Below are 115,343 nucleotides of genomic sequence, written 5' to 3' on the forward strand. Positions count from 1 at the left end.
CTTGGTCAATCGATAAACCGGTTTCCGTCAGTTGGTCATACAGATCAACAACCGAGTTAAGCGTAAAAGCAAGTTCCTGCGTGGCCGTGGCTCCGGCGTTGTGAAAAACCGTACTGTCGACGGTGAGTGTGCGAAACTGGGGTGAATCCAGGGTCAGGCGCGTTGCTTCCGCGAGTTGCGTTAAGGCGCTGTCTGGGTTGGTACCCGAGCGCAGAAAACCGCTTATCGGATCATCGAAAAAACCGCCCTTCAATTGATACGGCAAAGCCATTTTTAACGCATTCGCCAGCGTAGCCGATTCCCCGTCAGTCCGGAACCAAACCGGTGTATCGCTCAGTTTCAGGCCATTTAATAACCGGGGCCAATCTATTTTTTCAACCTCAAAACCGCTCAGATCAACCACCAGGCTCTCAATTCCTTTCGTGAGCAGATCGCGCAGGACGTTGTTGGTTTCGATTTCGGCCGTGAAGCTGACCACCGGCACATTGAGCCAGGCCAGCGTCCGACCCGCCGTTTGTGCCAGGCGGTTTTCGGCAAGTGGCAACTTGTCCACATCTTCGGCGGTATAAAACGGCGCTGTTTCGAGCCCTTCCGGTGTTGTTCGATTCAGTGATTCAATGGATTTTCCCTTCAAATCGGTTGTAACCTGCTGAATCCATTCGGCCTTGGTGACCGGCGGAAATCCTGTGCGTATGTCGAGTTCGGCCATTTTTAATGATGGTTTGGATGGCTGAAAATGGTTGGATGATTAAAAATGGTTTGAATGGTTAAGAATGGCTGAATGGTTGAAAATGGTTAGATGGTTTGTCCAATCATCCAAACCATTTTAATCATTCAAACCATTTTCAGCCATTCTTAGCCATTCAAACCATCCAGCCATCTAAACCATTTTTTCAAAGTTAGGTCTTTTCGGAGTAAAGCTATAGTAGAATACACGGCAGTCCACCGTTGGGTTGTATTATTTTTATAAACTGTTTTATTGTATTGATAGATAAAAAATAGGGCTGTATTTTTATCCTTTCGGAGTTTGGCAAACCACCTTGTCTGCTCTGATTTTTTTCCTACTTTTGTCTCCCTTTTTTCACCCACCGGGCTAATTGTCGTAGGGCAATTTAGCTTTATGTTGGCAAAATGTAACTGTGAACCTATCCGTACCCGGCATACAGCGTGAGGCAGTGACGGTCTGGAACCGCTGCTTGCAGGTGATTCAGGAGAACATTCCCGACCAGAGTTTTCGGACCTGGTTCGAGCCGATTGTTCCCCTGCGCCTGAATGGCAGCGAACTGACTATCCAGGTACCCAGCCAGTTCTTTTATGAATGGCTGGAGGAAAACTACGTGCATTTGCTGCGGAAAGCGCTCGATTTTGCCATCGGTCATCACGGTCAATTACAATATTCCATCATTGTCGATAAAGGCGACGAAGGCAGCAAACCGCTGACGGTCAACGTGCCGACCACCAAATCGCCCCAAATGGCTAAACCTGACAATGTTGACGCGGATATTCTGAAGAGTCCCTTTGAAATGAAGGACCTCGATTCGCTCCAACTTGATTCGTACCTGAATCCAACCTATACATTTGATAATTTCATCGAAGGCGATTGCAACCGGCTGGGCCGCTCGGCGGGTTTTGCCATTGCCCAGAATCCCGGAACAACCGCTTTTAATCCCCTGATGATTTACGGCGGAGTCGGTTTGGGCAAAACGCACCTCGTGCAGGCTGTCGGCAATTACATCAAGAATAACAATCAGGACAAATTTGTCCTCTACGTCTCGTCCGAAAAGTTTACGACCCAGTTTATCAACGCCATCCGGACGGATTCACTGCGGGATTTTATGGGTTTTTACATGCAGGTCGATGTGTTGATCATCGACGACGTGCAGTTCTGGGCGGGAAAAGAAAAAACGCAGGAGACGTTTTTCCATATTTTCAATCATCTGCACGGCGCGAAGAAACAGATTATCATGACCTCCGACCGCGCCCCCCGCGATTTGCAGGGCATGCAGGATCGGCTTCAGTCGCGCTTCAAACAGGGATTAACCGCCGATCTGACCCAGCCGGATCTGGAAACGCGGACGGCAATCATCCAGAAAAAACTGCTGGCCGAAGGCATTTATATCGAAAATAACGTCATTGAATACCTGGCGCACAGCATCAATACAAACGTGCGGGAACTGGAGGGCGTCATTGTGTCGCTGATGGCACAGGCATCGCTCAACCGCCGGGAAATTGACCTGGATCTGGCTCGCAACACCCTGCGGAATATCATCATCGACTCGGAAAAAGAAGTAACCATCGATACCGTACAGGACGTCGTGGCGGCTCATTTTAGCGTCACGGTGGCCGATCTAAAGAGCAAAAGCCGGAAGAAGGAAGCGGTTTTTCCGCGCCAGATTGCTATGTTCCTGGCTAAAGACCAGACTGAACTGTCGTTGAAATCGATCGGTTACCACTTCGGTGGTCGCGACCACAGTACGGTGATCCACGCTATTCAGACAATCAGCGACCTGACCAACACCAATCCGCAAATCCGCGAAATCATCGAAAAGCTGAAAAGCTCGTTGAAATAGAGGTTGACGGTTTATAGTTTACGGTTGGCTGACGCATTCGGTGTTCGCTATTCAAAATTCGTTCGGGGTCGCTCGTGTGATTCGCTATTTGGAGATGCACCAGCCAACCGTAAACCCAAAACCGTAAACTATAAACCTCCCCTTGGTTCGCCATCTCTCCCGAAATCAAATCGATGATCAGGCTTACGATTGCTGCGTGGCGCTTGCTCCGCAAAGGCTGATTTACGCGTTTTCGTGGTACCTGGATGTCGTATCGCCGGGCTGGGAAGTGCTGGTCGAAGGTGATTACGAACGGGTTATGCCACTGCCGGTTCGAAGGCGATACGGTGTTAAATCGGTCATACAGCCCCTTTTTTGCCATCAGTTAGGTTTGTTTGGTAAAGCATCTGAAGACGATTCAACCCGGTTTTTTCAGGCCCTTCGTCAGCATTTCCGCTACATCCCCTCGTACCAGATTCGTCCGGCCAACACGCCTGTACTGAACGCCGGTTTGGTGCAATTGGTGCCGCTAACCAATCACGTCCTGAATTTGCAGCGGCCGTATGATGCGTTGCTGGCCGGTTATTCGAAGGATCGGAAAATCAATCTGAAACGGGGTTTGCGGCAAGCCTGGGCTATTGAGGAAACTGAGGAGGTCGAACCGCTCATCGATTTGTTTCGGAAACACAACACCGCAGGTATTGGCCGGGTCGCGCCCGCTGCTTACAATCAGCTCCGGCGGCTGGTGGCGGTTTTACAGCCCCGGCAACAGGTTCGGATCCGGGTGGCAAAACGGAATGGCCGGGTCGAAGCCGGATGTGTGCTGCTGACGGACGTGAACCGGGTCATTCATCTGTTTTGTTCGGCCAGTCCGGAAGGCCGAAAAGGCAACGCGCGAACCGTTATTCTCGATCAATTTATTCGGGAATACGCCGAAAAACCGCTCTGGTTCGATTTTGAAAGCCCTGAAGTGGAAAGCCTGGCCGCTTTTAACCGCAGTTTTGGAGCCGAATCCGAACACTACTTCCGGCTGGCGAGCAATCAGTTGCCGGAACCGGTACGGTTGCTGCACGGGATGAAGAAATGGCTCCACCAAACTCTTCTTCATCGATGACCATTCGGTATTTTGACCGCGCGAAAATCGACCCGGTTCGGTGGGACGACTGCGTATGCGCATCGGCGCAACGATTGATCTACGCTTTTTCGTGGTATCTCGACGCTTTGACCACGGGTACTGGCGCGCCGAACTGGGGCGGAATTGTGGCCGAAGATCATGGGAAATACCAGGCGGTCATGCCGGTTGTTTACAAGAAAAAATTCGGTATTTGCTACGTTATCCAGCCGGATTACTGCCAGCAACTGGGCATTTTCAGTCGGGTCGATGTTGAGCTACCGAGCTTGTCGGCAGCGTTTTTTCATCAGTTAGCCCGGCGGTTCAAGTGGGTGGTTTCCTACCGGTTTAACGAGAAAAACGAAACGGAGCTGGAGTTTCCGACCGGTTTTTCCGTGACTAAACGATTAAATCACGTACTGGAATTGAATAAACCGTACGAAGAACTCTTCCGAAACTTTGCCACGGACCGGAAAATAAACCTCAACCGGGCGCGCCATGCCGACTGGCTGGTGGAAGAAAAACCGGATATTCGGCCCCTGATTCAATTGCACCGGCAACACAACGAAGCAAAAGTCGTGGGCGGCATGAAGTTGGATTTAACGATTTATGAGCGGTTTGCCAGGGCCGTCGATGCGTTGCAAAACCGGGGACTGGCGCGCATCTGGCTGGCTCGAAAACTCGATGGCGAAACTGCGGAAGCGGGCGGCCTGTTCGTGCTGGATCGCGATCGAATCATTTACCTGTTCAATGGCGCGTCTGTATCCGGGCGGAAGCAACAGGCCCGGCTTTGGATGATCAACCGGCTGATTGAAGAATTTGCCGGACAGCCAATGGTGTTCGATTTTGAAAGTCCGGCGGTGGGAGCGGAGTCGGTAAAGGCGTATTACCGGAGTTTCGGGGCAGAAAACCGCCCCTATACCGAGATTTCCTACAATAATCTGCCGTGGCTGATAACCTCCGTCCGGCGGTTCGGGCGTATAGTTACCTTACTGCTTAAAAAAACGCAGGTCGTTTCGCAGGCCGGAGTGGTTTTTTAGGTCCATTTCCATGGAGCCAACCCATAATTCCACTTCAATCTTCACCGGAATTTTATTGGCATCGTCCGACACCCAGATCCGGATGGCGTCCTCCCCTTTGAAGAGTTTGTTGTCCGGCAAAACCGGGTTGAGCTTGATGGCGTTGATGTGACCGAATTTGGTTTTTACAACTTCCCGGCCCCGATACCGCACTTTCATGTTGTAAACCTGATCATCAAAAAAAGCCGGGACTTCGATGGTCTGGTTCGTATTGACCCGGTTAAAATCGATGGTTCGCAGGTAGTAATAGCCGCTGATCACGTCGTGAACGTTGTCGGGAACCTTAAAAATGTCCTTTTCGGTTTTTTCCTCCGCCTGAACGGTATTATTAAAATGGTTGAACGTAACGTTTTCCTCCTTGCGGTGGTTGCCTTCTTCAATGTGCGCAAAGAATTTCTGGGGCAAAATAGCCGTCGTGTCGATATACGACCGCCAGGTGTTGCGAATGCGGGTAACGAGGTCGAAAGCACCAACCGTCCGACCGTAAATATTCACCCGGTAACAAGGCCGTTCGTTGACCTTATACAGCGTTGGCGCCACGTCGACGGTGGCTTCCGCTGCGTTAAAAATACCGTAGTGGACTTTATATTCCAGGTGTTCACCGGCCCCAAAACTGGTATTGGGCACCCGGCGATACGCATTGTCCGGTTTTAACGCCACTTGCGACAATGCCGCCGTGGTTATGATGGATAGGATAAGGATTACTTTTTTCATGATCGCTTGACCCATGGCCCCGCAAATTTCAGGATTAGAGATAGTTATTTACAAATAGAAACGCATGAACTGCCATAAAAGCTTATTCAAACGTCACAGAAAATAAAATTACAAGGATGGATAGGTTTTTTTCAGATACGTCAGATACTGGTTAAAATTACTGTTAAACTTTTCCTCAAACTCGCGCCGAAAACTGTTTTGCTGTTGGCGGTAGGTTTTATAGGCTACGAAATACGCATTATTAGGTAAATTCTGCTGGTTAAACCGGCGCTTTTTAGCAACCGGCGGGTCCGTTACCGCTCTGGTTTCCAGCGTATCAACGGTTTCAACAATTCGGTCGATCAATTGCCACTTGCTTTGCTCTTTGACCCGTTGGGGCGTTTGAGGGTTGTAAGTTGCGTATAAACTATCCAATTTCTGCGTCCCGCGCAAAATGTGTTCATCGTATTTTTCACCGTACTGCTTCGAATCCAGATACTCAACGGCAGCCGGTGATTTAGCACCGTATTTCTGGGTCAAAAATTTCAACGCCCCATATTCCCCGACAAAGTCGGCAAGGTTCTCGTTGTATTCCAGGTTATCTTTTACAAACAGCGTGCCGTGGGTCAGTTCGTGAATGATCAGTTCGGCCAACTGGCCTTCCGACCGCTTCAACATCGACGACAGGATCGGATCGCGGAAAAATCCTAACGTTGACCAGGCTGACACTTCATTTAAACGCGTATCGTACCCCAGTTGTTTCAGCGCATCGAGTTCCTGACTGGCGCGGTCGCGTTCAAAAAAGCCTTTGTAAGCAAACGTTCCAATAACCGGAAATTCCCATTCTTTGGCATTAAGCCGGTATTTTTCCGACGCAACGACCACCCACAGAATCGGCTGGCCATGTTGGTCGTAAAAGGTAGTGTAATTTTTCGACGGATTAATTCCCAGAGAATCAACGGCATAACGTTTGATTTCCTGAATAAGTTCAATTTTTCGCTTCAACGAATCCGGGAAGGACGCATCGGCCAGCACTTCCTCGACCGGGCGGGTGTTCCACAAAATCCGGAATTGTCCACGAGCCTGCATCCAGCCATACCCGATCAGCTCGTGATACCAGATTCCCAGCACGATACATACGCCTAAAAGCGCCAGCAGGATTTTTCGAACCATAGACAAAAGTAGCGACTCTACCGGTTTTTATCGCCGGAAATTGATATAAACGCCCTCCGAATGCTCAAATTTTCCATTATTCATATCGTAATGCGGCTCAAACCGGGCTGTCACCGAAAAACCGTCGGTTATCGGAATATTTTTCAGGAATCGCAGGATCAGGAGTTGACGGTTGGCTTCCTGATAAACGCTGTTAAACCGGCGGGTATAGCTCTGGTACAAATCCCCGCCGTATTCCGCCCGGTAATTGTTGCCGTTCCAATAACTAACTAATACCGTTACCGGCCTGAGATTGAGGGTCAGGTTGGGATAAAAACCGCCCCCCGTATATTTCTTCTGCGCATTTTCGGAATAGCCGACCACGTAGGTATCCAGCCGGGCCGATCGGAAAAAAGAGTTTGCCGGGTTTTGCCAAGTCAGACTCAGGCTACCGGCCGCATTCAGCGCCGTTCGGACAGGGAGCGGGCTGACGATATTCTGCCCTCCGGCGTGAAAAACCGTCAGTTGCAGCGGAATCGACAAGTGCCAGCCCGTCTCAGTCTTCCGGTTCCCGATTCGTTGTTCAAATGAAACGCCACCCCAGAACTGCTCCTGGCGGGTGTAACCGGGCAGCGTATTTTTCGGATAGCTAACCCAGAAGTCGAAGAAGGTTTGATCGGTTTGATGGTTGATTTGCAAGCCGTTCTCAATGCGTTGCTGCAGCAGCCGTTCGAAGTTATAGAGCGGCTCGACCAGCCGGTGGTGGATGGAGCCTTCCAGCGTCCCGAAAAGGTAATTCCAGTTTTTATGCCGAATTTTTACGGTGAACGTCGGCGCAATTTGTGTTATGCGTTCCTGTCCAAAATCGCTCTTGAAATAGACGCCCGCTTCCAGCACCACGTGGGGAGCTGGCTGGTAAGCCAGCCGGGGATTGAGCTGGTAACCGAAAAGCGTATACCCGTCGGCAATCGGTCCGAAGAACTCGTTATTTTTAGCAAATCCCAGACAGGCAAAGCGAAAACTTAGTTTCTGGTTACTGTCCAGCCGGAAGCGCTGCTCGAAGTTGCGATTATCAATTTGTGCGCACGATATATGCGTTATAAAATATAGATATAATATAAATAATATAGTTAAATTCCTGTAAAAGCCGTATTTTTCTGGATTCTGTTTTATATATGTCATTAAAGAAGCGTAGAGTCAGCGGAAACTACGTTTTATGTATTATTAATTATTTTACATACCTTCTTGCAAATCTGCCCGCAAAATGCTAATTTTATAAGGTTAAACATACTAAAAATCATTTATTGCGTAAACACATCATATGGCACAAGCAACCGCTAGTACGGCTACTGACAACAAACTGAAAGCCTTACAAACCACCATCGAAAAGTTGGATAAAGCCTATGGTAAAGGCACTGTCATGCGGCTGAGCGAGAGTAAAGTCGTTGATATTCCGGTTATTTCGACGGGTTCGCTGGGGTTGGACCTGGCGTTGGGTATCGGTGGTGTACCGCGTGGCCGGATCGTTGAAATCTACGGGCCGGAGTCGTCGGGGAAAACCACGCTGACGATGCACTGCATCGCTGAAGCGCAGAAATCCGGTGGTTTGGCCGCGTTTATCGACGCCGAACATGCGTTCGACCGTTCGTATGCTGAAAAATTAGGAATCGACACCAAAAACTTATTAATATCTCAACCCGACAACGGAGAGCAGGCACTCGAAATTGCGGAACACCTGATCAGCTCCGGCGCCATCGACATCATCGTGATTGACTCCGTAGCGGCTCTGGTTCCGAAAGCCGAACTGGAAGGCGACATGGGAGAAAGCAAAATGGGTTTGCAGGCTCGTTTGATGTCGCAGGCCCTGCGGAAACTGACGGGGGTGATCAACAAAACCGGTTGCTGCTGTATCTTTATCAATCAGTTGCGCGAAAAAATCGGTGTCATGTTCGGGAATCCCGAAACGACAACGGGTGGTAATGCCTTGAAGTTCTATTCGTCCGTTCGTCTGGACATTCGCCGGATTGGCCAGATTAAAGATGGCGACGATATTATCGGAAACCGCACAAAAGTGAAAGTGGTGAAGAACAAACTGGCCGCTCCGTTCAAGGTCATCGAGTTCGATATCATGTACGGTCAGGGTATCTCCAAAGTGGGTGAAGTGCTTGATCTGGCGGTCGAACTGGAAATCGTGAAGAAATCCGGTTCCTGGTTCTCCTACGAAGGAAACCGGCTCTCGCAGGGTCGTGATGCCGTTAAAACTCTCCTGGCTGACAATCCGGAACTGATGGCCGAACTGGAAGCCAAAATCCGGGCGATGGTCAATGCCAACGAGGATGCGCTGGTCGATCCGGTCGGGGCTGCTGATTTGGAAGATTCACTTGATTAAATTCGATCAAGAGGACAGGCTTCCGGAGCATTGAATTAACAACATTTTTTAAATTGTTTGACAGATGAAGAGGTGGTTGGCGTTTGCTGACCACCTCTTTTTTGTATCTGGTGTTTACTGTCGGGCAAGATGCGTAACAACTAGTTAAGCGGTATTCGGAACGTGCCTTCAATCAGCGTGACAGTTTGCCCCGTCAGGCGAACCCGATTGCCCTCCAGCCGGACTTTCAGCACACCACCCCGTTCCGAAGCCTGATAAGCGAGAAACTCGGTTTTCCCCAACTTTTCGGCCCAGTACGTTGCCAGGCAGCAGTGCGCGGACCCCGTTACCGGATCTTCGTCGATACCCGCCCGCGTCGTAAAAAACCGGGAGACGAAATCGTAGGGTGAATCGGCCGTCGCCCGGCTGGTTACAATGACGTGATCATAAGGCGATAAGGCCTTGAAATCGGGTTTGAGATTACGAACCTGCTCTTCCGTAGCCAGTTCGATCAGGTAGCGGTCTTCCATAAAAAGCGCCGGAACTGGTTCGATGCCCAGGGCCTGGCAAAGCCCATCGGGTAATGTGACCGATTTGCCAAAGCGGGCTGGAAAGTCCAGTTCAATCCAGTTTTCAGATCCCGGATGCGCGACTAATTCCCCACTTAGCGTTTGAAATCGAATCGGGGATTTCCGCGATGCGCGACCGGTTTCCCACAAGACACTCGCACTGGCCAGCGTAGCATGACCGCAAAGCGCGACTTCGACGGTGGGCGTAAACCAGCGTAGTCGATAGCCGTTATCGGCAGGCCAGAGAAAAGCGGTTTCGGATAGATTTACTTCAGCGGCTATGGCTTGTAACTGGTCATCGGTCAACTGCTGGTCTTCAAAAAGGCAGATGCCAGCCGGATTTCCGGCGAAAGCGCGGTCGGTAAAAGCGTCGACCTGAAAAAATGGAATCTTTGTCATGATTTCGGATGGTGGCTTGCTCGATTAGTAAAAAGGTTGTTATTGTTCTGCAAAAATCGGGGACAAAATCTTGAGAAAACAGATTCAGTTTTCTATATTTCGAGCATAACAGATTGGGAAATGACAAAAAAAACAACGCCGGTTTCGCCCGATTTTTTATACCAGCAGATTGCGGATCGGTTTGAGCACCTGATCACGAGTGGTGTGTTGAAAACCGGTGATAAACTGCCATCCGTGCGGGCCCTGAGCGACGAACAGGGAATTAGCCTGAGCACGGCCTTCCGAACGTACTGCGAACTGGAAGCTAAAGGAATGATTGAAGCCCGGACCAAGTCGGGCTATTACGTCAGTTACCGAAAACGCCATCTGGCACCTGCGCCCGTTGAGTCAAAACCGGATGCCGATCCGGCCCGAATCAGTGTTGACGACATGATCGCGCAGGTTTACCAGCATCGCAGCGACGAAGGAATCACTCAACTGGCCCTTGCCACGCCCGCCCTCGAATTATTGCCGCAGAGTAAACTGAACAAAGCACTGGTTGAAGCACTGCGAACGCATCCGGCCAGTTGCCTGAATTACGAAGAGGTGCAGGGCAACCGCCTGTTGCGCAAACAGATTGCCCGGTACGCGGTTTCCGGCGGCATTACTGTAACGGAAAATGAAGTGGTAACCACCCACGGCTGTGTCGATGCCCTGACGATTTGCCTGCGGGCCGTAACGGTGCCGGGCGATACGGTGGCTATCGACAGTCCGACGTACTTCGGGATTTTCTCGGTGTTGCAGGGGCTGGGCTTGAAGGCATTGCAAATTCCGACGCATCCGGTTTCCGGCCTGGATCTGGATTATCTGGAAAATTCGCTGAATAACGTCCGAATTGCCGCCTGCCTCTTTGTGCCGACCTTCAACAACCCAACCGGCAGTTGTATGTCCGACGATCGTAAACAACAGTTGGTCAATCTGCTGGCCAATCACGAGGTTCCGTTAATTGAAGACGATATTTACGGCGAACTTTATTTTGGCAAACAACGTCCCCGAACCTGCAAGAGTTATGACCAGAGCGGGCTGGTAATGCTTTGTACGTCAGTGTCGAAGACGCTGGCGCCCGGCTACCGGGTGGGCTGGTGTTTGCCGGGGCGGTTTTTACCCAACGTCCTCAATCAGAAACGGATGACGGCGGTTTCGTCTACCACCGTGACGCAACTGGCGGTCGGCCTGTTTTTTGAAAACGGCCGGTTTGACCTGCACATGCGGAATCTGCGGAAGGCGCTGCATACGCAATGTCTCCAGTATAGTCAGGCAATTTCGGCGTATTTTCCGGCGGATAGCAAGATGACCAATCCGCAGGGCGGGTATGTGTTGTGGCTGGAAATGAACCAGTCGGTCAATGCCTACGACTTGTTCCAAACCGCTTTGCGACACAAAATCAGCATCGCTCCCGGCCCGATTTTCAGCACGGACGGGCGGTTTTCCAACTACTTCCGAATGAGTTTCGGCCGACCGTTCGATGGACAAATTGAGGAAGGTTTGAAGAAATTGGGAAGTTTGATCCAATAAAAACGCCCCAATCCGAGCGGATTGGGGCGTTTAACTAAAGTCCGTGGATACGATTAACGATCGCCGATGGCTTTGAACTCGCGGAGCGTGGCACCGGTGTAAATCTGACGCGGACGACCAATTGGTTCTTTCTGCTCGCGCATTTCTTTCCACTGGGCAATCCAGCCCGGCAGACGGCCAATGGCGAACATTACCGTGAACATGTTGGTCGGGATGCCGAGGGCGCGGTAAATAATTCCGGAATAGAAATCGACGTTCGGGTATAGTTTGCGCGAGACGAAATATTCGTCGTGCAGCGCGGCTTCTTCCAGTCCTTTGGCAATTTCCAGAACCGGGTCGTTGACGCCAAGTTTGCTCAGCACATCGTCGGCAGCTTTTTTGATGATTCGCGCGCGCGGATCGAAGTTTTTGTAAACCCGGTGGCCGAAACCAAACAGGCGAAAACCGGTCGTTTTGGCATTTTTTGCCATGTCGACGTACTTGGCAACATCGCCCCCGTTGGCCTTAATTTCTTCCAGCATCTCGATCACCTCCTGGTTGGCACCACCGTGCAGCGGTCCCCAGAGCGCGTTGATACCGGCCGAAATCGACGAATAAATATTGGCCCGCGACGAACCCACCAGCCGCACCGTCGAGGTCGAGCAGTTTTGTTCGTGGTCGGCGTGCAGGATCAGCAGTTTGTTCAGGGCGCTCGAAACCACCGGATCGACCTGATAGTCTTCCACCGGCAGCGCAAACATCATTTGCAGGAAGTTGGAACAGTAATCGAGCTGGTTTTTCGGGTAATTGACCGGATGCCCCTGCGATTTTTTGTACGACCAGGTAGCAATCGTCGGCAGTTTGGCCAGCAACCGGATGATGTGCATCTGGGTCTGATCCGGGGCTTTTTCGTCGTACGAATCCGGGTAGAAGGCACTCAGGGCACTCACCAGCGACGACAGCACGCCCATCGGGTGCGCGTTGTTGGGAAAGCCCTCAAAAATCTTCCGCATGTCTTCATTCACCATCGTATGCCGCCGGATGCTGTCCTCAAACTCGGCGTATTGCTGCTGGGTTGGCAATTCACCATAAATCAGCAGGTAAGCCACTTCCAGAAAACTGGCTTTGTCGGCTAGATCTTCAATGGAATAACCCCGATACCGCAGAATGCCTTCTTCACCATCTAAAAAAGTAATCGCGCTCTGGGTTGCCCCGGTATTTTTGTATCCTTTATCTAACGTAACATAACCCGTCTGGTCGCGGAGATTGGAAATGTCAATGGCTTTTTCTTGTTCGCTACCAACAACGGTTGGAAACTGGTAGGTTTTACCATCGACAGATAGTTCGGCAGTGTTTGACATACGTATTTGGGGTAGAGTAAATCGGTTATGGTAACAGAATCATTCAGGTTGGCGTATCCTCATAAAGATGCCCCGCCCAACGCCTGGACAACGCTGGACGAATAACTCACCGGGCGAAATTAGCCAAAAAGCGGTAACGACAAGTGATTACTTTGGTAAAAACGCAAGGATTATCCAAAATCTACTTATTTAACCCAAATTGAAGCGCATTAGTTGCGGCTACATTTTCATTCCGTACTCCACCTTCATTTCCAGTTCGCGGGCATTATCGCCCTGGGGAAATACGCCCACAACGCTACCAAAGCAAATTCTGACGCCCGCATCCAGCGCCTGTGTGAATGTTATTTTTTTGTTACGAATGCGATCCGGTTCGGGTCCGGCACCTTTTTCCAGCTCCGGTATTGACGGATGGCATCGCCCGCAGTTGGCGTGGACACAGCCTGGGACGCTGAAGCTCTGCGAATCAGGATAAAAAGTAAGAACCAGAGGCAGCGGTTTGGAGCTGAAAATTGGATTAGTATGTCACTGGAAGATAAGCTAAATTTAAGTCCAAACCCATCTCTATTGCCCGCTATGAAAAAAAAGTTTATTCTTCTGTTGCTCTGCGGTTTTCTGGCGCAGGGCGGATTCGCGCAGTCAACCCGGACGCTGGTGGATGCCGTTACCAACTTTCTTAACACGCTCAGCGCCGGGGAGTTACAGAAGACGCAATACGCGTTTACGGACAGCCTGCGGCATAAATGGACCAACCTGCCGGTCGGGATGGTGCCCCGGCCCGGTATTCAGTACGGAAGTTTGTCGGACAAAAGCCGTCTGGCGTTTCACCGGGTGTTGTCGGCCATGCTGAGTTCGCAGGGCTACCTGAAAACGACCAGCATCATGCAACTGGACGATATTCTGAATACACTCTATCAGCAAGCGTTCGACAAGGGCGAGATCGACCAGAAAACGCTGACGATGACGCAGAACCTGAAGTGGGCGCACGGTAATTATTACATTTCGGTTTGGGGAAAACCGCAGGCCAGCGACCCCTGGGGCCTGAATTTCGGCGGTCACCACATGGCGCTGAGTCTGACGGCCGACGGCCAGCACGTTTCGATGTCGCCTTATTTTGTCGGTACCGATCCGTCGGAAGTGAAATCAGGCAAATACGCCGGTTTTCGGGTATTGAGCAAAGAAGAAGATTTCGGTTTTATGCTCATTAATGCCCTGACCGACAAGCAGAAAGCGGTTGCGGTATTAAAGCAGGCAGTGCCGAAAGACATCATCACCAGCCCACAGGCCAATCAGCGGATTACGAGTTATTACGGAATTGCGGCCAAACAGTTCGACGAAAGTCAGAAAGCCCTGCTGACGTTGCTGATTCAGGAATATACCCACAATTTTGAGCATCAGAAAGCGCATCAGCTTTTCGACAAGATTATGAAATCGGGCATCGACAAGATTTATTTCGCCTGGGTGGGAAGTCTCGAAAACAACAAACCGCATTATTACATCGTCAACGGCCCCGATTTCCTGATCGAATACGACAATGTCGGTTTTCAAAACGACGGCAACCACATCCACGCGATTCTGCGGGAAAAGGGTAGTGATTTTGGGGAAGATATTTTGAAGCTACACTACGCCCAAAGCCACAAATAGTTGAATAGGAAACCTGTAAGGTTTTAAAAACCTTACAGGTTTAGATTATGACAACGCACGAACTACCGGCGTTTTTTTGGCTTTTTCGTCATCAGCACATCGAGGACGGTTTTTCCGAAAATGAGGGCCAGAATGACCGGCAGCAAAACCGCCCCGGTTTTAAAACCCGAACCCATGAACTGGTTTGCCCCGGTGGAGAACCGGACGTAGGTTTGAAAAACCGCATATAAACAGAGCACAAAGAGAACAACCGCCAGTAAAACCGCCAGCGAACCACTTAACGCCCGGCGAATGATCAGACTGATTCCCACTGCTACCAAAACCGTCACCGCAACGGTCGCCATCGCTTTGGGCAGGGTTTCGAGGTAATCGTGGTCGTACCAGAAAATGCTGATTTGTCCAATCAGATTCGGGTGGGCGAGCAGCCAGGCATCGACAACGGTCAGAACGAGCAGGAGGAGGTAATAAAACAGGTTGTTACGCATTTGAAATCAAGGAAAATTGAAAAGCAATCTTGGGGAATTTTTCAGGATAACGGTCGTAGACCATCATTTTGTGTGCGCCGGTGGCTCAGGGATGGTAATATCGCCGGGCAAAAGTCATAAAACCGGCGGCCAAACCCTCCGGTAATCCCTGCAAATGGACAAAACTAAACGTGCGGGGAAGGCGGAAATCCCGGATGGAAACGACCTTGAGCTGGCCGCTTCGAACCTCTTTTTCGATGGCCCGTGACGACAGAATAGAAATGCAATTGGCGTGTTCCAGAAATGATTTGATGCTTTCGGAGCTGCCCAAGTGCATGATAACCATTAAATTAGACGGTTTGATGCCCCGCGCCTGAAGGGCGGTTTCCAGCACTTCGAGCGTTCCCGAGCCGCGTTCGCGCAGCACCATCGGAATGGCACTCAGCTCTTCCAGCGTAATTTCTTTCAGGCGACTGTAGCGACTGTTGGAATGAACCACAGCCACCAGTTCGTCTTCCAGAAAATCATGGTATTTCAAACCGGCGTGGTGTTTTTTGCCTTCCACAATGCCGAGGTCAATTTCTTTGGCCGAAACCGCATTTTCGATCATTTCCGTGTTGCCGGTCAGCAAACTGAGCTGGATGGTCGAATACCGTTCGTAATACGACGCCAGAAGTGGAGAAATCAGGTATTGAGCGATCGTCGTACTGGCTCCCAGCCGCAAACTGCCTTTTTGATCATTTTTGAAGGAATTTAATTCAAACTGTGCTTCCTGATACAGATCAAAAATCTGGCCTGCGTAGCGAAACAACACCTCGCCGGGGGGCGTTAAAACGATGGTATTTCCCTTCCGGTCGAAGAGCCGCAAACCGAGCATATCTTCCAGAGCCTTAATGTGTTTGGTCACGGCGGGCTGCGTAATAAACAACTCCGCCGATGCCTTCGTAAAGCTGTGATGACGGGCAACGCTGTAGAATACTCTCAACCGAAAATCCTCCATTTGAACAAGAAATGAGCTATAGTTATAACCAAAGGTAATGGTAACTTGAGATTAAAAATAAGTTATTTCGCAGAGTTTCGCCGAGAATGCGAAGTGTAGCGGAGACTCTGCTTAACTTTGCTTTTCTTCGCGTACCTCCGCGAAATAACCTGGCCAACTATGCAGCGTACCGACCATCTCGAACAAGCCGAAAATCAGGAATTTGACATTTGCATCATCGGAGGAGGAGCCACCGGCGCGGGTTGCCTGCTCGACGCCCAAAGCCGCGGCCTGAAAGCCATTCTGGTTGAAAAACACGATTTTGCGTCCGAAACCTCCAGCAAATCCACGAAACTGATTCACGGCGGGGTGCGGTATCTGGAACAGGCCGTCAAACAGGCCGACCTGAACCAGTATCACATGGTGAAAAAAGCCCTGCGCGAACGGCTGACGCTCATCCATAACGCCCCGCATCTGGCCCACCCGCTGGCCCTGCTGACGCCTTGCATGAGCTGGATGGAAGGAATATACTATACCGCCGGGCTGAAAATGTACGACACACTATCCGGCGACCTGAGTATCGGAAAAAGTGAGTGGCTCAACAAAGAGGAAGCACTGAAGCGGAATCCGTCGCTTACTCATAAAATTCACAGCGCGGTTTTGTATTACGATGGGCAGTTGAACGATGCGCGTTACAACATGTCGCTGGTCAAAACCGCCATGCAGTACGGGGCGGTAGCCCTCAACCACGCCGAAGCCCGCGCGTTTGAGAAAGATGCCAGCGGCCGACTGGCGGTTTTGCACATCCGCGACTCGCTGACGGGTCGGTTGCTACGGATTCGGGCCCGACGGTTTATCAACGCCACGGGGCCCTTTTCGGACCGCATTCGCCTGCTGGCGAACCCGACGATGGGTCGTCGGATGCGGGTAAGCAAGGGCGTTCACATCATTGTTCCGGGCGAATTGATGCCCTCGGATACGGCCATCCTGGTGCCCAAAACCGACGACGGTCGCGTGGTTTTTATTATTCCGTACAACGGCAAACTGATGATCGGCACGACCGAAACGGAATCCGAACTGGGTGAAACCGAGCCGGTGGTGGAGCGGGCGGAGGTCGATTACCTGATCAGTTACGTCAACCGGTATTTCGAAAAACCGATCACCGCCGATCAGGTCATTGCCGGTTTTGCCGGTTTGCGCCCGTTGTTGCAGGCTGATCCCAACGCCGATACGAAACAACTGGTGCGCGACCACGAAGTCGAAGTTGACCCGACTTCCGGTTTGGTCAGCATTCTGGGCGGCAAATGGACGACATACCGACTGATGTCGAAAGACACGATCGACAAATTTTATGAATTGGAAGGATTGCCCGAAAAACCGTGCATCACCGATCACATCAAACTCGTCGGCGCCGAAGGGTACGCGGATGATTTCTGGAAAGTGCTGGTCAGTAAATTTGGCATCCCGGAAGACATTGCCCGGCACCTGAACCGGCAGTATGGTACCGAAAGCCTGGAAATTGCGCAGCTCATGCACGACCACCCTGACTGGAAAGAGCGGCTTTCGGAGCAGTTGCCCAACACCAAAGCCGAGGTGGTTTTTGTCGTGCGGGCCGAAATGGCGCAGACGCTCAAGGACGTGCTGGCCCGGCGGTTTGGTCTGGAATTGACCGACTGGCAATCCTCCGACCAGATTTCTGAAACCGTCGCCGATCTGATGGCCGCCGAACTCAACTGGACCGACGACGAACGCCGAAAAGCCGTCTACGACTACCACGCCGAAATCGACTGGTTCCGGAAATCGGCGGGCTTGATAGTTTGACAGTAGATTTGCCCCCGGTCCCTGAAGGGAGAAGACCTGGCTTAATTCCATTATTTCTGCGTTCTCTCGCCTTCAGAGGCCGGGGGCTTTTACCTCCCCAATCGCATAATCCCTTTCACGATCTGCACCAGCAAAACTGGCGCAAAACCGGCGGCCAGAATGAGTTCGATTTCGGTGGTGGTCATGGGTTGAATGCTCAGCACCTGCACCAGAAACGGCACGTAGTACGTCAGGGCCATGATGAACAGGCAGAGCAGCAACGCGTACCAGATGTACCGGTTGCGCGTGATTTCGTTCACGAAAAACGAACGGCCCGACCGCAGGTTGAAAACGTGCATCAACTGCGCAAACGACAACGCGTAGAAAACCAGATTATTCCCTTCTTTCTCCGTCAGGCCGAGTTCGGTGGTGCCGAGCCAGTAGGCACCGAGTACCGACGCCGTCATTACCAGGGCGTAAAAAACCACCAGTCGCCAGTCGCGACCGTCCATGATGGGCGTTTTCGGATCGCGGGGTGGCTGGTGCATCAGGCTCGAATTCTCGCGACCCACCCCCAGCGCCAGCGCCGGAAACACGTCCGTAACAATGTTAATGAACAGAATCTGCAAGGGCAGCAGCGGATTGCCGACGTTCAGAAAACCGGCAAACGTAACGACAAAAATCTCGCTCAGGTTACACGACAGCAGGAACAGCACGAACTTGCGGATATTCTCGAAAATCACCCGCCCCTGCGCAATGGCCGACACGATCGAGGTAAATGAATCGTCTTTCAGAACCATGTCGGCGGTTTCGGCGGCCACCTGCGTTCCCCGCAGGCCCATCGCAATCCCGATATCCGACTTCTTCAGCGCAGGCGCGTCGTTGACACCGTCGCCGGTCATGCCCACAATGTCGCCTTTTTGCTGGTACAGCTCGATCATATCCAGCTTTTGCGCCGGACTCACCCGCGCAAACACCCGGCATTTCAGCAAGGCTTCTTTATCGGCGGCTTTGAGTTCGTCGAGTGGTTTCAGGTCTTTGCCGGTCAGCACCATTTCTTCGCCGGGTTCGATCAGCTTCACTTTGGACGCGATCGTCAGCGCTGTCGCCGGGTGGTCGCCCGTGACCATGATCACCTTGATCCCGGCTTCGCGGCAGGCCGTCAGCGCGGGCGTCACTTCGGTGCGGGGCGGGTCGAGAAAACCGATCAGACCCACGTACGTTAAATCCTGGTCCGCAAAATCATCGCCGGGTTGGGTATCGGTTTCGTGGTAAGCAAACGCCAGCGTTCGCAACCCCTCGACGGCCATTTTTTCGGAAATATCGTAATGCGCTTTCCGGTCTTTCTCACTGAGCGACTGGCAACGGTCCAGCACTTCCTCGGCGGCCCCTTTGACGGCAACCAGAAAACCGGTTTGGTGTTGGTGAAGCGTGCCCATAATCCGGGTGTCGGAACTGAACGCTCTTTCGGCTTTTCGCGGAAAATCCTGGTGAATCTGATCGGGATCGTGCCCGGCAGCAATCGCAAATTTCAGCAACGAAACCTCCACCGGATCGCCCACTTCCTTCGCTTTTCCGTTGACGATGTCGTAATCCGCGTTGTTGCAAAGTACGCCAACCTGAATCAGTTTCTGGTAGATTTCGGATTCGGTAATCGCCTGATCGCCGTCCACGATTTCCAGTTTCTTCGCCTGCGCATCGGACTGAATTTCAGCGCGTTGGTTGGGCAACTGGATCGTGTTGACTTCGATGCGGTTTTGGGTCAGCGTACCGGTTTTATCCGTAAAAATCACGTTTGTACCGCCCAGCGTTTCCACCGCCGACAACCGCTTGACAATCACCTTCTTTTCGGCCAGTCGCAGCATCCCGTACGCCAGCGCAATGGTAGCCACCACCGACATACCTTCCGGAATGGCCGCAATCGCCAGCGCCAGGGCGGTTTCGATCAGCCGCAGCGGTTCCTCCTTCCGAACCAACCCAACGATCAGAAATAAGGCCGCCAAGCCGACCGTTACCCAGATCAGGACCTTCGCCAGCCCATCAAGCTTCGCTTCCAGTGGCGTGGCCGACCGCTTGGCTTCCTCGACCATCGTGGCAATTTTGCCCAGCTCGGTTTGCTGCCCAATGCCCGTCACGATGGCGCGACCGGTTCCGGCGGTTACGGGCGTTCCTTTGAACAGCCGGTTGTGCTGATCACCCAGTGGCGATTCGTCGGGCGGCAATTCCGTGTTTTTGTCAACGGGTAGTGATTCGCCGGTCAGGGCGGATTCGTCGGCCTGCAACTGGCTGACTTCGAATAAATTACCATCGGCGGCCACCAGATCCCCGGCTTCGACGACCAAGATATCACCCAGCGTCACTTCCTCGGACGAAATCTCGCGAACGCGGCCGTCGCGCAGGACCCGGGCGGGCGTTGTGTCCATTTTTCGCAGGGCATCCATCGATTGCCGGGCGTTCCATTCGAGAATAAAACCGGTCAGGGCGTTGATGAGCAACACGGCGATGATGGCAAACCCTTCGACGGTTTCGCCCAGAAAAAACGAAATCCCGGCGGCTGCTGCCAGAATGTAGACAATGACGCCCACAAACTGCCGCAGCAGAATGGTCAGGGCACTTTCCCGTTTGACTTCCTGGAGGGCGTTAGGACCCCATTCGTCGTAGCGGTTTTGGGCTTCGTCGGCACTCAAACCGGTTTTCGGATCGACCTTCAGCTCCTGGAACAACTGGTCGATTGGGATTCGATGCGGTTTTTCGGGGGATGAAATCGTTGGCATAAAGCGGATAGGAAAGGAGGCTTAAGTAAGTACTCACTTTCTGGTGACATGGACAAGCCCAATTCCCGGAAAGAAGTAGAATTTTTCGCAATCGCCTTATTTAAGGTGTTTCGCAGAGTTTAGCGGAGGAAAGTAGAGTTAAGCAGAGTTTTTTAGTTTTCTCCGCTGAACTCTGCGTAATCTCCGCTTAACTCCGCGAAATAACTTTCTTTCTAATAAAGCCCATGAAATCTCTATTGCTATTCCTCTTAACAACCTGCGCGTTTGCCCAGCAAAAACCGTATTCGCAGCGCATGGCCGATTCGTTCATGACCTGGCACAAAGACTCGATCCTGATCGGTGATCGCAAAACCGCCCGCTGGGATTATGAACAGGGCCTGGTGCTGAAAGCCTTCGAAGGCGTTTGGTACCGAACCGGCGACCCCAAATACTTTACCTACACCCTGAACGATATCAACCAGTTTGTGCGCGACGATGGCAGCATCCGGACGTATGCGATGGACGAGTTCAATATCGACAACGTCACGACCGGGCGCGTGCTGCTGATGCTGGCGCAACAGTCGCTGCCGGGCAAAGAGAAGTTTCAGAAAGCGGCTTTTCTGCTGCGCGATCAGCTGGCGAAACAACCCCGCACAAAGGAAGGCGGTTTCTGGCACAAAAAACGGTATCCAAACCAGATGTGGCTCGACGGTTTGTTCATGGCCGAACCGTTTTACGCCGAATTCAGCCGGGTTTTCAACCAGCCCGAAAATTTCGATGATATTGCCAAACAGTTTGCGCTGATCGAAAAACACTTAGTCGATCCCAAAACCGGTTTGCTCTATCACGGTTACGACGAGAGTCGCGAGCAGAAATGGGCCGATCCGAAAACCGGGCAGTCGCCGAATTTCTGGGGTCGCTCGATTGGGTGGTACGCAATGGCGCTGGTCGATGTGCTCGATTATTTTCCGAACGATCACCCGCAGCGCGCTAACCTGGTGAAATACCTGCAACGGCTGGCCCCGCCGATCGTGAAATACCAGGACCCGAAATCCGGCTGCTGGTACCAGATGACGACCCAGGGCGCGCGCAAAGGCAATTACCTCGAAGCTTCGGCCTCCTGTATGTTCGTGTACGCGCTGGCGAAGAGCGTCCGGATGGGGTATCTGGACAAGGCGTTTCTGGCGTCGGCGCAGAAAGGCTACCAGGGCATTCTGAAAAACTTCATCGAAACCGACGCCAATGGGTTGATCAACCTCAACGGCACGGTGAGCGTGGGCGGTTTGGGCGGCACGCCCTACCGGGATGGCAGTTATGACTATTACCTCAGCGAACCGATCCGCAAAAACGATTTGAAAGGCGTTGGACCGTTCATCATGGCGAGTCTGGAAATGGAAATAGCGCCCGAACTGGCGGTGGGTGCCGGGAAAACCGTCGCCGTGGACAATTATTTCAACCACGAATTTCGGAAGGATCTGCTCGGCCAAACTGAACCGTTTCATTACACCTGGGAAGATCGGATGCATTCGGGCTTCTGGCACTGGGGCAACACCTTCCGCGAACTGGGCGCCAAAACCGTCACGGTTCGGAACGCGCCAACCGCCGAATCCCTGAAAGGCGTCGATGTGTACATCATTGTTGATCCCGATTCGCCGAAAGAAACCGCCAAGCCGAATTACATCCAACCGGCTGATATCAAGGCGATTGAGGGATGGGTGAAAGCGGGTGGCGTGTTGGTCATGATGGCGAACGACACCGCCAACTGCGAGACGAAGCACTTTAACGAACTGGCGCAGGTCTTTGGAATCCGGTTTACCGACAAAAACCGGAACATGGTGAAGGGCAAGCAGTATGAACAGGGCAAGGTAACGATTCCGGCCGGTAACCCGGTTTTCAAGCAAACCCAGGCCGTTTACATCAAGGAACTGGCGACGCTGGCGGTGAAGGCCCCGGCCAAGGCATTGATTTCGGAGGAGGGAGACGTTATTATGGCCACCGCTCAGATCGGGAAAGGGGCGGTTTTTGCCGTCGGCGACCCCTGGCTGTACAATGAATACACCGATGGCCGGATTATTCCAACGGTTTTCGAGAATTACAAAGCGAGCAAGGAATTGGGGGCGTGGTTGCTGCGACAAACTCGTGCTAAGTAAAAGTTATTTCGCAGAGTTGAGCGGAGTAAATCAGAGTTAATCAGAGAAATCCCCTGATGAACCCTGATTCCCTCTGATCCACCCTGTATAATAACCAAAGCTCCGCTTCACTCCCTTTTTTCTCCGCTTGGCTTCGCGAAATAGTAGCTTTAAAAACTTTTATTAAAAATATTTTTAATAACTTATCTCTCGACCTTACCTTTGTCATCATGAAACCGAAAGACACCGAGCAAAATACCGAACAGAAAATCAAGGAAGCGGCCAAGAAAGTTTTTCTGGAACGCGGTTTCGACGGTGCCAAGCTTCGGCACATCGCCGAAGAGGCCGGAACGACAATGGCGATGGTCAATTACTATTTCCGGAGCAAAGAACAGCTCTTTCAAAGCATTTTTCTGGAAACGATGGGCTCATTTTTGGGCCGGGTTATTTTGATCCTTAACGAAGAAGTACCGCTGGAAATTAAAGTGTGGAAGGTGGTCGATAACTATACTGATTTTCTGGTTGCTAACCCGCATGTGCCGGTTTTTGTGTTGTCGGAATTGCAGAAAGACAGCAGCAAACTGTTTCAGCAATTGAACATTAAACAGGCGGTCGAGTCGGCCTATTTCATCAAACAACTGGAAATTGAAGCGGAAAAAGGCACGATCCGTAAAGTGAAGCCACTCCAGATAATCGTGACGATGTTGGGCAGTTTGATCTTCCCGTTCATGGCAAAACCGATCGTCAGCTACATCGGCGACATGGACGAAGCGGCTTACCGCGCCTTTCTGGAAGAACGAAAAGTGATCGTGTTTGAAACCGTTATGGCCTACCTGAAACCCGTTTAATTTTTTTTGGATTACTATTAAAAAGATTTTTAAAAAGAAAATTTAGAATAAAGTTTTAAAAGCAAATTTGTATGAAATCATTATCCACATTTTTGCTCGGATTGCTCCTGACGACCACGTCACAGGCGCAATCCGTGATGACGCTGGAACAAGGCTATGCCGCCGTCATCGCCAACGATCCGCTGACCCGCCAACGGGAAATTGTGCAGCAAACCGGCGACCTGACCATTGCCAGTCTGGATAAAAACCGCCGACTGCCGCAGGTGGGCGTTAATGGGCAGGCAACCTGGCAATCGGAAGTGACGAAGCTGCCCATTGAACTGCCGAACGTGCCGATTCCGCAACTGAGCAAAGACCAGTACAAACTGACGGCGGATGTGAGCTACACGCTGTTTGACGGCAACCAAACCGCCTTGCAAAAGCAGGTGCAGCGGGCCAGCACGACGGTGGGTTTGCAACAAGTCGCCGTGGAGCAAAACCGCCTGAAAGACCAGGTGAATGCTTATTTCCTGAACATCCTCCTAACCGATGAAAACACCCGCCTGACCCGCATCCGTCTGGAAGAACTGCAAAACCGCATTCTGAAAGCCGAAGCCGGGGTGCGTTTCGGAACCGTGGCCACCGTGGGCGTGGATGTGTTGCGCGCCGAAGTCCTGAACGCCGAACAGCAACTGGGGCAACTGGCGGCTACGCGCCGGGGGCTGCGCGACCAGCTTGGTATTCTGACCGGATTGACGATTACCGACAGCACGAAACTGGTCATCGAGGAAGCAAGAACCGGCATTGTAAACCTGTCACTAAACCGCCCCGAACAAAAACTTTTTGAGTCGCAACGGGCACTGCTGGATGAGCAATTGCGGCTGACCAACAACCGGCTGCAGCCCCGACTGAGCGCATTCGCCCAGGGCGGAGCGGGCCGACCGGCGTTGAATTTTCTGAACAACGATTTTCGGGGCTTTTTTATCGGCGGGATTCGCCTGAGCTGGAACCTGTCGGCGGCCTACACGCTCAAAAACGATCGGGCGGTTTTGGCCCTGAACCGCGAACAGATTGGCGTTCAGCAGAAAGTATTCGACCGAAATTTGTCGCTACAACTTCGCCAGCAGCAAACCGAGATCGACCGCGTCACGGCCTTGCTCGAAAAAGACCGGGAAATCAGTGCGTTGCGTTCCAAAATCCGGCAAACTGCTAGCGTTCAGCTCGATAACGGCACCCTGGCCGCCCGGGATTATACCTCAGAACTCAACGCCGAAAGTCAGGCGCTTTTGAATCAGAAAACCCACGAATTACAACTGCTGCTGGCGAACGTGCAGTACCGCACGCTGACCGGCAATTAACCACTCTTTGACGTCCATTACCATGAAATCTACGTTGATTACGATCGCATTACTGATCGGCATGATGGCTTGTAAAACCGAGCCCCAGTCGGACGCTTACGGCAATTTTGAAGCTGTCGAAACCATCGTGTCTGCGGAAGCGACCGGTGCGCTGCAAAAACTAACCGTCGAAGAAGGCCAGACGTTGAAAGCCGGGCAAACCGTCGGGCAGATTGATCCGCTTCAACTCCAGCTTCGGAAGTCGCAACTGCTGGCAAGTCGGCGGGCGGTTTCCAGCCGTTCTCCGAATATTTCGGCGCAATTATCGCCTTATGAACAGCAAATTGCGGTGCAGGAGCAAAACCTCAAGACGCTGCAACGCGAGAAAACCCGCACGCAAAATCTGATTGCCGCCGGGGCCGCTCCGACCAAGCAACTCGACGATATTGTGGCACAGATCGACGTCGTCGAACGCCAGATTGCCCTGATTCGGCAGCAACGGGCGGCCCAGCAATCGGCCCTGACGACCCAGCGCACCGGCACACTTTCGGAAGAAGCGCCTTTGGAAGAACAAATCCGGCAGCTTGACGACCAGATCAAAAAGGCGACGATTGTCAACCCGGCGGCCGGTACCGTCACTGTCAAGTTTGCGGAGTCCGGCGAGGTGGCCAGTTACGGAAAACCACTCTACAAAATTGCGGATCTGGACAAAATCACGCTTCGGGCCTACATCAGTGGCGATCAACTGGTGCGGGTCAAAACCGGTCAGTCGGTGAAAGTTTTGGTCGATGCGCCGAACGATCAGTTCAAGGAATACGCCGGAACGATTACCTGGGTGTCGAGCAAGGCGGAATTTACGCCCAAGGTCATCCAGACCAAAGACGAACGCGTCAATCTGGTTTACGCCCTGAAAATCCAGGTCAAAAACGACGGCGGTTTGAAGATCGGGATGCCGGGGGAGGTGAGGTTGTAAAAGGTATACCGTAAACCATAAAAAATATGGATGCGATCATTATTGAAAACGTTTCAAAAGCGTACGGCGAAATCCCGGCGGTTTCGGATGTCAGCCTTTCGGTCCGGCCGGGCGAGTTGTTCGGACTGATCGGGCCCGATGGGGCCGGGAAGACCACGCTCTTTAAAATACTGGTGACACTGCTGCTGCCCGACAAGGGCCGGGCGACGGTGGCGGGTCACGATGTGGTGAAGGACTACAAAGCCCTGCGGCAGTTGGTCGGCTACATGCCGGGGCGGTTTTCGCTGTATCCGGACCTAAGCGTGGAGGAAAATCTGGCTTTTTTTGCCACTGTTTTTGGGACGACGATCAAAGAAAACTACCACCTGATTCAGGAGATTTATTCGCAGCTCGAACCGTTCAAAGACCGCCGGGCGGGGCAACTTTCGGGGGGCATGAAACAGAAGCTGGCCTTGTGTTGTGCGTTGATTCACAAGCCCGAAGTGCTGTTTCTGGACGAACCAACCACCGGCGTCGATGCGGTTTCGCGGAAGGAATTCTGGGATATGTTGCGCAAACTGAACGAACGCGGACTGACGACGCTGGTTTCCACGCCGTACATGGACGAAGCCAGCCGGTGCGACCGGATTGCGTTTATGCAAACTGGCAAAATCCTGGCGGTGGATCAGCCGGTGGCCATTACGAGACGCTTTAAAAAGCGTCTCTACGGAGTTCGGGCTGCTGATACGTATCAGTTGATTCATGATCTGCGGCTGGCGTCGTTTACGGAATCCTGCTACGCGTTTGGGGAGTTTCTGCACCTAACCGTGAAATCGAACGAAGTGACGGAACAGCAGATCGGGCGGTTTTTGCGGGAAAAGAATCACCGGAATATTGAAATCCACGCCATTCAGCCCGGCATCGAAGACACCTTTATGGCGTTGATGACCCAACCCGAGCCAGCGGCTTGACGATCATGGAAAAAGCAGTCAGTACCAACGCGTTAACCAAAAAATTTGGCAGCTTCATTGCCACCAATGCCATTACGTTCGACGTGGCCCAGGGCGAAATCTTCGGATTTCTGGGCGCGAACGGGGCCGGGAAAACCACGGCGATGCGGATGCTGTGCGGGTTATTGAAACCGACTTCCGGCGAAGCCAGCGTGGCCGGGTTTGATGTTTACCGGCAATCTGAGAAAATCAAGCAGAACATTGGCTACATGAGCCAGCGGTTTTCGCTGTACGAAGATTTGACGGTGCGCGAAAATATCCGGTTTTACGGCGGCATCTACGGCTTGCGCCGGGCGGACATTCCGGCCAAAACCGATCAGATTTTGCAAAAACTCGGCATCGAATCCGTGGCTGATTCGCTCGTGGCCTCATTGCCACTCGGCTGGAAACAGAAACTCTCGTTTTCGGTGGCCCTGATCCACGAGCCCCGAATCGTGTTTCTGGACGAACCGACCGGCGGGGTCGACCCAATCACGCGCCGACAGTTCTGGGATTTGATCTACGAAGCCGCCCACGGCGGAACCACGGTTTTTGTGACTACGCACTACATGGACGAAGCCGAATACTGCCACCGCGTCTCGATCATGGTCGATGGCGTCATGAAAGCACTCGACACCCCGGCAGGTCTGAAAACCGCCTACAACGTGGACTCAATGGACGCGGTCTTCCAGATCCTGGCCCGGGGGACATCGACGAAATAAACGCCCTGACAGCGGTCGAAGACCCTGTCAGCGGCTGTAAGCATATTCAACTCGGTTTAATTCTGCCGCTGACAGGGTCTTCGACCGCTGTCAGGGCGTTGTCGAAAAAAATATGAACCGCTTCATTGCTTTTGTAAAAAAGGAATTTTTCCACATTCTGCGTGACCGACGGACGCTACTAATCCTGTTCGGCTTACCGCTGGCGCAGGTGCTGCTGTTTGGGTTTGCATTGACGAACGAGATCAAAAACGCGAAAATCGCCATTCTCGACAACGACAAAAGCCAGCATTCGCAGCAGATTACCAACAAGTTGCTGGCGTCGGGGTATTTTCAGTTGCAGGAAAACCTGCGTTCCAACCACGACATCGAACGGGCGTTTCGGAAAGGAAATATCAAACTGGCGGTGGTGTTTCCGACCGGTTTTACGGCCAATTACGAGCACGGCCGAAGCACCCAAATTCAATTGCTGGCCGATGCCTCCGAGCAAAATACCGCCATCAGCCTGACCAATTATGCAACCGCGATCATCCGCGATTACACCGCCGAACGCAACCCGAATGCCCAGCCGCCCTTGACGATCGACGTACGCAGCCGCATGGTTTTTAATCCCGAACTGAAGGGCGCATTTGTGTTTGTGCCGGGCGTGATGGCGATGGTGCTGCTGCTGGTGTCGGCGCTGATGACCTCCGTGACGATTGCCCGCGAACGCGAAACCGGTACGCTGGAAGTGCTGATGGTGTCGCCGTTGACGCAGGGCCAGATTCTGCTGGGGAAAGTCGTGCCGTACCTGCTGCTGTCGTTCGTGAACGGCTGCATCATCATTGCGCTTGGGGTTTTCGTGCTACACGTTCCGCTCAACGGAAGCCTGCTGCTGTTGTTATCCGAAACGTTGTTGTTCATTTTTCTGGCGTTGTCCATCGGAATTTTCATTTCGTCGCTCGTTGATACCCAACTGGTGGCCATGTTTGCGTCGCTGATGGCCATGCTGTTGCCGACGATTTTCCTGTCCGGTTTCATCTTTCCGATCGAGAGCATGCCCAAACCGCTTCAGATCATTTCCAACATCATTCCGGCGAAATATTTCATCAGCATCGTGAAGGGAATCATGATCAAGGGCGCCGGTTTGCAGTACCTCTGGCAGCCGACTGCGGTCCTGATCGGCATGTCACTATTTTTCATGGGATTAAGTCTTCGTAATTTAAAAACCCGCCTGTCATGAACCGGATTCGATACATGGTTGAAAAAGAAATCCGGCAACTCCGCCGGAACCCGGTTTTGCTCCGGATCATGCTGGCGGCCCCGATCATGCAGTTGATTCTGCTGTCGTACGCGGCTAATTACGAAGTGAAAAACCTGAACATCGCCGTTGTCGATGGCGACCACACGACGTATTCGCAGCGGCTGGTTAGCAAGTTCCGGCACCTGACCAATTTCAACCTGAGCGGGTATCTGCCCAACGAGAAACAGGCCCGGCAAACGCTGCTGGCGGGCGATGCCGACCTGGTGCTGGTAATTCCACCCCATTTTGAGCGGGACCTGGAGAAGGAGGGAAGCGCGGCCGTGCAGTTGCTGCTCAACGCCATCGATGGTTCCAAAGCCGGAATTGCCAACGGCTACGCCACGGCCATCATCCGGGATTTCAACGCCGATGTGGTGGCCGAAACGAAGGTCGTAGCGCCGGGCACGGTTCCGCAACTGGACATTGAGAATCAGTACTGGTACAACCCGAAACTGGAATACAAAACCTTTATGGTGCCGGGCGTTTTGTTCGAACTGTTGCTGTTGGTAGGTGGTCTGGTGTCAGCGCTGAATATTGTGCGGGAAAAAGAAATCGGAACGATGGAACAGTTGAACGTGACGCCGATCCGCAAGCACGAATTTATTCTGGGCAAATCGATTCCGTTTGTGGTTATCGGGCTGGTGCTGTTCACGATCGGGCTGCTGCTGGGGCGGTTTTTATTTCAGGTGCCGCTGGTGGGCAGCCTGGCGCTGATGTACGTGTTTGCGGTTTTATTCCTGATATTGTGCGTTGGTCTGGGCCTGCTCATTTCGACACTGGCCGAAAACCAGCAGCAGGCGTTGTTTGTCTCGTTTTTCCTGCTCGTCTTATTCATTCTCCTGAGCGGTTTGTTTGCTTCCACCGAAAACATGCCGGTCTGGGCGCAGTGGCTCAATCTCATTAACCCGCTGAAATACATCATCGAAGTGGGCCGGAACGTGATGCTGAAAGGCAGCACCTTTGCGGATGTGAATCGGCAGTTTGCCGCGCTGGCGGGCATGGCCATCGGGTTGCTGCTGCTGGCGTCGTGGCGGTATCGGAAGACGGTTTAAGAGTTTGGTGAGTTGTTTCGCGGAGTTAAGCGGAGGAAATGGAGTTAAGCAGAGATTATACATAACTCCGCTTAACTCTTCTTTTCTCTGCTTAACTCCGCGAAACAACTCACCAAACAAAGGTAGATAACCATAACCACCTGCTTTCTATAGCTGGATTCTACTCTTTTTGAATTATGAATAAAGCTATTGGAAGGTATCGCTGGACGATTTGTGGTCTGGTGTTTTTTGCAACCACGATTAATTACCTCGACCGGGTTGTCATCAGTCTGTTGAAGGGCGACCTGGAGAGAGATTTTAACTGGACGGAAACCGACTATGCCAACCTGGTTTCGGTTTTCCAACTGGCCTACGCGCTGGGGATGCTGGGCGTGGGGCGGCTGGTCGATAAGTTCGGTACCAAAATCGGCTATACTATTTCGCTGACGGCCTGGAGTATCGTCGGCATTCTGACGGCTTTTGCCAAAACAACGCTCGGATTCGGATTTGCCCGGGCGGGTCTGGGATTGAGCGAAGCCGGCAACTTTCCGGCGGCTATCAAAACCATTGCGGAGTGGTTTCCGAAAAAAGAACGCGCACTGGCAACCGGTATTTTCAATTCGGGTACCAACGTCGGCGCGATTCTGGCTCCGCTTAGCGTGCCTTACATAGCCGAATTCTGGGGCTGGCAGTGGGCGTTTATTCTCACCGGCGCCACCGGTTTTATCTGGCTGGTGTTGTGGCTCACGATTTACGATACGCCCGCAAACCATAAAAAAGTAACCAAAGAAGAACTTGAGTACATCAACAGCGACAAAGACGAGCAAACCGAAGACCATACTTCTACCGAAAAAGTTTCCTGGTTCAAACTGCTGACGTTCCGGCAAACCTGGGCGTTCGTCCTCGGAAAAATGCTCACCGACCCGATCTGGTGGTTTTACCTGTTCTGGTTACCGGCGTTCCTGAAGGCCGAATACGGTCTGGCCGGGAAAGCCGCATCGTTGCCGGTGGCCGTTGTTTACACACTGGCCAGTTTCGGGAGTGTTTTTGGCGGCTGGCTACCACTTTACCTGATTAAAAGAGGCCTCCCGGTTTTCCGGGCCCGGAAAACGTCCATGCTGATCTACGCCATTTGTGCCGTTCCGGCGATTTTTATCCAGTATCTGGGTAGCATGGGACTATGGCTGGCGGTTTTGGGAATTGGCTTTGCCACCTCCGCCCACCAGGCCTGGAGCGCCAACATTTTCACGACGGTTTCGGATATGTTCCCCAAAAAGGCAGTGGCATCCGTCATTGGAATTGGCGGTATGGCGGGCGGTCTGGGCGGTATGCTCATTTCGACGCTGGCGGGAAAACTGTTTGATCATTACAAGGCACTCGGGCATCTGGAAACCGGCTATTACATCATGTTCCTGATCTGCGGTTTCGGGTACCTGTTGGCCTGGGGCATCATGCACCTGCTGGTGCCGAGGTACAAGCTGATTGAACTTTCCAGCAAAAATACCCCCAAAAGTACGCCGGTAGCCTAAACGGTTTTTGGTTTACGGTTTTCAGTTTACGCCGGGCCGACGTTTCGGTGCGGTTCCCCGCCGGAACTGGTGCACTCATAAATGCCGAATAGTCAATATATTAACCCCGTAAACTGAAAACCGTAAAACTTTCCTCCCATCTCTCAACTTTTTCGGATGAAACGACGCATCGTCCTTGGTTTTCTGTTGATAACCAGTGTCTTGTCGGGCGCAGTCGCCCAGATTGTGCGAAAACCGATTCCCGATAAGCTGGTCGTGCTGACGTTTGATGATGCGCCCGTTACCCACGCGACGGTAGTTGCTCCGTTGCTAAAGAAATACGGTTTTGGGGCGACGTTCTACGTCTGCGAATTCCCGCCCGATTTTGCCGATAAAAAGAAGTACATGAGCTGGGAGCAAATCCGGGAACTGGATCGGATGGGTTTCGAAGTTGCCAACCATACGCTGACGCACAGCAACGTGGCAAAACTCTCGAAGGCGCAGTTCCGGGCGCAACTCGATTCCCTCGAAGCCCGCTGCAAAACCTACGGGATCCAAACACCACTGACCACCTTTGCGTACCCCGGCTACGGCATCAGCCCCATTGCGTACGACGTTTTGAAGGAAAAAAACTACCAGTTTGCGCGGGTGGGCGGGGCGCGGGCCTACGATCCGAAAACCGATTATCCGTACCTGATTCCGAGTTACAGCACGACCGAGCCCAATAACTACGACAAAGAGCGGATTTTCAGCGCGTTTCAGCAGGCCAAAGACGGCAAGGTGGTCGTCATTACGATGCACGGCGTTCCCGACTACGCGCACGACTGGGTAACCACGCCCCCGGCCATTTTTGAAGCGTATCTGAAATACCTGCACGACAACAAGTATAAGGTGATTGCCCTGCGCGATCTGGAACAATACGTCGACTACAAGGAGGCCCTGCGCACGATTCCGCCCCCACCGCCCCCGGTTTCGATTCGGGTCGATCTAGACAAACCAAAAGGGCGAATGGAGCCGATTTGGGCCTGGTTTGGCTACGATGAACCGAATTATACGTACATGAAAGACGGCAAAAAACTGCTGTCTGAACTGGCTGCGCTTAGCCCGGTGCCGGTCTATGTCCGGGCGCACAGTTTGCTGGTGACCGGCGACGGCAAACCGGCCCTGAAATGGGGGTCGACCAACGCTTACACGGAGGATGCCAAAGGAAAACCGGTTTACAACTGGACAATCATCGACAAGATTTTCGATACCTACATCGAGCGGAAAATGAAACCGCTGGCGCAGATCGGGTTCATGCCGGAAGCCCTTTCGTCCAAACCGCAGCCGTACACCCACGACTGGCAGCCCGGACAATCCTATGAAAAGATTTTCACCGGCTGGCGTTATCCTCCGAAAGACTATGGGAAATGGGCTGAACTGGTCTATCAATGGGTCAGGCATTCGGTGAAGCGCTACGGAAAAAAAGAAGTCGAAAGTTGGTACTGGGAACTCTGGAATGAACCGAACGGTGGTTACTGGGGTGGCACCGTGGACGAATACAACAAGCTGTACGATTACTCGGTGGACGCCGTCCGCCGGGCCTTGCCAACCGCCCGTGTGGGTGGTCCGCACGTAACGGGACCCGCCGGAAAAAGCTCCGTGGCTTTCCTGAAGGCGTTTCTGGAGCATTGTCGAAATGGTAAAAACTACGTCACTGGCAAAACCGGTTCTCCCCTCGATTTCGTGGCTTTCCACGCCAAAGGAGCGCCCCGGCTGGTCGACGGGCACGTTCGGATGAACCTGGGAACGCAGCTCCGCGACATTTCAAGCGGTTTTCAGATCGTGTCTTCCTATCCTGAATTCAGCAAACTGCCGATCATCATTGGTGAATCCGATCCCGAAGGGTGTGCGGCCTGTGGCATGAAAACCAATCCCGAAAATGCCTATCGCAACGGAACCTTATATTCGAGCTACACGGCAGCTGCGTTTGCCCGGAAATATGAACTGGCTGATATTCATCACGTTCATTTGAAAGGGGCGGTTTCGTGGTCATTCGAGTTTGAAGACCAGCCCTGGTTTTACGGGTTTCGCGATCTGGCGACCAACGGCGTCGATAAACCGGTTCTGAACGTGTTCCGGATGTATGGCATGATGCGCGGAAACCGGGTGGAAGTATCGGGAAACATGGCGTACCAAACGCTGGCGGTTCGCGATTCGAGCGTTCGCCGGGCCGAGCCGGATGTCAACGCGCTGGCCACCCGCGACACCGCTTCGAATTCGGCGGCCGTCATGGTCTGGAATTACCACGACGACAACCTGCCCGCTCCGGCTTCGACGGTTGATCTGGCCATCAAAGGTTTACCAGCTAAACAAGTGACGGTTACGCAGTATCGAATCGATGGTGAACACAGCAATTCCTACGCCGTCTGGCTCAAAATGGGTTCGCCCCAGCAACCAACTGCCGAACAGGTCAAAGAACTGGAAAAAGCCGGACAACTGGCTCAGTTTGAGTCTCCTGCTTCCGTAAAAGTCGTAAATGGCGGGATTCAGCTAAAAACCGACCTGCCGAGACAGGGTGTTTCGTTGTATAAACTGACGTGGTAAAACTGAGTTATTTCGCGGAGTTAAAAAGAGTTTAGCGGAGTTTTTTATTACGCCCTCTGCTTACCTCCTTTTTACTCCGCTCAACTTCGCGAAATAATCTCTTCTTTTGAAAATCATGAAGAAATTAATCCTTTTCATCCTGTTCGTAAGCAATCAGCTGATTGCCCAGCCCCGCTGGCCGACGATTACGCAGCAGGCCAAACCCTGGACGCGCTGGTGGTGGATGGGCAGCGCCGTCAATCCGAAAGACCTCACCAACCTGATGACGCAGTACCAGAAAGCCGGTCTGGGCGGGGTCGAAATTACACCCATTTACGGCGTCAAGGGTGAGGAAAAAAACTTCATCAACTTCCTGTCACCCAAGTGGATGACGATGTTGGATTATACGCTGAAAGAAGCCAACCGGCTCGGCATGGGCGTCGATCTGGCGCAGGCGTCAGGCTGGCCGTTCGGTGGGCCGTGGGTGACTCAGGCGGATGCGTGCAAATATGTGGCTTATAAAACCTACAGCCTGAAATCCGGCGAAAAACTGAACGAAGCGGTTTCGTACATCCAGCAGCCGATTGTCCGGACGGTGGGCGAGAAGATCGACATCAGGCAACTCGTTGAACCCATTACGAAAAACCCGAACCTGCAATTGCATGCCTTCGATCAGGTGCGGTTCGAAAAACCGCTGCCGCTGCAAACCCTGATGGCCTATTCCGACAAGGGCCAAACCGTTGATTTAACGGCCAAAGTGGATGGCAAAGGCAACCTGAACTGGACAGCGCCGGACGGCAAATGGACGCTGTACGCGGTTTTTCAGGGCTGGCACGGCAAGATGGTCGAGCGGGCAGGCCCCGGAGGTGAAGGCGACGTGATCGACCATTTTTCCAAAACCGCCACGCAGCATTACCTCCAGAAATTCGATCAGGCGTTTAAAGGCCACGATTTGAAAGCACTGCGGGCGTTTTTCAACGATTCGTACGAAGTGGATGATGCGCAGGGCGAAAGCAACTGGACTCCGGCGCTGTTTGAGGAGTTTAAAAAACGACACGGGTACGACCTGCGCAACCACCTGGCCGCGCTGTTTGGGAAGGATTCGGACGAAAAAAATAAGCGGGTGCTGAGCGATTACCGGCAGACGATTTCGGAATTGCTGCTCGAAAACTACACCAAAACCTGGAGCGAGTGGGCGAAAGGCAAAGGCAAAATCATTCGCAACCAGGCCCATGGTTCGCCCGCCAACATCCTGGATTTGTACGCCATCACCGACATTCCCGAAATCGAAGGGACCGAGATTCTGCGGATCAAGTTTGCGTCGTCGGCAGCTCATGTAACCGGCAAAAAGCTGGCTTCGTCGGAGTCGGCGACCTGGGATAACGAACATTTTCTGTCGAAGCTGAGCGACATCAAAAAGGACATGGACCGGTTTCTGCTCGGCGGTGTCAATCATACGTTTTACCACGGCACCAATTATTCCCCGCAGGATGCCGCCTGGCCCGGCTGGCTGTTTTATGCCGCCGTTCACTTCAATCCGAACAACACGTTCTGGACGGATTTCGGCAAATTGAATCAGTATGTAGCTCGTTGTCAGTCGTTTCTGCAAGCCGGAAAACCGGATAACGAAGTGCTCTTATACCTTCCGATTTACGATGCCTACGTGCGGCCCGGCAAGGTGTTGCTGCAGCATTTCGACGGCATCGAGCACGGTTTCAAAGGCTTGCCGGTAGAAAAACACGCCGAAACGCTCTGGGAAAAAGGCTACGGTTTTGACTTTATATCGGACAAACAACTGTTGAATGTGACCTCGGCAACCGGGAAACTGCAAACCGGCGGGGTGGCCTACCAGACGGTGCTGGTGCCGGATGCGGAATACATGCCCGCCGGAACGCTGAACCAGTTGATGCGGCTGGCGCAGACTGGTGCGACGGTGGCCTTCGTCGACAGGTTACCCGAAGGCGTTCCCGGTTTGGGCAATCTGGAAAACCGCCAGGCAGCTTTCAAAAACCTGATCGAGCAACTCAAATTTGCGAATGTCGGGCAGGGCGTAAAGAAAGCGGTAGTCGGAAAAGGCGCTTTTCTGGTTGCCAAAGATGTGGAAGATTTGTTGGCGGCTGCGGGTGTCAAACGCGAAAAACTGGTCGATTCTAACCTGCAGTTCGTACGTCGGCGCCACGCGAAGGGCCAGTATTATTTCATTGCGAACTGGGGCGAAAAAACCGTCGACGGCTGGGTTCCCTTGCAGACGACCGCCAAATCCGTGGCCCTGTACAATCCGATGACGGAGAAGCTGGGCATGGCGAATTTCCGGACCACCGCCGGGGGCAGTGAAGTCTACCTGCAACTGGCGCCGGGCGAGTCCTGTATTCTCGAAACGTCGGAAAGTCCCGTCAGTGGTCCGGCTTACACGTACTGGAAACCGGTGGCGAAACCGCAGGAAATCAAGGGAACCTGGGTTGTTAATTTTGTCGATGGCGGCCCGCAGTTACCGACCAAAAAGGAAATCAGCAAACTGGGTTCGTGGACGGACCTGGAGGGCGAGGAAGTAAAGAATTTTTCGGGAACGGCGACCTACACCATTTCATTTCCAAAACCGGAAGGCACCGGCGACGGCTGGCTGCTTAATCTGGGGAAAGTTGCAGAAAGTGCTCGTATTCAGTTAAATGGTAAATTGTTAGGGACGCTGATTGGCCCGACGTACCAGCTTTTTATTCCCAAAGATCAACTGAATGCAACCAATACGCTGACGGTTTTTGTGTCGAACAGCATGGCCAACCGCATCGCGGAAATGGACCGCGAACACATCAACTGGAAGAAGTTTTACAACATCAATATGTCGGCGCGGCTGCGCGAAAACCGGGGCGCTGACGGGAATTTTACGGCTGAAAAATGGAAGCCCAAAGACTCCGGTTTGCTTGGCCCGGTGACGCTGATAACAGTTACGGCCGGAAAATAAAACGGTTTTAAACCCCAGAACCACGATGCAGGAAATTGCTTTTACGATGAAACTCAAACCCGGCGTGGAGGCTGAGTACCGACGCCGTCACGACGAAATCTGGCCGGAACTGTCGCAGGCCCTGACAGACGCCGGGATTCGGGATTACTCCATTTTCCTTGACCGCTCGACCGGTATCCTTTTCGGCGTCCAGAAACGCGAAGAAAACCACACCGCCGACCAGTTGCCGACGTTGCCCGTGATGAAACGCTGGTGGGCCTACATGGCCGATTTAATGGACACCAACCCCGATCAGTCGCCCGTGGCTGTTGCGTTGGAACGGGTTTTTCACCTGGATTAAAATAGTGTCGGTTTTATTTGCAGAAAAAGGGTGAAGACTGGTCGACTGGCTGGTCTTTATTTGTATATTACCGTACTGTATTGGCATTTCTTACCTTGTTTTTGTGAAAAATGAAAATAATGTGTTTTGTTTTTTAGTATATTGGAAATATCCTATTTTGATTGCCGCGAGAAAGTACCGTTACTTAATTCTATCCAGAGAACTACTTAATTAAAAACCGTATGCAAACACCTCTCCGATTTCACTACAAACTAGTGAGCATGACTTTTCTGTGCGCCATTTTCGGCGCGCTTTCGCCGGGGCTCGCCCAAACCATCAAAGTCAGCGGTAAAGTTCTGGCGGCTGCTGATAATTCGGCCCTGGTCGGAATATCCATCCTGGTCAAGGGCACCAACAACGGAACCACTTCAAACGCCACCGGCGAGTACACGATCAATGCGCCCGCAAACGGTACATTGGTGTTTTCGTTCATTGGTTTTGCCAAACAAGAAATTCCGGTCAATAACCGCAGCCTCATCGATGTGACCCTGCAGGAAGACAACCAGCAACTGAACGAAGTCGTCGTGACGGCGCTGGGCGTGAAGCGGGAGAAGAAACAGTTGGGGTACACGGTGTCGGAAATTTCCGGGACCAAAATGGCGGCCACCAACGAACTCAGCCCCATCAGTGCGCTGCAGGGCCGGATTCCGGGGGTGCAGATCGACCAGGGCGCGGGCGGTTTGACGGGAAACACCAAAATCCTGATTCGGGGGAATTCAACGCTGTCGACCAATAACCAGCCCATTTTCGTGGTCGATGGCGTGATTCTGGACAACGACATTTACGACGAAAGTGGCCGCGACTTCGGGAATGCGCTCAAAAACCTGAATATGGAGGATTTTGAAAGCGTTTCCGTGTTGAAAGGCTCGGCGGCAGCCGCGCTCTACGGCACCCGGGCCATCAACGGCGTTATTCTGGTGACCACCAAAAAAGGGGTTCAGCGCAAGGGCATCGGCGTCAGTGTTTCGCAGACGTTCAACATGCAGAAAGCCTACCGGGGGCCGGATTTCCAGAACGAGTATGGGGGCGGAACCGTCGGAGCGTTTTTTACGGATACGCGCGAACCGAATTACAAACCGGACGAAAGCTGGACCACCAAGGTGTTTCCGACCAACAGCGACGGAAAACCGTACATCGACCGGCAGATTGGCCGGGAACTGGAAAACTGGGGGCCTCGTTTTGCGGGTCAGCAAGTGGTTGATTATGACGGCAAAATGACGACCTATCAGGCGTATCCCAACAATTACCTCGACGCTTTTCAAACCGGTTTGGGCAATCTGACGAACGTGGCCGTCGATGGCGGAGGAGAGCGCTCGACTTTCCGGTTTTCGTATAACCGGGCCAAAAACCGGGGGATTAACTTCAAAAACGAGCTGGAAAAAAATGCGTTCAACCTGCGCGTGACCCAGAATCTGAACAAGTTTCTGGTGGCCGATGTAACCGCCGATTACACCGCGACGGAAGGCAGCAATCCGCCCAGCCTGACGCTGAACAATTACATCTGGACTTTCCCCCGGAGTTATAACACCAAATACTGGATGCAGCGGGAAAACTACCTTGCCTACAACGGCGGTTTGCGCAATCCCAACGACCCGAATGAACCCAACAAAGTGCCCGGGGCGGATTACTGGTTCAATATTTTTGAAAACGATTACCTGCAAACCGAGCAAATGGTGCGCGGTCGGCTGGTGCTGACCGGAACCGTAACCGACTGGCTGAAACTCCAGATCGAGGGCAACTTCAACAACCTGTACACGAAAAACGAAACCAAGGAACTCGGGCAGGGAATCAATTTTACCGGCGGAAAATACGGCTTGGGCCACTCGGTCAAACAGGCGACCTTCATGAAATGGATGGCCATTTTTAACCGATCGATCACGAAAGATCTGGATTTCAACGGCTATGTCGGCGGGGAAGCACAGAACTACAACCTGTCGTATAACTACTCGGAAACGAACGGTGGGCTGACCTATCCCGGTAACTTCTTTCTGGCCAACTCCGTGCTGCCGCAGATTTCGCGGGGCGGCATCAAAACCCGCCGGGCGTACCGATCGCTGTATGCCAGCGCTGATTTGGGGTACAAAGACCAGCTGTTTTTGCAGGCCACTTTCCGCAATGACTGGTCGTCGGCGCTGACGTATAAGGATGGAACCGGTAACAACTCCTACAGTTATCCGTCGGCCAGCCTTTCGTGGGTGTTCTCCCAAACCTTTCATTCAACACTCCCGTCGTGGATCAGCTACGGAAAATTACGGGGTAACCTGGCGGTTTTAGGGGGCGACATCGACCCGTTCGTGCTCAATCCCGGTTTTGCGTTCAAGAATTATTCCAACGCAGGCGGTTTTGGTGACCAGCCCATGTCGACCTACAGTTCGAACTCAACCTTACAGCAGAATATCAAACCATTGCGCAAGATTGCGAAGGAAATCGGTTTGGAGCTGAAAGTGTTGAACAACCGGCTCGGCATCGATGTGTCGGTGTACCGTGATAATTCCCGGAACCAGCCCATCCCGATTTCGTCGGCCATCGAAAGCGGGGTGAGCAGCATCCTGATCAACGCCGGGAACATTCAAAACACCGGGATCGAAATTGCCCTCGACGCCACTCCGCTTAAAATCGGAGCTTTCACCTGGAACACATTGGTGTCGTTTTCCCGCAACCGGAATAAGATTGTGGAATTGTATGGCGACCGTGAATACTACGCCCTGGCGGACGAGTCGGGCGGGAGTAATGACCTGATTCCTTACGCGAAAGTGGGCGGAACTTACGGGGTAGTTCGGACGAAGATTGCCGCCAGCCGGTTTCAGGGTGCCGATGCCAACGACCCGCGCAACGGAAAACCGATCCTGTCCTGGCGGGGCGATGCCCGGGCGGCTTTTCCCGCGCGCAGCAACGAGTGGAAAGATGTGGGCGACATCAACGCCAAATTCCGGGGGGGCTGGGATAATACCTTTACCTACAAACGCTTTTCGCTCAATGTGTTACTGGATGCCAAAATTGGTGGCGACATGATCATTACCTCGCTCCGCTACGGAACGCACACGGGTATTTTTACGAATTCGCTCCAGGGCCGCGATGCCGAACACGGCGGTATTACGTGGACCAGCAAGTACGACAACAAAACCTACGACGATGGCATCATTCCTGATGGCGTTTTTGCCGCCGGACAAACCATCACGCAGGCCGACGGAACCGTAGCCAACGTCGGGGGCATGACCTTCAAGGAAGCCTACGACAAGGGCCTGGTGGAACCGACTCACCTGCCACAGTTCAACTACCGCTACGGTTCGTTTTCGACCGCCGTGGGCGATTACTGGATTGCGGAAAACTCCTGGGTTTCGCTCCGGCAGGTTTCCCTGAGTGTTCAGGTGCCCCCGGGCTGGGTGCAGAAAGTGAAGCTGAACAACCTGTCAGTCAACCTGGTCGGTCGTGACTTGCTGTATCTGTACAATACACTTCCGCTCCACTTCAACCCGGCCTCCAACTATTCCAACAGCACTGCCGTGCAGAAAGAAGTCGGTTTCATTCCACCCATGACGCGGACGCTGGGCGTCACGCTGCGGGGCACTTTTTAACAAAAACCGGTTTTGAACGACTTTAAAGCTATTCATCATGAAAAATAGATTCACATGGAGTTTCGCGCTCATGCTGGCTTCCGGGCTTTTCGTGACCACCTCCTGCAAGGAAGATTTCGGCAACATCAACACGGATCCGAGTATTGTTACCGTTCCTGATCCCAAGTACCTGTTCACGTATTCGCTGGACAACCTGGAGTCCTACAAAGGGAACGAATGGGTGTGGGAAAGTCTGGAACAAACGCTGCGGTTTTCGCAGCACCTGACCACCGATCCCTACGAGCTTTCGACCAACATCAATTCCCGGTATTCGGCGTATTTCTCGAATGTACTCCCCAATCTGGTCGAAATCCGGAAGCAGATCGATGCCAAACCGGACAAGGATCGCTACCAGAAAATGCGGGCGGCTACCTACGTGGTGGCGGCTTACCAGGGCTTGCACGTAACCGACATGAACGGTTCGATGCCGTATACGAAAGCCATTCAGGGGAGGGTCGAAGAGAATTTTCGCCCGGAATACGATAGCCAGAAAACGCTGTACGATACCTGGTTAACGGAGTTGAGCGCGTCGATCACGACCCTGACCGGCAATCTGGCGGAGCAGGAAAGCTACGGCAACGCGGATATTTTTTACCACGGCGACTGGACGAAGTGGGCCAAACTGGCCAATACCCTGAAACTCCGGATCGCGCTGCGGTATGAAGGACAGGATAAGACCAAAACGCAGCAGATTTTCAAGGAGGTAATGGAGAATTCGGTGGGGCCGATCGTGGAAGATGCCGATCAGTTTGCGTACCTTGACCCGGATTACGATCCCATCGGCGGAAGTATTGACTACCGCAGCACCCGGTTTGCCACCAACTCCATCATCACCTTTCTGAAAGGAACCAACGATCCGCGGCTGAAGATTTATTTTACGCCGAACGATCTGACCGCCAGCGCACTGGATACCGTCAAAAAGTATAATTTGACCTTGCCGTCGTTCATTAAAACCGGCGATCCACTGATTCGGTATCAGGGAGGCCCGGCCGACTGGACTACGAATCAGGCGGTGGCACAGTACTACAAAAACCCGTTCAATGCCGGAACCAACAAATACATTCTGATGTCGGCGATTAACCGGGTGTTTTTTGCGCCCCGGCGAAATGGTGGTACGGGAACCTTCCACGATTACCTGGTGACGAGTGCGGAAACCTGTTTTTACATCGCCGAGATGATCACGAAAGGCTACGGAACCGGGGTCAACACGAAGGGAACGGCGGAGTTCTGGTACAACAAGGGCATTACCTCTTCGCTGAAAACGATGAACGCCATTGCCGTGGCGGCTCTGTCGACGCAGGGATTGACCAGCGCGGCCGATCAGGAAATTGCCGCCTACATCGCCCAGCCAAAAGTGAAACTGGACGGCACGAATAACCTGGAACGGATTTATATTCAGCAGTATCTGAATTTCATGCGACTTCCGACGGAGGCTTTCACGTTTGTTCGGCGGACCGGTTATCCGAAGAACAATTCGACCTATTACCCCCGCGATCCGTTCAACGAACTGATTCCACGCCGGTTCTGGCTGGACGAGCCGCCCCTGGGGACCAATAACGACAACTGGAAGAAAGCGCAATCGGAGCAGGGTTTCACGCCCAACGACCACACGCCCCAGGCCCTGAGTACGCAGCGGCTCTGGTTTGATAAGAATAGCCCGGCGTTTGGCCAGGGGAATTAAGAAAAGCAAACTTTTTTGCCAATCGCAGGTCAACCTCTATCCGGGGTTGACCTCTTTTTTTGATCTACTGGTTGATAATGAATTGGGTACCTGTGATAAATGGGGAATGGTGGGCATCGCCAGAATGAAGATCCGGTCGGGAATAGAGCGCGGTTAGTTTGATTTTTGGCTACGTGATACAAAACCACTCATTATTGGTACAAAAACGACAGTCTTTTTAGGACGTACATCCTACGTTTGCGCGTTCGCTACTATTTCTATTCATCTGTATCCATTTCATCTATGAAAAACTTACTACGGTTTTGGCAGAAGCCTTTGTGGCTACTGGCATTTTTGTTACTGGTAAATGCCAGTCTGTACGCCCAGGTTACCAAAATATCCGACAAAGTCATTGGCGGAAATTTGTCTGAGGATGGTAAGCTCATCCTGGCGACGAGCGACGGCGGATATATCCTCGGCGGCAATTCGGAATCCAACACCAGCGGAGACAAATCCGAGGACAGTCGGGGATCAAATGACTATTGGGTTGTGAAATACAACGCCAGTGGCGTTAAGCAATGGGATAAACGATTTGGTGGCCCGGACTATGACAACCTAACCGCCCTCATTGCCACCCCCGATGGGGGCTATCTGCTGGGGGGCGCTTCGAGTTCGACCAAAGGGGGGGATAAAAGTGAGAATAATCATACGACCGGTGAGACGCCCGATCAGGATTACTGGGTGGTTAAAATAAGCTCGGATGGGACTAAACAATGGGATAAAACCCTCGGCAGTACGCAAGAAGACTACCTGACCAGCCTGATTGCGTTGCCTGAAAATCAGGGGTATTTACTCGTGGGAAATTCCTACTCCAACGCCGGTGGCGATAAATCCGATAACTCGAAAGGGGATTCGGATTACTGGGTGGTCAAGATCGGGCCGGACGGCCGGAAAAGCTGGGATAAAACCATCGGCGGAGGCAGTAGCGATTATCCGGCCGCCATTCTACCCACTACGGATGGGAATTACCTGTTGGCCGGGTATTCCGCTTCCAATGCCGGAGGGGATAAATCCGACAACTCGAAAGGTCAATACGATTTCTGGATCGTGAAAATCAAACCGGATGGTACGAAACTCTGGGATAGAACCATCGGGAGTCCGGATTCGGATTATTTAAGTTCGGCTGCGGTGACTGCCGATTGCTTTCTGCTCAGCGGTAGTTCGTATGGCGGCAGCGGCCACGACAAATCGGAAGCGGGCCTGGGGCGTTCGGACTTCTGGGTTGTCAAAATCAACTCGGACGGCCAGAAAATCTGGGATAGAACGCTGGGAGCGAACAAGGACGAAGTTGGTACTGATGCGGTTGCATTGGCCGACGGCGGTTATCTGATCGGCGGGTTCACCGATTCCAATACCAGCGCCTTCAAGTCCGAAAACAACCGGGGTGACATTGATTACTGGGTCATTAAACTCGCTGCAGACGGCAATTACGTCTGGGATAAAAACATAGGAAGTAGTCGGAATGATATCCTGAATGGATTAGCGCAAACCGCTTCGGGCGATTTACTCCTGCTGGGCGATTCGTATGCGGAAGCCAGTGGTGACAAAACGCAGAATCCGATAGGCCCGGACGGGGATTCGGATTTCTGGCTCGTCGTTCTGAAAGAAACCGAATGCATCACGCCGACTCTTTCCTCAAAGGCAAATCCGGCCCAATCCGTGCTGCAAAACACGCCGGGTGTTACCCTGATCATCGAGGGCTGTGTGTCCGGGCAAATCAAATGGACCGGACCCGCTGGCACCAGCGGAACCGGCCCGACGATTCCGGTCAATACTGCCGCGATCGGTTCCATGAATTATTCGGCCACTTGCACCCGGGGCAGTTGCTCCGCTACCCTATCGTCCACGGTGGAGGTGGCGGCTCCATCGGCTAAAGGTGCATTTGACGGGTATGTTTACGGGGCTGACTGTGGCACGTTCCGGGGCTGGGCCTGGGATGGCACCAAACCCAATACCCCGGTGACCGTTGAAATTCTGGATGGTCCTCACGTGTTGGCGACCCTATCGGCCAATGCGTTCCGGCCTGATCTGCAAACCGCAGGGAAGGGAAATGGCCAGCACGCCTTTAGTTTCGCTATTCCCGATGAGATACGCGATTCTGAGCCCCACATTCTATCGGCCCGGATTCGGAACAGCAGCTTCATTCTGAAAGGATCTCCAAAAGCCCTGGTCTGTTCGTTTGAGCAGGATCCGGAAAACAAACCGCCGGTTGCGCCCACGCCCACGGTTTTAATCGCCCCTGTTGCCGCCCAGGTCGGTGTACCCTTCTCGGGCACTTTGGTTGCTTTTACCGATCCGGAGGGTGGCGAACTCGCGCATTGGATCGATCCACTGCCCGACGGCCTGCAATTTTACCCGGATACCCGGGTCCTCAGCGGCACACCCGTCGCGGCAGGAACCTTCCTGGTGACGTATTCAGCATACGATAACATTGGGAATAGCAACAGCGTCAGTTTCCAGATAACGGTCAGTCCGGCTTCGACCACCAACGTCACCGGTAGCTTCGAAGGGTACCTGGATAAGCTGGATTGCGGGGGCATCCGCGGCTGGGTCTGGGATCGCAACAAACCCAACACCCCGCTGACGGTGGAGTTTTACCTGGATGGATCGGGTACGGTTTTGGGCAGCGCCATCGCGAATATCTACCGCCCCGATCTGAAAGATGCCAACAAGGGCAACGGCGCGCATGCCTACAATTTTACTCCGCCGGGCAGTGTCACCAATGGAACCCTGATCAAAGCGAGAGTTTTGGGAAGTACGTTCGAACTGAAAGGGGGAGCCAAAGCCTACCAGTGTGCTCCCGCCCGCTTGTCGGCCGAAACCGGTTCGGGGCTTCAGGCGACGGTTTTGGGCAACCCGGTTTCGGATCGGATCGAAGTCGAAATCCGGGGGGCGGAAGGGTTGCCGTTGCGGCTGCAACTGACCGATGTGAATGGCCGATTGATCAATCAACGTCAGATCGAAATGGCAAAACCGCTGGAGCAGGCAACGTTCTCAATCAGTCAGCAAGCGGCAGGATTGCTGTTGCTCCGGGTGATGAGCAATCAACAGTCTGTGCTTTTGAAAATCGTGAAGCAGTAAAAAATCAGTAGCAATCTTTTGTCCGGAACGACACAGGTACGGAGCAATCGGCGCCTTTGCCGTTCCGGACGGAAGTTGAGTCACGCAGGCTATTCCACCCGGCTTTTAATCCAGCGGAATATGCCCGGCGTTTTGCGTCAGCCAGGTATCAAACGACTGTAATTCGGGGTTCAGCTCCCGGCAGTATGTTACGTCCCGGACGCTGTTACACAAATCGTCGAAATCCCGGTAGAACTGGAACATGTTGCCCATGTCATCGGCCCCCGGAAAGCCAAAGCCCCGGTAAACTTCCGGTGTAACGTAGTTATAGATTACCTCCTGCCCAATCGCTTCGGAGAGTTTTGACGCCATTTCCTGACCCGTCAACTGATCACCGGCCACGCCGATCGTCTTTCCAACGAATTCCGTTCCACCCCGGAAGATGGCGTAAGCGGTTTTTCCGATATCTTCCGAACCCACACCCGCCATCTTCTTGTCTGCCATTGGCAAGGTCAGGTAGAGCCTGCCATCGGGCCCTTTTTTAGGGCCGGCCCCGAAATAAATAAAGTTTTCCCAATAAAAAGAAGCTCTCAGGAAGGTGGTGGGCACGCCCAAATCGGTAAAGAATTGGTCGGCTTCGCCTTTGGCATCAAAATGCGGCACTTTGTATTTGCCCTGCAGAGTTGGCATCCGATCATCGTCTAGCGGAATCCATTGGCGCGTATCTTCCAGTGTCGACCAGATCACGTGCTTCAGCCCGGCTTGCTTAGCCGCCTGGGCCATACTGCGGGCTTCGTTGTACTCCCGCTCGGGCGAAAAATGCGCCCAGAAAAATGTCACAAAGAAAGCCCCATAAGCGCCCTCCAAAGCCTGCCCCAGGCTTTGCGCATCATCAATATCAGCCGCTACCACTTCCGCTCCCAGTTCGGCCAACTCTCTAGCCTTGTCTGAGCTGACGTCCCGCGTAACGGCCCGAACGGCAAATTCACTGTTTTTATCCTTGAGAATGGCTCTGGCAAGTCCGCCCCCCTGGGCACCGGTAGCGCCGAAAACGGCAATAATTTTTTTCTCTGACATGGGCATGTAGTTTTTGTTGGTTTAGAAACAGCGCGCCCCGCTCAGGACGGGACAAAGCCCTCAAGTTATGACAATAGTAGATACATTGTCAACTCTCTAGCCGGTTTTGCCCCACTCGTCGTCGATTTTGGCTACAGTTGCAACAACTGTCACCAATGCCGTGCGAATAGCGGATTGGGTAACCGCCGAAAACCAGTTGAGATCTATTCAAGAACTAACTCTTTTTTCAGCAACGAGTTTGGATAATTCGTAAGCCAGAGGGCCGGTTGAAGCTCGGTTAACGTGTCATCAGTTGAATACAAGGTTACCGTTAACGGCTTGGTTAACAGGCGGTTTTTAACAGGGAAATAAAAAGTTACGTTGCCATCGATCGTATCGACATGTTCCCAGTTATTGTACGGAAACGACGGACTCCGATCGGTAGGAGCGAGCCATTCATTCCCAGCACGAACGGCGGCAAATAAGCTTTCAGTTTTGTAGTTTCCCGGAACAGCCAGGGCCAGATAACTGCCCGAATCGGCCTCGGCGATTGAAAACGAATGCGCCCAGGCCAGCTTTGCTTCTTTCTCCTTTTCGAACAGATTACTGGCTTTCCACGAGCTTGCGGGCAGTTTCCGGTTTTGGTAAAACCCTTCCATTTCCCGAACCGACAACGGGGCATTGGCCATTTTTATATACCGAAACGGGCCACCCTTCGGAACCGCTACGTGCAAATCAGTTCTGGTTCGCTTCGTCGTTGCCGACTGCCACCGAACCAGATCATTGGAAAAAGCCACGGAACCGGGCTGGTAATCAGCGGGAACCTGACGGAGAACGAGCTGGTCGATGCGCGTCGGCAGTTGCAAATCGATTCGCAGAGCGCCGGGCGGAATGACGCCTTTCGTATAGGTACTGGCGTAGGCGTTAAAGGCCGTACCGGTATCACCATCAAAGGCGTACCGATCCCATGAGCCGGTTTGAACAAACGTCGGATCGTTGAAAAAAGCGTCGCGGGCGGCCTGAACTTCCGGGTACCGGGTTTTCCCGGCGCGCACCAGACTGCGCACTTCCAGCGCATTGTTGTCGTTGGCAAAACACATCGTTTCATACACCAGCCGGTAGTTTGATGGTCGCGAAATGGGCAAAAGTGTGCCGATTTTTCGGTGCGTGGCCTCCTGCTGCTGCTTTCCGGGAAACGATACCTTTATTTCGGAAACAGCAGCGTCAACCGGTTTTCCGTCTAACCTGGCCTTCGTGAATGGCCGGTTTCCGGTTTTAATCCGGACCGTATGCGTCGTCCCTGGTTTCCCGAGAAGCTGCACCACCAACGGTTTTTTCGGCTGGTCCTGGATGATTTTGTAATCGATTCCCGTGATCGAAAAATCAGAGTCCTCGGCGGTGACCATAAACAACGCCGAGCGAAACGGCTGGACCTCGACGGGGACCGGTTTTCCATACTCAAAAACACCAATAACCTGTTCGGTCGGGTGAATCTGTTTGACGGTGAAACGCGGGGCCGATCCCAAACCGATGGAACTGTCACACTGGAGAGTACGCACTTCGCTGGTCCAGCCCAGATTCCGCAAGGTGATAAACCGGGTGGTGGCGTTTCCGCGCGAAACCGCCTTGTAACCGTAGTTCGTTTCGGGCAGCGCAATGGCCTCCGTCAGAACAGATCGGTATTGCCGGTGGAGGTTGTAAATGCGCGCCAGGGTCGGAAATTCGTCGTCGCGCAGCAGCCACGGATTGCCGTAAATCTCGGGTGCCAGGATCAGGCTGCGGTTAAACGCTTGTAGAATCAGGTCGTCTTCCCAGAAATCCAGCGCCGACGAAAGGCAAATGCCGTGGTCTTCGGTCAGGCGCAGCAGATTGGGCGGATAGCCCCGTTTCATGTTTCCCTGCCGGTGGTGAATGGCCGTTGCATCGTTGAAATTATTGACGTCGATGTAGGTTTCCTTGCCTTCCCACAGAAAGGTCGTGGTGTATTTTTTAGCCTCCTCGCTCAGCGAAATGCGGTGATTCAGTACGATCAGATCGGGCGAAAACTGCCGGGCGCGTTGCATCGCCTGCATGAAATACGGTTCTTTTTCGGGTCGCAAATCACTGCAACAGGCGTCCATTTTGAAAATTTTGAGCCGGTAATCCCGGCAAAGATTGGCCAGCAAATCCACGCGCTGCTGCGCTTCTTCCGGCGTATTGCCGTACCCGTCCGGACCAATCCACAAGCCCAGGCGCGTGCCGATGCTGTCGGCGCGTTGGGCAATGGTGTTGAACCCGTTGGGGTACGCTTTTCGGAACCAGGGCGAGTTGAGGGTGCCGTGAGCCATTTCTTTCGGCGTCGAGGAGCAGTTTGGCCCGTTGTCGAACACCCCGGCATCCAGCAGAAAGACGTCGAGTTGCATGCCGTACTGCCGTTTCATCCAGCCGAAGAAGTCGAGATTTTTCAGCGTTTTCTGCTCGTTGGAGCCGTTCCAGTTCCGGTTGATCCAATCGAAATACATCGCCATCGAGGGCGTTTTTTCATCGGCTCCGGGATAAACGGTTTTGGCGGTCTGGGCGTAAGCGGTGGTCAGCGTAAAAAAAGCAAACAGAAAGGAAATCAGACGGATCATGTTGAATGGGCTTATTTCTTTCGCAATCGGACGACGTAACCGCCCCCCGGTGCCAGGTGCATGGGCAGGGTAGTGGTTCGGGTCACAGTTTGGGTATGTAGTTTATAATCAGCCGCGTAGCGGTCGGCATTGACGCCGTCTTCGCAGATGGCAGCTTCGTAAGTTCCCTCACTCAGAAAATCAAGCGGAAGCGTTAGGTCGCGGGCCGTCGAGTCGGTCATGGCACCCACAAACCAGTCGTTGTTTTTCTGGCGGGCGGTCACGAGGTAGTCGCCCACGCGGGCGTCGAGGATGCGGGTGGTGTCCCAGGTCGTTGGAATGCTGCCCATCAGCTCCATAAAAGCCGGTTCGGTCAGGCCCTGCGACGGATTCCCGGAAAAAAACTGAATCGGACTCTCGTAGACGACAAACATTGCGAGTTGCTGGCAGCGCGTGGTCATCGACATCACATTCTCGCCGATGGGCCGGAAGGTTTTGGGTGTGGCGTTGTTGAGCAAACCCGGTTCGTAATCCAGCGGGCCACTCAGCATCCGAATAAAGGGCAGCAACAGGTTGTGGTCGGGCGACGGTTTGTCGCTCCAGATGTTGAATTCCGAACCCAACACCGCTTCGCGGGCCACGGCGTGCGGGTAGGTGCGGTTAAAACCGGCCGGTTTGTAAGCGCCGTGAAACATAAGCATGAGCTTGTGCCGGGCACAGGCTTCGGCGATTTTCTGGAACAGGCGAACGGTTTTCTGATCGTCGCGGTCGAAGAAATCCGTCATGATAAAATCCACACCCCAGCGGTTGAACTGCTCCAGTGCGGGTTCGAGCTGGCGCTCAAGCGTCATGCCGAGCGTCCACATGCTGACGCCGATGCCCTGCTTTCGGGCGTGGGCCATGATGGCGTTCATGTCGATTTCCGGCCGGATCTTGAACAGATCCTGTGTGTCGCTCCAGCCCGCGTCCATCATAATTCGCTCGAAACCAAACCGTTTCGCAAAGTCGATGTAGAACTTGTACGTCTCGGTATTAATGCCGCTCCTGAACGGTACGTTAAACAGATTCGAGGAAATAATCCACTCGTCGGTGGCTTTTCCCGGCTTCACCCATGACACATCGGCCACGCGCGAAGGCGACGCCAGCCGGTACACCAGGTCGTTGCCGGGTAAATCCTTGTCATTCGGAGCGACGATCAGCACGCGCCAGGGAAACCGGCGCGTTCCGGCGGTTTTGGCGATAAAATCGGCCCGGCGGGTGACGTACTTTTGGGAATATTCGCCCCCCGCGACGGCTTCTTCGAGCGGATACGGTGCCCATTCACCCTGGACGGCTTTGGACCCGGTTCCGGTCAGAAACATTCCCGGATACTCTTCCAGATCGGATTCGGTAATTGCAATCTTGGGCGCGGTCGTCGGTGCCAGCAAAACCGGCGTAAAGAACAGGTTCCGGCTGCTCAGGCTGTCCAGAGGTTTAAAGCTGTACACTTCCTCGAAACTGGTGTGGTACCGATCCTGATCCGGCCGTTTGACCACTTCCGGAAAATACAGCCGGTGGTTTTCGGGAAATTGAAACCGGGCGGTTTCGTTTTTGACGGTAATGCTGTCCCGAAAGGCCGTGCCGATCCGGTAGGCCACGCCGTCGTTATACGCCCGGAAAATCAGGCTGAACGAATTGCGGAGATCAACCGTAAGTTCCTGATACACATCCGGGATAACCTTCCGTTTTTCCGGAACGGGCGAAACAATTTGCCCCCGGTTCTGCCGGGTTGTAAACCGGGGTTTCGCGTAGCGGGCGGACAGTTTTTTGCCATCCTGCAAAACCAGGTCGATTTCAGACGGCGCGACGATCAGCCGGTTTTGGTAAAAAACCTGGTACGTAATGGTCGGCCCGACGCTGACTGAAACCGCTACGTTCTGGTCGGGGGAACGAAGCTCCCGGGTGAGAGCGGTTTGCGCTATGCCCGGCAGGAAACTCAGCAAACCGAAAAAGCCAGCCAGAAACCGCAGAAAACTAGTAGATGACTTCATTCAAGCATTGGATAAAAAGCCCCTAAATCCCCTAAAGGGGACTTGAAACAAATTGTACTGAAGTCCCCTTTAGGGGATTTAGGGGCTAATCTCTAACGTTCAAAGGCAATTTTAAGCCTAATTGATCAATAGCCGGGATTCTGCGCCGACACCCCGCCCGTACCCAGTGCCGTGTTCCGGTCGATTTCGGATTGGGGAATCGGCAACAAAGCGTGTTTATTCCCCTGGAAGTACGGGATCGGTTCTCCGCCTAGCAGCGCCAGTTTGCCAGCTGCCCGCCAGCGCAGCAGGTCGCGGTTCCGAACCTGCTCCCCGGCGAGTTCGACCCGCTTTTCGTGCATGACGGCTTTCAGAATTTCGTCCTTCGTGTTGCAGGGGTATTTGGCGTTGGGATACGTCGGCAAACCGGCGGTTTTGAGTTCGGGGCGGTTTCGGATGTCGTTCAGTCGGGCGATGGCGGCCTGGGCGGTTCCGGCTTCGTTTTCGCACTCGGCCAGCATCAGCAGCACTTCGGCGTACCGAATCCGGCGGTTGATGGCGCTGGTGACGTTACCGGGCGTCGGATTCTTGTAACTCAAGGTGTATTTTTTCCAGGATTCCTGCGTCATCACACCTCCGGCCCACTTGTCACCGACTTCGTAAATCGTCGTTTTTTTGCGCGGATCGCCGGTTTCAAATTCGTTTTTCAGCCCCGGCGACGGCAGCACAATCCCGTTGCCAGTGTTCATGTCGTACTGCCGGGTTCCGTTGGTCGATTCGCGGTACTGGCCCTGGGCGTAGTCGTCGCCTTCGTCTTCAGCGGCTGAGGGCGAGGGCGCAAACACGTACTCGAAAACCGACTCCTTGTTGAATTCGGTTTCCTCCTGAAAGTTCTCCGTGCTGGTCGGCGAGAGCGCGTACAAACCCGAATTCCGGACTTTTTCGAGGGCGGTTTTGGCGTTGGCGTAATCGTTTAGTTGCATATACACCCGGCCCAGCAGCGTGTTGGCGGCCCCGCTGGTGGCGCGTCCGTTGTCGGCGGCTTCGTAGGTCGGGGGCAGGGCGGCTGCCGCGTCTTTCAGATCCTGAATGGCGGCTTCATAAACGGCTTTCTGCGTCGAACGGGGCACAAAACCGCCGAAATCCGTGACCGGTTTCGTAATCAACGGAACACCACCCCACAGGCTGGCCAGTTCAAAATACGCCAATCCCCGCAGGAACCTGGCTTCGGCCACCACCCGGTTTCGAAGCTGGCCCGACGGATCATCCGGGTCGCTGGTCACGGTGTTGTTAATGACCACGTTGCAGCGGTGAATCACAATGTAAAAGCCTTTCCAGACCCGTTCGGTGTAGGAATTGTTGACGCCCAGTGTCCCGCGCAGAATTTCGCCCCGGTCGTCAGCCAGCGTCGTGCCCACAAAATCATCCGAGCGCAAATCGTGCAGCCAGATGTAGGCGTTGCCGACCAGGTAGCTGCCGTTGAGTGTCGTGTAAGCCGCATTGACGCCCTTGAGCAGTTCGGCACTGGTTTTGAAATACGTTTCGGCCGTGACGGCGTTCGGATTAACTGTGTCCAGGCTATTTTCGCAACTGCTCAGCCCGGTCAAAAAGCCAATCAGTCCGATGAGTAGCATATGTTTTTTCATGGCAATGTTGTCTTTTTCAACGCGTTAAAAACCAATTTGCAAACCCAGGGAGAACGAGCGCGCGGCCGGATATTGTCCGTAGTCGATGCCGTTGGTCAGGTTGCCCGCGCCCCGGTTACTGCCAATTTTCATCCCGATTTCCGGGTCGTAGCCCAACGTGTAGCCGGTGAAGGTCAGCAGGTTCTGGGAGGCTACATAAATCCGAAATCTGGCAATTGCGCCGTTCGTTTTGGCGGCCAGCACGTCCGCCGGTAATTCGTAACCGATGTTGATGTTTTTCAGGCGCAGGTACGATGCATCCTGCAGCCAGCGGGCCGACACCCGCGAGTTGTCGTTCGGGTCGCTCCATTTGATGCGCGGGTTGGTGGTGCTTGGGTTCTCCTTGGTCCAGGCGTTTTCGTAGGCCGACAAACTGCCGCCCAACGGCCAGCGGAACGCTCCGGCGTACACGCCAATGCCGCTGTAAATGTCACCGCCCTGCACACCCTGAAACAGGATCGACAAATCGAAATGCTTGTAGGAAGCCGTCAGGTTTGCTCCGTACGTAAAATTGGGCAGGAACGAACCGATCACCTTGCGGTCTTTGTCGTCCACAAAACCGTCGCCGTTCAGGTCGCGAAACCGGACGTCGCCGGGTGCCGTGGCCTGATTCTGGTAGTAGGCCGTCGCATTGCCGGTTTTGGTGCGGGCGGCTGCATTGTCGGCATCGACCTCGGCCTGCGTCTGGTAAATCCGGTCGAAATCCCAGCCGTAGAACGACTGGATCGGGTCGCCCGCAACGGTTCGGGTGACGGGAACGCCCCAACTGGAAAAGTAATTGCCATCCCCGCCGAAAATGGCCCCGCTCGGCGAATCCAGCCGCAGGACTTTGTTTCGAACCCGACTAATATTTCCGCTGATGCCCCAGCTGAAATCGCGTTTGCGGGGTGCGCGGTAACCGAGTTGCAGCTCCCAGCCTTTGTTCTGCATTTTGCCGATGTTCACGTCCCTAAACTGCACGTAGCCGAACGAGGGCGGGGTGGGGGCTTTCAGAATCAGGTTGTCGGTCACCCGGTCGAAATACTCGGCGGTCAGCGAAACTGTGTTGTTGAACAGACTGGCATCCAGCCCGACGTTAAACTGGTTGGTTTTTTCCCATTCCAGGTTTTGGTTAGCGAGTTTGTTGTAAAAAGCCGTGTTAACAACCGGGTTGTTGTTGAACGGATACGACGAATTGTAGATCAGCGATTGCCAGGGATAATTGCTCAATGCCGACGGATTCAGGCCCGTAACGCCGTAGCTGGCCCGTAGTTTCAGGTCCGAGAAAACCGCTAACTTCTGGAAAAACGGCTCATCGCCCACGTTCCAGCCGATGGAAGCCGCCGGGAAGTTGGCGTATTTGTTGCCCGGTGCCCAGACGGACGAACCGTCGCGCCGGATACTGGCGTTCAGAATGTACCTGCCTTTGTACGCGTACCCGACCCGGGCGACGTACGACAGCAACCGGTTTTCCTCGATGGTGTTCAGCGCGCTGACATTCGTAGCTCCGTTGAGTGTTTTGATGGCCGGATTCGACTGCTTGCCGGTCATCAGTTCCGTGCGAATGTTGGTATTTTGGCCTTCAAAAACGACGACCGCGTTCAGGTGATGGGCGTTGGCGAATGTTTTGTCGAAGGTGAGTTGCTCCGAAAACAGGAGGGACGAATACGCGTTCCGGTTGTTGGTGATGCTGGAAAGTCCATCGTTCGTTTTGAGAATATTCTGGCCGTCGTTGACCGTATAACTCTGATCGATCCCGTCTTCCAGCCCGTTGGCGTAATCCACCCCGAACGTACTCCGGAATTTCAGCGACTCCAGGAGTTTCACATCCAGAAAAGCGCTGCCCAGAATTTTGACGGTTTTTCGCTTGAAAACGATGTTTTCGATGTCGGCAATCAGGTTCGGAAACGGGTGTCCGTCAATGGCATCGCCCCCGGCTTTGATCCAGATGCCGGTGTTGGGGTCTTTGACGGGCAGGTGGGGCAGCGCGAATTGCAGCAGCGAAAGGGGCGTGCCCTGATCGCCGGTCTGGCCGTCGGCGTTGTTGTAAAGCTGATTCGTGTAGGCCACCAGCAGATTTTGCCCGAACGTAAACCGGGAGCCCAGGTCGTGCGTCGAATTGACCCGGAAGTTATACCGCTCAAAACCAACACCTTTCACAATGCCGTCCTGCTTCATGTAACCCGCCGAACTGTAAAACGTCGAGGTTTTGCTCCCACCCGAAACCGACACGTTGTTGTTTGTCAGAAAACCGGTTTTGAAGTACAAATCCTGCCAGTCGGTGTTGGTCTGGCCGTAGGTTTGCGTGGCGCCCGGATACGGCAATTTGTTCATTTCGGTGGGCGTGTACCGGCTTGGCCGGGCGGACGCGTTTTCGGCATTATCGCCCGAATACATGCTGTCCATGAAGCGGTTACGCTGCGCAGTGTTCATCGGATCGAGCAGCCGCCAGGCCGATTCCACGCCCGCGTACGAATCGAGGTTGACCCGGAGTTTGCTGTCTTTCTGGCCTTTTTTAGTTGTCAGCAGAATCACGCCGTTGGTGGCGCGTGACCCGTAAATGGCGGCCGCACTGGCGTCTTTCAACACTTCCACCGACTCGACATCCTTGTTATCAAAGCTCGCCAGATTGGTGGTCGGAAAACCGTCGACCACGTACAGCGGATCGGTCGAAAAACTCACCGAACTAACCCCCCGGATGCGGATGTTGGGGGCCGTTCCCGGCGAACTGACGTTGGTGACGGTTAGGCCCGGCACGCGGCCCTGCAACGCCTGCCCGACTTCGGCCACCGGCAGTTCGTTCAATTCTTTGGTGTTGACTTTGGATATGGCGCTCGTCAGTTCCCGCTTCGTCTGGGTTCCGTACCCGACCACCACCACTTCGTTCAACGAGCGCAAACCGGGCGTCAACTGAACCGTCACCGTGGTTTGATTCCCTACCAGAACTTCCTTGGTTTCGTAGCCCAGAAACGAGAAAACCAGCGTGGCTGATGCGTTCGGAACCGAAATTCGGAACTGGCCGCTGGCGTCCGTCACCGTGCCCTGCGTGGTGTTTTTCACCAGCACGCTAACGCCCGGCAAACCGTCGCCTTTTTCGTCGGATACTTTTCCAGTCACGGTATTTTCCGTCGGTTTGATTTCCCGGGGGGCGGTATTGTCCGGCAAAAAAACGGTTTCGATGCGATCCAGGATAATCTGGCGGCCCGACAGTTCGTATTTGATCCGCAGGGGCCGGAACAGTTTGTCCAGCGTTTCCTGCATGGTGCTGTTCGTGACGTTCAGCGAAACCGGCTGGTTGACGTCGATCACCCGCGAACTGTAGACGAATCTAACGGTCGTCTTCTTTTCCAGCAGTTGCAGGACGTCCTTAAACTTCCGGTCAACAATTTTCAGGCTTACGACCTGATCCAGCACGTTCTGAGCCCGGATGATGTGGGCCGAAGCGAGGTTGATGCACAGCCCCAGCAGGAGGAGTTGGTACAGGGTTAGTTTGAGCATTTTGATACACCAATGCTGAAATTGTAGTTTCTTCTTCATACTTTTGATTGTTAAAATCTCGACATTTTGACAATACAAATCCGACTCATCCGGCACGATGAGGAGGGATTGACCAGGGCGTTGAAACGGCACTTTCAACGCCCTTTTTTTATGCGGCACGCTAGTTCATACTGAAAATCTAGTTAAGGGTTTAGGAATGGTAACGATTTATAAATGAGTCAATTACAGCCTTTTCCGGTTACGACGACTTCACCGTTCACAATTTCGTACTGCGCCCGAATGGCCCGGCAGGTCAGTTTCAGTTTTTCATACAGCGGTTCATCCGTGAGGGAAGCCGTCACCGGGCAATTTCCGAGCAGCGCGTGATCGTAATCAATCCGAATCGTATAGGTCTTTTCCAATTGGCTAAAAATCTCGCTGACCGGCGTTTCATCGTACTCAAAGGCCATTTCCTGAATTGTTCCGGACTTCTTCGGAGAAACCATCGGCACGGTATGGCTCACCACGTTAGCCTCCATCTGATCGGCTTCTTTCGAGAAAACCACCTCCTGACCAGGGTTTAAAACTAAGCCTTCCAGCCGCCGGTTTTTGGCCTGTTGAGCCGCTTCCGGGCTTTTCGTTTCGTACACAGACACCTTACCGGTTTTAACGGTAATCTGTATACGTTTATCGTCGGGGAAAGCCTTCACGTTGAAGCTGGTACCCAGGACTTTCGTGACGATTTCGTTGGCAAATACAAAGAACGGCCGGTTTGGATCTTTGGCAATTTCGAAAAACGCTTCGCCCGAGAGGTAAATTTCCCGGACGCTCCTGCTGAAATACGTTGGATAGGACAATTTGCTTCCTTTTTTCAGTAGAACAGAGCTGCCATCCGGCAGCACAATCAGGCGGGTTGGCTTGGTCTGGTTTTCCACTTCGACCAGGTCGTATTTTTCGGTAGCCTGCTTCACCAGTTGGGCGTATTCGGCTTTGTTTGCGCGTTGCTGCGTCACCAAATACCAGCCTCCCAAACCGACTAAACCGGCCAGAACGGCGGCTGCCCAATACCATCGTGAGAACAGCGTGCGAACGACCGTTTTAGGCGATTCATTGGCATCAATGCGGTCGAAAACCGACTGCTTTAAGGCCGCGATTTCAGTTTCAGACACGGCGGGTTCGGGGAGTTGATTAGCCGTCAAAACCAGTTGCCGGGCGGTTTCCACATCGCTCCGCTTGAAGGGATACACATCCAGCCAGTTTTGCCAGAACGTTTCGGCTTCCAGGTCGGTCGAAAGAACCCAGTGGATGAAATAATCGTCCGTCGCAAATTCCTCCGGTGTATAAGTCAAATAGTCGCTCATTGATACTTCGTCAGGAAATAATTATCCTATTTTAAGTACAGAGAGCCGGTTTTTACTTTACTACCAAAGCGGAAAGCACTTTTTACGAAAATAAATGTGGGCTTTTCGCTTAGCCCCTAAATTCCCTAAAAGATGCTTGGACTGTTAAATGTTCTCGCGTCCAAGTCCCCTTTAGGGGATTTAGGGGCTAAGCGAACGTCTTGAAATTAGAACAGCAGGTACAAAAAGAGGAAGTGAATGAGGTGTTTACGCAGTTTCAAGAGGGCATTTTGCAGCGTGTTGGCAACGGTTTGCTCCTTCAGATTAAGCAGCGAAGCGATCTGGCGGATTTTCAGTCCGGTGTAATATTTCAATGAAACGACCTCATACTCCCGGTTGGATAAGGTTTGAAGTCCGTTGGAAATCCGGGCCTGTTGCTGGTCGCCCGTTTCCAACTCCACCCACCGGGTTTCGGCCGAGGGTTCAGCTTGTCTCGTCATGTCGGATTCTGCCCAATCGGTGGACAGTTGACGGCGGTCTTTCAACTGTTTGAGTAGCGTTCTGCGCAGGCAGCTGTAGAGATAAAACCGCACTTCGACGGTGGGGGAAAGCGTTTCGCGGTAGGCCCAGAGATCGACAAACACATCCTGAACGGCGTCTTTCGTCAAAGCCATATCCTGGGAAATCCGGTAGCCATACGTCAGCAATTCCCGCACATATGCATCGAACAGTTTCCCCAGGGCGTTGCGATCACTGGCGCGCAAAGCTGTCCAGAGGAGTAAATCGTCCTCCGTTCGATTTTCGCTGTGCGTCCGTTTTTGCATGGGTCTAGTAAATTCGTGCAATCTTAACGCATTTTATTTATAAATGCTAGTTCGGTTTTGAGGACCTAAAAAGGGCGCATCCCCGTCGGGTAGATTAACAAAGGGTGAACTACTTTTACCACCGAACCTGGCCCGGGATCATCAAGGGATTTCAGAAGGAACTCAACCGATACACCAGCTTAACCCGATCCGGAAAAAACGGTACCATCGGGCAACTGCAGTTGATCAATAAATTCAACTGTTTAGTGAAGCAGAATAAGCCAAAGGCCCAGCCCGAATGGGATGGATTGCCAGCGGTGGATTGATCTGGCAGCCTGGCAAACCAGGACCCGATGGCAACCGGCGGAATCGAGCCGGTTTTTACCTTACCAATTCGGCCAGATACCCTTTGGCATTTTCATTTGTCGGGTCTTTTTCAATGGCTTTCTGGTAATAAACAATCGCCAGTTGTTTCAATCCCATCTTGGCGTAACAGTCGGCAATCAATTGATACGCATAGGAATAATCACCCGGCTGAACGGGTAAACTCGCCCCCAGTTGAAATAGCCGGATCGCTTCCTCGTACCGTTGCCGACGCATCAGGTATTTGCCCGTATTCACCAGATCACCGACCTCAAAACCAAGATCATACCGATCCCGCTGCTGCTCCCTAACCTGCCGGTAAAAGGCAATGCCCTGATTGAAATCCGCCAATACCTTTTCCCGCAGATCCAGGTAGAGCGAGCGTTTGGGAACCGTGTAGGGCTTCCCCTGAAGGATCGCGATAATACTGTTGGTCAGCGCGTTGACCTTAAACTGCTGGCTGTTGGTCATCAGAATCACCACAATATCGTTCTCAAGATCATGGGTCATCAGGGCTTCGTAATTGTAGCTTGAGCCATGATGCTGGTGCCAGGTCAGCTTGTCGTTTTTAAAAACCGCATGGCCCAGGCTGCTTTCATTACCGCCAAAATCCACCGCCAGCACCTGCATGGCTGCTTTGTTAACCAACTGATAACCATCTAGTTTGACCAGCCAGCTGTACAAATCATCGATCGACAGGCGGGGCCAGCCCGTCATCTGCTGCTCGTAGGTGCTTTCTTTAAAATTACTGTCAAACGCTCGCGTCATTTCCGGGGCCGTAACGGGCAGATCCATGAACGTGTGATTCATCTGGAGCGGTTTCAGCAGATTTTCAGTAATAAACGCAGCATAAGTCTGGCCCGAAATGCGCTCAATGATTCGGCGCTGGAGGTACACGTTGGAATAGCTGTAGGCGTAGGCGTTACCGGGCCGGAAGGCCAGGGTTTTCAGCGTTTTCAGTTCATCGAGAATCTGCTGATCGCTCATTGCCCCGGTGATGGGCAACCCGCTGGTGTAGTTGATCAGGTGTTTGAGCTGGATGCTGTCGGCCCAGCTCGGCAGCTCTTTCAGGAACTGGCTAAGCCGGTCGGTCAGCGACAGTTTTCCCTGCTGCTGCAACAGGAGGAGGGCTGCACCATTGAACTCCTTGGAAATGGAGCCAATGTCGAAAAGATGATCGAGTGTCAGTTTACGGTTTCGACTGCCATCGGCGTAGCCCAGACTGTTGCGGTATTGAATCACTCCCCGGTGCACAACGAGCACATTGCCATTGAAAACCCCCAGTTGATGGGCGGCCTGCATGAGCGAATCGATCCGGTTTTTGATCGGATTTTGAGCGACCGAAGGAAAGGAGACCAGGCCCAACAGAGCGAGACTAATTAGCTTTATTTGGAACGTGCGCATACGATTAGTCGTAAAAATCAATCAATAATACGCTGGATAGTCGTGTCCTGATTTGGTAAACTTGCCAACGACACCAGCCGTTTGCCAACGGCACCGAAACCCGTCCGGTGGCGCTTATCTTTGTGCTTTCGAAAACGTTCATGACAAAATTCAAACCGTGGATTTGCTGTTTTTGCCTGATGGGGCTGCTCGCCCTGGCTGGCTGTCAGCCGGATTCGCTCGGCCCGGGACAGATCCGGCTGAAACTCGGCGATCAGCCCGAGTGGGCGGTTTTGGACTGGAACGATCGGGACTGGTCGGCCACCAACGGGACATCCCGACAACAAATCTTCTGGGTGCGCTTCCACTTCCGGCTGGACACGGCGACCAGAGTACGAAAACCGCTGGGGGTCCGCATCGTGGCCCTGGGTTCCTTCGATGCCTTCTGGGACGGCCGCTTGCTGGGGCACAACGGGCAGGTCGGGCCGACAAAAACCGCCGAGCGTCCCGGTCAGCATGCCACGTACTGGTATCTTTCCGGCCCCGACACCGAACCGGGTGAGCATGTCCTGGCGCTGCGGGTATCCAATTTCCACAGCCGCGCGGGCTGCAGTTTTTATAATGCCCGGATTGAGCATGAGCCGGACCGGGTACGGGCCTCGCTGCAAACCGTCGCCTGGATGTCCATGCTGGCGGGGGCGTTTCTGATCGGCGCGTTTTATTACCTGGTTTTGTCGCTGCACAACCGCCGGGAGCCTCTTTTTCGCCTGTTCAGCCTGATTTGCGGGCTTTTTTTCGGACTGCTTGTCGCCGAGTATGTGCCCTTCGTCTGGCCGTATCGCTATGATCTGCAAACACCCCGGCTGAAAGTGATTGGACTGCTGACGCTGAGCATTTCGCTGCTGGTGCCTTCTTTTTTGAATCAACAATTCGCCCTCTTCAACCCCAAGCGCTTCACGGGCTTGTTGCTGCTACTCCTGCTGGGTATTTATCTCTACTTCTACGGACGGTATGATTTTACGGCCCAATTACTGAGTTTAACGATGGGCGTCAGTGCGTTGCTCATAGCAGTTTTGGCCGTGCAGCGAAAGCGAAAAGGTGCCGTCAGTATCCTCGTTTCGGTTATTTTGAGTGGGTTATGCGCTTTTCTTTTCTATTATGATTACAGTCTGTACCTCAGTTTTGGCTTTTTACTGCTGACCATGCTCTACGGGCTGGTGATTCGCTCGCGGGAAATCGATCAGGCTTACCAGGAAACTTTGTTGTTGTCGGAGCGGCTGAAAACGGAATTGCTCAAAAAAAGTATCCAGCCTCATTTTCTGCTCAATACCTTAACCTCGCTCATCGACTGGATTGAGGAATCGCCCCGGCAGGGCGTAGTTTTCATTGAGGCACTCGCGAGTGAATTCAGGTTGTTGAGCCAGATGGTCGATGTGCGGCTGGTGCCCATTACCCATGAAATTGAGCTTTGCAAGAGTCATCTGGCCGTCATGCGGTTTCGGAAGGAGATCAATTATGTTTGGGAGGATTCCGGCATTGATCCGACCGAGTCGCTTCCCCCGGCTTTGCTACATACCGTTCTGGAAAATGGGATTACCCACAGTTTACCGCTGGCCGACGGAACGGTCCGGTTTCATCTTTCTTTTCAGCGAAATGAACACGATCGGCAGTATCAATTCCGCACTCAGGCCGTTAACCGAACCTCGGGTGACAAACCAAAAACCGGTACGGGATGGAAGTATATGAAAGCCCGGCTGACCGAAAGTTATGGTCGAAACTGGGCCTTGCGCTCGGAAGCAAACGAGGAGGGCTGGCTAACGCATTTAACGATTTATGCGAATTCTAATCATTGAGGATGAAGCCCGGATTGCCGCCCGGATCGGGCGGTTTGTGCGGGAGATTCTGGGGCCGGAGCTAACCAGTCTGGCGAGTTGCGACGGCGTGGAGACCGGCACGGAGTATATTCGCAGCCACGGTATTGATCTGTTGTTTCTGGATTTGAACCTGAACGGACAGGACGGTTTTGACGTGCTGAAAAACGTGGTGGCCGAATCCTTTCATACGATTGTGGTTTCCGCATACACGGAAAAGGCCATCACCGCTTTTGAGTACGGCGTCCTCGACTTCATTGCCAAACCTTTCGCGATTGAGCGGGTTAAACTGGCGTTGGACCGGGTGAGCCTGAAACCGGCAACTCCACCGCATCCGCTTAAATTCCTGGCAGTTAAGTCGCGGGGATTGATTCGGTTAATTCCAGTGGAGGAGGTGCTTTTTGTTCAGGGTTCCGGCGTTTATTCCGAACTGCATTTGCAGAACGGAACGAAGGCGTTGCACGACAAATCCCTGGAAAAGCTTGCTCAATTGCTGCCCGCCAGCTTCGAGCGAATTCATAAATCCTACCTGGCCGACAGCCGCTATTTTGCCGCGATCCAGGTTCAATCGGGTGGGCGCTATTCACTTCAGCTAACCACCGGCCAACAATTGCCCATCGGTCGGTCGCGGTATGAGCAGCTCAGGCGATATTTTAGTTAGACGTGTGCCCGAAGGCCGGATTGAAAACCGCTATTGCTCCATTTTTATTTTTACATCTTTGAACAGGAACGGATTGTCGCTGGTTCTCAGCGCTTTTCCGCTGGCCGTGGTTACATTTCGGAGAATGACCTCTTTGGTTTTGACGTACGGAAATTTCTCCTGGTAAGAACTGTCCGTCATATCCGGATTGAAATTGGCGAAAATGGCCGGGCCCTGGTAATTGTCCGGATGCCGGGCGTCGTCGATGCGGAGGTTTTCAATCGTGATCCGTTCCGGCATGTAGCAGGTGTAGCCGAAATCATGCTGACCCGAATAGAAACCGCTGATCAGGGCGGCACTGACGGGTTTGCCGTCGGACGGGACGAAAACGCAGTTACGGATCACCAGCTCACCCTGCCAGGTGCTGCCGTAGTCGGGGCGCAGGTTGACGACGCTCCGGCCGCGAATGGTCGAATTTTCCACCAGCAAAAGTCCGCTGCCAATGGCATTGATGCCCATGTGTCCGAGGGTTGAGTTGCGGATCGTGGCATTGGCCACGCCCTGATGCGCATCAAACCGGGAGAGCGTGCAATGGTCGTACAGCATGTTTTTGCAGAAATTCGAACCCAGAATGCCCCAGTACGTATTGTCGTTGATGTCGTTGGTCTGGCTGCAATTCACAAAGGAAATGTTCAGCGCGCGGTTGGCCGAGAGGTCGTACGTCCCCATTGTGACGGGTTTCCCGGCCGCACCGATGGTGCTGTACGTTTTGTGGCCCGTCAGGACGGTATTTTTGATCGTTACGTAGGCGCAGTCGCCGATGTTGATAAAACCGCCGTAGGGCGCGCCGTGATCTTCTTCGCCTTTAATGCGGTGTTCCAGCCCTTCCACCAGCACGTTGGACCGCCGGATGGCAATATTCCGGTTATAATAAGTATACTTTGATTCGGCTTTGTTGGCAATGGTGGTGAAACGCCCGCCGGTGATTTTCAGCGGTTTTTCGTCGATGGGCAGCGCAGATATGTCCGTGATCTGGTCAAAATTCCAGATGATCGGAGCTTTCATGTCGACCTTACCGGATTTGTCGACCACAAAAATATCGGTCTGCGATGAGCCATTGTTCTGGTTAAGGCCAAACCGGATGTATTGCTTCACGTTTGCGTTCGTGACCGTGATCAGGCAGGGGCCGGGCAGCGACGCGTCGATTTTTTCCTGGTTCCGCTTCAGGGAGGAGATCGTTTCCAGTTTGAACGGTTTTAGATCCGAACCAACCGTGAAGACCGAAGCATTGCGGTTTTGCACCTCCGTATCGTCAATGATGAATCCCGCCGTGCCGAAATCAGTGTCCGTCCGGATGATCGCGGTGCGTTCCTTTCCGCCAATGTAGTAGGTGGCGCCATCGTCGGCTTTCACCGGAAGACCGTGCAGGTTGGCAAAGGCGTGGGTGGCCGCAATGGCGTCGATATCATCGGTTTTGCCATTGCCTTTGGCGCCGAAGTTACTGTAATTTACCACTCCGGCGGCCTTGAATTTAGCGGCATCCTTCGGGGACACGTTTACCTGCAACTCCCCATTTTCACTGGTGGATACCTGGGTTTTCCCCGCATGGGAGGTAATTACAACCTTTTCAGGGGAGCCATTCGTTTGGCCCAGCGTCGCAAACGGACAGATCAATACGAAGAAAATCAGGAGGACAGCCTTCATCCTGCGGGGTAATAGAGTCGTCATTCGAAAAATCTACATGGCACTTCTGATAAAGTGGCTAAAGGAGATAATTTACTCAATCAACACCGCCAGCGTCTGGTCGCGGTAAAACCGCCTGACTAACGTCAATGAATGGTACTTTCGTTTCTGTTAAAAACTTAACTTTCAGTAAGTGGCAAACTGGCCTAATTTATGCTATTCAACGAGTCTGGCGCTGGTGGTTAAGCGGTCATCCATCCTTCATGACAAGACAAAATCGATTCGGAATTTTAGCGGGAATCGGACTGGTTACTGTCCTGGTAGCAGCCAGTCAATTTTTTTCAAAAATCAGCCCGGGAACTGTAACAGGTACGATTCCGGATTCGTTGGAAACCCTGATCGGTGTATACAATCCCAACTATCAGCCTGATCGTCAGCCAGTAAAGGATTTGTACCACCTGGAAATTGTTCTGGACCGTTCAACCGATCCGGTGAACTTGCAAGACCGGTATTTCAAGATACAGGCAGACTTACCTTACCTGATTACGCTGAAAATTTCCGATTCCTTTGGGCGAAATAGCCTGAATGATCTTCGGGATGGCAGTTTTGATGAAGCCATTCAGGCCCTCTGCGCTGAAATTTCGGCCATTAGCCAGCCGGTTTATCTCCGGTTGTGCCCCGAAATGGAAGTGCCGGTGCATCGCTTCAATTGGCAATACCAATCGCCCGTCACTTATATTCAGGCTTTTCAACGGGTTTCCCGCCTTTGCAAGGCAAGGCTCCCCGCCGTACAAATGGTCTGGGCACCAGCCGGTTATCCGGGAGCTGATGAATACTGGCCCGGTGATAGCGCCGTTGACCTGATCTCGATTACCGTGGATAGCCCGTCCGAGCAACTGACCACGGCTTATCCGCGCATTGCTGACCCGTACACGGCTATCCGGCGGAAACTGCATCGGTTGCGGTTTATGCCAAAAACCGTCCTGATTCTGGGGGATCAGTCGGTTAAAAAAAGCATTGACGCCGGGCAGTTAACCAAAACCTTAGCTCGTCTGCAGCAGGAAGAAACCGCTCTTTTTCCCACCTTGGGTTCTCCACGCGCGGCTGTCAGCGCGAAAGTCCGGACTGCCCGGCCGGAAATCGGCGTTTACGATCCCAAGGAGCTTTTAGTGAAAAATCAGGCTTTGCGGGCGGAGCATCTGTTCTTCGATCTGGAAAGCATCCAAACCGGAACGTTCCGCAAAGCCCTGAACGCGACGCTGGCCCGGCGGCACGATGTGATTCTGACGATTGAACCCTGGCGGGACACCAAACCGCGCCGGGACACCTGCGTGCTGTGCAACGTGACCAACGGGGTGTATGACGAAGAATTTCGGGAAGTCTACCGGGCCATTTCCCGGACCCGGCAGACGGTTTACCTGCGGTTTGCCCACGAAATGGAGATTCCGATTCGTCGGTATGCCTGGCAAAGTCAGGACCCGATTCTGTACATCAGGGCCTACCGGTATTTCATGACATTTGATTCTGCCGGGAGCCGAAATATCAAAAAAGTGTGGGGACCCGCCGGGGACCGCGGTTCGATGGAGTGGTGGCCGGGTGCGGATGTGGTCGATTACATAAGTGTTGCCATTTACGGGCTGCCCGACAAAAACATTACCGATCCCCGGCAGCAGGAAACCTTTCGGGACATTTTTAACCGCAAATTTTACCGGATGCGGTTTTCCAGCAAACCGCTTTTTATTACGGAATTTGGCGTGAAAGGGCCGGAGGATTTTCAGCGGAAATGGCTGAACGACGCGGCCGACGTGATTCGAAACCAACCGGATGTGGTGGGCGTATGCTACTTCAACCTGGCGGACAATCCGAAGGTTTGGGGAAACATGCCCGCGCCGGACTGGAGCATTAGCCCGGCGACCTTCAACCACTTCGTCAGTCAGTTAAACCCGAACTTGTAATGGGGAAGGAAACCGGACCGTTTCGGAGGAGAAGTTGCTGGTTTACAGGTAAAACCGGCCGGTTGTTGTTTTTGCTGTTCTGGCTCCTGCCAGGTTGCGGTTTTCTCACCGGCTGTGGAGAGTCACCGTCTACCTCGTCGCGGGCGACAGCCACGGAGAACGCGGTCCGGATTTCCTGGGTGGGGGATTCGGCCGTACTTTCCCGGCGGGGGCAGCCTTATTTTATCCAGGGCGCCGGGGGCCAAAGCCGGTTAAAACGTTTAAAGGAGTGCGGAGGCAATTCGATTCGGATCTGGGACGACAACGACGCCGACCGGATTTTGAAGCAGGCGGATCAACTGGATTTAACGGTTTTGTTTGGGTTGTGGGTCGAACGGGAGCGCGACGGGTTCAATTATTACGACGACCGGGCCGTCCGGAAACAAGTTGAGCAAATCCGCCAGACCGTTCTAAAATACCGGCATCATCCTTCGCTGCTGATGTGGTGCCTCGGTAACGAGTGGAATTTAAAGGCCCGCAATATTTCAGTTTATGATGAAATCAACCGGATTGCCAAAATGATCCATGAGCTGGACCCCGACCACCCCGTCACCACCGCCATTGGTACCAACCGGGCCCAAATTCTGCAGTTGATCAAGGAGCGCTGCCCGGAAATCGATGTCCTGTCCGTGAATGTTTACGGGGGCATTCACGAGCTACGGGGGCTTCTGGACGAAAGTGGATGGACCAAACCGTACCTCATTTCAGAGTTTGGCCCGCTGGGACATTGGGAGAGTAAGCAGACCGACTGGCAGATGCCGATCGAGCCTTTTAGCGACCGAAAAAGTGAATTTGTGCGAGCGAATTATCAGAAATACATCCGTCCCCGGCCTAAAAACTGCCTGGGGTCGTACGTCTTTTTGTGGGGATACAAAGAGGAAGGAACGCATACCTGGTACAGCTTTTTTGACGCTAAAGGCCGGGAAACCGCCCTGGTCGGAACCATGCAGACCTTGTGGACGGGGAAACCGCCGGAGAATGTTGCGCCCGTTATTCATCAGATGCTGATTAATCAGCGGGAGGTGAGCTTCCAGGCGTTTTTGCCCTCGGATTCTCTTTATCGGGTTGAGGTCGTGGCTTCCGACCCGGACCGTGACAACTTAACCTACTTCTGGGAAATCAGGCCCCAGGCCGAGCAGTGGCTGGAGGATGATTTCCACGATATGCCGCTGCTGGCGGAGGATGATCTGATCAAAACCGCCCATCAGCCGGTTACATCTTTTCAGCTGCCGCGACTGCCGGGGGCTTACCGGCTTTACGTGTACGCGTACGATACTCACCATCACGTGGCTACTGCCAATGTGCCCATTCTGATTAGAGAGGACGATAAAAAGAGTCACCAATAGAAAACCGCCCTCGGATTACTCGCGCAAAAGGCCCCGGATTTCGGGATACCGCTCCCGAATGTGTTCCATCGCCCGGGTTTGCCAGCGAACCTGTTCATCGGTCAGACGCGTTTGCATCTTCGTAATGAAAACCGGTTTTTGATGGAGTTCGTTGGTCGCTTCACGGGTAAGCGTATGGCGATGCGGCTGATAGAGCGCTGAAAAGGAATGACTCTCTCCGTCGTTAGCCGTAGCAGGGTCATTGACGATTTCCAGGCCGATCCAGTCAACGGACGAATGACCAGGGTAGTAGGAGAAAATGGTGTAGGGGTGTGCCGGGCACCACATCCAAACGAGATTTGTGGCTTTCTTTTGCTGGCCATACCGGGCCAGATACCGGAAAGCCTGCCTGTATTTCAGTAAAAGTTCGGTTTTTCGGGTTCCCCAGACCCGGGCTGTGTCATCAAAATAAGGAGCAAACGAAACCACAACCGGGCGATTGTACCGCCTGATTTTCCCGGTAAGCCGATTGAGCAGCGGGTTGTATTGACCCCGTAATAGCTTATCCAGAAAAGCCCGGATCGAAGAATCGGTTGGAGCGACGGCCAAATCGGGTTCCAGATACAACAGGGGGATTCCGTTCGTTTTCGGGTCCAGCCCTGGGCTGATTTTCAATCCATTCTGTGTCGGTGACCAGCTTAGATGCTGAATCCGAATAGCTGGCTGGCCTGCCGTCTTCCGGTTGGTCGGAAACGAAGCGGAACCCGTGCCGTAATAAAAAGGCTGGGTGGTTGCGTAACGAACGTCGCCCGGTTTTTCATGAAAAGACTCGTGCAGGGTGTAACCCGCTAAGGTGACCGCCACTAAAATCAGGCCGATAAACACCGGGGTCGTGGCAGCCCGGGTGGAGCCGTAAATATCGTAGCGGAACCGCCAGACGTTCATTCCCTTCAACCCGATGACGGACCGGCGGAATCGGCTGTTTCGAAGGTATAACCGGAGCGTAGCGAGCAATTTTTCCTGTCCAATCAGCACGTTAACGCCGGTCACCAGCGCATTGATCAGGGCAAAGCCAATCATCAGAACGACGTATTTATTACCGACCGAAAGCAAACCGTAGTAAAACAGGCAATACGCAATGGCCCCCACGGAAGCCAGGGTTAAAACCGCATTCGGGAGACATAACAGGAAGTTGTTGCGCGGACGATCGTTTTTGGGAGTAGGGAGATAAGGGACTTCAACCCGAAAAACCGCATACACAAATCCCAGAAAGTAGACCCACCAGGTGCCGCTGCTCAGCAGCCCGCCCACGATATGGAAGCCGACTTCGTGACTTTCAATGAGCCAGCGCTGGGCGTATTGCCGGGTCAGAAAGATTAGGAATAAGAGCGGAATGTAGGCCAGCGCAAAAACGTCGAGGTCAAGGCGGAGGGGCAGCTTCAGCAGGATCAGCGAGCAGATGGGAATCAGCAGATCGATGAGCTGAATCAGCCCGCTCAAATAATGGAAGGGCAGGGTAAAATAATGAACGCGTTGCCGCCACGTCATCCGGCTAAACAAGCGGGGGTAGGTAACCAGCAGGAGTTCAAACGTACCCCGGGCCCACTTCAGTTGTTGTTTGTAATAGGCTGATAATGTACTGGGAACCAGTCCGTAAGACAGCGGTTGGGGGACGTAGACGGATTCCCAGCCCTGAGCGTGTAGCTGCATCGCCGTGTGCATAGCTTCCGACAGGCCCGCAGCGTGTCCCCCGATGGAATCAAGAGCTGCCCGGCGGAACGTGCAGTTGGCACCGATGGCCTGGGCGGTTCCGTAATTGCTCATGCAGATCATCATTGGGCCGTAAAAGCTGTAGGTTTGCTGAGCCGCTCCGTACGCAACCAGGCTTTCTTTCCGATTGTAATAGGCCTGAACGCACTGCACAAAACCGATCTGAGGGTCTTCAAAATACGGCAACACCTGATCCAGAAAGTTGGGTGCCGGGATGTGATCCGGGTCCAGAACGAGGCAGATTTCGCCGGTAGCCTGCTGTAGCGCATTGTTGATGTTCCCCGCCTTGGCGTCTTTTTTGACCGTCCGGGTAACGTGCCGAACGCCCAGCCGTTCGCAGACTTGCCGCAGGTAAGGGTCGTTGGCTTCGTCGCACAGGTAAGTCGTGTGCGGATACCGAATGGCCTGAATGGTCTCCAGGGTTTTCACAATCATTTCATGCGGTTCTCCGGGGCAGAAGGTCGTCAGCACGTCGACGGTCCAGGTGCGGGTCGGGGTCGGAGCAATGGCCGGTATAACTTTCCAGTAATGGTACCACTCGTGTAAAGCCCGCAAGAGTTTATAACCGATCGAAATGCTGAGCAGAACAAACAGCCAGGTATACCCCCGGTTGTCCGGTTTAAAGTAAATCAGCACAAAACCACCCAGACAGGCAACGCCGGTAACAATCAACAGCCGAATAAAAAGGACATCCTTCGGTACGGATTTCCGTAAAGGGAGAGATTGCGATCTGTTTTTTAGCTGTGAACTGCTCCGAAACATAGTAGGACTATTATGTTACTATGTTCAAATAATAGTAAACACAATGGGAAACTTCGTGCAAAAAGGATGCCTAATCTCCAGAGAAAAAGCGGCCAAAGCCAATTAAAATACCGCTTTTTAGACAGGATGAACGATCTGTTATAGTCGTTGGGAGAAAATTTATAGCCCTTTTTTCCTCCAGAACCCACCTTTGATGCCATCACCAACCGGGGTTCGATGGCCCTCATTACTTACAACCTTATGAAAAATCCTTTACGGTTTAACTCGTCCCGACCAGCCTGGGGATGGCACCTCCTTGGCCTTTTTTTTCTTTGCCAGATGACGACCTTTGCCCAGAGTAAAACCTGGTTTGTGAAACCCGACAGTTCGGCGGTGAACGACGGGCAATCCTGGAATACCGCTACGTCCCTGTTCACGGCGTTGAGCAAGGCAAAGGCGGGCGATCAGGTCTGGGCGATGCAGGGGATTTACTTCCTCTTTCGGAACAGTGAACTTGCCAACCTCAATTATCAGAACTTAAAAGCGCTGGCCAATCGGACGGTTCGCATTCCGAGTGGTGTGAAAGTGTATGGCCAGTTTGCGGGGGATGAAAGCGAACTGGCGGCTCGGCACGGCAATGAAAGCCAGTTACGAAGTATCATCTACAACTCCTATGTGGTGACCTTCCTCAATGCCAGCGCCGAGACGCTGCTGGACGGTTTTCATATTGTCGGTAATTATTCAGAACACTACTTTAATGCCGATCCCTATTATGATCCCGAGGTGGGCGGCATGGTCACACCACCCACCTATTATGTGGACGTCTTCGGTTTGGGATCGACCTATGCAATCAGCTCGTTGAATCGGCTGGGAAACGCCATCATGAATGTGGCTTATCAGGGTACTTCGGAGCCAACAGTTACCAACTGCCGGATTGACTGTGCCGGTAGCAGCTGGTTCGGCGGCATGGTCACCAATCTGGCTTATCAGGCTGGTTCACACGCTAACTTGCGGATTCTCAACAGTGCTTTCGATAATGAGGTAGGTCAGTACACGAGAGGGGCCGCCGTCCTCAATTACGGCTATGATAATGGCGATGCGGATCTGTTGCTGTACAATTGCAGGATGGACAATTTTCAGCTTCTTCCCATCGCGGCACCGCCTTTTTTCGATGTGTCGAACGTTGTCTGTGCCCTGATGATCAATGCCGGCAATACCAACTCCACCACCCGCGTCCTGAACTGCCAGTTTGACGGTATCGGGGGGGCACAAAGTATCCGACAACCCAGTGGTCCCCTTTATGTTCTGGCTAATATTGTGAACGGAGGGACGGCGGAAATGACGAACTGTTATCTGAATTTGTTTTACAATACCTTGGGTGGCAAGGAGAACGGCTGGCCGGTGGGTTTTACGGCGGGCGTTACGCTCTCCCATACTATTTTTGGGCCCGGCATTCCCGATCACGATGTGAATGTCAACCCCCCACCCGGTCAGGGTTATAAGAACGGACCCATCGTTTACGGTGGCCCCACCGACCCGGCCCGCCACCTGATCAATACCGCCAACGGGACGCCGACCTTGGGTTCCTGCAATAGCCTAACCACCGATCGGGGCGATAACACCCTACTTGAGCGCTGGCCCGATCTGGCGACGGTGCCCGGCCTGGCCGACCGACTCAACAACGGCCCCATCGACATTGGCAATGCCGAATCCAATCCCAACGTCTACCTGCAAACCACCACCGGCGTTAACTCGCTGACCGTGAATAAAGGCGCTTCCGACGTCAACCTGTTGGGGAAATTCTGCGGAGGAACCGTCAACTGGAGCGCCAACAACGGCTCCAGCGGGCAGGGGGCCATCATTCCCGTCGCCACCGATCAGGTTGGAACCATCACGTATCAGGCCACCTGTACCACCAATAGTTGCACCAGCAATGCCTCCTCGGTCAGCGTCACCGTGCGGGATGCCAGTGTGGCTCCGCCCACCGACCTGATGTTTACCAACGACGGCCCGCTGACCTGCTCCAAAACGTTTGTCACGTTAACGGCATCGACCACCGCCACCGGCGTTGGGTACACCATTAAAAGCATCTATGGTACGGTTTCCAGCGGTTCCACCAATCCGTCCACATCGGTCAATCTGCCCGGCAGTTACACGGTGATCGCCACCAATGCCGGTGGTTCGGCCACGGCCGTCACGGTGGTGACTTCCCAAACCGCGCTGGATGCCCCCAACTGGTCGGCCAGTGGGTCATCCAACCTCAGCGTGACGCAGGGAGCCCCGGCGGTTTCGCTCAATGCCACCAATTGCTCGGGCACGTTAACGTGGACGGGGCCGGGCAGCACTACCGGAACCGGCAGCGTCAGTGTGCCGACCTCGGCAACGGGCGTGTTTGTCTATTCGGCGGTTTGTCAGGTCGGCAGTTGCGTGAGTCCGGCAACGAGTGCCACCGTCACGGTGAATGCTCCTCCGGTCACAACCGGTAATTTTGAAGGGTTTTTAACGACGGTCAACTGCCAGGAAATGCGGGGTTGGGCCTGGGATCGTAACCGACCCAACACCCCGCTGATCGTCGAATTCTTTGCTGAAAATACGTCCCTAGGAACCGTTGAAGCCAAAAACTTCCGCCCCGATTTGAAGGATGCCGGGAAGGGTAACGGCGAGCACGGCTATGTTTTCTCCACGCCCGAAGCGGCCAAAACCGGGTCAGAACTGCGGATTTCGGCCAAAGTCCAGGGTTCAGATTACCTGCTGAAAGGCTCTCCTCTCAAGTTAACATGTCCCGCCAGCAACACCGTGGTTAACCAGCCACCTGTCGCGCCAACCACCGGGCCACTGTCGGCCACCTTGGGGGTAGGGTTGACAACCATCCTCCCAGCGTTCACCGATCCGGAAAGCCAACCCCTAACGTATGCGCTGAGTGGGTTGCCGGGCGGCCTCCAATTTACGGCTGCTTCCCGTACGCTCAGTGGCACACCTACGACAGAAGGTACGTTTCTACTGAGTTATAGCGCCAGTGACGGCCAGAAAACCGCTTCAGTGAATTTGACACTGGTCATCGCGCCGGGTTCATCGACTTCGCCGGTAGTAACGGGCAACTTTGAAGGTTTTCTCGATAAGGTCGAATGTGGCAGTATCCGGGGCTGGGTCTGGGATCGTAACAAACCCAACAGCCCATTAACCGTGCAGTTTTTTGCCGACGGCGTGGCCATCGGAACCACGGAAGCCAACATCTACCGGGATGACCTGAAGAACGCGGGCAAGGGCAACGGAGCGCATGCCTACAGCTTCATCACCCCGGTGGGTTTGAAGGATAATGTCCGTCGGTTGATCAGTGCGAAGGTGCTGGGCAGTACATATACCCTGAAGGAATCGGGTAAGGCGTTGCAATGCGCGCCCGCGTCCCGGTTATCGGCTGAAACCGGTTCGGAGCTTCAGGTGAATGTGCTCGGCAACCCGGTTTTGGACCAGATTGTGGTCGAGGTGAGGGGAGCCGAAGGGCAGCCCCTACAGTGGCAACTGACGGATGCCAGTGGCCGTTTGGTACACCAGCGTGAAATCAAAATAGCTCAATCGGTTGAGTGGCAGAGTTTTGCGGTGGGTCAGCAACCGGCGGGTTTGTTCTTTCTTCGGGTTACGAGCGGTTTGAAAAGCGTGACGACGAAAGTGCTAAAACGTTAAGTTTGATGCGTAAAGAGGTGCAAAGGCGCGGGTTTGCTGACCTGCGCCTTTCTGTTTTTAAACACCAGGCGGTGAACGTCGGATGATTCTTCGTGTTTTAATTCGCCGACCGAATGGAATGCTTTCACCAACTCCTCAATCAATCATTCGATTTTAGTAGTACATTCGCTGGCCCAATCGGCGCGCGGACCTTCCCGAACAACATATGTTAGATCAATACAAACAGCAACGCCCTTATCTGGTGGCGCTGGATTCCATTATTTTCGGCTTCGATGGCGAAAGCCTGAAGATATTACTGGTGAAACGGGGTGTGGAAGAAAAAACCTGGTCGCTGATGGGCGGCTGGTTGCAACCCGATGAAAGTCTGGGCCAGGCCGCAAGCCGGATTTTATTTGAACTAACGGGGCTGACCAACGTGTATCTGGAACAATTGCACGCCTTTGGCGAACCCAACCGGGACCCCATCGTCCGGACGGTTTCCGTCGCCTACTTTTCACTGGTCAAAATTGCGGATTACGATTCGAAGATTTCGGGGGATTTTCAGGCGCACTGGTTTTCGATCTATGATCTTCCCCCGCTGCTTTTCGACCACGGCGATATGGTCGATCTGGCCATCAAACGGTTGCGCTACAAAGCTGCCCAGCACCCGATCGGTTTTGAACTTCTGAATGAAAAGTTTACGATTCCGCAGCTCAAAAAACTTTACGACGCCATCTATAATACCGAATTCGATAAACGAAACTTCAGCCGCAAAATTCTCTCCACCAATCTGCTGATCAAACTGCCGGAAAAACAGAAAGGTTTTTCCCGGCGCGGAGCCTTCTTTTATACCGTCGATACGGAAAAATACCACCACGTGGCCGACTCCTTTCTGAACTTTATTCCCAGTTAAGTGCCAGTTTTCAGTTTAGGTAGCGCAGTATAATCCTATTGTTTTTCAGGAAAAGCAAAATTTCGCGAAAAGAATTTTAGTTGTCGTATTGACAATTAAAAAATTGGTGTCAACTTTACAATTATTTACAAGTGTCAGTATGACACAATTGGTTGGGGTCAGCTAAAATACCGCCCTTGACGCTACTGAATTTATTGTTACCAAACCAGTCTATAACCCATGACAACTGCCGCACTGGGAGAAAAAAAGTATTTTAAGGGAATTGAGTCCATCGCCTACGAAGGCCCTACTTCAAAAAATCCGCTGGCGTTCAAATGGTACGACCCCAACCGGATTGTCGGTGGAAAAACATTGCAGGAGCAACTCCGGTTTGCCGTTAGCTACTGGCACACCTTTACCGGAGCGGGTGGTGATCCGTTTGGCCCCGGAACCCGCGATTTTGCCTGGGACCAACACCCGGATGCGGTCGTTCGGGCGCAGATGCGGATGGATGCGGCTTTTGAATTTATCACCAAACTGGGCGTTCCGTATTACTGCTTCCACGATATCGATCTGGTCGATGAAGCGCCTACGGTTCTGGAGTACGAAAAACGCCTGCAGACCATCGTGGAGTATGCCCGGCAGAAACAGAACGAAACCGGGGTGAAACTGCTGTGGGGCACGGCGAACGTTTTCTCCAACCCGCGCTACATGAACGGAGCGGCTACCAATCCGGATTTTTCCGTGCTGGCCTACGCCGGAACTCAGGTGAAAAACGCGATTGATGCCACCATTGCCCTCCAGGGAGAGAACTATGTCTTCTGGGGCGGTCGCGAAGGCTATATGTCGTTGTTGAACACCAACATGAAACGGGAGATCGAGAACCTGGCGCAGTTCCTGACCATCGCCCGGGATTACGCCCGCAAACAGGGTTTTCAGGGTACGTTCTTCATTGAGCCCAAACCGATGGAACCCACGAAGCACCAGTACGATTACGATGCGGCCACGGTAATTGGTTTCCTGCGTCAATACGGGCTGGATAAGGACTTTAAACTGAACATCGAAGTTAACCACGCGACCCTGGCCGGGCATACCTTCGATCACGAATTGCAGGTGGCGGCCGATGCCGGCATGCTGGGCAGCATCGACGCCAACCGGGGCGATTACCAGAACGGCTGGGATACCGACCAGTTCCCGATCAACCTCTACGAATTGACGGAAGCGGCTCTGGTGATTCAGCAGGCCGGTGGCATCAAACCGGGCGGCATCAACTTCGACGCGAAAGTCCGTCGGACATCGATTGATCTGGAAGATCTCTTCATTGCGCACGTCAGCGGGATGGATGCTTTTGCGCGGGCCTTCCTCGTGGCCGATACCATTCTGCGCGATTCCGACTATCTCAAATTCCGGGCCGAGCGGTATGCTTCGTTTGACGAGGGTGACGGAAAAGCTTTTCGGGAAGGGAAACTGACCCTGGAAGATTTGCGCAATTATTCCATCAAAAATGGCGAACCGCAACGGCGGAGCGGCAGACAGGAATGGCTGGAAAGCCTGATCAATCAGTATATCTGATCGAGCCGATTGATACCGATTTCCCTTCTGGCCGGAGTTCTGGTCAGAAGGGAAATCTCAAAAAAGAATGTTCCCGAGCCGGTTTGCCGGTCCAGGAATTTACTTTCGAAACCAGCCCGGAAACGTTCCTGCGTTAAACTCCTACGTCACCCGCGTGTAAAACGCCTTCAGGTTGTCCCGGTAACTCCGGCTCCATTTCAACTGCTGCCCCGTGGTCAGTCGGACGATGTATTCGCCGTTGAAGTGGGTTTCAATTTCGGCCACGTAATCCAGATTGACGATGTGCGAACGGTGAATCCGGACAAACGTTGCCGGATCTAGACGTGCCTCCAGGTGGGTCAGGCTGTCGTAAATCAAATACGGTTTCTGGCTGGTGTGCAGGGTGATGTAATTGCCGTCGGCGTCCAGATACCGGATGTCGTCGGTGTTAACCAGACTCATTCGACCGGTTTCTTTCACCAGAATCCGGCGCAGATAAGCTCCCTCCGGCTGAGCGGTTTCATCGCGCAGCAGTTGCCCCAGCAGCGCATCGACCTGCGGCTGAGTTCGCTGTTGGGCCAGCCGCTCCTGCGCCCGGTTCAGCGCCTGATAAAAACGAACCTCGTTGAACGGTTTCAGGAGATAATCAATCGCGTTTACTTCGAAAGCCCGAAGTGCGTACTGATCGTAGGCCGTCGTGAAGACGACCATCGGCTGGTGGTACGACCAGATTTCCTTCATCACCTCAAAACCGTCCAGCTCGGGCATCTGGATATCCAGAAAAATCAGGTCAGGTTTGTGCTGCAAAATCTTCAGAACCGCTTCGGTGCCGTTGGCGGCTTCGTCCACAATCGCAAGGCTTGGCACGGTTTGCAGCAGGGTGCGAATGGCCTGCCGGGCCAGAATTTCGTCGTCAATGATGAGCGAGCGGTAAGGATTCATCGTATTCAGTTGTTAGCGAAAATAAACAGGGAAGGGTGAGCGCAACGGTGGTGCCGTTGCCCGGTGGCTGCACAAACGTCAGGCGGGCCTGATCGCCGTAAGCCTGCTGAAGCCGGGAGCGGGTGTTGCTGAGTCCCAGTCCGTTACCAGCGGTTTTTCGTTTCCGGGGCTGATTGCCGACCCCGTTGTCGAACACTTCGAGCAGCAGGCAGTCATCGACCCGCCGGGCCGCCACCCGAATCCGGGCGCAGCCGGTCAGATCGGCAATTCCGTGGGTAATGGCATTTTCGACCAGCGGTTGCAGAATCAGTTGGGGCACCAGACTTTCTTCGGCGCCGGGGTCGATGTCGTATTCGATCTGCAACCGATCCTGAAACCGGATTTGCTGAATGGTCAGGTACTGCTGCGTCAGTTTTAATTCCTCCCGAAGCGTCAGAAAATTATCGTCCTGATGGGCCAGCACGCCCCGCAGTAAATCGCTCAGCGCGGTTACCATGTCGATGGCCTTGCGGTTGTCGTGTTGCAGCATCAGGCTCACGATCGCGTGGTGCGTGTTGAACAGAAAATGCGGATTGAGCTGCATTTTCAGCGCCTGAAGCTGGGCGTCGGTGAGTTGGGCCTTTAACTGCGAATTGGTCAGCTCGGTCGCCAGGTGTTGCTTTTCGAGCTGCTGGTAGCGGTTGTCGAATAAAAAAATGTTGTACAAAACCAGCACCAGCAGGTACAAGGAGGTTCCCCAACTGTATTCGCCGACAAACCATTTCAAAATGTTGTCCCAGGGCAATTCCTTCCCGGTTTCCCACCTGTAGAGTGGCCAGATCATCAGGTATTCGATGGAGCGCACAGTGAATGTCAAAACAGTAAAGGCCAGTAAATGAATGAGCAGGGTTCGGGCAAAGAGCGGTTTGGTTTGCTGCCGGTTCAGGGGAAAAGACTGAGCCATATACAGCAGCAAGGGCGTGCAGAGCATCCACAAAACCCAGTGGAGGACCCATTGTGCCCAGCCGGAAAACAGCATTTGGTAGGGGCTGACCCAACTGTTGAGACTGAATTCGATGAGGGTAATACCCGCCTGAAAACTCCAGAACAGAATAATGTATTTCCAGATTCGATGGGACGAACAGGGCAAACCTGGCGCCTTCTCAATGAAAGGGTGGAGTAATTTCTTCATGTGCAAAACGTCCTTTTGGGCTTTCCTAAAAGTACGGTACCGCCCGTCAAATCCCCCAGGTGTTTTCTTTGAACCGGCCCAAAATCAGGGTGAAACGCGGTATTGTCCATTTGGTTTTGCGGAGCCGGGCGGTTTTCCAAAACGGGGGAGCGCTTCTGAATCCGTTGCATTTTTCAAACCGGATTGCGGGCGGGTTAAATAATGCCGGTGTCGGTTCGCATAAAGGCGATTTGGGTTCGCAGATGTCTACGGTAGTTTTAAAACCGTAAACAACAACGACTCATGATGGCGAATCGATTTTTTCTCCACCTGGCGCTGGTCGGGGCGCTGCTCAGCGGTTGCGGAAAAACTGCGGACGACGTGCTGGGGCCAAAGCAGGGCTATGTCAGCGGAACGGTAGTCGATACGAAAGGCCAGCCCATTGCGGGCGCGCTGGTTTTTATCGACGAAACCGGGCCGTATATGTCCGGAGCTTCGACGCATACCGACGCGAAAGGCCATTTCCGGATCAAACTGGAGAACCGCGTTTACCGTGTCTACGCGACTTTCGAAAGGAAATACGGCGGCAGGACCTACGAAATCCGCCTGAAGCCAAGCAATTCGGATAGCTTTACGGCGGTCGACAGCCCGGTTATCGATTTCCAGTGGGTTTTATCGGGGAAGAAACCGGAACCGCTGGTGGGTTATTTCGGCGGTTACGTTGGGCTCTATCAGGGCGATACGAATATTCCGAAAAACGAGGTCGAATTTACGTTTACGCCCACGGATCTCATCGACGGCAGCGTCGGCAATCCACTGAAAATCAAGGCTAACCTGGTTAGCACGCAATACCTGGAAGACATTCCCCTGGGAAAATACAATATTCGGGCGGTTCATAAACCGGCGGCTGGCGGAGCGGTTCGCACCATTCTGCTTCGGAACAGGACAACCAGACAAACCAGTGAAAACACCGGCTTCGTCAATCTGGAGTTTGAGCCGGAATCCGCCGGATTTTACCGGGGTAACATCGAATACTATGAACCGTAAGTAAACAACAACGATGGCGTACGCGAACAAGGTGATTTCGAACACCAAGACCGGGCAGGAGATCCGGTTTATTCAAACCAAAAACGATACCGATGGTGAACTACTTGAGATGGAAGCTGCGTTCCGCGCTCATTCATCGGAACCCGTGGCCCACTACCACCCGCACCAGACCGAGGATTTTCAGGTTCTTTCCGGAAAACTTACGGTTCGGATGAACGGTAAAGTGCGCCTGTTCCGGGCGGGCGACCGGTTTCACATTCCGAAAAATACCGTACACGCCATGTGGAATCCAACGGATCAGAAAACTGTGGTCAACTGGCGGGTCACCCCGGCGCTGGACACCGAATACTTTCTGGAAACGACCACCGGGCTGGCCAACGACGGCAAGACCAACGCGAGCGGCATTCCGTCGGTTTTGCAGCTTTCGCTCCTGATCAATCGGTTTTCGCGGGTGTTCCGGCTGACGAAACCGGGGCCGGTGGTTCAGAAAGTGGTGTTTTCGCTACTGACTCCGGTGGCCTGTGTGCTCGGTTATAAAGCTACGTACGCTAAATACCTCGACTAATTCTTAACCTATACGATGTCGGGCTGGCGACTTTTGCTGGCCCGACACATCCTCCACACTCCTCCAGCAAAGAATTCCAATGAAGATTCTGTTTCTAAAAACGCTTCTCAATCTCGTTCGGACGGCGGCTTTTGTCGGATTGCTGCTGAATGCAGGTTGTTCCAAATCCGGTGATGACCCCGCAGCGGGTGGCTCGGCGACCGCCGGTTTTCTGGTGGGCCAGGTAACGGATCCGCAGGGAAAACCGCTGCCGGGCGCGACAATTCTGGCTGATAATCTATTCCTCTACAACAGCCATCTGGAAACCAGCAGCGATGCGAAAGGGAATTATCGCGTGAAGACGCCAACCGGAAGTTATCGGGCGATTGCCCAGATTAGAAAGTCGTACAATGGGAAAAATTACACGCTTGACCTGAAGCCGGACAATACGGCGGCTTTTGCCGGTGACGAGGGGGCGGTTCGTAATTTTCAATGGCAGCTCACGGGCGAAGACCCCGAGCAATCGGGTCGGCATTACGGGGGTGAAGTGACGCTCGATAAGGACATTCTGAGCGAGATAGACGACGTTGAGAACATTGAGTTTACGTTTACACCGGTCGGGCCGCTCATCGACGGCACGGCGGGGAAAACGCTGAAAATCAGGTCCGGCGAACCCCATTCCAATTCGTACGGCCGTATTCCTGACGTGCCGATTGGTCGTTATAAGATTACCGCCGTGCATCGACCAACGGGGAAACTGGTTCAGGTGAAAAATAAAAATGGCGCCTACGCGGCCGATGGGTCTGTAACGCTGGACTTTTACGGAGAAAATTCACCCTGGGCCTGTTCCAATTGCCTGGTTATCGAGTACAAAGAGCGTTAAATCAGTACCTTACACTTCATCAATTTTTTCTGAAAAGTTCACCGGTCGTTGATCATAAACCCTAGCAGGTTTGGGATCGGCGACCGGTTTTTTGTGATGGAAGAAATCCATCGCCGGATTGTAGTCGATTTCGGAGTAAATACCGTCCAAAGCTGACTTTCCCTACTGGTGGTTGCCGCAACGCGCACAGTTGTTCCAGGATTCGGTTTGTATTGGAAAATGAAGTCTCTCATTATCATCGGTTTATTGTTTACAAGTGTTCTGCAAATCATTGCCCAGCCCAACCGCCCGGCCATTCAGGTGCCGGACGACCGGATGCGGGCGGTTTTCGAAGAAGTCAAAACGCCCTATAAATACGGCATTGTTCTGGCCCAGCCCGACGCCGGTCGGATGGTGGACAGCCCCACCGTTTTCCGAAAAGGGACGAATTGGTACATGACCTACATCATTTTTGACGGAAAGGGGTACGAAACCTGGTTGGCTAAAAGCGACAATCTCCTGAACTGGACGACGCTCGGAAAGCTGATGTCATTTACCGATAAAGACTGGGATGCCACGCAGAAAGCCGGATATGTCGCCCTGATCGATACGGAATGGGGCGGTTCCTACGAACCCGAAAAATACCGCAACCGGTATTGGCTGTCGTACCTGGGCGGGTCCGAAAAAGGCTACGAAGCGGGCCGGTTGGGCGTTGGTACCGCGAAAACCGGCGATTTGACGAAACCGGTTGAAGTGGAGCGGCTGCCGCAACCCGTGTTGTCGGCGGTCGACCAGGATGCGCGCTGGTACGACAATAAGACCATTTATAAAAGTCTGGTAATTCGGGATAAGGCGCAGAAAACCGGCTACCCGTTCGTCATGTATTACAACGCCAAAGGCGTAAAACCGGACGCCAAAGGCAGCGGTTTTGAAAACATCGCCATGGCGGTTTCCAGCGACATGACGCACTGGAAACGCTTGGGACAGGAACCGTTGATTACCCGAAAAACCGGTATTTGCGGGGATGCGCAGATCACAAAAATGGGCGATTTGTACGTGATGTTCTACTTTGGCGCGTTCTGGAAACCCGGTGCTTTTGAGCGGTTTGCCTGTTCCTACGACCTACTCAACTGGACCGACTGGACGGGCGACGACCTGATCGCTTCCTCCGAACCGTACGACAAGACCTACGCCCACAAGCCCTGGGTGATCAAATGGAAAGGCGTGGTTTATCATTTCTACAACGCCGTCGGCACCAACGGGCGCGTCATTGCCGTCGCCACTTCCAAAGATCTGGGGAAGAGTTCGTTAGGGCAATAAACCGGGGTTTAACGTGTATGGCTTTTAGTTTAACCAGCTGATTACGTTAAGCTTTATGGCTATAAATCATAAACTCAAAACGTATCAACCAGTACTTCCATCGGCCTGTTTAAGCTCAATGAAAATGAAATTTATTCTTTCCATTCTCTTTTTAAGTGCTGCCATAACTGCGATTGGCCAAACGAAAAAACCGGTAGGTTATACGATGGGCCGGGCACCTTTGCGCCAGAATTCGTACCTGGAATTGCCGCTCGGAGCGATAAAACCACAGGGCTGGTTGCGCGAAATGCTGGTTCGCCAAAAGAACGGCGCGACCGGCAATCTGGATAAGTTATATCCGCTGGTCATGAATGAACGCAACGGCTGGTTGGGTGGCGACGGTGATCAGTGGGAGCGGGGACCGTACTGGATCGATGGCCTTTTACCGCTTGCCTATATTCTGGACGATCAGGAATTGATTGCCAAGACAAAACCGTGGATCGAATGGGCCATTAAAAGCCAGCAGCCGGACGGTTATTTCGGCCCGTCGAAAGATTACAGCCCCGAACCGGGCGTTCAGCGCGACAATAGTCGCGACTGGTGGCCTAAAATGGTGATGCTTAAAATTCTGAAGCAATATTATTCCGCAACCAATGATCAGCGGGTAATTCGGTTAATGACGAATTATTTTAAGTACCAATTGAAAGAGTTACCGCAAAAACCACTCGATCACTGGACGTTCTGGGCGCGGTATCGCGGGGGTGATAATCTGATGAATGTGTATTGGCTTTATAACATCACCGGCGACAAGTTTTTGCTGGAATTGGGCGATTTAATTCACAAGCAAACGTTCGATTATACCAACGCTTTTCTGAATACCGATATGCTTTCGCAAAAGGGCAGTATTCATTGCGTTAATCTGGCACAGGGCATCAAGGCACCGGTCATTTATTACCAGCATCACCCGGAACAAAAGTACCTGGATGCGACGAAAAAAGGATTTGAAGATCTCCGGAAATTCAACGGCATGGCGCACGGTTTATACGGCGGAGACGAAGCGTTGCACGGCAACAATCCAACGCAGGGCTCGGAACTTTGTTCGGCGGTGGAGATGCTGTTTTCGCTGGAAAGTATGCTGGAAATCACCGGCAACGTAAATTTTGCCGACCAGATCGAGAAAATTGCCTTCAATGCCCTGCCCGCTCAGGTTTCCGACGATTTTATGGGTCGCCAGTATTTTCAACAGGCCAACCAGGTGATGGCGACCCGGTACATGCGCAATTTTGACGTGAATCACAACGGAACGGATTTGTGCTTTGGCCTGCTTTCCGGCTATCCATGCTGCACGTCGAACATGCACCAGGGCTGGCCTAAATTCACGCAGAATCTGTGGTATGCGACGCCCGATCATGGCGCTGCGGCCTTGGTTTATGCACCCAGCGAAGCCACAATAACCGTTGCAAACGGAACCGAAGTTTTGTTTAAGGAGGAAACCAATTATCCGTTCGAAGAAACCGTCCGGTTTACCTTAAAAACCGCTAAAACCGTCAGTTTTCCTTTCCATTTACGCGTGCCGGAATGGTGTAAAAAAGCGTCGATAAAAATCAACGGAAAAGTCTGGCAGGAAGTGAATGGAAACCAGGTTGTAGCGATTAAACGTGAATGGAAATCCGGCGATGTCGTTGAACTGGAATTGCCGATGCACCTGTTTAAAAATACCTGGTACGAAAATTCGGTATCGATCGAACGTGGACCGATCACGTATGCTTTGAAGATGGGTGAGGCAGTTAAAAAGGTTAAAAACGAGAAAGATCCGATCGATTACGGCGATTCGTACGAGGAAATTCGCCCCACAACGCCCTGGAATTATGGTCTGGTAGAAGCCTCCGATAAAAAGCTGGATCAGGCGTATAGAGTTGAAAAAACCGGTACGGTTTCTACTTTTCCGTGGAATGTAGAAAATGCTCCGATCCAGATTAAAACCAAAGCCCGGCGCATTCCGACCTGGCAGATTTACAACGAAATGACCGGCCCCATTCCCTATAGCCAGATGTATAAACTGGAGGCCGAACCGACCGAGGAAGAAATTATTCTGGTTCCGTATGGCTGTACAAATCTGCGGATTTCGCAGTTTCCAGTGGCGGGGAAACGGAAGTAGCTTTTACCGGTAATTTTCTGAGGTGTCACCGCTGACAGGGCTTTCAGCCGCTGTCAGGGTGTGCTGCCCTGACAGCGGTCGAAGACCCTGTCAGCGGCAAAAAAGTAAGCATTTCCACGAACAGGCAGATTTAAAGCCCTGGCGGTTAGATATAACCAATTCTCTGCTTTTTACAGGAAACCAATTAATACCCCATTTGCTACCTGCAAAAGCGGTGTCCCTGACCCTATAAAATTCCTGATGATGATAGATCGGACCGATCGAATTGAAAAAGGTTATAAAAACCGCTGGAGCCTGCGCGTTCTGCTGATTTTTGCTGTTTCCATTACTTCTTTACGTAGCTTCGGTCAAAAACCGGTTAATCAACAATCAGAAAATAGCTATAACCAGGCGCTGGCGAATGGCAAAGCGGCCAACGAAGCCTTTCGCCGGAGCCATCGGTACCTGCTGGGCTGGCTCGCCAAAGCCGACTCGGTGACGGGGCTTATTCCGCGCAATCTGACCCAAAGCACCTGTATCTGGAACGCCTGGGATGCGGCCGCCGATAATTATCCGTTCATGGTCATGACCGCATCCATGCTGGATCGGCCGCTCTTTGAGGGGAAAATGCGGAAAATGCTTGCGACCGAAACCCGCCTGACCTCCCGGATTGGCCGTTTGCCCGACACCTACTCGTTTTGCAAGCGGGGCTTTCAGAACAACCCGATTGATACCAGCCAGGTGATTTTTGGCAGCGCCGAATACATGAAAGACGGCCTTATTCCGCTGACCGAATGGCTTGGCCCAAGCCCCTGGTCGGAGCGGATGCTGGGGATTCTGGAGGACCTCGACAAAATCGTGGACGTGCCCACGCAAATCAAAAGCAACGGTTTGGGGAAGCACGCCGTGGTAGAAGTGGGCGGTGATTTACTGCAGGTTCTGGCGCGCATGTACTGGCAAACCCGCAACCCGCAATGGCTGCAGTGGGGCATTCAAATCGGCGATTACTACCTCTCGGCTGATCACCTGCCCACGCGGGCGCTTCCGCGCTTGCAACTGCGCGATCACGGTTGCGAAATTGTGTCCGGGCTGGTCGAACTCTACGCGGTGGTTTCGGTGGTCGACCCGGCCAAAAAGCGGCAATGGCAACCCTTTGTGCACGAAATGCTGGATGCCATTCTGGCGAAAGGGCGCAATGAACACGGACTCTTTTATGATGAAATAAATCCGGTGACGGGTGAGATTACGCAGAAGCGGCTGGCGGATAATTTCGGGTATACGCTCAATGCGTTTTACACGGTGTATTTGATCGACCACGTGGCCAGCTACCGGGAAGCGACCTTAAAGGTACTCGGTTCACTTTCAGCTTATTACCGGAACCATGATTGGGAAAATGGCAGCGCGGATGGCTACGCCGACGCCATTGAGGGAACGTTGAATCTCTACCTGCGGGAGCCGGTTCCGGGCGCGAAAGACTGGCTGGAAAGTGAGATCAAGGTGCTTTGGAATTTTCAAAAACCGGATGGCATCATTGAAGGCTGGCACGGAGACGGCAATTTTGCCCGAACATCGCTGATGTATGCCCTCTGGAAAACCGCCGGAATCCATATTTCCAACTGGAATGCCGGAGTCGTTTACGGCGCCGTGACCGATAAAAATACGGTTTACGTCACCCTTACGTCACCCACCGCCTGGCAGGGAAAACTGTTTTTTGGCTCCAACTGGCATTCGGAACACATGCACATGCCGATCGACTATCCGCGCATCAACCAGTTTCAGGAATGGTTTCCCATCGAGAAAGACAAAAATTATACCGTGACCATCGGTACTAAAACCCAGACGGTGAAAGGCTCGGCCCTGATCGCGGGCTATCCGGTTCAGCTAAAACCCAACGAAGTCGCACGGCTGAGCTGCTCCCGGTAACGGGTGAATTTTTGAAAGGAGTTACTCAATGTAAACGATGAGATTTGGTGCTTGATTAAGTGCAGAGGTACGATATGTTTCCGGGTTGCCGGTGTAATAGCGAAGCTCCTTTCATCAGATGCTACTAAAGTGCTTTTAAGTAGCAAACGTCGAAGCGGTTTCGGACTTTAGTGATTACCGCTAAAAACCGGCAGCAAAAATTTAAGCAATATACGCTGGTCATTTTTTTGTTTTAAATGCCGAAATGAATACCTATGCGGTATTGACTGGTTTATTCGATCAGGCAACTTTATTTTGAATTCACCTATCCTGCCGGTTGGTCCGATTAGTATTCCGCAAGACCAATACCTTTTGCCTAAACCGTAACGCTTCTTAACTTTTAAAAACATGCGCTCCCTCAGTTTGCTTTTTCTGGCATTCTTCTCGTTCACCTGTTTCGGCCAGACCATCGATAAATCGTACGATAAATACGACTTTGTGGCCGGAGAGAAAACCTTGTTCGAAGACAATTTAACGTACAAAGATGGTGAAAAACCGCTCGGGAAGTGGGGCATGGAAGGCAAGGCTTCAATCATCGATTTTGAAGGCCAGAAATGTATTTCGATCGATGAATATTACACCAAACTGACACCGGTTTTATTCGGGGCGAGGAAAATGCCGGATAGTTTAACCATCGAATACGATACCTGGCTGGATGCCGGTTATGATGGAAATCCGGGTATTGAAATCCTCCTGTTGAGCGACGATAGCCAGGTGGTGATTACGCCTAACAAACACGCCACGAGTGTCAACTATCCGAACGATGGGCATGCAACCAAAGATAATCCGGCGGAATATTTCGGTGAAGACAAGTTTTATAACCGCTGGGTGCATGTTTCGATCGCGCAGTATAAAAAGCATTTATCGGTTTACATCGATCAGTATAAGATGATCGATATTGCCGATTGCCGACTGCAACCCAAAAGCGTTATGGTAACGGGCAATAAGTCGGGTAAGATGAATATCTTATTGAAGAATTTCCGGATTGGAACGTATGTCCCGAAAAAGATAACTTTCGTGGGCGGTAAATTCATTACGCACGCCATCAAATTTGACGTCAATAAATACGAATTAAAACCGGAAAGCATCACGGTTATTCGGGAAATCGTGACGTATTTAAAAGCAAATCCGGCGGAAAAACTGGAGATTGGCGGACATACGGATACCGACGGAACACCGGATTATAACATGAAATTATCGCAGTCAAGAGCCGACGCCGTACTGAATCAGTTGGCCGCCATGGGAATTGGTAAAAACCGTCTGGTGGCGAAAGGATACGGACAGACCAAGCCAATCGATCCCAAACCGACACCGGAAGCAAAGGCCACCAACCGTCGGGTTGAGTTTACGAAAATGTGAGCGGTTAACGTTCGAAAACCGCATTTTAAAGAGGCACCATTCCGGATCGGGTGGTGCTTTTTTTACGGCCAATGAAAAAAAACAAACGAGTCCCGCAGGATTTTCCAATCTTTCGTACCTAATCCCATGTGTTCACTTTTAACGATATCGACCGTTTGCAGGAGTCCGAACTGATCGCTGAGCTGAAAGCAGGCCGGGAGTCGGCTTTTCGGATTCTTGTCGAGACGTATCAGGACAAGGTCTACAACATTGCGCTGGTCATTGTGCAGCAACCCGAAGAGGCTGAGGACATTGCGCAGGAGGTATTCATTGAAGTGTACCAGACCGTCCGGCAATTTCGGGAAGAAGCCCGGCTGACAACCTGGCTGTACCGCATCACCACCTCGAAGGCGCTGGCGCACCACCGCAAGCGGAAGGCCCGGAAGCGGTTTTCGATCCTGACGAGTTTGTTTGGGCTGAACAACGAAGTGCTGCATCATCCGCCCGATTTCCATCATCCGGGGGTTTCGCTGGAACAAAAAGAAGAGATGAAAACGCTCTTCAAAGCCATTGACCAACTGGCGGATACGCAGAAAGTTGCCTTTATTTTACACTATATCGAAGAACAAAGTCACCGCGAAATTGCGGACGTGCTGGAGGTCAGCGTTTCGGCGGTGGAATCGCTGCTGCACCGGGCCAAACAGAATCTCCGCAAGCAATTGGCACCTTATTATAAAGAACGTAGAAATCCGTGACGTCATGAAAGAGAACGAGGAAGATCATCAATGGGAAGACCGGTTTCGGCAGCTTGGTAACATCGAGCCCGCCCAGCCGCGCCCCTTTTTTTATACCCGGCTGGAGGCCCGGCTGAAAAGCCGGATGGAGTCGTCGGAGCTGGCGGCCCTGCTGCCGTGGTGGTTGCAAAAACCGGCCTATGCGCTCGGCACGCTTGGGGTTTTGATTGCGCTGAATGTGTCGGTGGCCATCTGGCAGAACAGCTCGAACGCGCCGACGGTGGAAACCGATCCCGGCACGTACGAAGCTTTTGTGCAGGATTACCAACTCGATCACCAAACCGTGTACGCCGATGAATGATCGAAATAAAGTCCGAATGCTGATTGGGATTATCATTGCGCTGGTACTGCTGAATGCCGGTTTGCTAAGCTGGATGTGGCTGGCACCGAAGGGGCCGCAGTGGGATCGGCACGGCGATGGCCGGTCGTATTTGTCCAAAACGCTCGGTTTTTCGGAAGAACAGCGGACCCAATACCGGGCGATGCGCCAACGTCATTTCAAGGAGATAAAACCGCTGCTGGATTCGATGTTACAGGAACGCAAGCGGTTTTTTGGACAGGTGGGCGATACGACGCTGACCGAAGCAGTTTTGACGGAGCAGGCCCGGAAAATTGAAGAAAAGAGCGTCCGTCTGAATGTGTTGACGCTGCTGCATTTTCAAAAAGTGAGTGCTTTGTGTACGCCCGAACAACGGAAAAAACTAAAGCAGGTGCTGGCCGAACGACCCGGTTTCGGCCCGTTTGGCCGCTCGGGCTGGCAGGGAAGACACCGGCCGGACTCCACGCGCCGGGACCATTCAGAAAAATAATGCTCTTTTTTCGCAGGCACCCGCAGGGTTTGCCCAGAATTAACATCTAAGCACTACAACTAAACAGGTTACCATCATGAAAAAAGTAATTTTCGTTGCCCTGCTGTTAGCCGGGATGACTGTTTTTGAAAGCAAAGCCCAGAATGGACAGGGTGGTGGTGGCGGAGGCCGGATGATGGAAGGCATGACGCAGGTGGAAGAAAGCGCACTGCCCGCTCCGGTGATGGCGTACGTGAAAGACAAGTACCCCGGCATGACCGTTCGGCGGATCATGAAGGACAAAGAAGACAACTACAACCTGGTGGTCGTGGCGGATACAACCCGCAAAATAGTGGTTTTCGATGCCAAAGGTACGTTCAAGGAAGAACGGGCCATGCGGGGCCGTCGGCCGGGCGGAAATAAATAAAACAAAAGCACCCCACAATCAGTATTCGGTGTATTCCTCGTGTTAGGATTACGCTTCATCTCCTTTAGTCAGTTCAGTCGTTCGCAGGATTTGTCATTGCAGTGGATTCCATTGCAATGACAAAACTGTGAAATCGCACGTATTCACCCATTGAACCAATGAATGTAAATCTTCTACACCGGTTTCCCTTTTGCTGCGCACGTTTCGGGCGGCAGCGGGCGCGTATGTATACGGTTTTGGTCTTTTTGCTAACCTCAACGACCGCCCTGTTTGCCCAGACCAACCAATTGACCGGAAAATTTGCCGATGGCAAAAATAGCCTGCTGATTGGAGTACCGGTTATTTTGACATCGCAGGCCGACACCACCCAGAAACAGTACGCCGTCACGGACACGAGTGGCGTCTTTACATTCATGAACCTGAGTCCGCAAGCCTACCGGATCAAAGCCAGTTACCTGGGGTTTACGGATTATGATAAAGTGATTACCATTTCCGAACCCGTTCAGGATTTGGGAACCATCACGCTGACCGAAGATGCCAAAACGCTCAAGGAAGTTGTGGTGAAAGGGCAAATTCCGCCCGCCCAGCAGAAAGGCGACACGCTCCAACTGAATGCCGAAGCGTTTAAAGTTACCCGCGACGCAACCACGGAGGATCTGATCAAGAAAATGCCGGGCATCACCGTCGAAAACGGTACTGTGAAAGCCCAGGGTGAAGATGTGCAGCAGGTGCTGGTGGACGGAAAAATCTTCTTTGGCGACGATCCCAGCATTGCCCTGAAAAACCTGCCCGCCGAGGTCGTAGATAAGATCGAGATTTTTGACCGCATGAGCGATCAGGCCCAGTTTACCGGTTTTAACGACGGACAAACGACCAAAACCATCAACATCGTCACGCGCGGAGACCGGCAGAATGGAACGTTTGGCCGGGTTTATGCCGGATACGGCACCAACGATACCTATTCGGCGGGCGGAAACGTCAACCTGTTCAACGGCGCCCGGCGGTTTTCCATCGTCGGACTGAGCAACAACATCAACCAGCAAAACTTCTCCTCGCAGGATTTAACCGGCGTCGCCAGTAGTGGCGGGGGAGGAGGTGGCCCGGGTGGCGGAGGCCGCGGAGGTGGTGGAGGTCGAGGGGGCGGAGGAGGTGGCCCGGGTGGCGGAGGTCAGGGCGGTGGCAGCAGCGCCGACAACTTTCTGGTGGGTCAGCAAAGCGGGATCAACAAAACCAACTCCATCGGCCTGAACTTCTCCGACGACTGGGGCAAGCACGTCACCATTCGCGGGAGTTATTTCTTCAACAACAGCAATAACAGCAATTCGCAGACGGTTTTTCGCCGGTATACGCTGACCGAAAATGCCAGTCAGAATTACTTCCAGAACAGCGATACCCGGAGCTCCAACAGCAACCACCGGCTGGATTTTCGTCTCGAATACACGATCAATTCTAAAAATTCGCTGCTGGTGACGCCCCGCTTGCGGTGGCAAAACAACAACGCCCGGAGCAGTTCGCAGGGGATAACCTACCTCGCCAGCGATAGTACGTCCGAAAATCCGACGTTGGGCAACAACTTCAACCCGGTTTTGCCGCCCGATAGTTTGCTGCTGAACCGGAGTAATACGAACACGAGCACCCTGACGCGGGCTTTCAACTTCAGCAACAACATTCTGTTCCGGCACCGGTTCGAAAAACGCGGGCGGTCGCTTTCGCTGAACTTCGGTACGCAGATCAGTACGCAGGATCGGGACGTTACGCAATTATCACTGAATGAATACTTTACCGGAAAAACGCCGGACCAGCGCATTCAGCAGGAAACGAACAACAACACGCCGAGTTACCAGTATTCGCTCAATGCGGCTTTTACGGAACCGCTCTCGAAACTGAGTCAACTACAACTAAACTACACGACAACCTACCGCTACAGCGACGCTAAAAAGCGAACGAACCGCTACAATCCGGCGACGATGCGGTACGATCAACTGGATTCGCTGCTGTCGAACACCTTCCAGAACGATTACCTGACCAATCAGGCGGGGGTTGGTTACAATTACCGTTCGCCCAAAATGGGGGTGAATGTCAACCTGAATTACCAGCGAGCCGACCTGATCAGCGACCAGACGTTTCCGCTGAACAACGACGTGCGGGCGCATTTCAACAACCTGCTGCCGTCGGCGATGCTCGACATCAAGCTCGCGACCGACAGCCGCATCCGGCTTTTCTACCGCACCAATACGCAGGCACCGGGCGTTACGCAGCTCCAGAATGTGCTCGACAACTCGAATCCGCTGTTTTTGTCGGCCGGGAACCCGAACCTGAAACAGTCGTACAGCCACAACATTTCGGCGCGGTATCAGCTCACCAAACCGGCAAAAGGCCGGAGCCTGTTCGTGTTTGTCAACATGAGTTCGACCAATAATTACATCGGAACCTCCACCCTCATCAGCAACGGAACTGCAACCTTACCGGACGGAACGACGCTCGGACAGGGCGTCCAGTTCACGCGTCCGGTCAACCTGAGCGGTTTGTGGAACCTCCGCACGTTTGTGACCTATAGTACCCCGCTCAAATTCATCAAGAGTAACCTCAGCATTAATGCCGGTAACAGCTACGGCAGTTCACCCAGTTTGATCAACAACCAGATCAACAACGCCAACAGCATGACCTGGTCGCAGGGCGTCAATCTGAGCAGTAACATCAGCCAGAAACTGGACTTCTCGCTGTCGTATTCGGGTAACTTCAACGATGTGAAATATTCGCTTCAGCCACAAAACAACAACAAGTATTATTTTCAGGTGCTGGGTGGTCGGGTCAACTGGATTTTTGGTCCCGGTCTGGTGCTGCAATCGGATATTTCCAACCAGAAATACACCGGTTTCAACGGCAGCATCAATCAGCACTACACCCTCTGGAACGCCGGAGTGGGCAAGAAATTCCTGAAAGATCAGCGGGGTGAACTGAAGGTAACGGTTTTCGATTTGCTGAAGCAGAACAACAGCATCAGCGTGACGCAGGCCGATACGTACGTCGAAAACAGCCGCGCGCAGGTGTTGCAGCGGTATTTTATGCTGACGTTCACCTACAACCTGCGCCAGTTCAAGGTGTCGCCCTCCAACGGTAATAACAACAGCAATGAAGACCGTCCGTATCGGCAAAACGGCGGTGGCGGAGGCCGTTTCCCCGGCGGTGGTGGGGGCGGAGGCCGTTTCCCCGGTGGTCCGGGACCGGGAAACAATTGATTGAAGTGATTTTACAACCCGGCTTGTGTCGATGTCCGAATCACAAGCCGGGTTGCGATTTTTACGGGCTCGGACGAAGCGGTTTTTTGCTTTCCTTCGATCAGATCAATCAAGCGTCCGGCGGCTACCTGACCAATTTCCAGCGCCGGTTGTTCGACCGTACTCATCGGCGGGTCGAGTAAATCAGCCACGGCAATGTTGGTAAATCCGATCAGCGCAATTTGGCTGGGGATCGAAATCTTCCGTTTTTTCAGCGTTGCCAGGCACCCGAGAGCCAGCCGGTCGCTGGCGGCAAAAAAGGCGTCTGGCATCTGATTGAGTAAATCATCCACAATTGGCTCCACTTCATTCGGGCCAAAACCGGCATGCCGAACCAGCTTTTCATCGTACGGAATCCCGTATTTTTCCAGCGCAAACCGGTACCCCGCTAGCCTTTCCTGCGCAATCGAAATACCTGCCGGAATGGCCACGTGTGCGATGCGTCGGCGGCCCGATTGGATCAGGTGTTCCGTGGCCGCAAAAGCGCCCGCAAAATTATCCGCTGTCACGCTCGGCACATCAAGGTCTTTCGACGCCCGGTCAAACAGGACAATCGGTAGCTTTTTCTCCTGCAGCTGGCGCAAATACGACACGTCGGTGGTGTTGCTGGACAGCGAGATCAGCAAACCGTCGGCTTTTCGGGAAACCACCTGCTGCACCGTCGCCAACTCCCGCTCGTAGGACTCGTGACTCTGGAAAATGCTGACGTGGTAGCCCCGGTTATAAGCCACGGCCTCAATTCCGTTGATGACCTGCGAGAAAAAGAGGTTGGCAATCTGCGGAACCACAACGCCGATGACCCGGCTGCGGTTTTCCTTCAAACTCACCGCAATCGGATTGGGCCGGTAGTGCAATCGCTCGGCGTATTCAACGACCTGACGCTTGGTTTCGGCGTTGATTTCGTAGCTGTCCCGCAAGGCCCGCGACACCGTCGAGGTCGAAAGATTCAGCGCGCGGGCAATGTCCTTGATGGTTATGGCGTCCAAAGCAATTATTGGTAAAATTCAAAAAAAGACCAATCACTTTTCCGGCAGAAGCAACTTCCGGGAACGTTCCCGGTAACGATTGCGTGAATAAATAGTCAGTAAAATTTTAAAATAAAAAACTTCCTGCCTAATCTTATCCAGTTATCCAACTATTCCTTCCTCTATCCGGGTTTATCCATTTCTGCGAAAAAGATAATTTTTTAACTGGATCGGGCTGTCCTGTTCCTTCCGGTATTGCTTTTGTGTAATCGAACTATTCACCCATAAAATTCTCAACGACGATGAACGTACAGCAGATGGAAACAGCCGTTTCGCACCCTTTGGCGTTGCCGGTTGGCGTTACCCTGGACCGGTATATCATGCACCGGCAAACCGCCTTCCCGTACGCAACGGGCGAGCTTTCGCAATTGCTGCGCGACATTGCGCTGGCCGGAAAAATCATTCACCGGGAAGTAAATCGGGCGGGTTTGATCGACCTCACCGGCGGAATGGGCATCCAGAATGTGCAGGGCGAAAGTCAGCAGAAACTGGACATGATCGCCAACATCCGGTTCAGCCGGGCGCTGAAAAACGGGGGAGAAGCTTGTGCGATTATCTCGGAAGAGGAGGAAGAAATTATTTACACCGGTAACAACCACGCCAAGTACGTCGTGGCCATGGACCCGCTCGACGGGTCGTCCAACATCGACGTGAACGTGTCAATCGGTACGATTTTTTCGATTTACCGACGCGTGACGCCCATCGGAACACAACCCACGATGGCCGATTTTCTCCAGGGCGGACGGCGGCAGGTGGCTGCTGGTTACATTCTCTACGGTTCTTCGACGATTCTGGTGTATACGACCGGCCATAATGCCAACGGTTTTACGTACGACGCATCGCTGGGGGAATTTATTCTATCGCATCCCGACATCCAGAGCCCGGCCGACGGCCAGATTTATTCCTGCAACGATGGCAATCTGGACGATTACGAACTGGGTGTGCAGAATTACCTGACCCAATGCCGCCGGAAAAAATACACCGCCCGCTACATCGGCTCGCTGGTCGGCGATTTCCACCGGAATTTGCTGAAAGGCGGTATTTACCTGTATCCGCCGACGAAAAAGAATCCGGATGGCAAACTTCGGCTGCTTTACGAAGCCTATCCGCTGGCTTTCTTAGCCGAAATGACCGGTTGCCTCGCTACTTCAGGCTACCAATCCGTGCTGGACATCAAACCGTTCAGTTTCCACCAGCGCACCCCGCTTTACATCGGCTCGCCCGTCATGGTCGAAAATCTGCTGAATATGTTGTAGGGCAGAGGGGAACGGGCATGGGGCAACGGGCACAGAGCGAAAGCGGTTTTACCCTCTGCCCTTACCCCTCTGCCCCATGCCTATTCGCTCCGCAAGCTTTTCACGGGATTCGTTAGCGCGGCTTTGATACTTTGAAAACTTACCGTCAGCAGGGCAATGCCGACCGCCAGCAGTCCGGCCAGGGCAAAAATCCACCAGTCGATCGTCACCTTATAGGCAAACTCTTCCAGCCATCGATTCATGCCCCACCAGGCAAAAGGGGACGCCAGCACCAGCGCGATCAGAATGAGCTTGAGGAAGTCTTTGGAGAGTAGTGCGACAACACTGCCCACGGATGCGCCAAGCACCTTCCGAACGCCGATCTCTTTGGTTCGTTGTTCAGCGGTGTGAGTAGCCAGCCCGAATAACCCTAAACAGGCAATGAAAATCGTCAGGCTGGAAAAGAGCGTTAACACCTGTTCTATTTTTTGTTCGCCGACGTAAACCTGCGCAAATCGGTCGTCCAGAAACGAGTAGGAAAAAGGCGCAGCGGGCGAATAGGATTCCCATTGCTGTTTCAAGGAAGCGAGAAACTGCGGGAGGTTTTCCGTGCGGGTTTTGACGAGGATATTGCCTGAGTTTCTGCCCAAAAACATGGCTAACGGCCCGATTTTCTGCCGCAGGGATTCAAAATGAAAGTCGCTGACTACACCGACAACCCGATAAATGATCTGGACGCCATTGTCATCCGTGTAGCCGATCAATTCTCTTCCGATTGGGTTTTTCTGCCAGCCCAACGCCTGAACCGCCGTTTCATTCAGAATTACCCCGGAGGCATCGGAGGGGAAACTTTTTGAAAAATTCCGCCCCTGCACCATCCGCATTCCCAGGGTTGGAATGTACTCCGGATCAACAAAATAAAACCGGGTCATGACACCCTGATCCGGGTTGTCTTTGGCGCGTACGGTGGTGTTATCCATGTTCGATCTCCCGACGGGTACCTGCCCCGAAATGCTCCCCGAAACGACTTGCGGAAAGCGAGTGATCTGGTCGCGGAAAACCGCTTCGTTATTGCGAAGCATGTGCGTATCATGAATCACCAGCACCTGTTCGTGGTCAAAACCTACTTTCTGCGCTTGCATGTAGCGCAGTTGCCGATCCGCCGTAACGGTGGCAATGATCAGCGAAATAGTTACAAAAAATTGAAACACCACCAAACCGCTACGCAGGTTGAAGCTCCCGCGCCCGGCGACCATCCGCCCTTTTAAGACTAAAACCGGTTTAAAAGAGGCCAGGTAAAAAGCCGGGTAACTACCCGCGAGCAATCCCACCAAAACCGTACCTGCTACCAGTCCAGCCGCTATTGAGGGTTGTGTCAATAAGTTGATTGTAAGGGTTTTACTGGTTAGTTGGTTAAAGAAGGGCAATGCCATACTGACAATCAGCAAGCCCACCAGCAGGGCCACCGTCGCCAGCAGGATCGACTCGATCAGAAACTGTTGCTGCAATTGCCCTTTCACCGAACCCAGCACTTTCCGGACGCCAACCTCGCGCGAACGCCGGACTGCCGTGGCCGTCGACAGGTTCATGAAGTTCACACAGGCAATCAGCAGCATAAAGGCCGCAATGGCCGTCAGCACGTAAACGTAGGTGATAGCTCCCCCCGGGTTTGAATCGGTTTTGGAGTACAAGTGAATGTCGGTGAGCGGTTGCAGAAAAACTCCGAAATCATCACCCCGCTCGCGAAACTGTTTGGGGGTCAGTTTCATCCATTTCAGTATTTCGCTCCCGATCTGTTTTTCAGCGAGTTGGGGGATTTTGGCCTCCAGCTTTTTATAATCGTAGTGCTCGGGCAGCAGCAGAAAGGTTTCATAGCTTAGATTATACAACCATCCCGGCCAATCGATGATCTGGTCACGACCGGCTAGCGTCGCCAGCATATCGAACTGAAAATGAGAGTTCGCCGGTACATTTCGGACCACGCCCGTAACCCGAAAGGGCGATTTGTCACTGCCAAATGAGATGATTTTCCCAATCGGATCCTGCTTACCGAAGTATTTCCGGGCGGTTTCTTCGGTCAACACCACCGTGTTTGGCTCGGCCAGCGCCCGGCTCGGGTTCCCTTTCAGAAACGGAATGGTGAATACGTCGAAAAAAGTGGAATCGACGAGCAGCAGATTATCCTGTCGGAACGAGGTGGTTCCGTAGCTCACAAACTCACTCCACCCGCGGACGCGCGTCACTTTGAGGACTTCCGGGAATTCCTGTTTCAAATCCCGGGCGGCATTCTGGCCTAAACCGTATCCGCCAATATCCTTCCCGTTCAGCTGCAACTTCAATCCAACCCGGAAAATCCGATCCGCTTTCTCGTTGTAGCGATCGTAGGATAATTCATCCTGCACATAGAGCATGATCAGAATGCAGGTCGCCAATCCGATGGCCAGACCGATGACGTTAATACTTGTTGAAACTTTTTGTCGTTTCAGGTTCCGAAACGCTATTTTCAGATAATTACGAATCATAGTGGGGCTTAAGCTGGAAGGGGTTTGTTGATACTGTTCTTGTTTATTCGTTTTTCGTCGGCGCACAAACGGCGGCAGCACCGACACGACGTTCAGCAGGTAACGGAGCGTAGCCGGGGTTTTGCCCGAACGGTTATACCAATAAATATATAATTCATCCAGATCACCTTCCACCTCCTCCAGCGTATTGGCGGGATGGAGCCGGGTGAGTAGCCAGTGAGCCCAGGTGGGCGGTTTATTCGATTTCATAAGCTACCAGTTCATCCAATAAAACCGCTCCATCAAATTCACACAAATACGTCCGAAGCATCAGTGCAGTCTATTAGTCTCTATTTTATCGTACAAATCTGTTGCCAACAAATTAAAAAGGCCGTTTCTGGATGGAAACGGCCTTTTTACGCCAAATAACCAGTTAATTACTGTCCGCAAATGGACAAGTTTTGTCCCGCACCGGACATCTTAAATAGACACCCAGGGATTGACTTTTACAAAATTTTCAGCCCGGCTATTTATAAGTGATTGTGTAATAAAAGGTGCCCATGGCGCCCACCCGGGCGCTCCGTTGCGTCGGAAAATTAGCGGCATTCACACGCTGCGTCTCACTGAGTACTTTACCGCCGTTGCAACCGTATAAGGCGGTGCATTGCTGGATTGTTCGGTAGCGCAAATTATTCGTCGTGAGCGCATTATCCAGGCCCACCAGCCCGGTCACGTCCGCTACACTTCGGTTCGAAGTAGCTAACAGGGCGGCTAAAATCTGATATTCTTTGCTGTCGGCGAACACATTCTGGTTCTGGTCATATTCCTGATCAAGCACCTCAAAAAAGTGGTTGGGATTTTTCGCCTTATTCATCTTTGTTTCGGCTACGTAGTCCAGATGTCCCTGAGCATCGAGGAATAATTGACCTAAGGTAACATTGCGTTTTACGGGATATCCTTCCTGATCCAACTGAAAGCTCATTTTTTTGACTTCCCGGTTATTGACGAATAACTGAGCATTGACCGTTTGGTCCGCATACGTTAACACAAAACTCGCGGGCCTGATCTGACTCGTCCCAACCGAATCCAGGTCGTTGGAAATGGAGCTTAGGTTAATCCGGGTCAGGCGCTCATCGCTATACGTGAACTGGACCCAGGGTGTGCCACTCGTGGTCGAAGCACTCTGTAGATTGTCTTTAATCGACAGAAGCTGGTTCCGATCATTGTATTCAAACGTTGAGCGATAGACCAGATGAGCGAGTGTACCTTCGGCGTGGTAATCAATAAATGCCGGTAACATCAGGCTCTTCTGAGCCTCCTTATCAACCTTCGTCGATTCCTGACAGGAGGAAAGAAAGTAAACTGAAATCAATGAAAGCAGGGAGGTTAAACGAAATAAACGATTCATGAACACTACGATTTATGGTTTGGAAATAAAAAAGGGTAATCTGACTTGAAAACGGATTTGCAGAAGGTAACAATCCAGGATCGAACTTTCATTTATCTAACGACGAAGTGAAAGGTGAATGACAAAGGAAAGAAATCGTATTTTTTTAATTAACTCCCTTGGGCAGGAAGTAGTTAAAAATGAAAATCCTGGTTTCGAAAGTACTCCGGTTTCATTGGCATCAGCGTTGGAAAATTCCCGACCGGTTTTGCTATTTATCTACATGGCTGGGGAGGAACACCGGTCACGCGCCGGGCAGTGGCGAATGATAATATTCTATAAATTGCCGAGAAAATGATATAGGTATTGCCGCTTTTTTTAGCCTTATTTTGAGAAACAGTATAACAGGTAGCCATTGTGATTCTGATCAACAGGCAATGTTCTGTTTCTGAACACACTAGCTGCCTGATAGAAACCCTTTCAGATGAAAAAGCGACTTATTCCGGTACTTGTTTTCGGCGCTCTGCTCATGGAGCAGCGGTTTGCATTGGCTCAGTATCCGACCATTCCGGCGGATGTTCAGAAGCAAAGCGACAACCTGCTCAATGAATCCTACCGGCAGTCTAACATCGCCTGGCAAAAAGCCCTGCCGATTATCGAAAAAGAGGCAAAAGAAGGAAAACCGTATATTCCGTGGGCATCCCGTCCGGTCGATTTGCCGCAGGCCAGCATTCCGGCTTTCCCGGGTGCGGAAGGCGGTGGCGCTTACGCCTTTGGTGGGCGGGGCGGTAAAGTAATTGTGGTCACCAGCCTGGACGATCAGGGCCCCGGAACCTTGCGGGAAGCCTGCGAACAGGGCGGGGCGCGCACCATCGTTTTCAACATCGCCGGAATTATCAAATTGAAAAGTCCGCTGATTATCAGGGCTCCATACATTACGATTGCCGGTCAGACGGCGCCGGGCGACGGTGTTTGCATTGCGGGCGAATCGGTTTGGATCAACACCCACGACGTCGTGATTCGGTACATGCGGTTTCGCCGGGGCGAAACCTTTGTCGGTCGGCGCGACGATTCCATCGGCGGAAATCCGATCGGGAACATCATGATCGACCACGTGTCGGCGAGCTGGGGACTCGACGAAAACATGTCGATGTACCGCCATATGTATAATGACAGTACCGGCAAAACCGAGGACAAACTCGGCACGGTGAACATCACGATTCAAAACTCGATTTTTTCGGAAGCGCTCGATACCTACAACCACGCCTTTGGCAGCACGCTGGGGGGCGAAAACTGTACGTTCATGCGCAACCTCTGGGCCGACAACGCGGGCCGGAATCCGTCGATTGGCTGGAATGGTATTTTCAACTTTGCCAACAATGTGATTTTCAACTGGGTACACCGTTCGACCGACGGGGGCGATTACCGCGCGATGTACAACATGATCAACAACTACTACAAACCGGGACCGCTCACGCCGAAAGATTCGCCGATTGGCCACCGGATTTTGAAACCCGAATCGGGCCGTAGTAAATTGGGGTATCTGGTCTTCGGGCGCGCTTACGTGAACGGCAATATCTTGGAGGGAAATGAAAAAGTGACGAAGGACAACTGGGCCGGTGGGGTGCAGGTAGAGGATTGGCCGGATGCCGGGAAATACACCGCCAACATCAAATGGAACGAGCCGTTGCCCATGCCCAAGTTCACTATTTTGCCCACCCGACAGGCTTATGATTATGTGTTGGAAAACGCCGGGGCCACGCTGCCGAAGCGTGACCCGGTTGATAACCGGATCGTTGAGCAGGTCCGAACCGGAAAAATTACCTACGACCCCAGTGTAAAGGCGCCGGAAACGCAGTTCAAACACCGCCGGTTGCCGCTGGATTCGTACAAAAACGGCATTATTACCGATATCAATCAGGTGGGCGGCTATCCGGCCTATACCGGAAAACCGTACCTGGATTCGGACAAAGATGGCATGCCGGACGAGTGGGAAACCAAAAACGGCCTGAACCCGAAAGATCCTTCAGACGCCAGCCTGGACAAAAACAAAGATGGCTATACCAGCATCGAAGACTACCTGAACAGCGTTGTTCCGGTGCAGAAAGTTCGTCCGAGAACGTAAAAAAGTTGCCTCCAACCCCCTGAAGGGGATTTTGTCGGATTGTGAGAGCCCCCTGAAGGGGGTTGGAGGCATAAAGATCCTGAAACTGTGTTCAAGCCCATCCTTTTGATCGCCCTGCTTTCTTTGTCCCTCGCTCTGATGCGGGTGGGGGAGGTGCGTGCGCAGGGGAATAAAGCGGAGAAGCCCAAACCGGTGGCGCTGGGCACTAATGGCCGATTGATTTACACGGCAGATGAACAGGGAAACCGCATTCCTGATTTTTCGTATTGTGGATATCAGGCTGGTAACCAGCCTATTCCGGCTGTCGAGATTAAGGTTGTTGTGCCTTTTCGGAAAGGCGATGCGACCCGGCGCATTCAGTCGGCAATTGACTATGTCGCTAAGTTGCCGCTGAATCAGGACGGTTTTCGGGGAGCAGTTTTGCTGGAAAAAGGGATTTTTGAAGTTGCGGGAAGTTTGAAAATACGGGCGTCGGGCGTGGTTTTGCGCGGCAGCGGCATGAACGGAACAGCGATTTTGGGCACCGGTTTCAGCCGCGAAAACCTGATTACAATATCGGGACAAAACGACCGCCGTGTGGAGTCCGCCGTGCCGATCGCCGATTCCTACGTCCCGGTCAACGCGCAGAAAATCCGGGTGGCTAAACCGGCGGTTTTCAACGTCGGCGATTTCGTCCAGATTCGTCGGCCTTCCACCAAAGAATGGATTCAGAAGCTGGGAACGGATCATTTCGGCGGGGGAATTACGTCGCTGGGCTGGAAACCGGGTCAGCGCGATCTGTCCTGGGACCGCCAGATTACGGCTGTAAATGGTCCGGAATTGACCCTCGATGCTCCCTTGACCATGGCCCTGGATTCGGTTTACGGGGGCGGTGCGGTTTCCCGGTATGGGTGGTCGGGGCGAATTGCGCAGTCGGGCGTCGAAAATCTGCGGCTGGAATCAGCCTATAACAAAGCTAATCCGAAAGACGAAGATCATCGCTGGGTGGCGATTGGGCTCGAAAACGTACAGGATGCCTGGGTACGGCAGGTGGTTTTTCGCCATTTTGCCGGTTCTGCCGTGATCGTTCAGGAAACCGCCAAGCGGGTCACGATTGAAGATTGCCAGTCGCTGGAACCGGTTTCGGAAATCGGGGGAGAACGGCGAAATACGTTCCTGATTCGGGGGCAACAGGTTCTCTGTCAGCGACTTTACGCCGAATACGGTTTTCATGATTTTGCGACCGGTTTTTGCAGCGCCGGACCGAACGCGTTTGTGCAGTGCGAATCGCACCTGCCGTTTGGCTTCAGTGGCGGAATCGATAGCTGGGCGTCGGGCGTGTTGTTCGATGTCGTCAACAGCGATGGAAATGCCCTGCGGTTTTCCAATCTGGGCCAGGACGGCCAGGGCGCGGGCTGGAATGCCGCCAACAGCGTTTTCTGGCAGTGCACGGCCGCCCGCGTCGATTGTTATCAGCCGCCGACGGCTCAAAACTGGGCGTTTGGTACCTGGGCGCAGTTTGCCGGGGACGGTTTTTGGGATATGTCGAACGAGCATATTCAACCCCGCAGCCTGTATTACGCTCAACTGAAAGACCGTCTGGGGGATGCCATTGCCAACCGGACGATCCTGCTGCCGGTCGAATCCGAAGCCTCAAGCAGCCCGAAGGTCGAGGTGGCTGCCGCGTTGACGAAACAGGCTGCTCAGCCCGCGCCAACATTGTACGATTTTATCACGAAAGCCGGAACGCGTCAACCCATTCCAACGGCTTCCCGGGCGCAGTCGATCGATGCGATTGGTTTGTCGAAAGAACCGGTTTTGGCGAAGGCCGAACCCATGCAGATTCAGCACGGAAAGCTGGTTCACGGCAGTGCGTTGCTGACCGGTCGGCGGATGGAAGTGCCCTGGTGGAACGGCAGCGCACGGCCCTACGGACTGGCGAATGCCAAACCGCACATTACACGCTTTGTGCCGGGGCAGACCGGTCGCGGGTTGACCGATGACCTGAACGCGATGACCGATTCGATGAAAACCGATCACGCCGTTGCCATCGATCACAACTATGGGTTGTGGTACGACCGTCGGCGCGACGATCACGAGCGCATCCGGCGGATGGACGGCGAAGTCTGGCCCCCATTCTACGAACTGCCCTTTGCCCGCAGCGGCAAGGAAACCGCCTGGGACGGTCTGAGCAAGTACGACCTGACGACGTACAATCATTGGTACTGGAACCGATTGAAGCAGTTTGCCGACCTCGCCGACCAGAAATCGCTGGTGCTGATTCACGAAAATTATTTTCAGCACAACATCATTGAAGCCGGGGCGCATTACGCCGATTTCCCCTGGCGACCCGCCAATAACCTGAACAACACCGGTTTCCCGGAGCCGGTCCCGTACGCGGGTGACAAGCGGATTTTTATGGCCGAACAATTTTACGACGTTTCGCACCCGGTTCGTCGGGCCTTGCACCGGGCGTACATCCGGAAATGCCTGGACAATTTTGCGATGAATTCGAGTGTAATTCAGCTCATTGGCGCGGAGTTTACGGGGCCGCTGCCTTTCGTTCAGTTCTGGATCGACACCATCAGCGAGTGGGAAAAGGAAACCGGGAAGAAAGTGGTGGTGGGCCTGAGCACAACCAAAGATGTGCAGGATGCGATTCTGGCGGATGCGAAACGAACGTCGGTGATCGATCTGGTTGATATTCGGTACTGGCATTACCAGGCCAATGGTACGGTTTACGCGCCCGCCGGGGGGCAAAATCTGGCGCCCCGCCAGCACGCCCGCTTGCTGACGCCGAAGAAAAGCTCGTTTGGGCAGGTGTACCGGGCTGTTTCAGAATACCGCCGGAAATTCCCGGAGAAAGCCGTTACCTACGCAGCTGACGGGTCCGACGCGCTGGGTTGGGCGGTTTTGCTGGCGGGCGGCTCACTGCCCAACATTCCGCCCGTAAGCGACCCGCAGTTGCTGGCCGATGCCGCCCACATGAAACCGCTCGATTTGCCTCAAACCCCGGAAAATCACTGGGCAATGGGTGACGAAAAAACCGGCTACCTTCTCTATTCCGAATCGACAAATGCTGTTTCGCTGGATTTGACCAAGGTGACGGGCTTATTTTCAGTTAGTTACGTGAATCCAAAAACCGGTCAGGTTGCCAAATCGAAAGAAACGTTGAAAGGCGGCAGCGTAGTCAGTCTGAAAAATCCGACCGAAGGTGCGGGCATAATCTGGGTTAAACGAAGCAAGGGATTATGAACAGGAAGCGATTTGCCCCCAACCCCCTAAAGGGGGCTTTTAGAAAACTGATTAGGAAAGCCCCCTTTAGGGGGTTGGGGGCATTTTTATTCCTGTTCATTACCCACGCTCAGGCGCAGGATACTGTGCGCTTTGTCGGACAAACGCTTGCCAACGTCGATTACCACCACGGGCAATTGAGTCCGGTCGTGGGTGTGCACAATATCCAGGTTTTTCGGGCCAACCGCGAGCATCCGGAACTGGCCGGAGGCACCAACTGGACGTACAACCACGCGCCGATGCTGACGTACTGGAACAATTCGTTTTACCTGCAATACCTCAGCAATCCGGTGGGTGAGCACGTGCCGCCGGGCCAGACACTGCTGCTGACGTCCAAAGACGGGTACAACTGGTCGAAACCGGCGATTCTGTTTCCGCCATACAAACTGCCGGACGGCTGGAAAAAAACCGGTCGGCCCGAGGTCGCGAAGGATTTGTACGCCGTGATGCACCAGCGGATGGGCTTTTTTGTCGCGAAAAACAAGCGGCTTTTGACGCTGGCTTTTTACGGAATCGTGATGGGTCCGAAAGACGACCCGAACGACGGTAATGGTGTTGGCCGCGTGGTTCGGGAAATTTACCCGGATGGCAAGTGGGGACCGATTTACTTTATCCGGCACAACGCTTCCTGGGATAAGTCGAAATCGACCTATCCGTTCTACACCAGTTCCAAAGACAAGGGGTTTGTGGAAGCCTGCGCGGAGTTGTTGGGCAACACCTTGATGATGCAGCAATGGATTGAAGAAGCCGACCGCAACGACCCGCTGATTTCGCTCAAAAAAGATGTTAAAGCCTTCAGTTATTACCATTTGCCAGACAAGCGGGTCGTAGGATTATGGAAACACGCCTTGACCACCATCAGCAAAGATGAAGGGAAAACCTGGCTCTATAACCCGCTGCGGGCACCCGGTTTTGTGAACAGCAACGCCAAAATCTGGGGTCAGAAAACCGCCGATGGAAATTACGCGACGGTGTATAATCCCTCGGAGTTCCGCTGGCCGCTGGCGATTTCGACCAGCAAAGACGGGTTGAATTACACCAATCTGCTGTTAATCAACGGCGAAATTACGTCGATGCGCTACGGCGGGGCCTATAAATCCTACGGGCCGCAGTACGTTCGTGGGATCGAAGAAGGCAACGGAACGCCCCCCGGCACCGACCTCTGGGTGACGTACAGCATGAACAAGGAAGATATCTGGGTAGCGAAAATTCCGGTGCCGGTTACCGAAACCGTTACGACGCACCCGAACGAAACCTTTGCGCAATTGCCGGCGGGTGACGAATTGAAATACTGGAATCTGTACAGTCCGCTGTTTGCCACGGCAAAAATGGAAACGGTTTTGGGCGCGAAAGCGCTGGTTTTGCGGGATAAAGATCCGTTCGATTATGCCAAAGCCGAGCGCGTCATTCCCGATTCGAAGAAACTGGTGGTTGAATTCTCGATCGTTCCTCAACCGGTCGCTAAAGGCGGTTTGCAGATTGAATTTCAGGATGCGAAAGGCACGGCGGCCGTCCGGCTGATGTTCGATGCGGACGGGATTTTTAAAGCCAAAGTGGGCTATCGCGATTCGGAAATTCAGAAATACGAGTCCGGAAAACCGTACGAAATCCGGGTGGAGCTGGACCGCGACAAGCGGATGTTTACGGTGTTTGTCAACGGTCAATCGAAAGGAAACCGCCTGTTTTTTGCGCCGGTGGCATCGTTTCGGCGGGTGACGTTCCGTACCGGCGGGGTGCGTAGGTTCCCCGATGCCGATACGCCGACCGACCAGAGTTACGATTTGCCCAAAGCCGGTGAGCTGGATGCGGAGTCAGTTTTTGTGATTAAATCCTTTAAAACGAGTGCCTTGCAAAACCGGGTGGAGTAGTCGGGCCGAATTAACCCCACGCAGAACATGAAAAAGACACTAACATACGGTTTTCTGGCCGTCACGTTGGCGATGACAAAACCGGTTTTCAGTCAGGAACAACCGAAACCGCTTGCTTCGGCGGTGGAAACGAAGGCGAAAGCCGACGACGAGCAGGAAAAGAAAGCAACTGAATGGATTGCCTCCCTGAATCTGGGCGATGCCGGAAAGGAAAAACGACTGACGGAGGTGGTCGCAACGCATTTGAAGGCGGTTCGCGACTGGCACAACGAACATCCCGCCAGCACCGTTCCGGCGGGCATCAACCCGGTAACCGGCAAACCGCTGACCGAACTCGACCGGCAGCTCATCGCGGATTCGGCCATGCCCGAAACCGTGCATCAGGCGCTGATGAGCGGGTTGCAGCGGGATTTGGTTAAAAAACAGGTCGACGCCATTCTCGATAAATACACGATTGGAAAGGTGGCGTTTACGATGAATGGCTACCGCGCCATTGTGCCGAACATCACCGAAAAAGAAGAGGCCACACTTCTCAGTTTTATGGAACAGGCCCGCGAACAGGCCGTTGATTACAAAAGCATGAAAGAAATCTCGGCCATTTTCGAGATCTACAAAACCAAATCCGAGCAGTATCTGAACGCCAACGGGCGGAACTGGCGGGAGATGTACGCCAATTACACGGCGGTTCTCAAGGCCAAAAAAGCCGCTGAGAAAAAAGAAGCAACCAATTAATTTCTCTGTCTACCCGCTTTCAGCTTGTGTGTCGCGGAAGCTTTTTATCTATGATGAGAAAGAAACACTTTATTCTTCTGCTGATCAATTTGCTGTTGGTCAGCCCGGCATTTGCCCAGCTAGCGAAGTGGCAGTCGGGGCTGGTGATCGACGAATTCGTGGTCTCCAATCCGCCTTTCCCGGAAAGTCATGCGGCTACGATTGTAGAAACGCCGACCGGTTTGGTGTCGGCCTGGTTCGGCGGGACCAAAGAGCGAAACCCGGACGTGTGCATCTGGGTGAGTCGGCAGGAGAACGGAAAATGGTCGGCTCCGCAGAATGTCGCCAACGGGATTGTCAGCGAAACGCTGCGGTATGCCACCTGGAACCCGGTTTTATACCAGATTCCGAAGGGCGATTTGCTGCTGTTTTACAAAGTTGGCCCAAGTCCGGCAAAGTGGCAGGGCTGGCTGAAGCGGTCGTCCGACGGTGGGCGCACCTGGTCGGCGGCTCAGTCGTTGCCCGAAGGCTACATTGGGCCGGTGAAGAACAAACCGGTTTTGCTCGCCAACGGCAACCTGTTCTGCCCGTCGAGCACGGAAGGCGACGGCTGGAAACTGCACTTTGAAGTGACGTCGGATTTTGGCAAAACCTGGCGGAAAGTGGGGCCGATCAGCGACGGCAAAGGGCTGAATGCCATTCAGCCCAGCATTTTGTCGTACGGAAACGGAAAACTCCAGATTCTGGCCCGGAGTAAAAACCGCGCCCTGATCGAATCCTGGTCGACCGATAACGGCGAAACCTGGTCGCCCCTGGCGAAAACCGCCCTGCCCAACAATAACTCGGGCACCGACGCCGTGACGCTAAAAGACGGTCGGCAGGTGCTGGTTTATAACCACGTGTTGCCGCCCGGCGAGCTGGCGAAAGGGCCGCGGACGCCGTTGAATCTGGCGGTTTCGAAGGATGGCAAAAGCTGGTCGGCCGCGGTCATTCTGGAAGATTCTCCCATCAGCCAGTATTCGTACCCGTCGGTGATTCAGACGAGCGACGGACTGATTCACGTGATTTACACCTGGCGTCGGCAGAAAATCAAACACGCAGTGATTGATCCGGCCAAATGGAAGCTGAAACCCATCGAAAACGGCGTCTGGCCTGCGCTGGAAGGGTACGAAGCGCCCGTGGCGAAGGAAGGTGCGAAAGAGTAGGAACAACGAGAGAATGATACAGGAGTTAACGATACATTTCCCCGGAAAACTGGTTTTTGGCAAAGGTTCGCTGAGCAATCTGGCTGCGGAAGTGCAGCAAGGATCGCCCGAAAACGTGTTGCTGGTGACGATTGAACCGTTGCTGGATTCGTTGCAAAATCTGATCGAAGTACTGGAAACCAGTCGGATACGGGTTCAGGTTGACACGAGCATTGTACAGGAACCGTCTTTCGCGGATTTCGGGAAGTTGATGAAAACCGTCAAACCGTTCAACCCCGATGTGGTGCTGGGAATCGGTGGCGGAAGCGTGCTGGATGTCGCCAAGCTGGTGGCCGCCCAATTGGAAAATGAGCAGACTTTACCGGAAATGGTAGGCATCGGGAATCTGAGTGGTCGACGGAAAAGACTGATCTGCGTTCCGGCGACTTCGGGGACCGGCAGCGAGGTGTCGCCCAACGCCATTCTGGTGGATGAGTCTGACAATCAGAAGAAAGGAATCATCAGCCCGTTTCTGGTGCCGGACGTCGTCTACGTCGATCCGCTGCTGACGCTCAGTGTGCCGTCGGCGATAACGGCGGCTACCGGAATCGATGCACTGACGCATTGTCTGGAAGCGTATACGAACAAATTTGCGCATCCTTTCATCGACCTATATGCGCTGGAAGGCATGCGGTTGATTGCCGCCAACATCGTTCAGGCGGTGCAGAACGGAGCAGATGAGGAAGCCCGGACGCAGGTGGCAATGGGAAGTTTGCTGGGCGGTTTTTGCCTGGGACCGGTGAATACCGCCGGTGTTCACGCGCTCTCGTATCCGCTGGGAAGTCAGTTTCACCTGGCCCACGGTCTTTCCAACGCGCTGTTGTTGCCCTACGTCATGGAATTTAATACCCCGGCAGCCGTGGGGCGGTATGCGCAGGTAGCGATTGCGCTGGGTTGCGGGCGCAGCAGTACGGACGACGAAACGGCTGCGAACGGTATTCAGAAAATAAAAGAACTGATTCGGGACGGCGGTATTCCGGCCCGGTTGCGCGACGTCGGTATTCCGAAGGAAGCCATTCCGCAGATGGCGGACGATGCGCTGAAAATCACCCGATTATTGAAAAATAACCCGCGCGAGATCACCCGCGCGGATGCGATTACCATCTATACAGCTGCTTATTAGCTATGAGTATGAACAAGAAATACCGGGGTGTTGTGGTCCCGCTGGTGACGCCCCTGACGGAAGCGTTTCGACTGGATGAAGCGGCTGTGGAACGCATCGTTGCCAACCTGCAGGCCAACGGGGCCATGCCGTTTGTGCTGGGAACAACGGGCGAAGCAACGTCCTTGCCGTTATCGGTCAAGAAGGCTTACGTGAAAAAGGCCGCGCGGCTGAAAACCGCCGATACGGTTTTGTACGCGGGGATTTCGTCCAACTGCCTGGAAGAATCAGTCGAGTTTGCGAATTACTGTTTTGATCTGGGCGTCGATGCGGTGGCGGCTACGCTGCCCTGTTATTATACCTTGTCGGAAAGCCAGATGAAGCGGTATTTTGAGCAATTGGCCGACCGGTTGAATGGCCCGCTGATCATGTATAACATCCTGGCAACCACGCGGATGTCGATTCCGGTTGCGGTGATCGACGACCTGAGCTATCACCCGGCCATTGTCGGCATCAAAGACTCCGAGCGGAACGCCGACCGGCTGACCGAATCCCTGAATCTGTGGGCCAACCGCCCCGATTTCAGCCATTTCATGGGCTGGGCGGCCCGCTCGGCGGATGCGTTGCTGGCCGGAAGCGACGGACTGGTGCCCAGCACGGGCAACCTGATTCCGGTCATTTACCGTGACATGCTGAAAGCCGTTGAAGAGGGTGACTCGGAAAAAGCGTTCTACCACCAGAACCAGTCGGATGTGTTCGGCCACCTCTACCAGTCGGGGCGCACGCTGGGCGAATCGCTGTGGGCGCTGAAAGTGCTGATGCAGGAATACGGTTTTTGCGGCACGACCGTGATGCCTCCCTTGCAGGCCCTTTCCAAATCCGAAGAAACCCAGTTAAAAACCGCCCTGGCCGAAGTGCTGGTGAAGGAGGAGATACAGTTTTGAAAACCGTAAACTTCTAATTATGAAGAACGAACATAAACCAGTCATCGGAATCACGATGGGTGATCCGGCGAGCATTGGGCCCGAGATTGCGGTGAAAGCGCTGCTGAATCCGGCGATTTACGAGCTGTGCAACCCGATTCTGGTGGGCGATGCGGGTGTTTTTGAGGACATTGCCGCCCGTTTGCAACTGGATGCGGTTTTTAGGGTTGTCAGGTCGGTGTCGGACACTGCCTTTCAGTTCGGGATAATCGACGTGTATGATCTTGATAATGTGGATCTTGCGCAATTACAATTCGGGGAAATCTCGGCGATGGCGGGGGAAGCCGCGTTTGCCTCGGTGAAAACCGTGATTGAACTGGCACTGGCTGATGAAATCGACGCGACGGTGACGGGGCCAATCAACAAAAAATCGATCAACGAAGCCGGGCATCATTTTGCGGGACATACCGAAATCTACGCCCATTACACGAATACGAAGAAATACGGCATGTTACTGGTCGAGGATCGGCTGAAAGTCATCCACGTTTCGACACACGTTTCGTTGCGGCAGGCCTGCGATCTGGTCAAGAAAGACCGGATTCTGGAAGTGATCGAATTGCTGCACAACGGCCTGATTTCGTTGGGCGAAACCAACCTGAAAATCGGTGTGGCAGGATTGAATCCCCACGCGGGCGACTCGGGTTTGTTCGGAACGGAAGACGACGGGGAAATTCTCCCGGCGGTGGAAGAAGCCAAACGACGCGGTTTTGATGCAGAAGGCCCGGTTCCGGCCGATACACTGTTCTCCAAAGCCGCCACCGGTTATTACGGGGGTGTAGTGGCGATGTACCACGATCAGGGCCACATTCCGTTCAAGCTGACCGGTTTCAAATGGAACGCCGAGAAGAAACAGATGGACAGCGTCAAAGGCGTGAACATCACGATGGGGCTGCCGATCATCCGGACGTCGGTCGATCACGGAACGGCGTTTGAAATTGCCGGAAAAGGCGTCGCGAGCGCGGATGCGATGATTCTGGCGATTGAATCGGCGGTGCAGCTGGCGAAAAACCGGCGGAAAAACCTGCAACCTGCGTAAGATGATTGCCGTAATCGCCGACGATTTTACGGGAGCCGCCGAGCTGGGCGGAATTGGGATGTCGTTCGGGTTGGAGGTCGAAATGGCCATGTCGGTCGACCTGCGATCAACGGCGGATTTGCTGGTGATTACCACCGATTCGCGCTCGGTTTCGGAGGAAGCGGCCGTTCAGAAAGTGACCGAAATTAGTGCCGATTTGCAGGCGATGAAACCGCACCTGATCTACAAAAAGATCGATTCGGTGTTGCGGGGGCACGTTATAGCCGAAACGATGGCCCAACTGCGGGTTTTGAACGTGCCGAAAGCGCTGCTGATTCCGGCCAATCCAGCGCTCGGACGAACGCTGGTCGGTGGGCATTATTTCGTCAATGGCAAACCGATTCACCAGACGCATTTTACCGACGACCCGGAGTTTCCGGTCACGGAATCGGACGTGCTGAAGCGGTTTCGGGGAAAAGCCGATGCGGTTTTTGTTCGTTCGCAATCGGAGCAATTACCAGACGACGGAATCGTTATTGGAGAAGTCGCAAAACCGGCGGATTTGTCGGCCTGGGTAAATCGGATCGACAACCGGACTTTAGTAGGGGGTGGTTCCGGTTTTTTCAGCGCCATTCTCGCGTCCGAACACCCGTCAAAAGCCAGCGCAACCGAACCGGTGAAATGGGGAACACGCTGGCTTTACGTGTGCGGAAGTGCGTTTGGCGAGCGTGTTGAACTGGTAAAAAAAGCGGCAAATACTGGTTATTCAGTGTATTACCTGCCCGAACAGGCCGCTGATTTTGACGACCACGACTGGGTATCGGGAATGGCAACGAGCCTGCAACAATCGAAACCGGTGTTGCTGGCCATCGACCCGATTCGGGTCCAACGTTCGGACGCGCTGCAACTGCGAACGGCGATGGCCAAAGCCGTCAAGGCAGTTTTGGAAAAGACAGGAGTTCACGAACTGGTAATCGAAGGAGGCTCCACGGCCTCGGCGGTGTTGCAGGAAAGCGGGATTACCAGACTGATTCCAACGGAAGAACTGGCAACCGGCGTTGTTCGGAGTGTTGCCATCGGAAAAGTAGATTTGCATGTTACCGTAAAACCGGGAAGCTATCGCTGGCCATCGGGATTATGGCCATTTTGATTAATTCCTGAACCGAATGCTGAACACGAGCCTGAGCATAATCGATTACCTGATTATCGGTATCGTATTGATAGTCAATCTCTATTTCGGGTTACGATACGCCCGAAACCAGCGGACGACGGAAACGTATTTTGCCGCCAAAGGTCGGGTTCCGGCCTGGGCCATTGGCATGTCGTTGCTGGCAACCCTGATCAGCAGCGTGACGTTTCTGGGCTACCCGAGCGAAGGCTACTCGTCGAACTGGATTTTGCTGGTTCAGGGCCTGATGGTGCCGGTCGTTTTGCTGGGGACCATCTGGTTTATCGTGCCGCTCTACCGCAAAGTCATTGGCCTCAGTACCTACGAATATTTCGAAAAACGCTTCGGATCGCTGGCCCGGTATTACAGCTCCATTGCCTTCGTTCTCAGGCAGTTCTCGTCGATGGGGACGGTTTTCTTTCTCCTCTCGGTCGCCCTGACCAACATGACCGGCGCTGATACGTTTTATATCATTCTGATCGTCGGACTGATCATCATTACCGTCAATTTGCTGGGCGGGATCGAAGCCGTCATCTGGCTGGATGTGTTTCAGGGATTCATGCTTTTTGCCAGTGGCATTCTCTGTCTGGCGGTTATTGTTTTCTCCGTGAAGGGCGGTTTTCCCGAAGTAATTGAGGTGGCTTCCGCGAACAATCGGACCGGTTTTGGCCCTTATGATCTGGATTTTACGAAACTGACGTTCGTCGTCATGGTGATCAACGGGATGTTCTACGCCATTCAGAAATACGGCACCGACCAGACCGTCGTGCAACGCTACCTGACCGCCAAAACCGATAAAGCGGCCATCAAAGCGTCCATTCTGGGTATTTCGCTGACGGTGCCGGTCTGGGCGCTGTTCATGTTCATCGGAACCGCCCTGTTTGTCTATTACCGGCAACAACCGCTGCCTGCCAATTTGCGACCCGATGCGGTTTTTCCGTATTTCATCATGACCAAATTTCCGACGGGTGTCGTCGGGTTCATTCTGGCTGCCATGATTTCGGCCGCGATCTGCAGCCTGAGCGCCGACCTCAACTCGCTGGCGGCCGTCGGGCTGGAAGATTTTTACAAGAAATGGCGCCCCGCCCGTACTGATCAGGAATATTTGGCTGTCAGCAAAACGATTGTTGTCATTTCGGGGCTGATCGCCATTCTGATCGGAGCCATCTATTTGCGGGCTGGTAATGAGGGCGTTCTGGGTATTGTGTTTACGTTGTACGCCATTTTTTCCGGCGGTATTGTCGGCATTTTTCTGCTGGGTATTTTCAGTGCGCGTGCCAACCGGCAGGGCGTCAACATCGCGATTGTGGTCTGTATTCTGTTCACGGCCTACGCGTTTCTGACCTCCACGAAAATCGGTTATGGCAACAACTCCGAACGGCTGCTCGACCTCGGTGCTTACAATTTTACCCATCACAAACTGATGCTGGGCGTGTACAGCCACCTGGTCGTAATTGGCGTTGGCTACCTTGCCAGCCTGTTTTTCCCGAAACCAACGCTGGATAAAAATCTGCTGTACAGCGGCTGGCGGAATGGCAAAACGGATCAGGCTGCAGAAAAAGAGACTGGCAAAACGGTTGCTTTTTCAGGCGCAGGAAGGCAGGACCAGACGAAAGCAGGTAATTATAAAGTTTGATTTATTTCTCGGGTATTCCAATTGAGTGAAATTCTTAATTTATTGTAAATGCCTGTTTTATAGTGTGTTAATTCAATTAGTGATGGTTTGATTCTTGAAGGATCTAAGCTAATAACCCACGGTTCAAACCGTGGACTGCAATTCAAAATATCTATCTCAATGACTTTACATAAACCGTTTTTGCGAAACGCCTTCGTTTTTTTAGCCGGAATAGTTGTCACTTTTACCACGCACGCCCAGCCCAAAGCCCTGGTCAATACCGCGCAGAGCAAGTTCGTCCGGTTGCAGGGCGTTAACCTGAATGACGTACAATGGACGACCGGTTTTTGGGCCGACCGGTTTAAGGTTTGCCGCGATTCGATGGTGCCGCATTTGTGGAAAACCTACACCGATGCGAACCTGAGTCATTCTTTCGAGAACTTCAAAATTGCCGCCGGACTGGCACAAGGGAATTTCAAAGGTCCGTCGTTTCACGATGGCGATTTCTACAAAACGCTGGAGTCCGTCGCCGGAATGTACGCGATTACCCGAGACCCGAAGCTGGATGCGTTGATGGATAATGCCATTGCGGTGATTGGCAAGGCGCAAACGCCTGAGGGCTACATTTATACGAAAGCGATTATCCAGCAGAAGAAAACCGGTGAGAAGAAAATGTTTGATGATAAGCTGAGTTTTGAAGCTTATAATTTCGGGCATTTGATGACGGCAGCCTGTGTGCATTACCGCGCCACGGGCAAAACCACCCTGCTTGACATTGCAAAAAAAGCGACCGGTTTTCTGATCGGTTTTTACAACAACGCCACACCCGAACAGGCCCGCAACGCCATTTGTCCGTCGCACTACATGGGCATCATTGAAATGTACCGCACCACCCGCGAACCCAGTTACCTGGCGCTGGCCCAGAAACTGATCGACATTCGGGGCCTGACCGAAGGCACGGATGACAACTCCGACCGGGTTCCATTCCGCAAAATGACCAAAGTTATCGGACACGCGGTTCGAGCGAATTACCTCTTTGCGGGCGTCGCCGACGTCTTCGCCGAAACCGGTGACAGCACCTTGCTGTCGACCCTGGATCTGATGTGGGACGATGTGATCAACCGCAAAATGTACGTAACCGGAGGCTGCGGGGCTTTGTACGATGGCGTGTCGCCCGAAGGTACTTCG

79 protein-coding genes and 2 pseudogenes (2 of these 81 cut by a window edge) are annotated in these 115,343 nt (G+C 53.1%); 56 read left to right on the forward strand and 25 right to left on the reverse strand.

The window, feature by feature from the left end:
• Positions 1 to 709, reverse strand: the 5' portion of a protein-coding gene (locus GJJ30_RS24620) for a methylmalonyl-CoA mutase family protein (RefSeq protein ID WP_154177840.1). 662 nt of this gene lie to the left of the window's left edge; the window shows 709 of its 1,371 coding nt (coding positions 1–709); it begins with the start codon at positions 707 to 709; its stop codon lies off the left edge, out of view.
• A gap of 451 nt (positions 710 to 1,160) precedes the next feature.
• Between GJJ30_RS24620 and dnaA the strand changes: the two genes are divergently transcribed.
• From dnaA to GJJ30_RS24635, 3 genes are all read left to right on the forward strand, one after another.
• The gene (gene dnaA / locus GJJ30_RS24625) at positions 1,161 to 2,570 is read left to right on the forward strand and encodes a chromosomal replication initiator protein DnaA (RefSeq protein ID WP_310588419.1); all 1,410 of its coding nucleotides are present in this window, start codon (positions 1,161 to 1,163) and stop codon (positions 2,568 to 2,570) included.
• A gap of 142 nt (positions 2,571 to 2,712) precedes the next feature.
• Positions 2,713 to 3,663 carry a GNAT family N-acetyltransferase gene (locus tag GJJ30_RS24630; RefSeq protein ID WP_154177841.1) on the forward strand — a complete coding sequence of 317 codons (951 nt, stop codon included), beginning with the start codon at positions 2,713 to 2,715 and terminating at the stop codon, positions 3,661 to 3,663.
• Positions 3,633 to 4,700, forward strand: a complete 1,068-nt coding sequence (locus GJJ30_RS24635) for a GNAT family N-acetyltransferase (protein ID WP_154177842.1) — start codon at positions 3,633 to 3,635, stop codon at positions 4,698 to 4,700. Before GJJ30_RS24630 ends, GJJ30_RS24635 begins: the two co-directional genes overlap by 31 nt.
• Here GJJ30_RS24635 and GJJ30_RS24640 read toward each other — a convergent pair.
• From GJJ30_RS24640 to GJJ30_RS24650, 3 genes are all read right to left on the reverse strand, one after another.
• The gene (locus GJJ30_RS24640; RefSeq protein WP_154177843.1) at positions 4,650 to 5,453 is read right to left on the reverse strand and encodes a DUF3108 domain-containing protein; all 804 of its coding nucleotides are present in this window, start codon (positions 5,451 to 5,453) and stop codon (positions 4,650 to 4,652) included. The two genes, GJJ30_RS24635 and GJJ30_RS24640, sit on opposite strands and share 51 nt — an antisense overlap.
• 108 nt (positions 5,454 to 5,561) lie before the next feature.
• Positions 5,562 to 6,605, reverse strand: a complete 1,044-nt coding sequence (locus tag GJJ30_RS24645) for an aminopeptidase (RefSeq protein ID WP_154177844.1) — start codon at positions 6,603 to 6,605, stop codon at positions 5,562 to 5,564.
• A gap of 27 nt (positions 6,606 to 6,632) precedes the next feature.
• Positions 6,633 to 7,766: a lipid A deacylase gene (locus GJJ30_RS24650; protein ID WP_154177845.1), complete on the reverse strand. Its 1,134-nt coding sequence runs from the start codon at positions 7,764 to 7,766 to the stop codon at positions 6,633 to 6,635.
• Between the two features lie 139 nt (positions 7,767 to 7,905).
• On the opposite strand from GJJ30_RS24650, the gene recA reads away from it, so the two are divergent.
• Positions 7,906 to 8,973 carry a recombinase RecA gene (recA, locus tag GJJ30_RS24655; RefSeq protein ID WP_154177846.1) on the forward strand — a complete coding sequence of 356 codons (1,068 nt, stop codon included), beginning with the start codon at positions 7,906 to 7,908 and terminating at the stop codon, positions 8,971 to 8,973.
• A gap of 140 nt (positions 8,974 to 9,113) precedes the next feature.
• Here the strand turns inward: recA and GJJ30_RS24660 are convergent, their stop codons facing one another.
• A complete protein-coding gene (locus tag GJJ30_RS24660; protein ID WP_154177847.1) occupies positions 9,114 to 9,920 on the reverse strand; it encodes a PhzF family phenazine biosynthesis protein in 807 nt (268 codons plus the stop codon).
• A gap of 120 nt (positions 9,921 to 10,040) precedes the next feature.
• On the opposite strand from GJJ30_RS24660, the gene GJJ30_RS24665 reads away from it, so the two are divergent.
• The gene (locus GJJ30_RS24665) at positions 10,041 to 11,474 is read left to right on the forward strand and encodes an aminotransferase-like domain-containing protein (protein ID WP_154177848.1); all 1,434 of its coding nucleotides are present in this window, start codon (positions 10,041 to 10,043) and stop codon (positions 11,472 to 11,474) included.
• A gap of 53 nt (positions 11,475 to 11,527) precedes the next feature.
• Here GJJ30_RS24665 and GJJ30_RS24670 read toward each other — a convergent pair whose 3' ends face one another.
• Positions 11,528 to 12,814: a citrate synthase gene (locus GJJ30_RS24670; protein ID WP_154177849.1), complete on the reverse strand. Its 1,287-nt coding sequence runs from the start codon at positions 12,812 to 12,814 to the stop codon at positions 11,528 to 11,530.
• A gap of 225 nt (positions 12,815 to 13,039) precedes the next feature.
• Positions 13,040 to 13,245: pseudogene (locus GJJ30_RS32425) on the reverse strand (amidohydrolase family protein); the annotation flags it as partial.
• A 142-nt stretch (positions 13,246 to 13,387) separates the two neighbouring features.
• On the opposite strand from GJJ30_RS32425, the gene GJJ30_RS24675 reads away from it, so the two are divergent.
• Positions 13,388 to 14,455, forward strand: coding sequence for a DUF3500 domain-containing protein (locus GJJ30_RS24675; protein WP_154177850.1), 1,068 nt, complete (start codon positions 13,388 to 13,390; stop codon positions 14,453 to 14,455).
• A gap of 62 nt (positions 14,456 to 14,517) precedes the next feature.
• Here the strand turns inward: GJJ30_RS24675 and GJJ30_RS24680 are convergent, their stop codons facing one another.
• Entirely contained in the window at positions 14,518 to 14,940 is a 423-nt protein-coding gene (locus GJJ30_RS24680) for a hypothetical protein (RefSeq protein WP_154177851.1), read from the reverse strand.
• Between the two features lie 85 nt (positions 14,941 to 15,025).
• Positions 15,026 to 15,919: a LysR substrate-binding domain-containing protein gene (locus GJJ30_RS24685; protein WP_154177852.1), complete on the reverse strand. Its 894-nt coding sequence runs from the start codon at positions 15,917 to 15,919 to the stop codon at positions 15,026 to 15,028.
• A gap of 159 nt (positions 15,920 to 16,078) precedes the next feature.
• On the opposite strand from GJJ30_RS24685, the gene GJJ30_RS24690 reads away from it, so the two are divergent.
• Entirely contained in the window at positions 16,079 to 17,719 is a 1,641-nt protein-coding gene (locus tag GJJ30_RS24690; protein ID WP_154177853.1) for a glycerol-3-phosphate dehydrogenase/oxidase, read from the forward strand.
• An 89-nt stretch (positions 17,720 to 17,808) separates the two neighbouring features.
• On the opposite strand, the gene GJJ30_RS24695 is transcribed toward GJJ30_RS24690, so the two are convergent.
• Positions 17,809 to 20,472, reverse strand: a complete 2,664-nt coding sequence (locus GJJ30_RS24695) for a cation-translocating P-type ATPase (protein ID WP_154177854.1) — start codon at positions 20,470 to 20,472, stop codon at positions 17,809 to 17,811.
• Between the two features lie 224 nt (positions 20,473 to 20,696).
• Here GJJ30_RS24695 and GJJ30_RS24700 point away from each other — a divergent pair, with 224 nt between their 5' ends.
• The 16 genes and pseudogenes from GJJ30_RS24700 to GJJ30_RS24775 all read left to right on the forward strand — a co-directional run bounded on the left by GJJ30_RS24700 (position 20,697) and on the right by GJJ30_RS24775 (position 45,543).
• Positions 20,697 to 22,601: a glycoside hydrolase family 88 protein gene (locus tag GJJ30_RS24700; protein WP_154177855.1), complete on the forward strand. Its 1,905-nt coding sequence runs from the start codon at positions 20,697 to 20,699 to the stop codon at positions 22,599 to 22,601.
• A gap of 209 nt (positions 22,602 to 22,810) precedes the next feature.
• A complete protein-coding gene (locus tag GJJ30_RS24705; protein WP_154177856.1) occupies positions 22,811 to 23,428 on the forward strand; it encodes a TetR/AcrR family transcriptional regulator in 618 nt (205 codons plus the stop codon).
• A gap of 71 nt (positions 23,429 to 23,499) precedes the next feature.
• A complete protein-coding gene (locus tag GJJ30_RS24710) occupies positions 23,500 to 24,765 on the forward strand; it encodes a TolC family protein (protein ID WP_154177857.1) in 1,266 nt (421 codons plus the stop codon).
• Between the two features lie 22 nt (positions 24,766 to 24,787).
• Positions 24,788 to 25,717, forward strand: a complete 930-nt coding sequence (locus GJJ30_RS24715) for an HlyD family secretion protein (protein ID WP_154177858.1) — start codon at positions 24,788 to 24,790, stop codon at positions 25,715 to 25,717.
• Positions 25,718 to 25,743: 26 nt separating this feature from the next.
• Positions 25,744 to 26,667 carry an ABC transporter ATP-binding protein gene (locus tag GJJ30_RS24720; RefSeq protein WP_154177859.1) on the forward strand — a complete coding sequence of 308 codons (924 nt, stop codon included), beginning with the start codon at positions 25,744 to 25,746 and terminating at the stop codon, positions 26,665 to 26,667.
• A 5-nt stretch (positions 26,668 to 26,672) separates the two neighbouring features.
• Positions 26,673 to 27,407, forward strand: a complete 735-nt coding sequence (locus GJJ30_RS24725; RefSeq protein WP_154177860.1) for an ABC transporter ATP-binding protein — start codon at positions 26,673 to 26,675, stop codon at positions 27,405 to 27,407.
• Between the two features lie 112 nt (positions 27,408 to 27,519).
• Positions 27,520 to 28,626: an ABC transporter permease gene (locus tag GJJ30_RS24730; RefSeq protein WP_154177861.1), complete on the forward strand. Its 1,107-nt coding sequence runs from the start codon at positions 27,520 to 27,522 to the stop codon at positions 28,624 to 28,626.
• Positions 28,623 to 29,738 carry an ABC transporter permease gene (locus tag GJJ30_RS24735; protein ID WP_154177862.1) on the forward strand — a complete coding sequence of 372 codons (1,116 nt, stop codon included), beginning with the start codon at positions 28,623 to 28,625 and terminating at the stop codon, positions 29,736 to 29,738. Before GJJ30_RS24730 ends, GJJ30_RS24735 begins: the two co-directional genes overlap by 4 nt.
• A 176-nt stretch (positions 29,739 to 29,914) precedes the next feature.
• Positions 29,915 to 31,246 (forward strand): MFS transporter, encoded by a 1,332-nt coding sequence (locus tag GJJ30_RS24740; RefSeq protein ID WP_154177863.1) that lies wholly within the window; start codon positions 29,915 to 29,917, stop codon positions 31,244 to 31,246.
• Between the two features lie 156 nt (positions 31,247 to 31,402).
• A pseudogene (locus GJJ30_RS32430) lies at positions 31,403 to 31,855 on the forward strand (polysaccharide deacetylase family protein); the annotation flags it as partial.
• Between the two features lie 309 nt (positions 31,856 to 32,164).
• On the forward strand, positions 32,165 to 33,811 hold the full coding sequence (locus GJJ30_RS24750; RefSeq protein ID WP_229313512.1) for a GH39 family glycosyl hydrolase: 1,647 nt from the start codon (positions 32,165 to 32,167) through the stop codon (positions 33,809 to 33,811).
• Between the two features lie 115 nt (positions 33,812 to 33,926).
• Positions 33,927 to 36,749, forward strand: a complete 2,823-nt coding sequence (locus GJJ30_RS24755; RefSeq protein ID WP_154177864.1) for a glycosyl hydrolase — start codon at positions 33,927 to 33,929, stop codon at positions 36,747 to 36,749.
• 25 nt (positions 36,750 to 36,774) lie between these two features.
• Positions 36,775 to 37,089, forward strand: a complete 315-nt coding sequence (gene rhaM, locus GJJ30_RS24760) for an L-rhamnose mutarotase (RefSeq protein WP_154177865.1) — start codon at positions 36,775 to 36,777, stop codon at positions 37,087 to 37,089.
• 221 nt (positions 37,090 to 37,310) lie between these two features.
• Positions 37,311 to 40,703, forward strand: a complete 3,393-nt coding sequence (locus GJJ30_RS24765) for a SusC/RagA family TonB-linked outer membrane protein (RefSeq protein WP_229313393.1) — start codon at positions 37,311 to 37,313, stop codon at positions 40,701 to 40,703.
• Between the two features lie 37 nt (positions 40,704 to 40,740).
• Positions 40,741 to 42,423: a SusD/RagB family nutrient-binding outer membrane lipoprotein gene (locus tag GJJ30_RS24770; RefSeq protein WP_154177866.1), complete on the forward strand. Its 1,683-nt coding sequence runs from the start codon at positions 40,741 to 40,743 to the stop codon at positions 42,421 to 42,423.
• Positions 42,424 to 42,705: 282 nt separating this feature from the next.
• Positions 42,706 to 45,543, forward strand: coding sequence for a putative Ig domain-containing protein (locus tag GJJ30_RS24775; protein WP_154177867.1), 2,838 nt, complete (start codon positions 42,706 to 42,708; stop codon positions 45,541 to 45,543).
• Positions 45,544 to 45,648: 105 nt separating this feature from the next.
• Here the strand turns inward: GJJ30_RS24775 and GJJ30_RS24780 are convergent, their stop codons facing one another.
• The 7 genes from GJJ30_RS24780 to GJJ30_RS24810 form a co-directional block, all read right to left on the reverse strand.
• The gene (locus tag GJJ30_RS24780; protein ID WP_154177868.1) at positions 45,649 to 46,599 is read right to left on the reverse strand and encodes an NmrA/HSCARG family protein; all 951 of its coding nucleotides are present in this window, start codon (positions 46,597 to 46,599) and stop codon (positions 45,649 to 45,651) included.
• A gap of 203 nt (positions 46,600 to 46,802) precedes the next feature.
• On the reverse strand, positions 46,803 to 49,190 hold the full coding sequence (locus tag GJJ30_RS24785; RefSeq protein ID WP_154177869.1) for an alpha-amylase family protein: 2,388 nt from the start codon (positions 49,188 to 49,190) through the stop codon (positions 46,803 to 46,805).
• Positions 49,191 to 49,201: 11 nt separating this feature from the next.
• Complete coding sequence (locus GJJ30_RS24790) at positions 49,202 to 51,199, reverse strand: glycoside hydrolase family 97 protein (protein ID WP_154177870.1); 1,998 nt, start codon at positions 51,197 to 51,199, stop codon at positions 49,202 to 49,204.
• Between the two features lie 125 nt (positions 51,200 to 51,324).
• Positions 51,325 to 52,824 carry a RagB/SusD family nutrient uptake outer membrane protein gene (locus GJJ30_RS24795; protein ID WP_154177871.1) on the reverse strand — a complete coding sequence of 500 codons (1,500 nt, stop codon included), beginning with the start codon at positions 52,822 to 52,824 and terminating at the stop codon, positions 51,325 to 51,327.
• A 24-nt stretch (positions 52,825 to 52,848) separates the two neighbouring features.
• Entirely contained in the window at positions 52,849 to 56,379 is a 3,531-nt protein-coding gene (locus tag GJJ30_RS24800; RefSeq protein WP_154177872.1) for a TonB-dependent receptor, read from the reverse strand.
• 179 nt (positions 56,380 to 56,558) lie between these two features.
• Positions 56,559 to 57,680, reverse strand: a complete 1,122-nt coding sequence (locus GJJ30_RS24805; RefSeq protein ID WP_154177873.1) for a FecR family protein — start codon at positions 57,678 to 57,680, stop codon at positions 56,559 to 56,561.
• Positions 57,681 to 57,886: 206 nt separating this feature from the next.
• Positions 57,887 to 58,483 carry an RNA polymerase sigma factor gene (locus tag GJJ30_RS24810; RefSeq protein WP_154177874.1) on the reverse strand — a complete coding sequence of 199 codons (597 nt, stop codon included), beginning with the start codon at positions 58,481 to 58,483 and terminating at the stop codon, positions 57,887 to 57,889.
• Positions 58,484 to 58,587: 104 nt separating this feature from the next.
• On the opposite strand from GJJ30_RS24810, the gene GJJ30_RS24815 reads away from it, so the two are divergent.
• Positions 58,588 to 58,788 carry a hypothetical protein gene (locus tag GJJ30_RS24815; protein ID WP_154177875.1) on the forward strand — a complete coding sequence of 67 codons (201 nt, stop codon included), beginning with the start codon at positions 58,588 to 58,590 and terminating at the stop codon, positions 58,786 to 58,788.
• A 55-nt stretch (positions 58,789 to 58,843) separates the two neighbouring features.
• On the opposite strand, the gene GJJ30_RS24820 is transcribed toward GJJ30_RS24815, so the two are convergent.
• Positions 58,844 to 60,229, reverse strand: coding sequence for a serine hydrolase (locus GJJ30_RS24820; protein ID WP_154177876.1), 1,386 nt, complete (start codon positions 60,227 to 60,229; stop codon positions 58,844 to 58,846).
• A gap of 140 nt (positions 60,230 to 60,369) precedes the next feature.
• On the opposite strand from GJJ30_RS24820, the gene GJJ30_RS24825 reads away from it, so the two are divergent.
• Both GJJ30_RS24825 and GJJ30_RS24830 read left to right on the forward strand, forming a co-directional pair.
• Positions 60,370 to 62,061: a histidine kinase gene (locus GJJ30_RS24825; RefSeq protein ID WP_154177877.1), complete on the forward strand. Its 1,692-nt coding sequence runs from the start codon at positions 60,370 to 60,372 to the stop codon at positions 62,059 to 62,061.
• Complete coding sequence (locus GJJ30_RS24830; protein WP_154177878.1) at positions 62,042 to 62,740, forward strand: LytR/AlgR family response regulator transcription factor; 699 nt, start codon at positions 62,042 to 62,044, stop codon at positions 62,738 to 62,740. Before GJJ30_RS24825 ends, GJJ30_RS24830 begins: the two co-directional genes overlap by 20 nt.
• A 30-nt stretch (positions 62,741 to 62,770) precedes the next feature.
• Here the strand turns inward: GJJ30_RS24830 and GJJ30_RS24835 are convergent, their stop codons facing one another.
• Positions 62,771 to 64,423 carry a hypothetical protein gene (locus GJJ30_RS24835; protein ID WP_154177879.1) on the reverse strand — a complete coding sequence of 551 codons (1,653 nt, stop codon included), beginning with the start codon at positions 64,421 to 64,423 and terminating at the stop codon, positions 62,771 to 62,773.
• Positions 64,424 to 64,665: 242 nt separating this feature from the next.
• On the opposite strand from GJJ30_RS24835, the gene GJJ30_RS24840 reads away from it, so the two are divergent.
• A complete protein-coding gene (locus tag GJJ30_RS24840) occupies positions 64,666 to 66,357 on the forward strand; it encodes a glycoside hydrolase family 26 protein (RefSeq protein ID WP_154177880.1) in 1,692 nt (563 codons plus the stop codon).
• Complete coding sequence (locus GJJ30_RS24845) at positions 66,357 to 67,742, forward strand: glycoside hydrolase family 2 TIM barrel-domain containing protein (protein ID WP_154177881.1); 1,386 nt, start codon at positions 66,357 to 66,359, stop codon at positions 67,740 to 67,742. Before GJJ30_RS24840 ends, GJJ30_RS24845 begins: the two co-directional genes overlap by 1 nt.
• A 15-nt stretch (positions 67,743 to 67,757) precedes the next feature.
• Here GJJ30_RS24845 and GJJ30_RS24850 read toward each other — a convergent pair whose 3' ends face one another.
• Entirely contained in the window at positions 67,758 to 70,163 is a 2,406-nt protein-coding gene (locus GJJ30_RS24850) for a glycosyltransferase (RefSeq protein WP_229313395.1), read from the reverse strand.
• A gap of 330 nt (positions 70,164 to 70,493) precedes the next feature.
• Between GJJ30_RS24850 and GJJ30_RS24855 the strand changes: the two genes are divergently transcribed.
• The 3 genes from GJJ30_RS24855 (at position 70,494) to xylA (ending at position 76,356) form a co-directional block, all read left to right on the forward strand.
• Positions 70,494 to 73,913, forward strand: coding sequence for a T9SS type A sorting domain-containing protein (locus GJJ30_RS24855; protein ID WP_170299268.1), 3,420 nt, complete (start codon positions 70,494 to 70,496; stop codon positions 73,911 to 73,913).
• 205 nt (positions 73,914 to 74,118) lie between these two features.
• A complete protein-coding gene (locus tag GJJ30_RS24860; protein WP_154177884.1) occupies positions 74,119 to 74,805 on the forward strand; it encodes an NUDIX hydrolase in 687 nt (228 codons plus the stop codon).
• A 219-nt stretch (positions 74,806 to 75,024) separates the two neighbouring features.
• Complete coding sequence (gene xylA, locus GJJ30_RS24865) at positions 75,025 to 76,356, forward strand: xylose isomerase (protein ID WP_154177885.1); 1,332 nt, start codon at positions 75,025 to 75,027, stop codon at positions 76,354 to 76,356.
• Positions 76,357 to 76,497: 141 nt separating this feature from the next.
• Here the strand turns inward: xylA and GJJ30_RS24870 are convergent, their stop codons facing one another.
• Together GJJ30_RS24870 and GJJ30_RS24875 are read right to left on the reverse strand one after the other, a co-directional pair.
• Positions 76,498 to 77,277, reverse strand: a complete 780-nt coding sequence (locus GJJ30_RS24870) for a LytR/AlgR family response regulator transcription factor (RefSeq protein ID WP_154177886.1) — start codon at positions 77,275 to 77,277, stop codon at positions 76,498 to 76,500.
• Complete coding sequence (locus tag GJJ30_RS24875) at positions 77,249 to 78,448, reverse strand: sensor histidine kinase (protein ID WP_154177887.1); 1,200 nt, start codon at positions 78,446 to 78,448, stop codon at positions 77,249 to 77,251. Before GJJ30_RS24875 ends, GJJ30_RS24870 begins: the two co-directional genes overlap by 29 nt.
• Before the next feature lie 89 nt (positions 78,449 to 78,537).
• On the opposite strand from GJJ30_RS24875, the gene GJJ30_RS32215 reads away from it, so the two are divergent.
• The 13 genes from GJJ30_RS32215 to GJJ30_RS24930 all read left to right on the forward strand — a co-directional run bounded on the left by GJJ30_RS32215 (position 78,538) and on the right by GJJ30_RS24930 (position 92,864).
• Positions 78,538 to 78,717, forward strand: coding sequence for a hypothetical protein (locus tag GJJ30_RS32215; protein WP_205880608.1), 180 nt, complete (start codon positions 78,538 to 78,540; stop codon positions 78,715 to 78,717).
• Positions 78,718 to 78,730: 13 nt separating this feature from the next.
• On the forward strand, positions 78,731 to 79,474 hold the full coding sequence (locus GJJ30_RS24880; RefSeq protein ID WP_154177888.1) for a carboxypeptidase regulatory-like domain-containing protein: 744 nt from the start codon (positions 78,731 to 78,733) through the stop codon (positions 79,472 to 79,474).
• Positions 79,475 to 79,487: 13 nt separating this feature from the next.
• Entirely contained in the window at positions 79,488 to 80,039 is a 552-nt protein-coding gene (locus GJJ30_RS24885; protein WP_154177889.1) for a cupin domain-containing protein, read from the forward strand.
• Positions 80,040 to 80,118: 79 nt separating this feature from the next.
• Entirely contained in the window at positions 80,119 to 80,901 is a 783-nt protein-coding gene (locus tag GJJ30_RS24890) for a carboxypeptidase-like regulatory domain-containing protein (protein ID WP_154177890.1), read from the forward strand.
• 219 nt (positions 80,902 to 81,120) lie between these two features.
• Positions 81,121 to 82,200 carry a glycoside hydrolase family protein gene (locus GJJ30_RS24895; RefSeq protein WP_154177891.1) on the forward strand — a complete coding sequence of 360 codons (1,080 nt, stop codon included), beginning with the start codon at positions 81,121 to 81,123 and terminating at the stop codon, positions 82,198 to 82,200.
• A gap of 124 nt (positions 82,201 to 82,324) precedes the next feature.
• Complete coding sequence (locus GJJ30_RS24900) at positions 82,325 to 84,337, forward strand: beta-L-arabinofuranosidase domain-containing protein (RefSeq protein WP_154177892.1); 2,013 nt, start codon at positions 82,325 to 82,327, stop codon at positions 84,335 to 84,337.
• Between the two features lie 240 nt (positions 84,338 to 84,577).
• Entirely contained in the window at positions 84,578 to 86,239 is a 1,662-nt protein-coding gene (locus GJJ30_RS24905) for a hypothetical protein (RefSeq protein WP_229313397.1), read from the forward strand.
• A 387-nt stretch (positions 86,240 to 86,626) separates the two neighbouring features.
• A complete protein-coding gene (locus tag GJJ30_RS24910) occupies positions 86,627 to 87,637 on the forward strand; it encodes an OmpA family protein (protein ID WP_154177893.1) in 1,011 nt (336 codons plus the stop codon).
• A 128-nt stretch (positions 87,638 to 87,765) separates the two neighbouring features.
• Positions 87,766 to 88,371: an RNA polymerase sigma factor gene (locus GJJ30_RS24915; protein WP_310588381.1), complete on the forward strand. Its 606-nt coding sequence runs from the start codon at positions 87,766 to 87,768 to the stop codon at positions 88,369 to 88,371.
• A gap of 4 nt (positions 88,372 to 88,375) precedes the next feature.
• Complete coding sequence (locus tag GJJ30_RS32085) at positions 88,376 to 88,711, forward strand: hypothetical protein (protein WP_170299269.1); 336 nt, start codon at positions 88,376 to 88,378, stop codon at positions 88,709 to 88,711.
• A complete protein-coding gene (locus GJJ30_RS24920; protein ID WP_170299270.1) occupies positions 88,704 to 89,219 on the forward strand; it encodes a Spy/CpxP family protein refolding chaperone in 516 nt (171 codons plus the stop codon). The genes GJJ30_RS32085 and GJJ30_RS24920 overlap by 8 nt, the downstream gene beginning before the upstream one ends.
• 76 nt (positions 89,220 to 89,295) lie before the next feature.
• Entirely contained in the window at positions 89,296 to 89,625 is a 330-nt protein-coding gene (locus GJJ30_RS24925) for a hypothetical protein (protein WP_154177895.1), read from the forward strand.
• 158 nt (positions 89,626 to 89,783) lie between these two features.
• Positions 89,784 to 92,864 (forward strand): outer membrane beta-barrel protein, encoded by a 3,081-nt coding sequence (locus tag GJJ30_RS24930; RefSeq protein ID WP_229313399.1) that lies wholly within the window; start codon positions 89,784 to 89,786, stop codon positions 92,862 to 92,864.
• An 11-nt stretch (positions 92,865 to 92,875) separates the two neighbouring features.
• Here the strand turns inward: GJJ30_RS24930 and GJJ30_RS24935 are convergent, their stop codons facing one another.
• Positions 92,876 to 93,889 (reverse strand): LacI family DNA-binding transcriptional regulator, encoded by a 1,014-nt coding sequence (locus GJJ30_RS24935; RefSeq protein WP_154177896.1) that lies wholly within the window; start codon positions 93,887 to 93,889, stop codon positions 92,876 to 92,878.
• Positions 93,890 to 94,185: 296 nt separating this feature from the next.
• Here GJJ30_RS24935 and fbp point away from each other — a divergent pair, with 296 nt between their 5' ends.
• The gene (gene fbp / locus GJJ30_RS24940; protein ID WP_154178725.1) at positions 94,186 to 95,184 is read left to right on the forward strand and encodes a class 1 fructose-bisphosphatase; all 999 of its coding nucleotides are present in this window, start codon (positions 94,186 to 94,188) and stop codon (positions 95,182 to 95,184) included.
• A gap of 80 nt (positions 95,185 to 95,264) precedes the next feature.
• On the opposite strand, the gene GJJ30_RS24945 is transcribed toward fbp, so the two are convergent.
• Together GJJ30_RS24945 and GJJ30_RS24950 are read right to left on the reverse strand one after the other, a co-directional pair.
• Positions 95,265 to 97,934, reverse strand: coding sequence for an ABC transporter permease (locus GJJ30_RS24945; RefSeq protein ID WP_229313401.1), 2,670 nt, complete (start codon positions 97,932 to 97,934; stop codon positions 95,265 to 95,267).
• A gap of 256 nt (positions 97,935 to 98,190) precedes the next feature.
• Positions 98,191 to 99,072 (reverse strand): hypothetical protein, encoded by an 882-nt coding sequence (locus tag GJJ30_RS24950; protein ID WP_154177897.1) that lies wholly within the window; start codon positions 99,070 to 99,072, stop codon positions 98,191 to 98,193.
• A gap of 463 nt (positions 99,073 to 99,535) precedes the next feature.
• Here GJJ30_RS24950 and GJJ30_RS24955 point away from each other — a divergent pair, with 463 nt between their 5' ends.
• From GJJ30_RS24955 to GJJ30_RS25005, 11 genes are all read left to right on the forward strand, one after another.
• Positions 99,536 to 101,176 carry a pectate lyase family protein gene (locus GJJ30_RS24955; protein ID WP_229313403.1) on the forward strand — a complete coding sequence of 547 codons (1,641 nt, stop codon included), beginning with the start codon at positions 99,536 to 99,538 and terminating at the stop codon, positions 101,174 to 101,176.
• Positions 101,177 to 101,263: 87 nt separating this feature from the next.
• Positions 101,264 to 104,410 carry a DUF6298 domain-containing protein gene (locus GJJ30_RS32605; RefSeq protein WP_205880610.1) on the forward strand — a complete coding sequence of 1,049 codons (3,147 nt, stop codon included), beginning with the start codon at positions 101,264 to 101,266 and terminating at the stop codon, positions 104,408 to 104,410.
• Between the two features lie 74 nt (positions 104,411 to 104,484).
• On the forward strand, positions 104,485 to 106,317 hold the full coding sequence (locus tag GJJ30_RS24965) for a sialidase family protein (protein WP_154177898.1): 1,833 nt from the start codon (positions 104,485 to 104,487) through the stop codon (positions 106,315 to 106,317).
• Between the two features lie 27 nt (positions 106,318 to 106,344).
• Positions 106,345 to 107,049 carry a DUF3826 domain-containing protein gene (locus GJJ30_RS24970; protein WP_170299271.1) on the forward strand — a complete coding sequence of 235 codons (705 nt, stop codon included), beginning with the start codon at positions 106,345 to 106,347 and terminating at the stop codon, positions 107,047 to 107,049.
• 50 nt (positions 107,050 to 107,099) lie between these two features.
• A complete protein-coding gene (locus GJJ30_RS24975; RefSeq protein ID WP_154177899.1) occupies positions 107,100 to 108,233 on the forward strand; it encodes a sialidase family protein in 1,134 nt (377 codons plus the stop codon).
• Positions 108,234 to 108,246: 13 nt separating this feature from the next.
• Entirely contained in the window at positions 108,247 to 109,395 is a 1,149-nt protein-coding gene (locus GJJ30_RS24980) for an iron-containing alcohol dehydrogenase (protein WP_154177900.1), read from the forward strand.
• An 8-nt stretch (positions 109,396 to 109,403) separates the two neighbouring features.
• Positions 109,404 to 110,318 carry a dihydrodipicolinate synthase family protein gene (locus GJJ30_RS24985; protein ID WP_205880611.1) on the forward strand — a complete coding sequence of 305 codons (915 nt, stop codon included), beginning with the start codon at positions 109,404 to 109,406 and terminating at the stop codon, positions 110,316 to 110,318.
• A gap of 19 nt (positions 110,319 to 110,337) precedes the next feature.
• A complete protein-coding gene (gene pdxA, locus GJJ30_RS24990; protein WP_154177902.1) occupies positions 110,338 to 111,393 on the forward strand; it encodes a 4-hydroxythreonine-4-phosphate dehydrogenase PdxA in 1,056 nt (351 codons plus the stop codon).
• A 1-nt stretch (position 111,394) separates the two neighbouring features.
• Positions 111,395 to 112,522: a four-carbon acid sugar kinase family protein gene (locus GJJ30_RS24995; protein WP_154177903.1), complete on the forward strand. Its 1,128-nt coding sequence runs from the start codon at positions 111,395 to 111,397 to the stop codon at positions 112,520 to 112,522.
• A gap of 16 nt (positions 112,523 to 112,538) precedes the next feature.
• Positions 112,539 to 114,176: a sodium:solute symporter family protein gene (locus GJJ30_RS25000; protein WP_154177904.1), complete on the forward strand. Its 1,638-nt coding sequence runs from the start codon at positions 112,539 to 112,541 to the stop codon at positions 114,174 to 114,176.
• A gap of 159 nt (positions 114,177 to 114,335) precedes the next feature.
• Positions 114,336 to 115,343: the 5' end (the start) of an aceric acid hydrolase gene (locus tag GJJ30_RS25005; RefSeq protein WP_154177905.1), read on the forward strand. Its footprint extends 1,032 nt past the window's final position; the window shows 1,008 of its 2,040 coding nt (coding positions 1–1,008); it begins with the start codon at positions 114,336 to 114,338; the stop codon falls past the right edge of the window.

It is taken from the genome of Larkinella terrae, assembly GCF_009668025.1.
Taxonomy (GTDB): domain Bacteria; phylum Bacteroidota; class Bacteroidia; order Cytophagales; family Spirosomataceae; genus Larkinella; species Larkinella terrae.

Coding starts and splice junctions, on each gene's coding strand:
- GJJ30_RS24635 (WP_154177842.1), top strand. CDS start 3,633: ATGGCTCCACCAAACTCTTCTTCATCGATGACCATTCGGTATTTTGAC.
- GJJ30_RS24640 (WP_154177843.1), bottom strand. CDS start 5,453: ATGAAAAAAGTAATCCTTATCCTATCCATCATAACCACGGCGGCATTG.
- GJJ30_RS24645 (WP_154177844.1), bottom strand. CDS start 6,605: ATGGTTCGAAAAATCCTGCTGGCGCTTTTAGGCGTATGTATCGTGCTG.
- GJJ30_RS24650 (WP_154177845.1), bottom strand. CDS start 7,766: ATGACATATATAAAACAGAATCCAGAAAAATACGGCTTTTACAGGAAT.
- recA (WP_154177846.1), top strand. CDS start 7,906: ATGGCACAAGCAACCGCTAGTACGGCTACTGACAACAAACTGAAAGCC.
- GJJ30_RS24660 (WP_154177847.1), bottom strand. CDS start 9,920: ATGACAAAGATTCCATTTTTTCAGGTCGACGCTTTTACCGACCGCGCT.
- GJJ30_RS24665 (WP_154177848.1), top strand. CDS start 10,041: ATGACAAAAAAAACAACGCCGGTTTCGCCCGATTTTTTATACCAGCAG.
- GJJ30_RS24670 (WP_154177849.1), bottom strand. CDS start 12,814: ATGTCAAACACTGCCGAACTATCTGTCGATGGTAAAACCTACCAGTTT.
- GJJ30_RS24675 (WP_154177850.1), top strand. CDS start 13,388: ATGAAAAAAAAGTTTATTCTTCTGTTGCTCTGCGGTTTTCTGGCGCAG.
- GJJ30_RS24680 (WP_154177851.1), bottom strand. CDS start 14,940: ATGCGTAACAACCTGTTTTATTACCTCCTCCTGCTCGTTCTGACCGTT.
- GJJ30_RS24685 (WP_154177852.1), bottom strand. CDS start 15,919: ATGGAGGATTTTCGGTTGAGAGTATTCTACAGCGTTGCCCGTCATCAC.
- GJJ30_RS24690 (WP_154177853.1), top strand. CDS start 16,079: ATGCAGCGTACCGACCATCTCGAACAAGCCGAAAATCAGGAATTTGAC.
- GJJ30_RS24695 (WP_154177854.1), bottom strand. CDS start 20,472: ATGCCAACGATTTCATCCCCCGAAAAACCGCATCGAATCCCAATCGAC.
- GJJ30_RS24700 (WP_154177855.1), top strand. CDS start 20,697: ATGAAATCTCTATTGCTATTCCTCTTAACAACCTGCGCGTTTGCCCAG.
- GJJ30_RS24705 (WP_154177856.1), top strand. CDS start 22,811: ATGAAACCGAAAGACACCGAGCAAAATACCGAACAGAAAATCAAGGAA.
- GJJ30_RS24710 (WP_154177857.1), top strand. CDS start 23,500: ATGAAATCATTATCCACATTTTTGCTCGGATTGCTCCTGACGACCACG.
- GJJ30_RS24715 (WP_154177858.1), top strand. CDS start 24,788: ATGAAATCTACGTTGATTACGATCGCATTACTGATCGGCATGATGGCT.
- GJJ30_RS24720 (WP_154177859.1), top strand. CDS start 25,744: ATGGATGCGATCATTATTGAAAACGTTTCAAAAGCGTACGGCGAAATC.
- GJJ30_RS24725 (WP_154177860.1), top strand. CDS start 26,673: ATGGAAAAAGCAGTCAGTACCAACGCGTTAACCAAAAAATTTGGCAGC.
- GJJ30_RS24730 (WP_154177861.1), top strand. CDS start 27,520: ATGAACCGCTTCATTGCTTTTGTAAAAAAGGAATTTTTCCACATTCTG.
- GJJ30_RS24735 (WP_154177862.1), top strand. CDS start 28,623: ATGAACCGGATTCGATACATGGTTGAAAAAGAAATCCGGCAACTCCGC.
- GJJ30_RS24740 (WP_154177863.1), top strand. CDS start 29,915: ATGAATAAAGCTATTGGAAGGTATCGCTGGACGATTTGTGGTCTGGTG.
- GJJ30_RS24755 (WP_154177864.1), top strand. CDS start 33,927: ATGAAGAAATTAATCCTTTTCATCCTGTTCGTAAGCAATCAGCTGATT.
- rhaM (WP_154177865.1), top strand. CDS start 36,775: ATGCAGGAAATTGCTTTTACGATGAAACTCAAACCCGGCGTGGAGGCT.
- GJJ30_RS24765 (WP_229313393.1), top strand. CDS start 37,311: ATGCAAACACCTCTCCGATTTCACTACAAACTAGTGAGCATGACTTTT.
- GJJ30_RS24770 (WP_154177866.1), top strand. CDS start 40,741: ATGAAAAATAGATTCACATGGAGTTTCGCGCTCATGCTGGCTTCCGGG.
- GJJ30_RS24775 (WP_154177867.1), top strand. CDS start 42,706: ATGAAAAACTTACTACGGTTTTGGCAGAAGCCTTTGTGGCTACTGGCA.
- GJJ30_RS24780 (WP_154177868.1), bottom strand. CDS start 46,599: ATGTCAGAGAAAAAAATTATTGCCGTTTTCGGCGCTACCGGTGCCCAG.
- GJJ30_RS24785 (WP_154177869.1), bottom strand. CDS start 49,190: ATGATCCGTCTGATTTCCTTTCTGTTTGCTTTTTTTACGCTGACCACC.
- GJJ30_RS24790 (WP_154177870.1), bottom strand. CDS start 51,199: ATGAAGTCATCTACTAGTTTTCTGCGGTTTCTGGCTGGCTTTTTCGGT.
- GJJ30_RS24795 (WP_154177871.1), bottom strand. CDS start 52,824: ATGAAAAAACATATGCTACTCATCGGACTGATTGGCTTTTTGACCGGG.
- GJJ30_RS24800 (WP_154177872.1), bottom strand. CDS start 56,379: ATGAAGAAGAAACTACAATTTCAGCATTGGTGTATCAAAATGCTCAAA.
- GJJ30_RS24805 (WP_154177873.1), bottom strand. CDS start 57,680: ATGAGCGACTATTTGACTTATACACCGGAGGAATTTGCGACGGACGAT.
- GJJ30_RS24810 (WP_154177874.1), bottom strand. CDS start 58,483: ATGCAAAAACGGACGCACAGCGAAAATCGAACGGAGGACGATTTACTC.
- GJJ30_RS24820 (WP_154177876.1), bottom strand. CDS start 60,229: ATGCGCACGTTCCAAATAAAGCTAATTAGTCTCGCTCTGTTGGGCCTG.
- GJJ30_RS24825 (WP_154177877.1), top strand. CDS start 60,370: ATGACAAAATTCAAACCGTGGATTTGCTGTTTTTGCCTGATGGGGCTG.
- GJJ30_RS24830 (WP_154177878.1), top strand. CDS start 62,042: ATGCGAATTCTAATCATTGAGGATGAAGCCCGGATTGCCGCCCGGATC.
- GJJ30_RS24835 (WP_154177879.1), bottom strand. CDS start 64,423: ATGAAGGCTGTCCTCCTGATTTTCTTCGTATTGATCTGTCCGTTTGCG.
- GJJ30_RS24840 (WP_154177880.1), top strand. CDS start 64,666: ATGACAAGACAAAATCGATTCGGAATTTTAGCGGGAATCGGACTGGTT.
- GJJ30_RS24845 (WP_154177881.1), top strand. CDS start 66,357: ATGGGGAAGGAAACCGGACCGTTTCGGAGGAGAAGTTGCTGGTTTACA.
- GJJ30_RS24855 (WP_170299268.1), top strand. CDS start 70,494: ATGAAAAATCCTTTACGGTTTAACTCGTCCCGACCAGCCTGGGGATGG.
- GJJ30_RS24860 (WP_154177884.1), top strand. CDS start 74,119: ATGTTAGATCAATACAAACAGCAACGCCCTTATCTGGTGGCGCTGGAT.
- xylA (WP_154177885.1), top strand. CDS start 75,025: ATGACAACTGCCGCACTGGGAGAAAAAAAGTATTTTAAGGGAATTGAG.
- GJJ30_RS24870 (WP_154177886.1), bottom strand. CDS start 77,277: ATGAATCCTTACCGCTCGCTCATCATTGACGACGAAATTCTGGCCCGG.
- GJJ30_RS24875 (WP_154177887.1), bottom strand. CDS start 78,448: ATGAAGAAATTACTCCACCCTTTCATTGAGAAGGCGCCAGGTTTGCCC.
- GJJ30_RS24880 (WP_154177888.1), top strand. CDS start 78,731: ATGATGGCGAATCGATTTTTTCTCCACCTGGCGCTGGTCGGGGCGCTG.
- GJJ30_RS24885 (WP_154177889.1), top strand. CDS start 79,488: ATGGCGTACGCGAACAAGGTGATTTCGAACACCAAGACCGGGCAGGAG.
- GJJ30_RS24890 (WP_154177890.1), top strand. CDS start 80,119: ATGAAGATTCTGTTTCTAAAAACGCTTCTCAATCTCGTTCGGACGGCG.
- GJJ30_RS24895 (WP_154177891.1), top strand. CDS start 81,121: ATGAAGTCTCTCATTATCATCGGTTTATTGTTTACAAGTGTTCTGCAA.
- GJJ30_RS24900 (WP_154177892.1), top strand. CDS start 82,325: ATGAAATTTATTCTTTCCATTCTCTTTTTAAGTGCTGCCATAACTGCG.
- GJJ30_RS24905 (WP_229313397.1), top strand. CDS start 84,578: ATGATGATAGATCGGACCGATCGAATTGAAAAAGGTTATAAAAACCGC.
- GJJ30_RS24910 (WP_154177893.1), top strand. CDS start 86,627: ATGCGCTCCCTCAGTTTGCTTTTTCTGGCATTCTTCTCGTTCACCTGT.
- GJJ30_RS32085 (WP_170299269.1), top strand. CDS start 88,376: ATGAAAGAGAACGAGGAAGATCATCAATGGGAAGACCGGTTTCGGCAG.
- GJJ30_RS24920 (WP_170299270.1), top strand. CDS start 88,704: ATGAATGATCGAAATAAAGTCCGAATGCTGATTGGGATTATCATTGCG.
- GJJ30_RS24925 (WP_154177895.1), top strand. CDS start 89,296: ATGAAAAAAGTAATTTTCGTTGCCCTGCTGTTAGCCGGGATGACTGTT.
- GJJ30_RS24930 (WP_229313399.1), top strand. CDS start 89,784: ATGAATGTAAATCTTCTACACCGGTTTCCCTTTTGCTGCGCACGTTTC.
- fbp (WP_154178725.1), top strand. CDS start 94,186: ATGGAAACAGCCGTTTCGCACCCTTTGGCGTTGCCGGTTGGCGTTACC.
- GJJ30_RS24945 (WP_229313401.1), bottom strand. CDS start 97,934: ATGAAATCGAATAAACCGCCCACCTGGGCTCACTGGCTACTCACCCGG.
- GJJ30_RS24950 (WP_154177897.1), bottom strand. CDS start 99,072: ATGAATCGTTTATTTCGTTTAACCTCCCTGCTTTCATTGATTTCAGTT.
- GJJ30_RS24955 (WP_229313403.1), top strand. CDS start 99,536: ATGAAAAAGCGACTTATTCCGGTACTTGTTTTCGGCGCTCTGCTCATG.
- GJJ30_RS24970 (WP_170299271.1), top strand. CDS start 106,345: ATGAAAAAGACACTAACATACGGTTTTCTGGCCGTCACGTTGGCGATG.
- GJJ30_RS24975 (WP_154177899.1), top strand. CDS start 107,100: ATGATGAGAAAGAAACACTTTATTCTTCTGCTGATCAATTTGCTGTTG.
- GJJ30_RS24980 (WP_154177900.1), top strand. CDS start 108,247: ATGATACAGGAGTTAACGATACATTTCCCCGGAAAACTGGTTTTTGGC.
- GJJ30_RS24985 (WP_205880611.1), top strand. CDS start 109,404: ATGAACAAGAAATACCGGGGTGTTGTGGTCCCGCTGGTGACGCCCCTG.
- pdxA (WP_154177902.1), top strand. CDS start 110,338: ATGAAGAACGAACATAAACCAGTCATCGGAATCACGATGGGTGATCCG.
- GJJ30_RS24995 (WP_154177903.1), top strand. CDS start 111,395: ATGATTGCCGTAATCGCCGACGATTTTACGGGAGCCGCCGAGCTGGGC.
- GJJ30_RS25000 (WP_154177904.1), top strand. CDS start 112,539: ATGCTGAACACGAGCCTGAGCATAATCGATTACCTGATTATCGGTATC.